This is a genomic window from Pseudomonas sp. S36, assembly GCF_016647875.1.
Classification (GTDB): domain Bacteria; phylum Pseudomonadota; class Gammaproteobacteria; order Pseudomonadales; family Pseudomonadaceae; genus Aquipseudomonas; species Aquipseudomonas parafulva.
Genome location: NZ_JACVVG010000021.1, coordinates 1 through 81,651, shown reverse-complemented (window position 1 = coordinate 81,651; position 81,651 = coordinate 1). Strand labels below are relative to the sequence as shown.

The window sequence follows — 81,651 nt, the reverse complement described above, 5'->3', positions numbered from 1 at the left end:
GCTCTCCGGAAAATCGGGATGGGAGGTGTAAACCTTATTCAGGACGGGACAACTGAATACAAAAGGGCCGCTGCAAGCGGCCCTTTTGTTTTTGCCTGGCCGCCTGAACCGGCGGCCTGATTCGTTACAGGAACTGCTCGGCGTAGTGGCACGCCACCTGCCGCGTGCCTACCTGCCGGAACCCTGGCAGTTCCTTGCTGCACCGGTCTGTGGCATAGGGGCAGCGCTTGTGGAACGCGCAGCCATCAGGCGGGTTCAACGGGTTGGGCAGTTCACCGGCAATGCGGATGCGCGGCTTGAGCGGGTCCGGGTGGATAGCCGGTGTGGCTGACAACAGTGCCTGGGTGTAAGGGTGCAACGGCTTTTCGTAGATGTCGGCCTTGGGCCCCATTTCTGCCGGCCGGCCCAGGTACATCACCAGCACCTGGTCCGCCACGTGCCGCACCACCGCCAGGTTGTGCGAGATGAACACATAGCCGGTACCGAACTGCTGCTGCAGGTCCATGAACAGGTTCAGCACCTGGGCCTGGATCGACACGTCCAGTGCCGAGGTCGGCTCGTCCGCCACCAGCACCTTGGGTTGCAGCATCATTGCCCGGGCCAGGGCGATGCGCTGGCGCTGGCCACCGGAGAACATGTGTGGATAGCGCTGGTAGTGCTCCGGGCGCAGGCCCACCTGTTCCATCATCTTCTGCACTTTTTCACGGCGCTCGGCTTTGCTCAGCGACGTGTTGATCAGCAGCGGCTCGGCCAATTGGTCACCAATCTTCTGGCGCGGGTTCAGCGATGCGTAGGGGCTCTGGAACACCATCTGCACATCGCGCCGCAGCTGCTTGCGCTCGGCCTTGCTGGCGCCGTTGACCTCGGTGCCGGCAATCTGCAGGGAGCCGGAGGTGGGTTGCTCGATCAGGGTCAGCGCACGGGCCAAGGTCGACTTGCCACAGCCGGACTCGCCCACCACTGCCAGGGTCTGGCCGGCTTCCAGCTCGAACGACACACCGTTCAGTGCACGCACCAAGGCATGGCCCTTGAACAGCCCGCGAGACACTTCGTAATGCCGGGTCAGGTCCCGGGCGGATAGAACGACGGCCATCACGCCACCTCCTGGTTCAGCGGGTAGAAGCAACGGGCCTGGCTGTGGGCCTTGGCCTCCAGGGCCGGGCGTTGTTGCCGGCAGTTGTCCTGTACATAGGGGCAGCGGGGCGACAGCAGGCAGCCCTGGGGCCGGTCATAGCGGCCAGGCACGATGCCGGGCAGCGTGGCCAGCCGCTCGGCGCCGGCGCTGTGCTCGGGGATCGCTGCCAGCAGCGCCTCGGTGTAGGGGTGGGCCGGGATGTCGAACAGCTCCGGCACCTGGCCCACCTCCACGGCTTGGCCTGCGTACATCACGCACACGCGCCGGGCCGTTTCGGCCACCACCGCCAGGTCGTGGGTAATCAGGATCAGCGCCATGTTGCGCTCCTGCTGCAGGTTCACCAGCAGCTCCATGATCTGTGCCTGGATGGTCACGTCCAGGGCCGTGGTGGGTTCGTCGGCAATCAGCAGTTTCGGCTCGCCGGCAATGGCCATGGCGATTGCCACCCGCTGGCTCATGCCGCCCGACAGCTGGTGAGGGTAGGCATCCAGGCGGCTTTCTGCGGCCGGGATCTCGACCTTGTTCAGCAACTCGAGGGCACGCTGGCGCGCCGCCTTGCCCTTCAGGCCCAGGTGCTGGCGCAGCACTTCTTCTATCTGATAGCCCACGGTATAGCTGGGGTTGAGGGCGGTCATCGGGTCCTGGAAGACCATGGCGATGTCCTTGCCCACCACCTTGCGCCGCTGGCGGCCGCTGAGGGTGAGCATGTTGGTGCCGTCAAAGGTCAGGGCATCGGCGGTAATGCGCCCGGGGGCGTCGATCAGCCCCATCAGGGCCATCATGGTCACCGACTTGCCAGAGCCGGACTCGCCGACGATGGCCAGGATTTCCCCGGCCTGCACGCTCAGGTCCAGGCCGTCGACCACGGGCACCGCATCGGCATCGCCAAAGCGCACGTTGAGGTTGTTGATTTGCAACAGTGACATGGGCGTGCTCCTCAGGCGGCGTTCTTGAGTTTCGGGTCCAGCGCATCGCGCAGGCCGTCGCCCATCAGGTTGATTGCCAGCACGCTGAGCAGAATGGTCAGGCCGGGCAGGCTCACCACCCACCAGGCGCGCTCGATGTAGTCGCGGGCAGAAGCGAGCATGGTGCCCCACTCAGGCGTGGGTGGCTGGACACCCAGCCCAAGGAAGCCAAGGGCTGCCGCGTCGAGAATGGCTGAAGAAAAACTCAGCGTGGCCTGCACGATCAGCGGGGCCATGCAGTTGGGCAGTACGGTGACGAACATCAGCCGCCCCAGCCCGGCACCGGCCAGGCGAGCAGCGGTGACGTAGTCCCGGTTCAGTTCGCCCATGACGGCGGCGCGGGTCAGGCGTACGTACGAAGGCAGCGACACAATGGCGATGGCAATCACGGTGTTGATCAGCCCAGGGCCGAGGATGGCGACGATGGCCACCGCCAGCAGCAGCGAGGGCAAGGCCAGCATCACGTCCATCAGGCGCATGATCGACGGGCCGAGCAGCTGCGGGAAGAACCCGGCCAGCAGGCCCAGCAGGATGCCCGGGATCAGCGACATCACCACCGACGACAGGCCGATCAGCAGCGACAGCCGCGCACCCTGGATCAGCCGCGAAAGCAGGTCGCGGCCCAGTTCGTCGGTGCCCAGGATGAACTGCCAGGTGCCGCCTTCAAGCCATACCGGCGGCGTCAGCAGAAAGTCGCGGTACTGCTCGCTGGGGTCATGGGGCGCGACCCAGGGTGCGAACAGTGCGCAGAACACCACCACGCACATGAATGCCAGGCCCATCACTGCGCCTTTGTTACGGGCGAAGGCCTGCCAGAACTCCTTGTAGGGCGAGGGGTAGAGCAGGCTGTGGTCTACCGGGCTTGCCGGCGACACGGGTTTTGCAATCGGGTTGTTCATGGCGTGGCCCTCAGCGCTGATGACGGATGCGTGGGTTGGCCAGGCCGTAGAGGATATCCACCACGAAGTTGACCAGAATCACCAGGCAGGCGATCAACAGGATGCCGTTCTGGACCACGGGGTAGTCACGGGCACCGATGGCTTCGATCAGCCATTTGCCGATGCCCGGCCAGGAAAAGATGGTTTCGGTCAGCACCGCACCGGCCAGCAAGGTGCCCACCTGCAGGCCGAACACCGTGAGCACCGGGATCAGCGCGTTGCGCAAACCGTGCACGAACACCACGCGGGCCGGTGACAGGCCCTTGGCGCGGGCGGTGCGCACGTAGTCTTCGCGCAGCACTTCCAGCATCGAGGAGCGGGTCATGCGCGCGATTACCGCCAAGGGGATGGTGCCCAGCACGATGGCCGGCAGAATCAGGTGCATCACGGCATCCTTGAACGAGCCTTCTTCGTCGCTGAGCAAGGTGTCGATGAGCATGAAGCCGGTTTTGGGCTCGATGTCGTACAGCAGGTCGATACGCCCGGAAACCGGCGTCCAGCCCAGGCTCACCGAGAAGAACATGATCAGGATCAGGCCCCACCAGAAGATCGGCATGGAGTACCCCGCCAGGGACAGGCCCATCACCCCGTGGTCGAACAGCGAGCCGCGCTTGAGTGCGGCGATCACGCCTGCCAGCAGGCCGACGATGCCGGCGAACAGCAGGGCGGCCATGGCCAGTTCCAGGGTGGCCGGGAACAGGGTCATGAACTCGCGCCACACGCTCTCGCGGGTACGCAGCGATTCACCCAGGTCGCCCTGGGCCAGCTTGCCCACGTAGTCCAGGTACTGGGCCGGCAGCGGCTTGTTCAGGCCCAGGCGCTCCATGGCCTGGGCGTGCATTTCCGGGTCGACCCTGCGCTCGCCCATCATCACTTCCACCGGGTCGCCGGGGATCAGGCGTATCAGCGCGAAGGTCAGCAGCGTGATACCAAAAAACGTCGGTATCAGCAGGCCAAGGCGCCGGGCAATAAAACTCAACATCGTCGGGGTACCTCATCAGGCCGTGGGGCTGGCCGCCCTCACGGCAATGCCGCCGGTCCCCGTCTGGGTTGCCGGCGGTCGTTGTTGTTCTACTTCACCTTGGTGGTAGCGAAGTTGTTGGTGGTCAGGGGGCTGATCACATAGCCCTCCACGTTGTCACGCATGGCGGTGAATACCTTGGGGTGGGCCATGCTGATCCAGGGTTGGTCGTCATCGTACACCTTCAATGCCTCGCTATAGAGCGTTGCACGCTCGTCGTTGTCGATCACCTCGCGGGCGCGGGTAATCAGTTGCTGGAATTTCGAGTTGCACCAGCGGGCATAGTTCTCGCCGTTCTTGGCCGCCTCGCAACTGAGCAACGGGGTAAGGAAGTTGTCCGGGTCGCCGTTGTCGCCGGCCCAGCCGCTGGACACCAGGTCTGCCTCGCCTTTTTTGGCCCTGCGCAGCATTTCTGCCCATTCCATGACGCGGATGTCGAGCTTCAGGCCGATCTGCGCCAGGTCAGCCTGCAGCATTTCCGCAGACAAGCGCGGGTTGGGGTTGGTGGGGCCGCCGCCGTTGCGGGTGAACAGCGTGATCACGGTACCCTCCGGCACGCCGGCCTGGCGCAGCAGGGCGCGTGCCTGGTCGAGGTCGCGGGGCAGGTTACGGTTGGTGGTGTTGTAGCCCATCATGGTCGGCGGGTAGGGGTTCACCGCCACCAGCGCATTGCCCTTGCCGAACAGCTGGTCCACGTGGGTCTGGCGGTCGAAGGCCATGTTGATGGCCTTGCGCACGCGCACGTCGCTCAGGTACGGGTGCTGGGTGTTCATGGCGATGTAGCCGGTGACCAGCGCTTCGGTCTGCGCCACCTTCAGGTTGGGGTCCTTGATGATTGACGGCACGTCATCCGGTTTGGGGTAGAGCGCCACCTGGCATTCGTTGGCACGCAGTTTTTGCAGGCGCACGTTGCTGTCGGTGGCAATGGCGAAGATCAGCGCGTCGGCAGGCGGCTTCCCGCGGAAGTAGTCAGGGTTGGGCTTGAAGCGTACCTGGGCGTCTTTGTTGTAGCGCTGGAAGATGAACGGGCCGGTACCGATGGGCTTGCTGTTGAGCTCGGCGGTTTTGCCGGCCTTGAGCAGTTGGTCGCCGTACTCGGCGGAATAGATGGAGGTGAAGGCCATGGCCATGTCCCGCAAGAACGGCGCTTCCGGGCGGGTGAGGGTGATGACCACGGTATGGTCGTCGGTCTTGTCCACCGATTTGAGCAATTGCTTGAAGGCCATGCTTTCGAAGTACGGGAAGCCGATGCTGGTCTTGTCGTGCCACGGATGGGCTGGGTCGAGCTGGCGACGCAGGCTCCACAGCACGTCATCGGCATTGAAGTCGCGGGAGGGGGTGAAGTAGCCGGTGGTGTGGAATTTCACCCCCTGGCGCAGGTGGAAGGTGTAGGTCAGGCCGTCGGCAGACACCTCCCAGCGCTCGGCCAGCGATGGCTGGATGTCGGTGGTGCCAGGCTTGAACTCGACCAGGCGGTTGAACAGTGTTTCGGAGGCTGCATCGAAGGTGACGGCGGTGGTGTACTGCACCACATCGAAGCCTTCCGGGCTGGCTTCGGAGCATACCACCAGTGGTTTGGCCGCCAGCTGCGCGGCGGCGCCCATCATCATTGCGGCTACTGCCAGGCGCAGTGCCAGTGATCTGTTGACTACCTTGTGCATGGGTTGATGTCTCCCTGCGTTACTGATTCCAGCGTAGCTGCCCCGGCCCGCCAGGAAGCCGGCCGGGGCGGTTGCGGTCAGAGGATGTTGAACGGAATGGTGGTGACCACCCGGAACTCGTCCAGGCTGCCGTCGCCCTGGGCCTTGCTGGCCCGGTGCGTGGTGTAGGTGGCGCGGATACTGGTGTCTTTCAGTGGCCCGCTCTGCACCGCATAACTGGTGCCGATACCCCACTCGTAATGGGTTTCGCCATCCAGGCCCCTCACGTCGTAGGCGGTGCCTCGGTAGTGGGTGCCGTCAATGCCCCAGCCGCGCGCGTTGTACAGGTTGAACTTGAGGCCTGGCACGCCGTAGGGCGCCATGTTCAGCACATACGAGAGCTGCAGCGACTTCTCGTTGGGGCCGTTGAAGTCCGACAGCAGCGAGTTGGCCAGGTAGATGCCATTGGTTTCATGCAGGTAGTCGAAGTACTCGTTGCCGTTGACCTGCTGCCAGGAGGCCGTCAGGGTGTGCGCCTGGTGCGTCAGGCCCAGCGACAGGCTGTAGGTATCGTTGTCGATCTGCCCCATCTTGCGGCTGCCGGCGTCCTTGGTCTTGTAGTAGTTCAAGCCGGTGGTCAGGCTTAGCACCCCGCTGTCGCCGAGCACGTGGCTGGCGCCGAAGTAGTACTGGTTCCAGAAGTCGTCCACCTTGGTGGCGTACAGGCTGGTGGTCAGGCTCTTCAAGGGCTGGTAGTTGATGCCGGCGGTACTGGCGCGGTCGGTTTCCACGCCCAGGGCGCCGTACTCGCTGCGAAACTTGCTCAGGCTCTGCTCGGTGCGCGGCGATACCCGGTCGAAGGTGCCGACGTCCAACGTCAGGTTCTCGAACTCGGCGCTGTGCAGAAAGGCACCCTGAAAGCTCGACGGCAGGGCCCGGTTGCCGATGAAGGCGATCATCGGGGTGTCTACGGACTGGCGGCCCAGGGTAAGGGTGGTGTTGGACACCCGCGCCTTGACGTTGCCCAGGCCGAGCTTGCTCCACTGCCCCAACGGGTCGCCATCGCTGTGGGTGAGGGTACGGTTGTTGGGCCCGGCGATGGCCTGGCGGCTTTGCTGCAGGGCGATTGCATTGTAGCCAGCGGCTTCCACGGCGAAGCCCACGGTGCCTTGGGTAAACCCGGAGCTGTAATTGAGGATGCTGCCCTGCACCCAGTTCTCGCGGCTGTGTGTCGGGTGGCGGGTGCCGTCGCCTTTGTAGTACTTCCACAGCGGCGCGCGGGCGGCACGCTCACGGGCGTACCAGTTGCGCGTGCTGCCGGACAGGCTCTGGCCTTCCAGAAAGCCGCTGGCCTGGCTCTGCGCGTTGCCTGAGGCAAGTGTGAGCGGTTGGTAGGCCTGGCTTTGCGGCTCGGCCTGGGCCACGGTGGTTGCGGCACCAATCGCTAGAGCGAGTGCGCTTGAAGTGAACAGTCTCACGTTGGAAGCTCCTTTTCATTTCTAGTTATTGCCGGCCTCGTGGGCCGGGTGGTTGCTGCGGTGTTGCCTGGGGCGCCATGGGATCGCCATGGCTGAAACAGGGCTTTACGCCTGCTGCGCAGGCCCGCCTTGCAGGTCCCTCCCCCCCTGCAGGGCGGCGCGGTCGACGGCGCGTCAGTCGACGCTCACGCCAGAAAAGTTGTTGCGGCCGAATGGGCTCACCTTGAACCCGCTCACCTGTGTGCTCAGGGGCTGGTTGACGGTTGAATGAGCGACTGGGGTGATGGGCACTTGTTGCTTGAGCCGCTGTTGGGCCTGCTGGTACAGCGTGGTGCGCTGGGCCGGGTCGGTAACCTGCTTGGCACGCTTGACCAGGCTGTCGTACTGCGGGTCGCACCACAGCGAGTAGTTGTTGCTGCCAATGGCATCGCAGCTGTAGAGCGTGCCCAGCCAGTTGTCCGGGTCGCCGTTGTCGCCGGTCCAGCCGATCAGGGCCACGTCGTGCTCACCGCTCTTGAGGCGTTTGATGTACTCGCCCCACTCGTAACTGACGATGCGCACCTTGAAACCCAGCTTGCTCCAGTCCGCCTGCAGCATCTCGGCCATCAACTTGGCGTTGGGGTTATAGGGGCGCTGCACGGGCATGGCCCACAGGGTGATTTCGGTACCGGGTGCCACCTTGGCCTGCTCCAGCAGTTGCCTGGCTTTTCCCGGGTCGTAGGGGGCGTCCTTGATGCTTTCATCATAAGACCACTGGGTAGGCGGCATGGCATTGACCGCCCGCTGCCCGGCCTCCTGGTACACCGCCTGCAGGATGGCCTGCTTGTTCACCGCCATGTCCATGGCCTGGCGTACCTCCAGGCGGTCAAAGGGTGGATGCTGGGTGTTGTAGGCGATGTAGCCCAGGTTGAAGCCTGCCTGCTGCATGACCTGCAGCTTGCTGTCCTGGCGCAGCGCTGGCAGGTCGGCCGGGCGTGGGTGCAGGGTCACCTGGCATTCGTTGCGGCGCAGCTTCTGGATCCGCACCGACGGGTCGACGTTGATCGAGAACACCAGGTTGTCGAGCTTCACGTTTTCCGGCGCCCAGTAGTTCTGGTTGCCCTTGTAGCGAATCTGCGAGTCCTTCTGGTAACGCTGGAACACGAACGGGCCGGTACCGATAGGGTGCTGGTTGATGTCGCTGGGGCGGCCGCTTGCCAGCAATTGGTCGGCGTACTCGGCAGACAGAATGGAGGCAAAACTCATGGCCAGGTTCTGGATGAACGCCGCATCGACCGTGTTCAGGGTGAACACCACGGTCATCGGGTCGGTCTTTTCGAGGCGGGCGATGTTCTTGTCCAGGCCCATGCTGACGAAGTAAGGGAACTCGGTGGGGTAGGCCTTGCGGAACGAGTGAGCCTTGTCGTGCATGCGGTTGAAGGTGAACAACACGTCGTCGGCGTTGAAGTCGCGGCTGGGGGTGAACCCCTTGTTGCTGTGAAACTTCACCCCTTCGCGCAGGTGGAAGGTGTAGCGCAGGCCATCATCGGAAACCTCCCAGCGGGTGGCCAGCGCCGGCTGCACTGCGGTGGCGCCGCGTTCGAACTCCACCAGGCGGTTGTAGAGGGGCTCGGCGGCATCGTTGTCGGTAGCCGTGGTGTATTGGGCGGTATCGAAACCGGCAGGGCTGCCCTCGGAGCAGAACACCAGGTTGCGGGCCTGCAGCGCTGGGGAAAGGCCCAGCACGCCCAAGGCGAGCAGGGTGGTGAAGCAGGTAGCGTTACGCATGGCAAATCCTTGTGCGTCAGGGTTGCACCGCCGTGTGGCAGGAATGGCGGCAACAGTTCGTCGACCCCGCAGCCAGAGGCGGCCGGGCAACACGTTGACTAGCGGAAAACCCGGGCACCCGATGCTGGCGGGTGCCCGGTCAGGCTATTGGTCCACGCTGACGCCGTAGAACGCGTTCAGCGAGAAGGGGCTGATCTTGAAGCCCTTCACCTTGGCGCTCATGGGTTGGTAGACGGTGGAGTGGGCGATCGGGGTGATCGGCACCTGCTCCTTGAGGATGTGCTGGGCCTGTTTGTACAGCTCGGTACGTTTGGCCTGGTCGGGGGTGGCCTTGGCCTGTTTGATCAGGTCGTCGTAAGGCTTGTAGCACCACTTCGAGAAGTTGTTGCCGTCGACCGCATCGCAGCCGTACAGGGTGCCCAGCCAGTTGTCCGGGTCGCCGTTGTCGCCGCTCCAGCCAATCAGCATGGCGCCCTGTTCGCCGCCTTTGGAGCGCTTGATGTATTCGCCCCACTCGTAGCTGACGATCTTGGCCTTGATGCCGATCTTGGCCCAGTCTGACTGGAGCATCTCGGCCATCAGCTTGGCGTTGGGGTTGTAGGGGCGCTGCACGGGCATGGCCCACAGGGTGATTTCGGTGCCGTCCTTGATGCCTGCCTCTTTCAGCAGTTGCTTGGCTTTTTCCGGGTCGAAGGGGGCGTCCTTGATAGTGGTGTCATACGACCACTGGGTTGGCGGCATGGCGTTGACCGCCAGCTGGCCGGCGCCCTGGTACACCGACTCGATGATTTTCTGCTTGTCCACAGCCATGTCCAGCGCCTGACGCACCTTCAGCTGGGCCAGCGGGTTGGGCTCGTTGCTGCCCTTTACCTTGTCCATCACGTTGTAGGCGATGTAGCCGAGGTTGAAACCGGCCTGGTGGGGCATCTGCAGGTTCTTGTCGGCCTTCAGCGGCTCGATGTCGGCGGGGCGGGGGAACAAGGTGACCTGGCATTCGTTCTTCTTCAGCTTCTGCATGCGCACCGAAGCGTCAGTGGTGATGGCAAAGATCAGGTTGTCGATCTTCACGTCATCAGGTTGCCAATAGTCCTTGTTGCCCTTGAAGCGGATCTGCGCGTCCTTCTGGTACTTGCTGAACACGAACGGGCCGGTGCCGATGGGCTTCTGGTTGATGTCGGCCGGCTTGCCCTGCTTGAGCAACTGGTCGGCGTACTCGGCTGACTGAATGGAAGCAAAGCTCATGGCCAGGTTCTGGATGAACGCGGCGTCGACGTCGTTGAGGGTGAACTTGACCGTGTGTTCGTCCAGTTTCTCCACCTTGGCGATGTTCTTGTCCATGCCCATGTCGGTGAAATAGGGGAACTCGGTGGGGTACGCCTTGCGGAACGGCTGGTCCTTGTCGAGCATGCGGTTGAACGTGAACAGCACGTCGTCGGCGTTGAAGGGCCGGCTGGGCTTGAAGTAGTCAGTGGTATGGAACTTCACGCCTTCGCGCAGGTGGAAGGTATAGGCCTTGCCGTCGTCGGACACCTCCCAGCGGGTGGCAAGGCCCGGCACCACTGCAGTGCCACCGCGCTCGAACTGGGTCAGGCGGTTGAACATGGTCTCGGCGGAAGCGTCGAAGTCGGTCCCGGTGGTGTATTGCCCCGGGTCGAACCCGGCCGGGCTGCCCTCCGAACAGAACACCAGGTTGGACGCGGCCAGTGCTGACGGTGCGCCGGTGAGCATGCCTGCGCCTAGCAGGAACGGAATGACTGCATGTTTGAGCATGATGGCCTCATTGTTGTCATTGTTCGGATGAGGTGGCCTCGTGAGCCGACCTGCGGATACTCATGCACGGCTGATTGCCAATGCAACAGGCACAAGGATAGATGGCACCAGAAAGGTAGTACGGTAGTACATGGATGTCGCATTCATGTAACTTTAGGCGAAGTTAAACGTTTGCGAGGGCAAAATGATGGCGGTTTTCGGATTATTTCTGCGCAGGGGATGATGTAGGACACATCCTAAATATGTGTAGGACAGGACTGATATGTACGCCCAGACACGCAAAAGCCCGATCGCATTCACGACCGGGCCCCTGTTTACAGCGCGCTGCCGTCAGGGCATTTGCACCTCGATCAGGCCATCGGCGTTCATGCTGACTTCGCTGGTGCCGGCCTCGACGTCTGGCGCGGGTGCTGCTTCGTCAGCCGCCATGGCTTTCATCGCCATCGGTGCGCTGCGCAGGTACGGGCGTGGATAGCCGCTGCTGTTGAGGTTCAGGTTGACCACTTTGTAACCGGTACCGCCCAGGGCTTCGGTGGCCAGTTGCGCACGTGCCTTGAAGGCATCCACCGCATCCTTGAGCAGGGCATCCTCGCTGGCTTTGCGGGTAGCCGGGGCGATGGAGAAGTCCATGCCGCCCATTTTCAGGTCCTGCAGCAGGTCGGCGGTCAATTGGGACAGGGCAGGGAAGTCGGCGCTTTCCAGGCGCAGTTCGGCGCGCTCGCGCCAGCCGGTGATCTTCTGGCCCTTGGTGTCGTAGACGGGGTAGCTGTTACGGCTGCCCTGGCTGATCTTGACGTCCTTGACCTGGCGCGACTGCTGCACGGCCTTGTTCATGGTTTCGGTGATCTGCTTGGCAAGCTTGCCTGGGTCGGTGTTCTGCGCTTCGCTGTACAGGGTCACGACCATCAGGTCGCGCGCCACTTCCTTGCTGACTTCGGCGCGCAGCGAGACCTGGTTGAAGCGCGGCTCATCGGCGGCCAGGGCCGGCAGGCTGGCGAGCAGACCACAGGACAGCAGAAGGGCGGCGCCGCGACGTTGAATGTGCATAAGGTGCTCCTTGGCAGAGAAAGGCGTGGGGTGTGGCCATCCATTCCACGCATGGCCAGTCAGACCGGAAAACAGTGTAGTGGGTTCAGCGGTGCCATCGGCAACCTGTGACAAAGTGTGGCGCTTTGCCGCATTGCTGCAGCGAGGCGCCCGGCTTCGGTATACTCCAGCCGATTTTCTGGAGCACTCATCAGGAGAGCTCATGCTCGCCGCCGTACAACCGCTGTCCGCTACCCGCCAGAACCTCTGGCGCCTGACTGTCATCCGGGTTCTGGTCCTGGCCGCCCAGGCGGGTTCCGTGGGCGTGGCCTACTGGACCGAACTGCTGCCGCTGCCCTGGCTGTCGTTGGCGGGCACCTTGGCCTTGTCCTCGTTGCTGTGCGCGTTCACGGCCCTGCGCCTGCGCCTGTCGCTCCCGGTCACCGAACTGGAATACGCCCTGCAACTGGCCTGCGACCTGCTGATCCACAGTGCGCTGCTGTATTACTCGGGCGGTTCCACCAACCCGTTCGTGTCGTATTACCTGGTGCCCCTGGCGATCGCGGCGGTGACGCTGCCCTGGCTGTACTCGCTGATACTGTCCGGCATCGCGCTGACTGCCTACAGCCTGCTGCTGGTGCAGTTCTACCCGCTGGAAGGCCTGCCCCTGGCGCGGGACAAGATGCAGGTGTACGGCATGTGGCTGAGCATTGCCCTGGCCGCTGCGGTGATCACCTTCTTTGCCGCACGCATGGCCGAAGAGCTGCGGCGCCAGGAGCAACTGCGTTCCGAGCGGCGCGAAGAAAGCCTGCGCGATGAGCAATTGCTGGCGGTGGCCACCCAGGCTGCCGGCGCCGCCCACGAGTTGGGCACGCCGCTGGCGACCATGAGCGTGCTGCTGAACGAAATGCGCCAGGACCACCACGACCCGCTGCTGCAGGAAGACCTGCAGATCCTTCAGGACCAGGTAAAGCTGTGCAAGCAGACCCTGCAGCACCTGGTGCGCGCTGCTGAAGCCAATCGGCGCCTGGCGCTGGTTGAGCAGGACGTGACCGCCTGGCTGGACGAGGCGCTGAACCGCTGGCACCTGATGCGCCCCGAAGCCAGCTACCGCTTCCAGCGCCTGCGCGATGGCCAGGTGCCGCGCCTGACCCCACCGCCAGACCTGACCCAGGCGTTGCTGAACCTGCTGAACAATGCTGCCGATGCCTGCCCCGATGACCTGGAAGTGCGCCTGGACTGGGACGCCCAGGACATCGTCATCAGCATCCGCGACCATGGCCCGGGTGTGCCACCGGCCATTGCCGAAGCCATTGGCAAACCTTTCATCACCACCAAGGGCAAGGGTTTTGGCCTGGGCCTGTTCCTGAGCAAGGCCAGCGTGACCCGTGCGGGTGGTTCGGTGAAACTCTATAGTCATGATCAAGGTGGCACCCTGACCGAATTGCGCCTGCCCCACGGCACGCGAGGAGAAGAAAGATGAGCGAAGAAAACCAGGTCGAAAGCGAAGAGCTGCCCCACCTGTTGCTGGTGGATGACGACGCCACCTTCACCCGGGTGATGGCCCGGGCCATGAGCCGTCGTGGCTTCCGGGTGAGCACCGCAAGCTCTGCCGAAGAGGGCCTGGTGCTGGCCCAGCAGGACCTGCCGGACTACGCCACCCTGGACCTGAAAATGGAAGGCGACTCGGGGCTGGTGTTGCTGCCAAAGCTGCTGGCCCTGGACCCGGAGATGCGCGTGGTGATCCTGACCGGATATTCCAGCATCGCCACAGCGGTGGAAGCCGTGAAGCGCGGTGCCTGCAATTACCTGTGCAAGCCGGCCGATGCTGACGATGTACTGGCGGCGCTGCTGTCGGAGCACACCGACCTGGACACCCTGGTGCCGGAAAACCCCATGTCGGTCGACCGTTTGCAGTGGGAGCACATCCAGCGCGTGCTCAATGAGCACGAGGGCAATATCTCGGCCACCGCACGCGCCCTGGGCATGCACCGCCGTACCCTGCAACGCAAGCTGCAGAAGCGCCCCGTCCGCCGCTGAGTCGCTGCCCCTAGTTGGCGCGCGCCATGCACGCGCCGACCGGTGTATCATTAGCCGCCTAACGGTAACCCCCACCCGGATGGTGCGCGCATGCTTGCCCTTCTCGTCCAGACGCTGAACATTACGGCGCCTGTCTTTGCCATGCTGTTCATGGGCGTGCTGCTGCGGCGCATCAACCTTATCGACGACAACTTCAACCGCGTTGCCTCACAGCTGGTGTTCAACGTCTGCATGCCCGCGTTGCTGTTCCTGGGCATCTATCACGCCGACCTGGCCGCCGCGGTAAAACCGGGCGTGATGCTCTACTTCGTGATTGCCACCCTGGTCGGGTTCGCTATCGCCTGGGGCATGGCAGTGTGGCGCAGCCCGGTGGCAGACCGTGGTATCTACACCCAGGGTGCGTTTCGCGGCAATAACGGCGTCATCGGCCTGGCACTGGCAGCAAGCCTGTATGGGGACTACGGCATTTCTCTGGGGGCGGTGCTCGCCGGGCTGGTCATCCTCATGTACAACTCGCTGTCGGCGGTGGTGCTGGCGGTCTACAGCCCAGACCTCAAGTCCGATCCCTGGAGCATCTGCAAGAGTATCTTCAGCAACCCGCTGATCATCAGCGTGCTGGTGGCCACCCCCATGGCCTACGGCCAGGTACCGCTGCCCAACTGGTTGCTCACCTCGGGTGACTACCTGGCCCAGATGACCCTGCCGTTGGCGCTTATCTGCATTGGCGGCACCCTGTCGCTAACGGCGCTGCGCGACAGCGGCCGGCTGGCCATGGATGCCAGCCTGGTGAAGATGGTCTGGCTGCCGCTGGCCGGCACCCTGGGTGCGTGGCTTTGCGGTTTTCGTGGCGCCGAGTTGGGCATCCTGTTCCTGTACATCGGCAGCCCCACTGCTGCGGCCAGCTACGTGATGGCCAGGGCGGCCAATGGCAACCATGAACTGGCAGCCTCTATCATCGTCATTACTACGCTAATGGCGGCAATTACCACCAATATTGGTATTTTCATCTTGCAGTGGGGCGGATGGATCTAGATCCTTGGCCGACAACCAAAGCAATAACACTGCCCCACCAGCGAAAGGACACTTCATGCAAGACCAGAACAGGCCCGAGCAGTTACAGCGCGGGCTGAAGAACCGCCATATCCAGCTGATCGCACTGGGCGGTGCCATTGGCACCGGGTTGTTCCTGGGTATCGCCCAGACCATCCAGCTAGCCGGCCCCTCTGTGCTGCTAGGCTATGCCATCGCCGGCCTGATGGCCTTCCTGATCATGCGTCAGCTGGGTGAAATGGTGGTGGAGGAGCCGGTAGCCGGCAGTTTCAGCCATTTTGCCCACCGCTACTGGAGCGAGTTCGCAGGGTTCGTTTCAGGCTGGAACTACTGGGTGGTCTACGTGCTGGTGGGCATGGCAGAGCTGACTGCTGTGGGCATTTACGTGCAGTACTGGTGGCCAGCCTTCCCCACCTGGGCGACGGCGGCGATCTTCTTCGTGGTGATCAACCTGATCAACCTCACCCAGGTGAAGGTGTATGGCGAAATGGAGTTCTGGTTCGCCCTGATCAAGGTCGTGGCCATCCTCAGCATGATCGGCTTTGGCGCCTGGCTGTTGGCCAGCGGCACGGGCGGCCCGGATGCCAGTGTCGCCAACCTATGGCAGTACGGCGGGTTCTTCCCCAATGGCGTCACCGGGCTGGTCATGGCCCTGGCTGTGATCATGTTCTCGTTCGGTGGCCTGGAGCTGGTGGGCATCACCGCTGCAGAAGCCGACAACCCACGCCAGAGCATCCCCAAGGCCACCAACCAGGTGGTGTACCGCATTCTGATCTTCTACATCGGTGCGCTGGCCGTGCTGCTGTCGCTGTACCCGTGGCAGAAGGTGGTGCAGGGCGGTAGCCCCTTCGTGATGATCTTCCACAATGCCAACAGCGATGTGGTGGCCACCATCCTCAACGTCGTGGTGCTCACGGCAGCCCTGTCGGTCTACAACAGCTGCGTGTATGCCAACAGCCGCATGCTGTTCGGCCTGGCCAGCCAGGGTGATGCGCCGCGCCAGTTGCTCAAGGTCAGCCGCAGTGGCGTACCGCTTACAGCCCTGGGTGTGTCGGCACTGGCTACGGGCCTGTGTGTGGTGATCAACTACCTGATGCCGGGTGAAGCCTTTGGTTTGCTGATGGCCCTGGCGGTGTCGGCGCTGGTGATCAACTGGGCGAGCATCAGCATTACCCACCTGAAGTTCCGCAAGGCCAAGCTCGCAGCAGGGGTGACGCCGTTCTACAAGAGCCTGTGGCACCCGCTGAGCAATTACCTGTGCCTGGCGTTCATCGTGTTGATCTTGGTGGTGATGTACCTGACCCCGCCGATTCGCATCTCGGTGATGCTGATCCCGGCCTGGATTGCTGCGTTGTGGGTGGCGTTCAGGCTGAAAAAGGCTCGCCAGGCTAGCTAGGCAGGCCTGGCCTCATCGCGGGCAAGCCCGCGAAAAGCGCGTCGCCTGCCGCTAATGCTGGCGGCGCCAGGCTCGCACGGTGGTGTACAGCAGCACCAGCGCTAGCACTGGCAGCACGTAGAGCAGCATCAGGCGTTCCAGGCGGCCAGCCAGTGGCATGCCCATGGTGAATGCTGCAACGTGTAGCCCATACGCCAGGTACAGGCATAGAAACACAAGCCCTTCGGCGCGGGTGATGCGGTAGCCCGAATAGAACACGGGCAGGCTCAGCACCGCCACGCCAAGCATCACAGGCAGGTCGAAATCCAGTGCGTTGGGCGATATCGACAGTGGCTCGGGGGTGACCAGGGCCGTGAGCCCCAGCACGCCGAGCAGGTTGAACAGGTTGCTGCCGATTACCGTGCCCACGGCAATTTCGCGCTCGCCGCGCAGGGCGGCGATCAGCGCCGCCGCCAGTTCGGGCAAAGAGGTGCAGATAGCCACCACGGTCAGGCCGATCACTCGTTCCGACAGCCCAAGGTCGGTGGCCACTTCCACCACGGCGTCCAGCAACAGGTGGCCGGCAAGGGTCAACAGGCCCAGGCCGATCAGCACCTGCAGGGCCGTGCCCGCCCAGAAACGGCCGGCGCTGGAGGTGGCCGTGCGTGGGGCCGGGTACGTGCGGGCGTAATGGCGGGACTGGTGCCACAGCATCGCCAGGTAACCCACTAGCCCAAGCAGCAGCAATGCCCCTTCCAGCCTCCCCAGGTAGCCGTTGGCGGCCAAGCCGTAGACCAGCAGGCTTGCCACGATCATCAAAGGGATATCCAGGCGTACCAGCTGGCGCGATACCCGCAGCGGAATAATCAGCGCGGCCATGCCGAGGATGGCCAGTACGTTGAAGATGTTGCTGCCGATCACGCTGCCTACAGCAACGTCCGGCGCGCCCTGGTAGGCGGCCTGCAGGCTGACGGTGAGCTGGGGTGCCGTGCTGCCGAAGGCCACCAGGCTCAGGCCGATGATCAGCGGGCGAACATGCAGCCTTTGCGCCAGGCGCAGCGACGCACGCACCAGCAATTCGGCGCCGCCGACCAGCAGCAGCAGGGCGATGCCCAACTGCAGAAGGCTGAAGGTGGGAAGGGTGGCCAGGTCGAAGATGATAGGGCTCCAGTCGCGTCAGTCACTAAGCCCTTGTACCCGCACGCGCGCTGTTCCGCTACGCAGCATGCCGATTTTTTCTGCGGCGGCGCGTGACAGGTCGATCAGGCGGTTGCGGGCATGTGGGCCGCGGTCGTTGATGCGCACCACCACGCTGCGCTGGTTGGCCAGGTTGGTCACCAGTACGCGGCTGCCGAATGGCAGGGTGCGGTGGGCGGCGGTGAGGGTGTGCTGGTTGAAGGGCTCGCCGCTGGCTGTGCGTTTGCCGTGGTGGCGTGAGCCGTAATACGAGGCGGTGCCGGTCTTGTCATAACCGCGTGGGTCGATGTCATGGCTGGCGCAGCCTGCCAGAAGGGCGAAGAGGGCGAAGGTGCCCAGGGATCGTTTCAGCAAGTCGGGCGCTCCAGTGTGGCCACATCGCGGGTAAACCGCGCCCACAGCGTATTGAATGGGGCCGCTGTGAGCGCGGGTCAGGCCGCGAACGAGGGCCAGGCCCTCGCAGGTCTACATGGGTAAAACAGTCAGCCTTCGAGCTTGGCCTTGAGCAGTTGGTTCACCTGCCCGGGGTTGGCCTTGCCTTTGGAGGCTTTCATCGCCTGGCCGACGAAGAAGCCGAACATCTTGCCGCGCTTGGCCTCATCGGCTGCCCGGTACTGTTCGACCTGTTCGGCGTTGGCCGCCAGCACTTCGTCAAGCATCTGCTCGATGGCACCGCTGTCGGTCACCTGTTTCAGGCCGCGGCTTTCGATGATGCTGTCGGCATCCCCTTCGCCGGCAGCCATGGCTTCGAATACCGTCTTGGCGATCTTGCCGCTGATGGTGTTGTCGCGGATGCGCAGCAGCATGCCACCCAGGTGCGCAGCGCTGACCGGGGCCTGGTCGATTTCAATACCCAGCTTGTTCAGCAGGCTGCCCAGCTCGACCATGACCCAGTTGGCCGCAAGCTTCGCATCGCCACCGATCTTGACCACTTCCTCGAAGTAGTCGGCTTGCTCACGGCTGGAGGCCAGCACGTTGGCGTCATAGGCCGACAGGCCGTACTGGCTCTGGAAACGCTCGACTTTCTGCGGCGGCAGTTCCGGCAGGCCGGCACGCACGGTTGCCAGGAAGCTGTCTTCGATCACTACTGGCAGCAGGTCTGGGTCGGGGAAGTAACGGTAGTCGTTGGCTTCCTCCTTGCTGCGCATGGAACGGGTTTCGTCTTTGTTCGGGTCGTACAGTCGGGTTTCCTGCACCACCTTGCCGCCGTCTTCGATCAGGTCGATCTGGCGCTGGATCTCGCTGTTGATTGCGCGCTCGATGAAGCGGAACGAGTTGACGTTCTTGATCTCGCAGCGGGTGCCGAACTCGGTCTGGCCCTTGGGGCGGATCGACACGTTGCAGTCGCAGCGCAGCGAGCCTTCGGCCATGTTGCCGTCGCAGATGCCCAAGTAGCGTACCAGGGCGTGGATGGCCTTGACGTACGCCACGGCCTCCTTGGCGCTGCGCATGTCTGGCTCGGAAACGATCTCCAGCAAGGGTGTGCCGGCGCGGTTCAAGTCGATGCCGGTGGAGCCGCTGAAGTCTTCGTGCAGGCTCTTGCCGGCGTCTTCCTCCAGGTGCGCACGGGTGACCCCAATGCGCTTGAGGGTGCCGTCTTCAAGGGCGATGTCCAGGTGACCCTTGCCGACGATCGGCAGGTCCATCTGGCTGATCTGGTAGCCCTTGGGCAGGTCGGGGTAAAAGTAGTTCTTGCGGGCAAACACGTTGCGCTTGCCGATTTCGGCATCGATGGCCAGGCCGAACATGCACGCCATGCGCACGGCTTCCTGGTTGAGTACCGGCAGTACGCCGGGCATGCCCAGGTCGACCAGGCTGGCCTGGGTGTTCGGTTCCGAGCCAAACGTCGTGGCGCTGCCGGAAAAGATCTTCGACTGGGTGGCGAGCTGAGTGTGGATTTCCAGCCCGATCACAACTTCCCATTGCATGTGTGAATTCCTCAGAAGCCGTTAGGGGCGCGGGTGTGCCAGTCGGTCACCTGCTGGTAGCGGTGCGCGACATTGAGCAGGCGGCCTTCCTGGAAGTACGGTGCCAGCAGCTGTACGCCGACCGGCAAGCCATCGACGAAGCCGGCCGGCATCGACAGGCCAGGCAGCCCGGCGAGGTTGGCGGTGATGGTGTAGACGTCCTCAAGGTAGGCGGCGACCGGGTCGCTGCTTTTGGCGCCCAGCTTCCAGGCCGGGTTCGGCGTGGTTGGGCCGAGGATCAGGTCGACATCGTTGAAGGCGGCCATGAAGTCGTTCTTGATCAGGCGGCGGATCTGCTGCGCCTTGACGTAGTAGGCATCGTAGTAGCCGGCCGACAGGGCGTAGGTGCCGACCATGATGCGGCGCTGCACTTCGGCGCCGAACCCTTCGCCACGGGAACGCTTGTACAGGTCGGTGAGGTCTTTCGGGGCGTCGCAGCGGTGGCCGAAGCGCACGCCGTCGAAACGCGACAGGTTCGAAGACGCTTCGGCCGGCGCGATCACGTAGTAAGCCGGGATGGCATGCTGCATGTTCGGCAGGCTGATTTCCTTCACCACCGCGCCAAGCTGTTCCAGTTCCTTGACGCTGGCCTGGACCAGGTCGGCGATACGCGGGTCGAGGCCCGCGCCGAAGTACTCCTTGGGCAGGCCGATGCGCAGGCCCTGCAGGGGCGCATTGAGGTTGGCGCTGTAGTCCGGCACCGGTTCATCGATGCTGGTGGAGTCTTTGGCATCGAACCCGGCCATGCCTTGCAGCAGCAGGGCGCAGTCTTCGGCGGTACGGGCCAGCGGGCCGCCCTGGTCGAGGCTGGAGGCGTAGGCGATCATGCCCCAGCGCGAAACACGACCGTAGGTCGGTTTGAGGCCGGTGAGGTTGGTCAGCGCGGCAGGCTGGCGGATCGAGCCGCCGGTGTCGGTACCGGTGGTCACCGGCAGCAGGCGGGCCGCTACGGCAGCGGCTGAACCGCCAGAAGAGCCGCCTGGCACGTGGTCGAGGTTCCAGGGGTTTTTCACCGCGCCATAGTGGCTGGATTCGTTGGCCGAACCCATGGCGAACTCGTCCATGTTGGTTTTGCCCAGGGTGACCATGCCGGCTTCGGCCAGCTTGGCTACCACGGTGGCGTCGTACGGCGCCTTGAAATTGTCGAGCATCTTCGACGCACAGCTGGTGCGCACGCCCAGGGTGCAGAACAGGTCCTTGTGGGCGATGGGCGCACCCAGCAGCGCGCTGGTGTCACCGGCGGCGCGACGGGCGTCGGCGGCACGTGCCTGGCTGATGGCCAGGTCGTCGGTGACGCTGATGAAGCTGTTGAGTTGCGGGTCGATCTGCTTGATGCGGGCCAGCAGGGCGCCGGTCAGCTCTTCGGAAGAAAACGACTTGTCGGCGAGCCCGCGGGCGATCTCGGCCAGGGTCAATTGATGCATGGCAGGCGCTATCCCTTACTCGATGACTTTGGGAACCAGGTACAGACCGCTTTCGGTCTTCGGTGCGATGGCCTGGTAAGCCTCGCGCTGGTTGTGCTCGGTGACCTGGTCGGGACGCAGCCGCTGGCTGGCCTCCAGGGGGTGAGCCAGGGGCTCGATGCCAGTGGTATCGACCGCTTGCATCTGGTCGACCAGCCCGAGGATGCTGTTCAGGGCGTCGGTAATGCGTGGCAGTTCGCCATCATTCAGCCCCAGTCGGGCCAGATGGGCGATCTTTTCCACGTCGCAGCGTTCAAGCGCCATGGTGATCTCCAAGGGAAACAAAGAACGGAATTAGTGTCCGCGGTGAGGAACATGTCAGCTTTTTGGCGGTCCAACGGCCGCGATCATCGGCTGGCATGCTCGGAAAAACAGCCAATTTAACATATTGGCTCCTTGCCCAAAATCCCTGCCATTGTTAGAGTTTGCCGCACTTTTTTACCCACGCTTTCCCCAGGGTCACTTTCCCATGTTCAAGAAACTGCGTGGCATGTTTTCCAGCGATCTGTCCATCGACCTGGGTACTGCCAACACCCTTATTTACGTGCGTGAGCGCGGTATCGTCCTGAATGAGCCCTCGGTTGTTGCCATCCGTACCCATGGCAATCAGAAAAGCGTCGTCGCCGTCGGTACCGAAGCCAAGCGCATGCTGGGCCGTACGCCTGGCAACATTGCTGCCATTCGTCCGATGAAGGACGGCGTTATCGCCGACTTCAGCGTTTGCGAAAAAATGTTGCAATATTTTATCAACAAGGTTCACGAGAACAGCTTTCTGCAGCCCAGCCCCCGTGTGCTGATCTGTGTACCGTGCAAGTCCACCCAGGTTGAACGCCGCGCCATCCGCGAGTCGGCCCTGGGTGCAGGTGCCCGCGAAGTGTTCCTGATCGAAGAGCCCATGGCCGCTGCCATCGGTGCTGGCCTGCCGGTTGAAGAAGCCCGCGGTTCGATGGTGGTGGATATCGGTGGTGGCACCACCGAAATCGCGCTCATCTCCCTGAACGGCGTGGTCTATGCAGAATCTGTCCGCGTGGGCGGCGACCGTTTCGATGAAGCCATCGTCACTTACGTACGCCGCAACTACGGCAGCCTGATCGGTGAATCCACCGCCGAGCGCATCAAGCAGGAAATCGGCACTGCCTACCCAGGTGGCGAAGTGCGTGAAGTCGATGTGCGCGGCCGCAACCTGGCCGAAGGCGTACCACGCGCGTTCACCCTCAATTCCAACGAGGTGCTCGAAGCCCTTCAGGAATCGCTGGCCACCATCGTTCAAGCGGTCAAGAGCGCCCTGGAGCAGTCTCCGCCAGAGCTGGCCTCGGACATTGCCGAGCGTGGCCTGGTGCTGACCGGTGGTGGTGCGCTGTTGCGTGATCTGGACAAGCTGCTGGCCCAGGAAACCGGCCTGCCGGTGATCGTTGCCGAAGACCCGCTGACCTGTGTGGCCCGTGGCGGCGGTCGCGCCCTGGAAATGATGGACAAGCACGCGATGGACCTGCTCTCCAGCGAGTGATCCCCCTCGCTGTTCACGAGCCCCGGTTTACAGGTAGTGCGCACAGTGCTACCTGTATGTGCTGGGCTGGCGCCCGCCCGGGCGCCTTATCCGTCAACCCGCAACCAGGCTGGTGCGTTGTCCCATGTCCAATGACCTCCTGAGTCGTCCACGAGGAACGGCCCATTAAACCGCTTTTCTCCAAGGGCCCTTCGCTGGGCGTGCGCCTGCTTGTTCTGGTAGTGATGTCGGTCGCGTTGATGGTTGTCGACGCGCGTTTCGACCTGCTTAAACCTGTGCGCAGCCAGATGGGCCTGGTGCTCATGGAATCCTACTGGATCACCGACCTGCCGCAGCGTGCCTGGCAAGGGGTGGCGGGGCAGTTCGGCAGCCGCAACGAGCTGATTGCCGAAAACGAGAAACTCAAGACCGAAGCCCTGCTGCTGCAGGGGCGCCTGCAGAAGCTGGCAGCCCTCACCGAGCAGAACGTGCGCCTGCGCGAGTTGCTCAACTCATCGGCACTGGTTAATGAAAAGGTCGAGGTGGCCGAACTGATCGGTGTCGACCCCAACCCGTTCACCCACCGTATCCTGATCAACAAGGGTGAGCGTGACGGTGTTTTCCTGGGCCAGCCGGTGCTCGATGCGCGTGGCCTGATGGGCCAGGTGGTCGAGTTGATGCCCTACACCTCACGGGTGCTGCTGCTCACTGACACCACCCACAGCATTCCGGTCCAGGTCAACCGTAACGGCCTGCGCGCCATTGCCAGCGGTACCGACAACCCCGAACGGCTGGAGTTGCGTCATGTGGCCGATACGGCAGACATCAAGGAAGGGGACTTGCTGGTCAGCTCCGGCATGGGCCAGCGTTTCCCGGCAGGCTACCCCGTTGCCACGGTCAACGAAGTGATCCACGACTCCGGCCAGCCGTTTGCCATCGTGCGCGCCATCCCCACTGCCGCGCTGAACCGCAGCCGCTACATGTTGCTGGTGTTCAGTGATCGCCGCACCCCTGAAGAGCGCGCCACCGATGCCGCCATCGCCCAGGAAGAGGCCGACCGCAAGGGGGCGCCGGCAGCCGGGCAGGGCACAGCCGCACCCGAGCAGGCTGCGCCGGCAGCGACCACGCCCGCCACACCGGCTGGCACCACGCCAGCCAAGCCCGCCACACCCGCAGCGCAACCTGCCACACCGGCAGCGGCCCCGGCGGCAACCGCTCAACCCAGGAGGCCGTGATGGCAGCGTCGCGCCGCAACAACGGCTGGTTCATCTGGCTGACCTTCGCCATCGGCCTGCTGCTCAGCGTGTCGCCCATGCCTCAGTTCATGGAAGTGTTCCGCCCCATGTGGCTGGCCTTGCTGGTGTCGTTCTGGACCCTCGCCGTGCCGCACAAAGTCGGTATGACCACGGCATTCGTGCTCGGCCTGGCCGAAGATGTGCTCTACGGCACCCTGCTTGGGCAAAACGCGCTTATTCTCACCCTGATCACCTTCCTCGTGCTGTCACTGCAACAGCGCTTGCGCATGTTCCCCATGTGGCAGCAGAGCCTGGTGATCCTGGTGGTGTTCGGTATCGCCCAGCTGGTTCAGCTGTGGCTGAGCGCGCTCACCGGTAACCGCCTGCCGACCCTGGCATTGGTCTGGTCGGCTGTGATCAGTGCACTGCTCTGGCCATGGATAAGCTTTGCCTTGCGCGACGTACGCCGACGCCTGCACATCAATTGACGGCCACGGTGCCACTGACAGGGAGATGTCCGATGACCCCGCTTTACCTGGCTTCTGGCTCACCCCGTCGGCGCGAACTGTTGGCTCAGATCGGCGTCGACTTTTCCGTTGTCAGTGCCTCTGTCGACGAAACCCCGCTGCCGGATGAAGGCGTCTCCGAGTACGCCCTGCGCCTTGCCCGTGCGAAGGCTGCTGCCGGCTTTGCCGGGCTCAACGGCCCCGGTGTGGTGCTGGGTGCCGATACCGTGGTGTCGATTGGCGGCCAGATCCTTGGCAAGCCCCGTGACCGCGAACACGCGCTGGCCATGCTCGCGCAGCTGTCAGATGACCATCATCAGGTGATCACCGCCGTGGCCGTGACCGACGGCGCTCGCTGCCTGGACGTGTGCGTGGGTACCCATGTCTATTTCCGTGCCATCAGCCCAGAAGAAGCGCAGCGCTACTGGGCCACCGGTGAGCCCCATGACAAAGCCGGCGGCTACGCCATCCAGGGCCTGGGCGCAGTTTTTGTCAGGGAACTGATGGGCAGTTACTCGACCGTGGTCGGCCTGCCCCTGTTCGAAACTGCGCGCCTGTTGGATGCGTTTTCCATCGCGTGCTGGCAGCAACACGGCGTATCAGCGCCGCGCTAGCCAGCCACCCCACTGCGATCCATCATTACCGAACATCCTTGACGAGAACGTGCCATGAGTGAAGAGATCCTGATCAACATCACCCCGATGGAGTCACGCGTGGCGGTGGTGGAAAACGGGGTACTGCAGGAGGTGCACGTCGAGCGAACCCAGCGCCGTGGCATCGTCGGCAACATCTACAAGGGTAAGGTAGTACGGGTATTGCCGGGCATGCAGGCGGCTTTTGTCGATATCGGGCTGGAGCGGGCGGCGTTCATTCACGCATCTGAAATTTCCCAGCGCGAAGGCTCTGCGGTGGAAAACATCACGGCCCTTGTCCATGAAGGCCAGGCCTTGGTGGTTCAGGTCACCAAGGACCCGATCGGCACCAAGGGCGCGCGCCTGACCACCCAGCTTTCGATCCCCTCGCGCTACCTGGTGTACATGCCGCGCAGCAGCCATGTGGGCATTTCCCTGAAGATCGAGGACGAAGCCGAGCGCGAGCGCCTCAAGCGTGTGGTCAGTGACTGCATGGACAGCGAAAACATCAAGGACGCCGGTGGGTTCATCCTGCGCACCGCCGCCGAAGGTGCCCGGGCCGAGGAAATCCTGCAGGACATCCGCTACCTGCGCAGGCTGTGGGAGCAAATCGGCGCGCAGATCAAAAGCTGCGGTGCCCCCATGGTCATCTACGAAGACCTGGGGTTGGCCCTGCGTACCCTGCGTGACCTGGTAAACCCCAAGATCGAGAAGATCCGCATCGATTCCCGGGAAACCTTCCAGAAAACCACGCAGTTCGTCGAAGAGCTGATGCCGGAGATCGCCGACCGCCTCGAACACTACCCGGGCGAGCGGCCGATTTTCGACCTGTATGGCGTGGAGGACGAAATCCAGCGTGCCCTGGAGCGCAAGGTGCCGTTGAAGTCTGGTGGCTACCTGGTGGTCGACCCGGCCGAAGCCATGACCACCATCGATGTGAACACCGGTGCCTTTGTCGGCCACCGCAACCTCGAAGAAACCATCTTCAAGACCAACCTGGAAGCCGCTACCGCCATCGCCCGGCAACTGCGCCTGCGCAACATCGGTGGCATCATCATCATCGACTTCATCGACATGGAAGATGAAGAGCACCAGCGCCAGGTGCTGCGCACCCTGGAAAAACAGCTGGAGCGTGACCACGCCAAGACCAACATCATCGGCATCACCGAACTGGGGCTGGTGCAGATGACCCGCAAGCGGACCCGCGAAAGCCTGGAGCAGGTGCTGTGTGAGCCGTGCCAGGCGTGCCAGGGCCGCGGCAAACTGAAAACCCCTGAAACCATCTGTTACGAAATCTTCCGTGAGATTCTGCGCGAGGCTCGCGCCTACCAGGCCGAGGGCTACCGCGTGCTGGCCAACCAGAAGGTGGTGGACCGTCTGCTGGATGAGGAATCCGGCAACGTCGCTGAACTGGAGGCCTTCATCGGTCGAACCATTCGCTTTCAGGTCGAGTCGATGTATTCGCAGGAGCAGTATGACGTGGTGCTGCTCTGAGGCCGCCTGACGCCCGCCGTGGCCTGGCAAAACCCATTCCACGGGCCATGCTGCATAGACGACCTGGAGGGCCTTGGCCATGGCGCGTGTAAGCCGCGTTCTTGTCGTCCTGACCCGCTGGGGGCTGGGCGTGTGCGCCCTGCTGGTGGTTTTGCTAGCGCTGTACGCCAGCCTGGGGCGCGAACTGGTGCCCCTGGTGGCCGAGTACCGCGCCGACGTGCAGCGCAAAGCGGCCGAGGCGCTCGGTGTACCCGTGCACATCGGTGCCCTGGAGGGCCATTGGAGCCGGCTGGCCCCGGTGTTCAAAGTACGCGACCTGCAATTGGGCGAGGGCGCCACGGCCCTGCGCCTGGACGACGTGCGGGTAGTGCCGGACATCTGGCGCAGCCTGCTGGCCCGTGAAGTCAGGCTGTCACGCATTCAGCTCAGCGGCCTGCAACTGGTAGCCCGTGAGGACGAGCAGGGCGGCTGGCAACTTGAGGGCCTGCCCAAGCAGGACGACGCGCCACTGGACCCGGCAAAACTGTTGCAGCGCCTTGGCCAACTGGGGCGCCTTGATATCTTCGATAGCCAGGTGACCTTGCAGGCCTGGCAGCGCGACCCGCTGACCCTCACTTATATGAGTGCAGGTTTGCGTGCCGGCAGTGCTCGCCAGGTGCTGGAACTGCGGGCCACCCTGCCCGATGGGCAACCCATGGCACTGAACCTGCGCAGCCGCGCCTCCGCCGACGCCTGGCGCGATGCCCAGGTGCAAACCTACCTGAGCCTGCCGCAAAGCGACTGGGCGCGCTGGTTACCGCCCCGCCTGCTGGGCCAATGGCACGCCGATACGTTGCAGGCCGGTGGTGAGTTCTGGGTAGACTGGCGCGACCGCCAGTTGCAACAGGCGACAGTGCGGCTCAACGCGCCGCAATTGCAGGGCGCGCTCGAGGGCCGCAAGCCGGCGAAAGTGAACAACCTCGCCTTCAATGCCTGGTTCCAGCGCCAGGGCGACGGTTTTGATGTGGTGGTCGACTCGCTGGCCATGGACCTTGCCAAGCAACGCTGGGAGTCGCACCTGCAACTGCAGCAACGTGCAGGTCAAGCCACGGCCGATGAAACCTGGCACCTGCAGGCAGACCGCCTCGACCTCACGCCCCTGACCCCGCTGATCCATGCGCTGGCGCCGTTGCCCTCACAGGCGATGGCCGTGGTTGATGGGTTGCAGGTGACCGGTGCGCTGCGCAATGTGCGCATGCAGGCCAAACCCAAGGCTGAAGGTGATCAGCGCCTGCAGTTCGAAGCCAACCTGGAAAAGGTCGGCTTCAACGCCTACCACAACGCGCCTGCCGCCGGAAACGTCAGCGGCAGCATCAGTGGCGACCTGGGCCACGGCGAGCTGCGCCTGGACACCGACGCGTTCATGCTGCACCTGTACCCTATCTTCGCCAAGCCCTGGCACTATCAGAAGGCCAACGCGCGCCTCACCTGGGCCCTCGACAAGCAAGGCTTCACCCTGGTTGCCCCTTATCTCAAGGTGGTGGGCGACGAGGGCAAGATTGCCGGTGATTTCCTCATCCGCCTGTGGTTCGAAAAAGGCCGCGAGGATTACATGGACCTGCGTGTCGGCCTGACCGACGGCGACGGCCGCTACACTGCGAAATACTTGCCCGAGGTGCTGAGCCCGGCCCTTGACCAGTGGCTGCGCAGCGCCATCGTCAAGGGGGCAGTGGACGAAGGCTACTTCCAGTACCAGGGTTCGCTCAACCACGGTGCCGTGCCTGAGGCGCGCAGCATCAGCCTGTTCTTCAAGGTGCATGACGCTGCCCTGGACTTCCAGCCTGGCTGGCCACAGGTGCAGCAGGTGGCTGGTGATGTGTTCATCGAAGACAGCGGGGTGCGCATCCGGGCGCGGCAAGGCCTGTTGCTCAATACCAAGGTCAGCGACGTCAAGGTCGATATCCCCCACGTTGCAGAGGGCCGGGACAGCCACCTGTATCTGGACGGCAACTTCGATGGTCGCCTGGCCGACGGCCTCAGCATCCTCAAGGAAGCCCCCATCGGCACCAGCGACATCTTTGCCGGCTGGGACGGCGAGGGCCCGCTCAAGGGCAAGGTCAAGCTCGACATCCCCCTGGCGCATGGGCAGCGGCCAAACGTGCAGGTGGACTTCGCCACGCGTGATGCCCGGCTGAAGGTTGCGCCACCGACGTTGGAACTGAGCCGGCTCAAGGGTGATTTCAGCTTCGACTACGACAAGGGCCTGAGCGGCAAGGGCATCACCTTGCAGGCCTTCGGCAAGCCGGTGACGGCGCAAATTGCCGCAGAAGGCCAGCCGGGGCAGATGCAGACGCGCATCAGCGCTAGCGGCCAGGTGCCGCTCAAGACGTTGACCCAATGGCTGCAGTTCGATCAGGCCCTGCCGGCATCCGGCGACCTGCCATACGACCTGCAGTTGAGCCTGGGCAGCCGGGAAAACCTGCTCACCGTCAATTCCACCCTCAAAGGGCTGGCAATCGACTTGCCTGCACCTTTCGGAAAAGCCGCAGGTGATAGCCGCGCCAGCCGCTTCAGCATGACCCTGCAGGGCCCGCAGCGACGTATCGATGCCGCCTACACCGACCTTGCCCAGCTGGCCTACACCGCGCCAGCCGACAAGCTGACCCAGGGTGGCGGTGAATTGCTGCTTGGCCCGGGCCAGCCTCAGCCTCCCGCAGGCCAGGGGCTGCGGGTACGGGGCCGGCTGGAGGCCCTCGACCTGGCGCCCTGGCAGGCGCAAGCCGAAAAGCTGGGTGGCAGCGACCCTGGTGGCAGTGCCAAGCAACTGCTGCAGAGCGTGGACCTGACCATTGGCCAGCTCAAGGCGTTTGGCACGCAGCTGAACCAGGCCGTGGTGCGCCTGGCCCGCAGTGGCCCGGCCTGGGCGCTGCGCCTGGACAGCCGCGAAGTGATTGGGGACGCCCGCCTGCCTGACGCCAAGGGCGCGCCCATGACGGTACACCTGCAAACGCTTCGCCTGCCGGCCAGCGATGCCGGGCAGGCCCAGGCCGAAGAGGGTGCCGACCCGCTGGCGTCGTTCGACCCGCGCAAAGTGCCACCGCTGGACCTGCGCATCGACAAGCTGTACCGCGGGGATGAACTGTACGGCAGCGCCGCCATCAAGCTGCGGCCAACCACGCGCGGCGTTGCTGCCAGCGACCTGGACCTGGACCTCAAGGGCCTGCGTATCAATGGCGGCGGTGGCTGGGAGGGTGGCGTCGGCAGCGCCAGTAGCTGGTACAAAGGGCGCTTGCAGGGCAAGAACCTGGCCGATGTACTCACTGCCTGGGGCTTTGCCCCGACCGTGAGCAGCCGCGATTTCCGCCTGGATGTGGACGGCCGATGGCCGGGGTCGCCGGCTGCGATCAGCCTCAAGCGCTTCTCGGGGAGCCTGGACGCAGCGCTGCGGTCCGGCCAGTTCGTCGAAGTGGACGGTGGTGCCCAGGCATTGCGGGTGTTCGGCCTGCTCAACTTCAACTCCATTGGGCGGCGCCTGCGCCTGGACTTCTCTGACCTGTTCGACAAGGGCCTGGCCTACGACCGGCTCAAAGGCTTGCTGGTGGCGAGCAACGGCGTATACGTGACGCGCACGCCGATCTCGGTCACCGGGCCTTCGAGCGATTTCGAACTCGATGGCACGCTGGACATGGTGCGCGACACGGTCGCGGCCAACCTGCAGGTCAGCCTCCCGGTCACCAACAACCTGCCATTGGCGGCGCTGATCGTGGGTGCCCCGGCAGTGGGCGGCGCGTTGTTCCTGGTCGATCGGCTGATTGGTGACCGCGTCTCACGCATCGCCAGTGTGCACTACCGGGTAGAAGGCCCGTGGAAAGAGCCTAGAATCACCTTTGTGAAACCTTTCGAGAAGTCCCGCTAGGAGTGCCCATGAAGGCTGCGGTCATCCAGATGGTCAGCCAGGACCGCGTACTGGAAAACCTGGCGCGTGCCAGTGCCTTGCTGGAGCAGGCAGCAGCAGGCGGCGCGCGCTTGGCCGTGCTGCCGGAAAACTTCGCCGCCATGGGCCGCAAGGACGCCGCCGCCATTGGCCGCGCCGAAGCGCTGGGGCAGGGGCCGATACTGCCATGGTTGAAACGCGTCGCCCGCGACCTCAGGTTATGGGTAGTGGCAGGTACATTGCCATTGCCGCCTGCAGGTCAACCGGATGCCAAGGCGCATGCCTGCTCGCTGCTCATCGATGAGCACGGCGAGCAGGTGGCACGTTACGACAAGCTGCACCTGTTCGACGTGGATGTGGCCGATAACCGTGGCCGCTACCGCGAGTCTGATGACTACGCCCACGGCGCGCAGGTGGTGGTGGCAGATACGCCGGTAGGGCGTGTGGGGTTGAGCGTGTGCTACGACCTGCGCTTCCCCGAGCTGTACAGCGAATTGCGGGCGGCGGGTGCCGAACTGATTACAGCACCCGCCGCCTTCACTGCTGTGACAGGGGCGGCGCACTGGGACGTGCTGGTGCGTGCCCGTGCCATCGAAACCCAGTGCTATGTACTGGCGGCGGCGCAGGGCGGTACGCACCCTGGCGAGCGCCACACTCATGGCCATGCAGCGATCGTGGACCCATGGGGGCGGGTCGTTGCACAACAGGCGCAAGGCGAAGCGGTACTGCTTGCCGAGCGCGACAGCGAACAACAGGCGTCCATCCGGGCGCGCATGCCGGTGATCGAACACCGGCGCTTTTTCTCGCAGGGCGCGTTGCGGCCTGCGCACACCTCGGAGTGACTATGAGCCAGATGTTATCCACCGTCAGCGAACAGCTCCTGACCCCAGGCGGCCTGACCCTGGACAGCCTGCAGAGCGTGCTGGGTGAATTGGCCGGCCCCGGTATCGATGCGGCCGATCTGTATTTCCAGGGCCAGGTATCCGAAACCTGGGCGCTGGAAGACGGCATCGTCAAGGAAGGCAGCTTCAACCTCGATCAAGGCGTCGGCGTGCGCGCCCAGGCTGGTGAAAAAACCGGCTTTGCCTACAGTAACGCGATCAACCTGGAGGCGCTGACCTCCGCTGCCCGTGCCGCGCGTTCGATTTCCCGCGCCGGGCAGAACGGCAGCGTGCAGGCCTTCCGCACACAGCAGGTGCCAGCGCTGTACACGGCGGACAGCCCGCTGGACGTGCTCAGCCGTGCCGAAAAGGTCGAGCTGCTCAAGCGTGTCGATGTGGCCACCCGCGCGCTGGACCCGCGTATTCAGCAGGTCAGCGTGAGCATGGCCGGGGTCTGGGAACGCATCCTTGTTGCGGCAGCCGATGGCAGCCTGGCTGCAGACGTGCGCCCGCTGGTGCGCTTCAACGTCAGTGTCATCGTCGAGCAGAATGGCCGCCGCGAGCGGGGCGGGCAGGGCGGTGGCGGGCGTACCGACTACCGCTTCTTCACCGAAGAGCGGGTGATGGGCTATGCCCGCGAGGCCCTGCGGCAGGCCCTGGTAAACCTGGAGGCCATACCGGCGCCGGCAGGTACCCTGCCGGTGGTACTGGGCTCCGGCTGGTCCGGTGTGCTGTTGCACGAGGCTGTGGGCCACGGCCTGGAAGGTGACTTCAACCGCAAGGGCAGTTCGGCGTTCAGTGGCCGCATCGGTCAGAAGGTGGCCTCCAGCCTGTGCACCATCGTCGACGACGGCACTCTGGAAGGGCGACGCGGTTCGTTGAGCGTGGACGACGAAGGGACCCCGACCGAATGCACCACCCTGATCGAGAACGGGGTGCTGAAGGGCTACATGCAGGACAAGCTCAACGCGCGCCTGATGGGCATGGCGGTGACGGGCAACGGGCGCCGTGAGTCCTACGCGCACCTGCCGATGCCGCGCATGACCAACACCTACATGCGCGCAGGCGAGAGCGACCCGCAGGAAATCATCGCGTCGGTGAAAAAAGGTATCTACTGCGCCAACCTCGGTGGTGGGCAGGTCGATATCACCAGCGGCAAGTTTGTGTTTTCAACCAGTGAGGCTTACCTGATCGAAGACGGCAAGATCACCGCACCGGTAAAGGGCGCTACCCTGATCGGCAATGGCCCGGAAGCCATGAGCCGGGTGTCGATGGTCGGCAACGACCTGGCCCTGGACAGTGGCGTAGGCACCTGCGGCAAGGATGGGCAGTCGGTGCCGGTGGGTGTGGGCCAACCAACCTTGAAGCTGGACGCAATCACCGTCGGTGGTACCGGCGCGTGAATACGCCCGCAGGCTACCGGCCGCGGGGGGGGGGCGGGGGCCCCCCCGGGGGGGGGGGGGCGGGCGGGGGGGGGGCGCCAACCCCCGGCGGGTGCCCCGGGGGGGTAAACCCCCCGGGGGCCCCCGGCCGGGGGGCGGCCGCTGGCACCCAGGCTGGTGCAGCGGCCGCCTGGAGGGTCAGCGCAAGCCGCGCTGCAGCTCGTCGAGGTCGCGGATGTACTTGAATACCTTGCGCGATGCAGCCGGTGGTTTGTTACGTGCTTTCTCGTGCTGGGCATGGCGCACCAGCGAGCGCAGCTGCTGGCGGTCGGTATCAGGGTATTCGTTGACGAAGCGCTCAAGGTCTTCGTCATTGCCATCGATCAACCGGTCGCGCCAGCGCTCAAGGCCGTGGAAGCGTTCATTGTACTGGCGCGTGGAGCTGTCCATCTGTTCAAGCAGTGCCTGGATGGCATCCAGGTCCTGTACCCGCATCAACTTGCCGACGAACGACATATGCCGTTTGCGGGCGCCGTGAGCGGTGTGTTTGCTGGCCTCGGCCAGGGCTTTGCGCAGCTCGTCGGTGAGCGGCAGGCGGGCCAGCGTGTCGGCCTTGAGGGTTGTGAGGCGTTCGCCAAGTTCGACCAGCGCGTGCAGTTCACGCTTGATCTGGGTTTTGCTTTTTTCGCCGTCGAAGGCGTCGTCGTTTGAATCAACCATGGGGGCAGTCCGCTTGGGTATTTATGAAAAGTCGCCACGTAGGCACTTTTCGTACAAGGCCTGAAAATTGCCGCCATGATAACCACCCGGGGGCCGCTTGTCCGGCCCGGTCGTAGATTGACCCCCCGGTGAATGCAGAATTTGAGTGGAGATCACCATGAGTGCAGTCCAGAGCGTAGGTCCGAAAGACCTGCCAGCATTGCAGGAGCAGGTTGAGGCGATAATCGCCGAGGCACGCCGCCAGGGCGCCAGCGCTTGCGAAGTGGCTGTGTCGCTGGAGCAGGGCCTGTCCACCACGGTACGCCAGCGGGAAGTTGAAACCGTCGAGTTCAACCGCGATCAGGGCTTTGGCATCACTTTGTATGTGGGCCAGCGCAAGGGTTCGGCCAGCACATCGGCCAGCGGCCCCGACGCGATCAGGGAAACCGTAGCGGCGGCCCTGGCCATTGCCAAACATACCTCCGAGGACGCGTGTTCGGGCCTGGCAGACGCCGCATTGATGGCGCGCGACATTCCAGACCTGGACCTCTACCATGACTGGAGCCTGGAGCCCGAGCGGGCCATCGAGATGGCCCTTGCCTGTGAGGCGGCCGCGTTCGATGCCGACCCCCGTATCCTCAATGCCGACGGCACCACCCTCAATACTCACCAGGGCTGCCGTGTGTACGGCAACAGCCATGGCTTCGTCGGCAGCTATGCCTCCACCCGGCATAGCCTGAGCTGCGTCATGATCGCTGAAGGCGATGGCCAGATGCAGCGTGACTACTGGTACGACGTCAACCGTCAGGGCAACCTGCTGGCAGACCCACGCAGCATTGGCGTGCGCGCCGCCCAGCGTGCGGCCAGCCGCCTGGGCGCGCGCCCGGTGCCCACCTGCGAGGTGCCGGTGCTGTTCTCGGCAGAGTTGGCGGGCGGGCTGTTCGGCAGCTTCCTGGCAGCTGTTTCAGGCGGCAACCTGTACCGCAAGTCGTCCTTCCTCGAAGGGGCGCTGGGCCAGCGCCTGTTTCCGTCCTGGCTGACCCTGGATGAGCGCCCGCACATTCCCCGGGCATTGGGCAGTGCCGCATTCGATGGCGACGGCCTGGCCACGTATGCCAAGCCATTCGTCGACAAAGGCGAGCTGGTGTCCTACCTGCTGGGCACCTATTCCGGCCGCAAGCTGGGGCTGCCGAGCACCGCCAACTCGGGTGGCGTGCACAACCTGTTCGTTACCCATGGTGAAGAAGACCAGGCGGCCCTGATCTGGCGCATGGGGCGTGGCTTGCTGGTAACCGAGCTGATGGGGCATGGCCTGAACATGGTAACCGGCGATTACTCCCGCGGTGCTGCAGGCTTCTGGGTTGAAAATGGCGAAATCCAGCACGCTGTGCAAGAAGTGACCATTGCCGGCAACATGAAGGACATGTTCCAGCAAATTGTCGCCATCGGCAGCGATCTTGAAACACGCAGCAATATTCATACAGGCTCGGTGTTGATCGAGCGGATGACGGTAGCGGGCAGTTAACGGCCCCTCGTTTTGTTGGGGCCGCTGCGCGGCCCTTTGTGCTACACATCACCGAACCGGCCTAGCGCCGGTTTTTTTTACCCCACACTACGCTTGAATTGATTCTATTTATCAATTAATAATGAATATCATTATCCAGTCACCCGGCGATGATGTTCATGAATACCGTCCTACGCGAACTCCCCTACCTGGAAAACTGGCGCTGGTTGAGCCGCCGCATCCGTTGCGCGCTTGAAGCCGATGAGCCGCGCCTGATCGAGCACTACCTTGCCGAGGGCCGCTACCTGGTGTGTTGCACCGAGACCTCGCCATGGACGGTGGCGCTGACTTCCTTCCGCCTGCTGCTCGATACCGCCTGTGACCGCATGCTGCCCTGGCACTGGCGATGCCTGTGCCTGGACCAGGCATGGCGCCCGTTGCTGGACCTGCGCAACCTCGACCGCCAGGAGCAGAACCAGCGCTGGCAACCCTATGCCCTGCAACTGGCTAATTGCCGCCTGTTGCCGTCGATTTCTCCTGAAGAACTGATGCAAGGACTTGATGATGAGTGATACCCGAATCGAGCGCGACAGCATGGGCGAACTGCAGGTGCCTGCCCAGGCCCTGTACGGTGCCCAGACCCAGCGCGCGGTCGACAACTTTCCGGTCAGCGGGCAACGTATGCCGGTGCAGTTCATTCGTGCCCTGCTGCTGGCCAAGGCCGCTGCCGCCAAGGCCAACATCGAGCTGGAGCAGCTGCCTGCCGCCCAGGGGCAAGCCATCGTCAAGGCGGTCGAGCAATTGCTGGCCGAAGACTTCATCGGGCATTTTCCGGTCGATGTGTTCCAGACCGGGTCCGGCACCAGTTCCAACATGAATGCCAATGAGGTGATCGCCACCTTGGCCACCCGCGTGCTGGGCGAGGCGGTCAACCCCAACGATCACGTGAACTGCGGCCAGAGCAGCAATGACATCATCCCCACTACCATCCACGTCAGCGCAGCGTTGGCCTTGCATGAGCAGCTGTTGCCGGCCTTGAGCCACCTGGTGCAGGTGATGGAGCACAAGTCCCAGCAGGTGCACCAGTTCGTGAAGACTGGCCGCACCCACCTGATGGACGCCATGCCCGTGCGCATGAGCCAGGTACTCGATGGCTGGGCCGCCCAGGTCGATGCTGCCAAGGCGCATATCGAGGCCACCTTGCCGAGCCTGCAGGCCCTGGCCCAGGGCGGGACGGCGGTGGGTACCGGGATCAACGCCCACCCGCGCTTCGCCGCCAGCTTTGCCCAGCAGCTCAGCACGCTGACCGGCGTGGCGTTCACCCCTGGCCAGAACCTGTTTGCCCTCATCGGCTCCCAGGACACTGCGGTGGCTTTGTCCGGTCAGCTCAAGACCACTGCCGTGGCATTGATGAAGATCGCCAACGACCTGCGCTGGATGAACTCCGGGCCCCTGGCCGGGTTGGGCGAAATCGAACTGCAGGGGTTACAGCCCGGCTCTTCGATCATGCCTGGCAAGGTCAACCCGGTCATTCCCGAGGCCACGGCCATGGTGGCGGCGCAAGTCATCGGCAATGACGCCACCATCGCCGTGGCCGGGCAGTCCGGCAACTTCGAGTTGAACGTGATGCTGCCCGTCATCGCACGCAACCTGCTGGAGAGCATCGAGCTGATGGCCAATGTCAGCAGGCTGCTCGCGGACAAGGCCATTGCCACCTTCAAGGTCAACGAGGACAAGCTCAAGGAAGCGCTGGCGCGCAACCCGATTCTGGTGACCGCGCTCAACCCGATCATTGGCTACCTCAAGGCCGCGGAAATTGCCAAAACCGCCTACAAGCAGGGGCGCCCCATCATCGACGTCGCGCTGGAGCACACAGACCTGTCCCGCGATCAGCTGCAGGCGTTGCTCGACCCGGAAAAACTCACCGCTGGCGGCATCTGACTCGCGTCACCGCCTGGAGGCCCGTCATGCAGCACTGGAAACGCACCACGCAAGCCGCCAACCGGCTGTTCGAGCAAGGACAGCTGGTCGATGCCCGTGAACATTACCTGCAGGCCCTGGCCCTGGCCCAGGTGCTGTTCGAGCGCTGGCATGACGCCGACGAGGCAGTAGCCGCCTTGGTCGTTGCGCACCACAACCTGGCCGACCTGCACCTGCGGCTTAACCAGCCGCAGGAGAGTGCTGATTACCTGTGCGCCGCCCACCAGCGGCTGCTGCAGGCCTGCCAGGACCTGCGCCTGCCCCAGGCACTGCGCGACGCCGCGCTGCGTCACAGTTCGCGCACCTACAGCGAATTGCTCAGTTTCATTGCCGAGTATGGGCAATACCCCCGCACCGAACGTTTGCTCAATCGCCACAGCACTCCGGCCAGCACACGGGTGCCGGATGCAACGCCCAATAACCAGACCTACGGAATCCACTGACATGCCGCATACCTTGCCTGCACTGCCCTACGCCTACGCCGCGCTGGAACCGCACATCGACACGCAGACCATGGAAATTCACCACACCAAGCACCACCAGACCTACGTCAACGGCCTTAACGCCGCCGTCGAGGGAACGCAGTGGGCAGAGTGGCCGGTGGAGAAACTGGTGGCAGCGGTAGCGAGCTTGCCCGAAAACCTGCGCGGCGCGGTGACCAACCATGGCGGCGGCCACGCCAACCACAGCCTGTTCTGGACCGTGATGTCGCCACAGGGCGGCGGTGAACCTGAAGGCGAGCTGGCCCAGGCGATCACTGCACAGCTGGGCGGGTTCGAGGCGTTCAAGGACGCCTTTACCAAGGCCGCCTTGACGCGCTTCGGCAGTGGCTGGGCGTGGCTCAGCGTGACCCCGCAGAAAACACTGGTAGTCGAAAGCAGCGGCAACCAGGACAGCCCGTTGATGCACGGCAACACACCCATCCTCGGGCTGGACGTCTGGGAACACGCGTACTACCTGAAGTACCAGAACCGCCGCCCTGAATACATCGGGGCGTTCTACAACGTCATCGACTGGGCGCAAGTGGAGCGCCGTTACCACGCCGCCATTCAGTGAGTCGCATCGGTATGCCCTCCCAGGTGATGTCGGTTAACAGTGTGCGGTTGTTCAGGTTGGCGCTTGGCACCCTGTTGATGCTGGCTGGCACTGCATTGCTGGTGGCTCGCGGCCTGGCCTGGCTAGACCTCGAGCCGCGCATGTTGCGTGCCCTGCAGGGTGGTGCGCTGTGTGCGCTGGGTACGGCGCTGGGTGCTGTACCGGTGTTGGTCATCCGCAACATGCCGGTGGCGTTGGCCGATACCCTGCTGGGTTTTGGCGCCGGGGTCATGCTCGCCGCCACGGCCTTTTCGCTGATCGTGCCAGGGCTCGAGGCCGCGCAAGCCATCGGGTTCAGCGCGTGGGGCGCCGGCGGCTTGATCAGTGCCGGCCTGCTGGGCGGTGCACTGTGCCTGTTCCTGATAGACCTCAGAATCTCCAGTGCTTCGCCCCAGGCGCTCGTGGCGTCCCAGGGGCAGCCCGTGATTGCAGCGCGCATCTGGTTGTTCGTATTCGCGATCATTGCCCACAACATTCCCGAGGGCATGGCCATTGGCGTATCAGCTGGGGGTGGCATGGCCGATGCCGACAGCCTGGCCATGGGCATTGCCCTGCAGGACGTGCCCGAAGGCCTGGTTATCGCGTTGGTGCTGGCTGGTGCAGGGATGCCACGCTTCAAGGCGTTTCTCATCGGTGCTGCATCCGGGCTGGTGGAGCCGGTGGCCGCGGTGATCTGCGCCTGGCTGGTGAACGTGGCGGAACTGCTCTTGCCGCTGGGGCTCGCGTGCGCTGCAGGTGCGATGCTGTTGGTGGTCACGCAGGAGATCATCCCGGAGTCGCGCAGCAATGGTCATCATCGCCTGGCGAGCCTGGGGCTGTGTACGGGCTTCTGCCTGATGATGGTGATGGACACTGCGATGTCCTGACCACGCCTTGTCGCCGAAAGATCGGCGACAAGGTTGCGGCGGCCCCGCCGATTTACTCGCCTTCGTCGAAGAAGTTCTCGATCAGCGCTACCAGGGCGTCCATGGCTTGCTGGTCCTGCTCGCCTTCGGTGTGCAGGTGCACCTGTGTGCCCTTGCCGGCCGCCAGCATCATCACGGCCATGATGCTCTTGCCGTCTACCAGCTTGTCCGGCGCCCGGCCAACCTTGACCTGGCAGGGGAAGCGGCCAGCAACACCGACGAACTTGGCTGCCGCCCGGGCATGCAGCCCCAGCTTGTTGATGATGGTGATTTCACGGGCGGGCATGGCGTGGCAGATCCTTGGGCTAGAGGTCGCGGTGACGGACCTGAACGTTTTTCAGGGTTTGCTGCAGCAACTGGCCAAGACGTTCGGTGATGTACACCGAACGGTGGTGGCCACCGGTGCAGCCGATGGCAATGGTAACGTAGGCCCGGTTGCTGGCGGCGAAGCGGGGTAGCCACTTGAGCAGGTAGCTGGAGATGTCGTTGAACATCTCCTGCACATCGGGTTGCGCAGCAAGGTAATCGATCACCGGCTGCTCCAGCCCGGAGTGCTCCCGCAGCTCAGGTTTCCAGTACGGGTTGGGCAGGCAGCGCACATCGAATACCAAGTCGGCATCAACCGGCATGCCACGCTTGAAGCCGAACGACTCGACCAAAAACGCCGTACCCGGTTCGGGGGTGTCCAGCAGGCGCAGCTTGATCGAATCTCGCAGTTGGTACAGGTTCAGGCGTGTGGTATCGATCTTGAGGTCGGCCAGGTCGGCGATGGGGCCCAGCAATTCGCGCTCCACACGTATGGCTTCTGCCAGCGAGCGGTCGGCGTTGGTCAGCGGGTGGCGGCGACGGGTTTCGGAAAAACGCTTGAGCAGCGTGTCCTCGTCGGCGTCCAGGTACAACACATCGCACTTGATGTGCCGGGCCCGGGCCTCCTCGAGCAGTTCGGGGAAGCGCGACAGGTGGCTGGGCAGGTTGCGCGCGTCAATCGAAACGGCCACCTTGGGTTGCGGCAGTTCGGTGTTCAACAGGGCGGTTTCTGCCAGTTGCGGCAACAACCTGGCGGGCAGGTTGTCGATGCAGTAGAAACCGTTGTCTTCCAGGACATCGAGGGCGGTGCTCTTGCCGGAGCCAGACCGGCCGCTGACGATGATCAGGCGCATGTTCAATGCTCGTTCTGTACGTCCAGGACAACCTGGAACAGGGCCTCACTGCTGGGGGCCGCACGCAGGCGCTCGCGAACCTCTTTGCGGTCGAGCATGCTGGCAATCTGGCGCAGCAGCTCCAGGTGAGCATCGGTGGCGGCCGCGGGTACCAGCAACACGAACAGCAGGTCCACGGGGGCGCCGTCGATGGCGTCGTAATCGATAGGGGCTTCGAGGTGCAGCAAGGCACTGACCGGGGTTGTGCAGCCTTCGAGCCGGCAATGGGGAATGGCAATGCCATTACCGAAACCGGTGGAGCCGAGCTTTTCCCGAGCGATCAGTTTTTCGAAGACAGTTTGCCCGTCCAGTTCTGGCACTTCTTTGGCAATCAGCTCGGCGACCTTTTCAAGGGCGCGTTTCTTGCTGCCGCCCGGCGCGTTCGCGAGGGAACGGCCGGGGGTCAGGATGGTTTCAAGTCGGATCATGGATGAGGGGGATCAGCGGGCAGCCGCACCTTGCAGCAGGCTTTGCTGTTTTTCCTTGTGTTTTTTCAGTTGACGGTCGAGCTTGTCGGCCAAGGCGTCGATCGCTGCATACATGTCTTCGTGTTCGGCGTTCGCTACCACTTCACCGCCGGGAATCTGCAAGGTCGCCTCGACCTTCTGCTGCAGCTTCTCGACCTTCATGATGACCTGCACGTTGGTGATCTTGTCGAAGTGACTCTCCACTCGGGCGAGCTTTTCAAGCACATAATCGCGCAGTGGCTGGGTGACTTCTACATGCTGTCCACTGATATTGACTTGCATACAGCTTCTCCTTTTGTTGCCCGTGCATAAAGAGGCAGGTGTTGCACCTGCCACACAAACGCTGTGGCGCATCTCAGGGTTACATCAGTCGCTTGCGCTCGCTCGACGGTGCAATACCGAGGGACTCGCGGTACTTGGCGACGGTACGACGGGCTACCTGGATGCCTTGTGCCTCCAGTAAACCAGCGATCTTGCTGTCGCTCAATGGCTTTTTCTGATTTTCCGCGGCAACCAGTTTCTTGATGATCGCGCGGATCGCCGTGGACGAGCATTCGCCGCCTTCGGCGGTGCTCACATGGCTGGAGAAAAAGTATTTCAGTTCGTAGATACCACGCGGGGTGTGCATGTACTTTTGCGTGGTAACCCGGGAAATGGTCGACTCGTGCATGCCTACCGCTTCGGCAATGTCATGCAGTACCAGGGGTTTCATGGCCTCGTCACCGTGGTCGAGGAAGCCGCGCTGGTGTTCGACGATCTGGGTGGCCACTTTCATCAGGGTTTCGTTGCGGCTCTGCAGGCTTTTGATGAACCAGCGCGCCTCCTGCAACTGGTTGCGCATGAAGGTGTTGTCGGCGCTGGTGTCGGCACGGCGTACAAAGCCTGCGTACTGCGCGTTCACGCGAAGGCGCGGGATGGCTTCCTGGTTCAGTTCCACCAGCCAGCGCTCGCTGTCCTTGCGCACGATCACGTCGGGTACCACGTATTCGGGCTCGCTGGACTCGATCTGCGAGCCGGGGCGGGGGTTGAGGCTCTGCACCAGCTCGATCACCTGGCGCAGTTCGTCTTCCTTGAGCTTCATGCGGCGCATCAGCTGGCTGTAGTCGCGGCTACCCAGCAGGTCGATGAAGTCGCTCACCAGGCGCATGGCCTCGGCCATCCACGGGGTGCTGCCAGGCAGCTGGCGCAGTTGCAGCAGCAGGCATTCGCCCAGGGTGCGGGCACCTACCCCTGCAGGCTCGAACTGCTGGATACGGTGCAGCACCGCTTCGACTTCATCCAGTTCGATATCCAGTTCGGGGTCGAAACCTGCACAGATTTCCTCAAGGGTGTCTTCCAGGTAGCCCTGGCCGTTGATGCTGTCGATCAAGGTGACCGCGATGAGGCGGTCGGTGTCGGACATGGGCGCCAGGTTCAACTGCCACAGCAGGTGGCTTTGCAGGCTCTCGCCCGCGGACGTGCGGGTGGTGAAATCCCATTCGTCATCATCGTTGCTGGGCAGGCTGCTGGCGCTGGTCTGGTAGATGTCTTCCCACGCGGTATCCACGGGAAGCTCGTTGGGGATGCGCTCGCTCCACTCACCGTCTTCCATGTTTTCGGTGCTGACGGTGGTTTCCTGGAAGCTGTTGTCCTGCGTTTCGGCGGCCGGCTTGTTTTCGGCGTTGTCGGCCATCGGGTCGTTGTTGTCGAAGTCGTCGCCGTCTTCCTGGCGTTCGAGCATCGGGTTCGACTCCAGGGCTTCCTGGATTTCCTGCTGCAGGTCCAGGGTGGAAAGCTGGAGCAGGCGGATGGCCTGTTGCAACTGCGGTGTCATCGTCAGTTGCTGGCCCATTTTTAGGACGAGCGATGGTTTCATGGCAGGGGCTTGGTACCTTGTTCGCCGGCGCGCATGCGCCATCCACTACACGAGGGCGCTGGGGCGCCAAATCAAGCAAGTTTTATGCCTTAAATTGTAGCGTTTGCCTAGAGCACTGTAACAACTTGACCCGCAATAGATAGGCTTTTTTGCCGTGCTCCAGGCCCGTCCCGGGATTAGAGGCGGAACTCGTGACCCAGGTACACCTCTTTGACCAGGTCGTTGGCCAGGATCGTTTCTGCATCCCCTTCGGCGATCAGGCGGCCATCGTTGACGATATAGGCGGTTTCGCAGATATCCAGGGTTTCACGCACGTTGTGATCGGTGATCAGTACGCCGATACCCTTGGCCTTGAGGTGGTGAATGATCTGCTTGATGTCGCCTACCGAAATCGGGTCGACGCCGGCGAAGGGTTCGTCCAGCAGGATGAACTTGGGCGCGGTGGCCAGTGCGCGGGCAATTTCGACGCGGCGACGCTCACCACCGGACAGGCTCATGCCCAGGTTGTCGCGGATGTGGCTGATGTGAAATTCCTGCAACAGGCTTTCCAGCTCCTGGCGACGGCCTTCGCGGTCGAGGTCCTTGCGGGTTTCCAGGATGGCCTTGATGTTGTCTGCCACGGACAGCTTGCGGAAGATCGACGCTTCCTGCGGCAGGTAGCCGATACCCGCGCGGGCGCGCCCGTGCATGGGCTGGTGGCTGACATCGAGATTGTCGATCAGCACACGGCCCTGTTCGGCCTGGACCAGCCCGACAATCATGTAGAAGCAGGTGGTCTTGCCGGCGCCGTTGGGGCCGAGCAGGCCCACGATCTGGCCGCTGTCGATGGACAGGCTGACGTCACGTACCACCTGCCGGCCCTTGTAGCTCTTGGCCAGGTGCTGGGCTTTGAGGGTTGCCATTTACTCGGCCTTCTTCTTGGGCTGGATCACCATGTCGATGCGCTGACGCGGTGTGGTCACATTGCCGCCACGACCTGCGGTGGCAACCTGGGTCTGGGTGTTGTAGACGATCTTCTCGCCTTCGGTGGTATTGCCTTCGTTTTCGACCTTGGCGCGGTCGGTGAGCACTACCAGGTCCTTTTGCGACTGATACTGGATGGTCACGCCCCAGCCTTTCATCTTGTCGGCTTTGGCGGCGCTCTGCTGCTGCTCGAAGTAGGCCAGGTTGCCCACCGAGGTCACCACGTCGATATCGCCGGAAGCGGTACGGGTGATGGTCACGGTATTGCCTTTGATCATCATCGAACCCTGGGTGATGATGACGTCGCCGGTATAGGTGGCCACGCCTTTCTTGTCGTCCAGGTGAGCGTTGTCGGCCTGGATGCGAATGGGCTGATCACGGTCGTTTGGCAGGGCGAGGGCGCTCGCGCTTCCCAGTGCTGCGCTCAGGCTGAGCAAAAGGGGGAGGGTTTTAACGAGCCTCATACTGTCCTCTTACGTTAGAGAGCAGGTCCATCCTGCCTTCTTTCAAATACGCTTTCATACCTTTGCCCGTAGTCGTGCCACCGGCGCCGTCGATTCTAACGGCTTGCTCGGTCTGCGCATATTCCTTCTGCGGGAACACGGTCATGCGCGAGCTGGTAATGATGGTTTCGCGCTTCTTTTCGTCCGTGCGGGCGATCCGCACGTTGTCGATCAGTTCGACCTCGCTGCCGTCAGGGTTGACCTCGGCGCGCACGCTCTGCACATGCCACGGGTACTCCGTACCGCGATACATGTGCAGGTCCGGGGTGGTCAGCAATGTGACTTCGCTGGCCTTCAGGTGTTCGACCTTGTCGGCGGTCATTTCGTACTGCAGCTTGCCGTCTGGCAAGAACTGCACGCTGTGGGCATTGATGGCGTAGTAGTCGATGGCGCTTTCGTCCACCTGCGCCGCGGGCTGCTCCAGGAAGCTCTCGGGGCTGACGTTCCAGTAGCCGACGGCTACCAGCAGGGCGGCGATGGCCCCGAGCAGCACGATGTTTCTGGCTTTCTTGCTGAACATGGGCAACCTTACAGATAGTTGGCGTTGGCAGCGTCCAGGGTGCCCTGGGCCTGCATGATGAGTTCGCAGAATTCGCGGGCGGCACCCTCGCCACCCCGTGCCTGCGTGACGCCATGGGCGTGCTGGCGCACAAACGGTGCCGCGCTGGCTACCGCCATGCCCAGTGCCACCCGGCGGATAACCGGCAAGTCGGGCAGGTCATCGCCCAGGTAGGCCACTTGATCATAGCTCAGGCCCAGCTCGGCGAGCAGGCCGTCAAGTACGACCAGTTTGTCTTCGCGCCCTTGAAACAGATGCGGGATGCCGAGGTTCTTCGCCCGCCGCTCGACGACCGGTGTCTTGCGCCCGCTGATGATGGCGGTGGTCACGCCAGAGGCCATGAGCATTTTTATGCCCTGGCCATCCAGTGTATTGAAGCTCTTGAACTCGCTCCCGTCTTCGAGGAAATACAGGCGCCCGTCGGTGAGTACGCCGTCCACGTCGAACACGGCCAGCTTGACGCCTTTGCCCCGTTGCATGAGGTCCTGGTGCATTGCATCGCTCCTTTACAGTACGCCGGCACGCAGCAGGTCGTGCATGTTCAGGGCGCCGGTTGGGCGGTCCTGGCTGTCTACCACCACCAGGGCGCCCACCTTGTTGTCTTCCATGATTTTCAGGGCCTCGGCCGCCAGCATCTCGGCACGGGCGGTTTTGCCGTGCACCGTCATGACGTCTTCGATCAGGGTGGTATGCACGTCGATGTTGCGGTCCAGGCTACGGCGCAGGTCACCGTCGGTGAACACCCCGGCCAGCGTGCCATCGGTTTCGACGATGACGGTCATGCCCAAACCTTTGCGGGACATTTCAAGGAGCGCTTCCTTGAGCAGGGTGCCGCGGGCGACCTGCGGCAGTTCGTCGCCCGCGTGCATCACGTTCTCGACCTTGAGCAGCAAGCGCCGGCCCAGGGCGCCGCCCGGGTGAGAGAAGGCGAAGTCTTCGGCGGTGAAGCCACGGGCTTCGAGCAGGGCGATGGCCAGGGCGTCGCCCAGCACCAGCGATGCTGTGGTGGACGATGTCGGCGCCAGGTTCAGCGGGCAGGCCTCGTGTTCGACGCCGGCGTCGAGGTTGACGTCGGCGGCCTGGGCCAGCGGTGAAGCCGGGTTGCCGGTCAGGCTGACCAGCTTGATGCCCAGGCGCTTGATAAGCGGCAGCAGGGTGATGATTTCGGCGGTGCTGCCCGAGTTCGACAGGGCCAGGATGACGTCATCGCGCGTAATCATGCCCATGTCGCCATGGCTGGCTTCGGCCGGGTGCACGAAGAAAGCCGGTGTGCCAGTGCTGGCCAGGGTGGCGGCGATCTTGTTGCCGATGTGCCCGGACTTGCCCATGCCCACCACGACCACGCGGCCCTTGCTGGCCAGGATCAGCTCGCAGGCCTTGACGAAGGTAGCGTCGATGCGCGCCAACAGGGCCTCTACAGCCTCGAGTTCCAGGCGCAGGGTGCGTTGGGCGGATTGGATCAGCTCGCTGGATTGGCTCATGTCGAAAAAGCAGTGCCTGATGAAAAGGCGGCGATTATAGCGGTATTGAATGAAACCCTCACGCTTTCGATTGTCGTAGGCAATGTACCCCCAGGCTGTCGTGAGGCTGAACGACGCGTTTGGCAGCCTTGGGGCGGCGCTGCCAGCGGTGCTATAGTTCGCCGCTATTCAGCCTGCCCAGGGGCGTGTGCCTTCCAGATGAAGGCCGACGTCCACTAGGACGAGGCTGCACTAGCAAGGAGTCTAGATGAGTGTGGATAGCGCCTGCGCGGTCGAGTTGAAGGGGGTTTCCTTCAAACGGGGTTCGCGCAGCATTTTCAACAATGTCGACATCCGCATCCCACGCGGCAAGGTCACTGGCATCATGGGGCCATCCGGGTGCGGCAAAACCACATTGCTGCGTCTGATGGGCGCCCAGTTGCGTCCATCCAGCGGTGAAGTGTGGGTCGCCGGGCAGAACCTGCCGACGCTGTCGCGCAGCGACCTGTTCGACGCGCGCAAGCAGATGGGCGTGCTGTTCCAGAGTGGCGCGCTGTTCACCGACCTGGATGTGTTCGAGAACGTTGCTTTCCCGCTGCGCGTGCATACCCAGCTGCCGGATGAAATGATCCGTGACATCGTGTTGATGAAGCTGCAGGCCGTGGGCCTGCGCGGTGCCATCGACCTGATGCCGGATGAGCTGTCGGGCGGCATGAAACGCCGCGTGGCGCTGGCCAGGGCGATTGCCCTGGACCCGCAGATCCTCATGTACGACGAGCCGTTCGTCGGTCAGGACCCGATCGCCATGGGTGTTCTGGTGCGCCTGATCCGCCTGCTCAACGATGCCCTGGGCATCACCAGCATCGTCGTGTCCCATGACCTGGCAGAAACCGCCAGCATCGCCGACTACATCTACGTGGTGGGTGACGGCCAGGTGCTGGGGCAGGGCACCCCCGACGAGTTGATGGGGTCGGATAACCCGCGTATCCGCCAGTTCATGAAAGGCGACCCGGATGGCCCTGTACCCTTCCACTTCCCTGCGCCCGATTACCGCGCCGATCTGCTGGGGGCGCGCTGATGCGTAGAAAATCCATGCTTGAGCGCGTGCGCCTGTTCGGCCGCGCGGCAATCGATGTAGTGGCCGTGCTGGGCCGCTCCTGCCTGTTCCTGTTCCACGCCCTGGTCGGGCGCGGTGGCATTGGCGGCGGTTTCCAGCTGCTGACCAGGCAACTGTACTCAGTGGGTGTGTTGTCGCTAGCCATCATCGTGGTGTCCGGTACGTTCATTGGCATGGTGCTGGCCCTGCAGGGCTACAGCATCCTCACCAAATACGGTTCGGAGCAGGCGGTGGGCCAGATGGTCGCCCTTACCCTGCTTCGCGAGCTTGGTCCGGTCGTCACCGCCCTGCTTTTCGCAGGCCGCGCCGGGTCCGCGCTCACGGCTGAAATCGGCAACATGAAGTCCACCGAGCAGCTGTCGAGCCTTGAAATGATCGGCGTCGACCCACTCAAGTACATCGTTGCCCCGCGCCTGTGGGCCGGCTTCATCTCGCTACCGTTGCTGGCACTGATCTTCAGCGTGGTGGGCATCTGGGGCGGGTCGTGGGTGGCGGTCGACTGGCTGGGCGTCTACGAGGGCTCGTTCTGGGCCAACATGCAGAACAGTGTTTCGTTCACCGACGACGTGCTCAACGGGTTGATAAAGAGCCTGGTGTTCGCCTTCGTCACCACCTGGATCGCCGTATTCCAGGGGTATGACTGTGAGCCCACCTCAGAAGGGATCAGCCGTGCCACTACCAGGACCGTGGTCTATGCCTCGCTGGCTGTACTGGGTCTGGACTTTATTCTGACCGCCTTGATGTTTGGAGATTTCTGATGCAAAACCGCACCCTGGAAATCGGTGTAGGCCTGTTTCTGTTGGCCGGGATCCTGGCGTTGCTGCTGCTGGCCCTGCGTGTCAGCGGCCTGTCGGCAAGCCCGACCAGCGATACCTATAAAGTTTACGCCTACTTCGACAATATCGCCGGTTTGACTGTCAGAGCCAAAGTGACCATGGCCGGTGTCACCATCGGCAAAGTCACCGCCATCGACCTGGACCGTGATTCCTTCACCGGTCGGGTGACGTTGCAGCTGGACAAGTCGGTGAACAACCTGCCGACCGATTCCACTGCATCGATCCTGACCGCAGGGCTGCTGGGTGAGAAGTACATCGGCATCAGCGTAGGCGGTGAGGAAGAGGTGCTCAAGGACGGCGGTACCATCCATGACACCCAGTCCGCGCTGGTGCTGGAAGATCTGATTGGCAAGTTCCTGCTCAACACTGTTGGCAAGGAACCCCGAGACGCGCAACCGGCTAATTGAGGAGTTTCCATGATATCGATTCTGCGACGTGGCTTGCTGGTCCTGCTGGCAGCCTTGCCTCTCATGAGCATGGCGGCCCAGTCCCCTCATGACGTGATTCAAAGCACCACCAATGAATTGCTGGGTGACCTGAAGGCCAACAAGCAGCAGTACCAGGCCAACCCCAGCGCGTTCTACGACGCGCTGAACCGCATCCTGGGCCCGGTGGTGGATGCCGATGGCATTTCGCGCAGCATCATGACCGTGAAGTACTCGCGCAAGGCCAGCCCTGAGCAGATGCAGCGCTTCCAGGAAAACTTCAAGCGCAGCCTGATGCAGTTCTACGGCAACGCCCTGCTGGAGTACAACAACCAGGGCATCGTGGTGGATCCGGCCAAGTCTGACGATGGTAAGCGGGCCAGTGTCGGCATGAAGGTCACCGGTAACAACGGTGCGGTGTACCCGGTGCAGTACACGCTGGAGAACATCGCTGGCGAATGGAAGGTGCGTAACGTCATCGTCAATGGCATCAACATCGGCAAGCTGTTCCGCGATCAGTTCGCTGACGCCATGCAGCGTAATGGCAACAACCTGGACAAGACCATCGACGGCTGGGCGGGTGAAGTGGCCAAGGCCAAGCAAACCGCCGACAGTTCGCCAGAAAAGGCCGTCAAATGAGTGAAGCGACCGCGAGCATGAGCGAGCCAGGCGTGGTCCGCCTTGCCGGCGTGCTGGACTACCGCAGCGGGCCTGCCTTGCGTAAGCAGGGCAAGGCATTGATAGCGGGCAGCGACGGAGTGGACGTGGTGATCGATTGCTCCGCCGTACAGCGCTCCACCAGCGTCGGGCTTTCGTTGCTGCTGGCGTTCATGCGCGATGCTGGCGCTGCCGGCAAGCGTTGCCAGGTGCGCGGGATGCCCGATGACATGCGGGAAATCGCCGAGGTGTACGACCTCGACGAGGTGCTGGCCACCTGATGGCTGCTGGGATGATGGCCCCTCGGTCAGCGAACCCGTTGTTGGGCTTCGCAGGCGAGGGGCTTTTTTGTATGATGGCCGACCCGTGCGCATCGGGCGCCGATTGAGGTTGAGCATGCAGGCCATAGAAGTTAAAAGCTTCCTTGAAGAAAAATTGCCGGGTTCCCGGGTCGAAGTTGAAGGCGAAGGCTGCAACTTCCAGCTGAACGTGATCAGCGACGAGTTGGCCGGCCTGAGCCCGGTCAAACGCCAGCAGGCGATTTACGCTCACCTGAATCCGTGGATCGCCAACGGCAGCATCCATGCGGTAACCATGAAATTTTTCAGCAGCGCAGCCTGGGCTGAGCGCACCTGAGCCAACTTGGCGGCGAGATTCCAATGGACAAACTGATTATTACTGGTGGCGCTCGCCTTGATGGCGAGATCCGCATTTCGGGCGCGAAGAACGCAGCCCTGCCCATTCTGGCTGCGACCTTGCTGGCCGATGGCCCGGTCACCGTGGGCAACCTGCCGCACCTGCACGACATCACTACCATGATCGAGCTGTTCGGTCGCATGGGCATCGAGCCTGTGATCGACGAAAAGCTGGCGGTGGAAATCGACCCCCGTACCATCAAGACCCTGGTCGCACCCTACGAGCTGGTGAAGACCATGCGTGCCTCCATTCTGGTACTCGGCCCCATGGTTGCCCGTTTCGGCGAGGCCGAGGTGGCGTTGCCAGGCGGTTGCGCCATTGGCTCGCGACCTGTCGACCTGCACATACGTGGCCTGGAGGCCATGGGCGCGAAGATCGAGGTTGAAGGTGGCTACATCAAGGCCAAGGCGCCTGAGGGTGGCCTGCGCGGTGCGCACTTCTTCTTCGATACCGTGAGTGTGACCGGTACCGAGAACATCATGATGGCCGCAGCGCTGGCCAACGGCCGCAGTGTGCTGCAGAACGCGGCCCGCGAGCCGGAAGTGGTCGACCTGGCCAACTTCATCAACGCCATGGGCGGCAATGTGCAGGGCGCCGGCACCGATACCATCACCATCGAGGGTGTTGCGCGGCTGGGTTCGGCCCACTACCGCGTCATGCCGGACCGCATCGAAACCGGCACCTACCTGGTAGCCGCTGCCGTTACCGGTGGCCGCGTCAAGGTCAAGGACACCGACCCCACCATCCTTGAGGCGGTTCTGGAAAAGCTCAAGGAAGCAGGCGCCGACATCACCACCGGTGAGGACTGGATCGAGCTGAACATGCACGGTAAGCGGCCGAAAGCCGTCAACCTGCGCACGGCCCCGTACCCAGCGTTCCCGACCGACATGCAGGCGCAGTTCATTTCGCTCAACGCCATAGCCGAAGGCACCGGTGCTGTAATCGAAACGATCTTCGAAAACCGCTTCATGCACGTGTACGAAATGCACCGCATGGGCGCGCAGATTCAGGTCGAGGGCAACACCGCCATCGTGACCGGCGTCAACGCCCTGAAAGGTGCCCCGGTAATGGCCACCGACCTGCGCGCATCCGCCAGCCTGGTGCTGTCGGCACTGGTGGCCGAAGGCGACACCTTGATCGATCGCATCTACCACATCGACCGTGGCTATGAGTGCATCGAGGAAAAACTGCAGATGCTCGGCGCCAAGATTCGCCGCGTGCCGGGCTGATTGCCCTGGGGCGCAAGGACGCGCCGTTCGAATTGAATGCGGCCAGGTGCACCACCTGGCCGGCAGTAGCTGCTTAAGGACCGACGTTCCAATGTTGACCATCGCGCTTTCCAAAGGCCGTATTCTCGACGATACCCTGCCATTGCTGGCCGAGGCCGGTATCGTTCCCACCGAGAACCCGGACAAGAGCCGCAAGCTGATCATCCCGACCACGCAGGACGACGTGCGCCTGCTGATCGTGCGTGCCACCGACGTGCCGACCTATGTCGAACACGGCGCCGCCGACCTGGGTGTGGCAGGCAAGGACGTGCTGATGGAGTACGGTGGGCAGGGCCTTTACGAGCCCCTGGACCTGCAGATTGCCCGCTGCAAGCTGATGACCGCTGGCGTGGTCGGCGCGCCCGAGCCCAAGGGCCGCCTGCGCGTTGCCACCAAGTTCGTGAATGTGGCCAAGCGTTACTATGCCGAGCAGGGTCGCCAGGTCGACATTATCAAGCTGTACGGCTCGATGGAGCTGGCACCCCTGATCAACCTGGCCGACAAGATCATCGATGTGGTCGACACCGGTAACACCTTGCGTGCCAACGGCCTGGAGCCCCAGGAAATGATCGCGCACATCAGCTCGCGCCTGGTGGTCAACAAGGCCTCCATGAAAATGCAGCACGCCCGCATCCAGAGCCTGATCGACACGCTGCGCCAAGCGGTCGAATCGCGACACCGCGGCTGACGACTTCCTGCGCGCAGCGTTGGCTGTCGCGCCCGTCTATCCGCGTCATAGCCACTTTTCTCGGGTGCCCGTGCGGATGGACTGGTAGCTTAGGGCGCCTGAGCATTCGCTAACAATCGAGGCCCTCGCCATGACCGTGTCCACCGCAATTGCCCGTCTCAACGCTGCTGACCCGGATTTCGCTCGGCATCTGGATCATCTGCTGAGCTGGGAGAGCGTGTCCGACGAAGCGGTCAACCAGCGTGTACTCGATATCATCAAGGCCGTGCGCGAGCGTGGCGATGCTGCCCTTGTAGAGTTCACCCAACGTTTCGACGGGGTGGAGGCTAGCTGCATCGACGACCTCATTCTGGGGCGCGAGCGCCTTGAACTGGCGCTTACCCGTATCACCGACGAGCAGCGTGCAGCCCTTGAGAAGGCAGCCGACCGCGTGCGCATGTACCACGAGCGGCAGAAGCAGGACTCGTGGCAGTACACCGAGGCTGACGGTACCGTACTGGGGCAGAAGGTCACACCGTTGGACCGCGCCGGCCTTTATGTGCCGGGTGGCAAGGCGTCCTACCCGTCCTCGGTGCTGATGAACGCGATTCCGGCCAAGGTGGCGGGTGTCACCGAAGTGGTCATGGTAGTGCCCACCCCGCGTGGCGAGGTCAACGAGCTGGTGCTGGCCGCAGCCTGCATTGCCGGTGTGGACCGGGTGTTCACGGTGGGCGGCGCCCAGGCGGTGGCTGCCCTGGCCTATGGCACCGAGAGCGTGCCCCAGGTGGACAAGATCGTCGGCCCGGGCAACATCTACGTGGCCACCGCCAAGCGCCACGTGTTCGGCCAGGTAGGCATCGACATGATCGCCGGGCCGTCGGAAATTCTCGTGGTGTGTGACGGCCAGACCGACCCGGACTGGATCGCTATGGACCTGTTCTCCCAGGCAGAGCACGACGAAGACGCCCAGGCCATTCTGGTCAGCCCGGATGCCGATTTCCTCGACCGCGTGGCAGCCAGCATCAGCAAGTTGCTGCCGACCATGGAACGCGCCGAGATCATCGAGAAATCGGTGAATGGTCGCGGCGCCCTGATCCAGGTGCGGGACATGCAGCAGGCAATCGAGGTGGCCAACCGTATCGCCCCTGAGCACCTGGAGTTGTCGGTGGCTGACCCGCAGGCCTGGTTGCCGTACATTCGCCACGCCGGTGCGATCTTCATGGGCCGCCACACCAGCGAAGCGCTGGGCGACTATTGCGCAGGCCCCAACCACGTGCTGCCCACCTCCGGCACTGCGCGCTTCTCGTCGCCGCTGGGGGTGTACGACTTCCAGAAGCGTTCGTCGATCATCTATTGCTCCGAGCAGGGCGCCTCCGAACTGGGCCGCACTGCCTCGGTGCTGGCCCGCGGTGAGTCCCTGACCGCCCACGCCCGTAGCGCCGAATACCGCATCCTGAGCCAAGAGAAGGGGAACTGAGCATGAGTCGATTCTGGAGCCCTTTCGTCAAGGACCTGGTGCCTTACGTCCCCGGCGAGCAGCCCAAGCTGGCGCGCCTGGTCAAGCTCAACACCAACGAGAACCCCTACGGCCCATCGCCTAAAGCGGTGGAAGCCATGCGCGGGGAGCTGGGCGAAAACCTGCGCCTCTACCCGGACCCCAACGGTGACCGCCTCAAGCAGGCGGTCGCGGAGTACTACGGCGTCACCCCGGCGCAGGTGTTCGTAGGTAACGGTTCGGACGAGGTGCTGGCGCACATCTTCCATGGCCTGTTCCAGCACGACGGGCCGCTGCTGTTCCCGGACATCAGCTACAGCTTCTACCCGGTGTACTGCGGCCTGTATGGCATCGCCTTCGAACAGGTGCCGCTGGATGAGCAGTTCCAGATCCGCGTGGAGGATTACCGCAAGCCGAACGCGGGCATCATCTTCCCCAACCCCAACGCGCCCACTGGCTGCCTATTGCCCCTGCAGGCCGTGGAGCAGTTACTGCAGGCCAGCCCGGATTCGGTGGTGGTGGTGGATGAAGCCTACATCGACTTTGGCGGCGAAACGGCCATCAGCCTGGTGAACCGCTACGACAACCTGCTGGTGACCCAGACCCTGTCGAAATCGCGGTCGTTGGCCGGCCTGCGGGTTGGGTTGGCGGTGGGCCACCCGGACCTGATCGAGGCGCTGGAGCGGATCAAGAACAGCTTCAACTCGTACCCACTGGACCGCGCCGCCATCGTCGGCGCGGCAGTGGCATTCGAGGACCGCGCCTATTTCGACCAGACCTGCCGCAAGGTTATCGACAGCCGCGAAAAGCTGGTCGCGCAGCTGCAGGCCAAGGGCTTCGAAGTGCTGCCATCTGCTGCCAACTTTGTATTCGCCCGCCATCCACAACAAGATGCCGGGGAGTTGGCGGTGCGTTTGCGCGAGCAAGGCGTGATCGTGCGCCACTTCAAGCAGCCGCGTATTGATCAGTTCCTGCGCATTACCATCGGTACGCCTGAGATGAACCAGGCGTTGCTGGATGCACTGGGCTGACACACAGTTAGAGGCTGGCCGGGATAAGGTGCGGTGCAAACCGGCTACCCCACCTTATCTGGCGATAAACGATTGTTGAGCGATCAGAGATGCTTTATTTTGATCGCTAATTCGTCCGATGACTGGATGTACCGATGTCCTTGTTGATAAAACGCTCGTTGGTCGAGCAGGCGGTGGACCAGTTGCGCGAGCGTATCTCGCAAGGCGCCTGGTTGGTCGGTGAGCGGCTGCCCACCGAGCCTGAACTGGCCCTTCAGTTGGGGATCAGCCGCAATACCGTGCGCGAGGCCATGCGCGTGCTGGCATTCAGTGGCCTGGTGGAAATTCGCCAGGGGGATGGCAGCTACCTGCGCACCGCTCAGGACCCTTTGCACGCTGTACAGGCCATGACCCAGTGCACCCCTGAGCAGGCACGGGAAACCCGCCACATTCTGGAAACCGAGGCCATTGCCCTGGCAGCCCTGCGCCGTACCGACACGGATCTGCAGCGCCTGCGGGAGGCCCTGCAGGGCAGCGCCGGCCATTTCCACGGTGATGTGGACGCCTACGTCGCCTGCGACCTGGTGTTCCACCAGCGTCTGGTCGATGCGGCCCACAACCCGGCACTCAGTGAGCTGTACCGCTATTTTTCCGGTGTGGTGGCTGCGGCCTTGCAGCACAACATGGCCACGGTTCCCCGTTGCCAGGCCACGTTCGACCTGCACGGGCAAATCCTCGACGCTATCGAACAACGCGATGCCCAGCGGGCCAAGCGCCTGAGCCGTACCCTCATCGAATCCTGATACGAGAAGCCCATGTCTGATTCCACGATCCGTACCAACCCACCCGGCACGGCGGACCTCGACCCGTTGCTGATCGATGCCGAGGCCGATGACGAGCAGGTGCAGGCGCAACCGGCGGTTACGCCGCGCCCCTGGCTGCTGCTGCTCGGCCTGGTGCTGGTGGCATTGAACCTGCGCCCGGCGTTGTCGAGCATGGCACCCGTGTTGGGCCAGGTGTCCGACGGGCTGGGGCTCAGCGCCGCGCAGGCCGGGTTGCTGACCACCTTGCCGGTGTTGTGCCTGGGCCTGTTCGCGCCACTGGCGCCGGTACTGGCGCGTCGTCTGGGCAGCGAGCGCGTGGTGCTGGTGATTCTTGTCACCCTGGCGCTGGGCATTGTGCTGCGCAGTACGCTGGGGGCAACAGGGCTGTTCATGGGTAGCCTGGTGGCAGGGGCCAGCATCGGCATCATCGGGGTCTTGCTACCCGGTATCGTCAAACGTGACTTCCCTCAGCATGCTGGCACTCTGACGGGCGTGTACACCATGGCCCTGTGCCTCGGCGCAGCCATGGCGGCCGGGGCCACGGTGCCGCTGGCCCAGTATTTCGATAACAGCTGGGCGCTGGGGCTGGGGTTCTGGATGCTGCCCGCCTTGGTGGCCATGTTGGTGTGGCTGCCCCAGGCTCGCCAAGGCCACGGCCAGCACAAGGTTGCTTACCGCGTGCGCGGCCTGTGGCGCGACCCGCTGGCCTGGCAGGTGACGTTGTACATGGGCCTGCAGTCGTCACTGGCCTATATCGTCTTTGGCTGGTTGCCGTCGATTCTGATCGGGCGTGGCCTTAGCCCCACTCAAGCAGGGCTGGTGCTGTCGGGTTCGGTGATCGTGCAACTGGCAAGCTCCCTTGCAGCCCCTTGGCTGGCCACGCGTGGCAAAGACCAGCGGCTGGCGATCGTGCTAGTCATGCTGGTGACCCTTTGCGGGTTGTTCGGTTGCCTGTATGCGCCGCTCTCCGGGCTGTGGGGCTGGGCGGTGGTGCTGGGGTTGGGGCAGGGTGGCACGTTCGCCCTGGCGCTGACCTTGATCGTGCTGCGCTCCCGGGATGCCCATGTGGCGGCGAACCTGTCGAGCATGGCTCAGGGCGTGGGTTATACCCTGGCGTCCATGGGGCCCTTCGCGGTGGGGCTGGTGCATGACTTGACCGGTGGCTGGGCAGCCCTGGGCTGGGTATTTGCGATTATTGGCCTGGGGGCCATCGTGTTCGGCCTGGGGGCGGGGCGTGCCCTGCATGTCCAGGTCACCAGCGAGAAGGTCTGAAAGGCCGCTGGCGCACGCGAGCCGGGCGGATTATCGTGCGGCTTTGCCCTCCCAGGACCTTGAGCCCATGAGCGACGCCAACCGTGAACTGATCACCCGCTTCTACCAGGCCTTCCAGCGCCTCGATGCCGAGGCCATGGCTGCCTGCTACAGCGACGATGTCGTCTTCAGTGACCCGGTGTTCGGCACCCTGCGCGGCAAGGATGCCGCAGACATGTGGCGCATGCTCACCCAGCGGGCAAAGGCGTTCTCCCTTACCTTCGACAACGTGCGGGCGGATGAGCACGGCGGTGCGGCGCAGTGGGTGGCGACCTACACGTTTGCCCAGACCGGGCGCACGGTGGTCAACCGCATTCAGGCGCGTTTTCTGATTCGGGACGGGCTGATCTACCAGCACGACGACAGCTTCGACCTGTGGGGGTGGTCGCGCCAGGCGCTGGGCACGCCGGGTTTGCTGTTGGGCTGGACACCCTGGCTGCAGGGTAAGGTACGCCAGCAGGCCTTCAAGGGCCTGCGAGCGTTCCAGCATGCTCAAGGTAGCGCGACGGCCTGATCGCTTTCGTAGTAGCTGAAGGTGGCGCGTTCAGTGCCATCCTGCGGCAGGCGGATGCGTATCACCGGTATGAAGCCGCCGTACGTCCTGTGCCAGTCCTGCTGGTCGGCCTGAGCCTGCTGCAAGGCACCATACTCGCCCTCGATGTGGAAAAACGACTGGATGGGCAGGGTATTGGCGCTGGCCTCTTCCCAGGCGCCTACCACCACTTCGTTCCAGGGAAACGGCATTTCCTGTGCGAACAGCTGCTGGCCGCGCAGGCTTTGGTAGAAGGCGTCGGCCCGCTCCGGCACGCGTGTGCGGCGGATGTCGAAGGCGCACTGGCGTTTGTAGTCGCCGGTTTTCCTGTAGTGGGCTATCCAGTCCTCGGCGCTAAGCACGCCCTGCTCGTGGCAGGCGGCTTCGCGTTCAGGGGTCTGGCGGTTATCGCCGCAGCCCCGGTTGTCTCGCTCCCAGGTGTCACCGTCGGTGGGCCAGGCGCACAGCATCTCGTAGTGCAGCGAGCCCTTGGGCCGCTGCAGCAGGGGGTAGAGGGTGAAGCCGCTGCGCCCGTCGGCGGCCAGCCGGGTGACAGGCAAATCGCGACGCAGGTACGAGAACGAAACCCCGCCCTTGTCCTTGCTGTTCTGGCTATGATGCCAGGTGTGATAGTGCGGGGATGGCCGGGTGGACCTGAGCAGTACCCCCGAGCAGGCATGGGCTGGTACGGCGTTACCTTCGCACTGTGCTGGGGTAGCGTCGTAGTTGCGCTGCATGCGCTGCGCGGTTTTCTCGCCGATGGACGCCTGGGTGGCAGAGGCTGCCGCCAGCAGTGCGACGGTCAGCCACGTACGGGTTTTACAAGCGAGCATGATGAAGCCCTCGATGTGTGGGCTCATCAAATTAATGATGGAAAGGGCAGGCGTCGTGAGTGAACAAGTGCCGGGTCAGGCAATGAAACCCTGGTATGTGTACCTGGTCAGGGCCGCAAACGGTTCGCTGTACTGCGGTATCAGCGACGACCCGCAGCGGCGCTTCGTGGCGCACCAGAACGGCAGGGGGGCGCGGTATTTCAAGACTAGCCCGGCCCAAGCGCTGGTGTATGTGGAGCAATGGCCGGACAAGGGCGAGGCCCTGCGGCAGGAGCGGCTGGTCAAACGGCTGCGCAAGTCGGCGAAGGAGGCCTTGGTGGCCTCCTATACCGCACCCGCCGCTGTGTAGGGTAGCCTGGGCCTTAGTCCTTGCGCCGCTTGAGCTGGTCGACCAGGGTAGTTGGCAGCCCTTTGATGATCAGCGTCCCTGCGGCTTCGTCATACTCCACCTTGTCACCCAGCAGATGGGCCTCGAAGCTGATCGACAACCCCTCGGCGCGCCCGGTGAAGCGGCGGAACTGGTTGAGGGTGCGTTTATCGGCAGGTATTTCCGGCGACAGGCCGTAGTCCTTGTTGCGGATATGGTCGTAGAACGCCTTGGGGCGCTCTTCGTCGATCAGGCTGGACAATTCTTCCAGGGTGACCGGTTCGCCCAGTTTGGTCTGGGTCGTGGCGTACTCCACCAGTGTCTGGGTTTTTTCCCGGGCGGACGCTTCAGGCAGGTCCTCGCTCTCCACGAAATCGCTGAAGGCCTTGAGCAGGGTGCGGGTTTCGCCCGGGCCGTCGACCCCTTCCTGGCAGCCGATGAAGTCACGGAAGTAGTCCGATACCTTCTTGCCGTTCTTGCCCTTGATAAACGAGATGTACTGCTTGGAGTTCTGGTTGTTCTTCCATTCCGACAGGTTGATGCGTGCTGCCAGGTGCAATTGGCCTAGGTCCAGGTGCCGTGATGGCGTGACGTCGAGTTCGGCGTTCACGGCCACGCCTTCGCTGTGGTGCAGCAGGGCGATGGCCAGGTACTCGGTCATGCCCTGCTGGTAGTGAGCGAACAGGATGTGCCCGCCCGTTGAGAGGTTGGACTCTTCCATCAGCTTTTGCAGGTGTTCGACGGCCATGCGGCTGAACGCGGTGAAATCCTTGTCTGCATCCAGGTACTGTTTAAGCCAGCCGCTCAGGGGGTAGGCCCCGGACTCGCCGTGGAAAAAGCCCCAGGCCTTGCCTTGTTTGGCGTTGTAGCTGTCATTGAGGTCGGCCAGCAGGTTTTCGATGGCGTCGGAGGCGGCCAGTTCAGTGTCGCGGGCGTGCAGCACGGCGGGGCTGCCATCGGGCTTTTTGTCGATCAGGTGAACGATGCAATGGCGGATTGGCATGGGATTCTCAACGGGCTGCAAAAGGCCTGAAGTTTACCTCAGACGCAGGGCGATGCAGTGGGCAGAAGTTGGCGCAAATGCCAGTTGCTCGTTTTTTAAGCAACTTTGTGGCTTTAAGGCGAAAAACCCCCGAAAAACCCGCATTAAATCGGGGTGCGCAGCGGATATTTGTTCATTCGTGTGATAGCTTTGCGCGGTCTTGCGCCCCTGCTGTGGCGCATTGCTGGCAGCGCACGCTCGCCACGTCGAACCAAACGCCGATTTGTGTATCTACATACCCAATTGGCGCGGCCCGCCAAGTTGACGGGGCTGGCCCGATAACGTCGTCGTTCGCTGCAAAACCATCGAATTTGATAGGGAAGGAACACCACCATGGCATTGACCAAAGACCAACTGATTGCCGATATCGCCGAATCGATCTCTGCACCGAAAGCCACCGCCAAGAACGCTCTGGAGCAACTGGGCCAGATCGTTGCCGACCAGCTGGAAAACGGCGCTGAAATCACACTGCCAGGCATCGGCAAGCTGAAAGTCTCCGAGCGTCCTGCCCGTACCGGCCGCAACCCTTCGACTGGCGCTGCCATCGAAATCGCTGCCAAGAAAGTCGTCAAGTTCGTGCCAGCCAAAGTGCTGACCGACGCTATCAACAAGTAATTCTTGTTGGTTTGACTAAACCGCGCCCGGCTTGCCCGGGCGCGGTTTTTTCATGCCTTGGATTCAGGTCGGGCGTACCAGGCCTGGCGCGCCGCTTGCGCATGGAAGCTCCAGGCCACCATGCGGCTCTGCTTTTGCCCCTGGCCCATTTCGCTGATGCGTACTGCCTTCGCCCCGGCTTTTTTCAGCGCGGCCTCGATGCCGGGCAGGTTGCTGGCCTTGGACACCAGGCTGGTGAACCACAGCACTTGCTGGGCGTATTGCACGCTTTCGCCAACCAGTTGGGTGACGAAGCGGATTTCACCCCCCTCGCACCACAGCTCGTTGTTCTGGCCACCAAAGTTCAGCACAGGCAACTTGCGTCTAGGGTCCTGCTTGCCGAGGTTCTTCCATTTGCGCTGGCTACCCCGGGTGGCTTCGTCGCGTGAGGCATGGAAGGGCGGGTTGCACAGTGTCAATTCCAGGCGCTCGTCCGCTTGCAGCAGCCCGGTGAGGATATGCGCAGCGTTTGCCTGCTGGCGCAGGGCTATGGCCTTGCTCAGGCCGTTGGCCTGCACGATGGCCTTGGCCGAGGCCAGCGCGACGGGGTCGATGTCCGAGCCCAGAAAGCGCCAGCGATAGTCGCTGTGGCCCAGCAACGGGTAGATACAGTTTGCCCCTACCCCCACATCCAGAACGCGTACCTGGGCCCCTCTGGGGATTTCGCCGCCATTGTCCTCCGCCAGCAGGTCGGCGGCCACGTGCAGGTAGTCGGCGCGGCCCGGGATAGGCGGGCACAGGTAGTCGGCGGGAATGTCCCAGTGCTGGATGCCGTACTGCGCCTTGAGCAGGGCGCGGTTGAACACCCGCACGGCTTCGGGGTTGGCGAAGTCGATGCTGGGTTTGCCGTAGGGGTTGGTGATGGTGAAGCGGGCCAGGTCGGGGTGTGCCTTGATCAGGCTGGGGAAGTCATAACGGCCCTGATGGCGGTTACGCGGGTGCAGGGTGGGCTTTTCAGTCATGGTTGGGTCCGGTGATACGGTGCCGGCCCATTCGCGGCCAAGGCCGCTTCCTCTGGGATGTTCATCCCCGTGGAAGCGGCCTTGGCCGCGAACGAGGGCATGGCCCCCGCCGGTCACATCCGCAATGTCAGGTTACAGCGCTGCAATCCGCGCGTGCTGCTCGGTAAAGTTGGCCAGCGCCTGTTCGGACTCGGCCAGCTTCGCACGCTCTTTCTCGATCACCGCAGGCGGTGCCTTGTCGACGAAGGCAGCGTTGGACAGCTTGCCACCCACGCGCGCCACTTCGCCTTGCAGGCGCTGAATTTCCTTGTTCAGGCGTGCCAGCTCGGCATCCTTGTCGATCAACCCGGCCATGGGTACCAGTACCTGCAGGTCGCCCACCAGGGCAGTGGCCGACAAAGGTGCTTCGTCAGCATCACCCAGCACGGTGAACGACTCGACCTTGGCCAGCTTCTTCAGCAGCGCTTCGTTTTCCTGCAGGCGGCGCTGGTCGTCGGCGTTGGCGTTCTTCAGGAACAGCGGCAGCGGCTTGCCTGGGCCGATGTTCATTTCGGCGCGGATGTTACGCAGGCCTACCATCAGTTCCTTGAGCCATTCGATATCGCCTTCGGCCGCGGCATCGATGCGGGCTTCAACGGCTACCGGCCATGGCTGCAGCATGATGGTCTTGCCTTCGATGCCGGCCAGCGGCGCAATGCGCTGCCAGATTTCTTCGGTAATGAACGGCATGAACGGGTGCGCCAGGCGCAGTGCCACTTCCAGTACGCGCACCAGCGTGCGACGGGTACCACGGGCGCGCTCGACCGGGGCGTTCTCGTCCCACAGCACAGGCTTGGACAGCTCCAGGTACCAGTCGCAGTACTGGTTCCAGATGAACTCGTACAGCGCCTGGCTGGCCAGGTCGAAGCGGAATTGCTCCAGCTGGCGGGTCACCTCGGCTTCGGTGCGCTGCAACTGCGAGATAATCCAGCGGTCAGCCAGCGACAGCTCGTAGGCTTCGCCGTTCTGGCCACAGTCTTCACCCTTGTCCAGCACGTAGCGGGCGGCGTTCCAGATCTTGTTGCAGAAGTTGCGGTAGCCTTCGACGCGGCCCATGTCGAACTTGATGTCACGGCCTGTGGAGGCCAGCGAGCAGAAGGTGAAACGCAGGGCGTCGGTGCCGTAGCTGGCGATACCTTCGGGGAACTCGGCCTTGGTCTGCTTGGCGATCTTCTCGGCCAGCTTGGGCTGCATCATGCCGCTGGTGCGTTTTTCCAGCAGGGCGTCGAGGGTGATACCGTCGACGATGTCCAGAGGGTCCAGCACGTTACCCTTGGACTTGGACATCTTCTGGCCCTGGCCATCACGCACCAGGCCATGCACATACACGGTCTTGAACGGTACCTGCGGGGTGCCGTCCTCGTTCTTCACCAGGTGCATGGTCAGCATGATCATGCGCGCCACCCAGAAGAAGATGATGTCGAACCCGGTGACCAGCACATCGGTGGAATGGAATTTCTTGAGGAATTCGGTTTGCTCCGGCCAGCCCAGGGTGGAGAAAGTCCACAGGCCCGAACTGAACCAAGTGTCGAGCACGTCGTCGTCCTGGCGCAGGTTCACCTCGGCGCCCAGGTTGTGCTTGGCGCGGACTTCCTGCTCGTTGCGGCCTACATACACCTGGCCGGCTTCGTCATACCAGGCCGGGATCCGGTGGCCCCACCACAGCTGGCGGCTGATGCACCAGTCCTGGATGTCGCGCATCCAGGAGAAATACATGTTCTCGTATTGCTTGGGCACGAACTGAATGCGGCCGTCTTCCACGGCGGCGATCGCAGGTTCTGCCAGCGGCTTGGTAGAGACATACCACTGGTCGGTCAGCCACGGCTCGATGACGGTGCCCGAGCGGTCACCCTTGGGCACTTTCAGCGCGTGGTCATCGATGCTGACCAGCAGGCCCTGGGCATCCAGGTCGGCGACGATCTGCTTGCGAGCGACGAAGCGGTCCAGGCCGGCGTACTGGGCTGGCAGGCCGGTATCGACCTGCTCGTTGACGCTGCCGTCGAGGTTGAACGCCTGCGCGGCACCCAGCACCATGGCGTTCTTGTCGAAGATGTTCAGCAGCGGCAGGTTGTGGCGCTTGCCCACTTCGTAGTCGTTGAAATCGTGAGCCGGGGTGATCTTCACGCAGCCAGTGCCGAACGCCGGGTCGCAGTAGTCATCGGCGATGATCGGAATGCGGCGGCCGACCAGGGGCAGTTCGACGAATTTACCGATCAGCGCCTGGTAGCGTTCGTCAGCCGGGTTCACCGCAACGGCCGCATCGCCCAGCAGGGTTTCCGGGCGGGTGGTTGCGACCACCAGGTAGCCCAGGCCTTCGGCCGTGGTGGCGCCGTCTGCCAGCGGATAACGCAGGTTCCACAGGTGGCCCTTCTCGTCGTGGTTTTCCACTTCAAGGTCGGAGATGGCCGTGTGCAGCTTGGTGTCCCAGTTCACCAGGCGCTTGCCGCGGTAGATCAGGCCGTCTTCGTGCAAGCGCACGAAGGCTTCCTTGACAGCGTCGGACAGGCCGTCGTCCATGGTGAAGCGCTCGCGGCTCCAGTCCACCGACGAACCCAGGCGGCGGATCTGCCGGCTGATGTTGCCACCGGACTGGTCCTTCCACTCCCAGACCTTTTCCAGGAACTGTTCGCGGCCCAGGTCATGACGGTTCTGGCCTTTCGCTTCGAGCTGGCGCTCGACCAGCATCTGCGTGGCGATACCGGCGTGGTCGGTGCCAGGTTGCCACAGGGTGTCGCGGCCCTGCATGCGACGGAAACGGATCAGGGCGTCCATGATCGCGTTGTTGAAGCCGTGGCCCATGTGCAGGCTGCCGGTCACGTTCGGCGGCGGAATCATGATGGTGTAGGACTCGCCTGCACCTTGTGGGGCGAAATAGTTCTCGGCCTCCCAGGTGTTGTACCAGGAAGTTTCGATGGCGTGCGGCTGGTAGGTCTTATCCATGCGCGGCGGGACCCTGTGCATTAATTCGGGAAAGCCGAGAAGTATAACCAAGCTGGGGGCCGCAGGCGACAGGCTGGTGCTATCTGGCGGGGCAGGGGCAGCCTGCGCGGGTAAACCTGCGCCCACCGGCGCGCAACACCTTGATGCCCTGTAGGAGCGGGTTCACCCGCGAAGCAGGCGCCGCCGAATACTGGAGTTACTCCGAACGCTTGATCAACCGCTCGATGCGCGCGTCCAGCCGGCGCTTGATCTCGTTCTCGATGTGCGGGGTGAAGTCGTTGATCACATCTTGCATGATCATCTGTGCGGCAGCGCGCAGTTCGCTTTCCAGGTGCAACAGGGTGTCCTGGCGGCGCGCTTGCGGGTTGTCATCGGCTGCGGCGGGTTGCCCGTCAACCGCGGGGGCAGCGTTGCCGGCCGGCTCGTCGAGGTGCAACGGCATCTGCTCCACAGTGTCGGTGAGCAGCGGTGGCTGCAGGTCGGCATCACCGAGCAGCTGGCGGATCGACTCGAGGTCATCGAGCAAATGGTTGGAATCTGGCAGGGGGGAGTGCTTGTCCATCGTCGTCAAAATCGCTGTAAGCGGTGGTCTTGCAGAGCATAGCCCTGTTCACGGTAGAAACGGAATCGCTCACGGGCTGATTGGCGGATGCCGGGCTGTTCCACGACGATTTCCGCCACCCGCTCGAACTGCCCGACGAAGCTTGGCACCGCCGCACCCAGGTTGATCAGCAGGTCGCGGTGCGCGCCTGCGTCTTCGCCCAGCCCCAGTGCCACGCTGGCATCGGGTTGGGCCTCGGCCATGTCGTGGGGCACGAAGGCTTCACCCCTGAACGCCCACAGCCGTTGGTCCAGTGCCATGCGCTGGGCCTCATCCTGGCAGTGCAGGTACACACGGTGGCCCAGGCGCCAGGCCTTGTCGCACAGCTTGCAGGCGAAATCCAGGCGCGCCGACAGGGCGTCGGTGGGCAGGATATAGAAATCGACTTTGCTCATGGGAATATCGCCGGCCGGTGGCGCACCACGCGCCACCGGCTGAGGGCGTCAGGCGCCGGCGCGGTCCAGCAGGTACTGGGTGAGCAGGGGGACCGGGCGGCCAGTGGCGCCCTTGTCCTTGCCGCCGCTGACCCAGGCGGTGCCCGCGATGTCCATGTGCGCCCACTGGTAGGCCTTGGCAAAGCGCGACAGGAAGCAGCCAGCCGTGATGGTGCCGGCCTTGGGCCCACCGATGTTGCCCATGTCGGCGAACGGGCTGTCCAGCTGCTCCTGGTACTCGTCGAACAGCGGCAATTGCCAGGCGCGGTCGTCGGCACGCTTGCCGGCGTCGAGCAACTGGCCCACCAGCGCGTCGTCATTGCCCATCAGGCCAGTGGTGTGGCTGCCCAGGGCAACGATGCAGGCGCCGGTGAGGGTGGCGATGTCGATCACGGCCTGGGGCTTGAAGCGCTCGGCGTAGGTCAGGGTGTCGCACAGCACCAGGCGGCCTTCGGCATCGGTGTTGAGGATTTCAACCGTCTGCCCGCTCATGGTGGTGACGATGTCGCCCGGGCGGGTTGCGCCGCCGCTGGGCATGTTCTCGGCGCAGGCCAGCAGGCACACCAGGTTGATCGGCAGTTGCAGTTCCAGCACGGCGCGCAGCGTCCCCAGCACACTGGCCGCGCCGCACATGTCGTATTTCATTTCGTCCATGCCGGCACCTGGCTTGAGGCTGATGCCGCCGGTGTCGAAGGTGATGCCCTTGCCCACCAGCACGAACGGCTTCTCGGCCTTCTTGCCGCCCTGGTAGTTCAGCACGATCAGGCGTGGCGGCTGGTCGCTGCCCTGGCCCACGGCATAGAACGCACCCATGCCCAGGTCCTTGATTTTCTTCTCGTCCAGCACTTCGACCTTCAGGCCCTTGTGGGCTTTGCCCAGGTCCTTGGCCTGTTCGGCCAGGAAGCTTGGGTGGCACAGGTTTGGCGGCAGGTTGCCCAGGTCGCGGGTGAAGGCCATGCCGGTGGCGATGGCGCTGGCGTGTTGCACGGCACGCTCGACCTCGGCCTGGCCTGCCTTGTCGGCCAGCAGGGTGACTTTTTTCAGGGCGCGGGGCTCGGCTTTCTGGCTTTTGAAACGATCGAATACGTATTCGCCGTCCAGCAGGGTTTCGGCCAGCAGGCGGTATTTGCCGTAGTGGGCGTCGCGGTTGCTGACTGCGATATCATCCAGGGCCAGCACGGCATCGGCGCCATTCAGGCCCTTGAGTACGCCGGCAACGCTTGCCACCAGCTTGCGCCAGGCGCGGTCGCCCAGGGCTTCATCCTTGCCGCAGCCAACCAGCAGCACACGTTCGGCCTTGAGGCCCGGCACATTGTGCAGCAGCAGGGTCTGGCCAGGCTTGCCGAGCAGGTCGCCACGCTTGAGCACGGCGCTGATGGCGCCTTCGCAGGCCTGGTCTACGCCCTTGGCCACGGCGCCCAGCGTACGTTTTTCACCAACTGCGATCACCAGCGTTGCAGTTTTTACGGATGCAGCGGCTACGCTTTTTACAACCAGTTCCATGTCAGGGTCCCCGAATGATCGATACGTGTGGCGCCGTGTGTGCCGGCGCTCTGGACGGGGCTGGCCGCGCCATGGCGCGCCAGCGGAAAAGCTGCCAGTTTGAGCCTGCGGCAAGCGTGCTGACAACCCCGTTGTGCGGCTTGATGCGCACCAAGTGACAGGGGCGATCAATCACAGGATAATGCGCGCACTTTATATGAAGGTTCGCCTGTGGCGAACCCGCATTGGCCTTGGATGTACTAAGTCATCGTCTGGTGCCATTCAATGGCAGTCCGTGCTGACAGCCCAGGAGTGTCTGGTTTGATCGTCTTTCGTTATCTGTCCCGCGAGGTCCTGGTGACCTTGAGCGCCGTCAGCGCAGTGCTGCTGGTGATCATCATGAGCGGCCGCTTCATCAAGTACCTGGCCCAGGCTGCCCAGGGCGTGCTCGACCCGGGCGTGCTGTTCCTGATCATGGGCTTCCGCCTGCCAGGGTTCCTGCAACTCATCCTGCCGCTGGGGCTGTTCCTGGGTATCCTGCTTGCCTATGGCCGGCTGTACCTGGAAAGCGAAATGACCGTGCTGTCGGCCACGGGCATGAGCCAGCAGCGTCTGCTGGGCATGACCATGGCGCCTGCCGCGCTGGTGGCACTGCTGGTTGCCTGGCTGAGCCTGAGCCTGGCACCGCTGGGCGTTGCCCAGGTGCAGAAGATCATCAGCCAGCAGGACGCCCTGACCGAGTTCGACACCTTGGTGCCGGGCCGCTTCCAGACCCTGCGCGACGGTTCCCGGGTGACCTACACCGAACAGCTGTCGGATGACCGGGTGAACCTGGCCGGGGTGTTCATTTCGGAAAAACGCTTCAACCAGGACAAGACCAAGGACCGCGCCCCCTCGGTGCTGGTGGCCGAGCGTGGTCACCAGGAAATCCAGGCCGACGGCAACCGCTACCTGGTGCTGGAAAACGGCTACCGCTACGACGGCAACCCGGGCCAGGCCGATTACCGCGCCATCAAGTACGACACCTACGGTGTGCTGCTGCCCAAGCCGGAGGTGAGCGAAGAGGTCACCGAGCGCGAAGCCATACCCACCACCGAGCTGTTTGGCTCGACGGACCTGCGCGAGCGCGCCGAGCTGCAGTGGCGGCTGTCGCTGCCCATCCTGGTCTTCATCGTGACCCTGCTGGCGGTGCCGCTGTCCCGCGCCAACCCTCGACAGGGGCGCTTCCTCAAGCTGCTGCCGGCAATTCTTCTGTACATGGCTTACCTGACAATGCTGATTTCCGTTCGCGGTGCCCTCGAGAAAGGCAAGCTGCCTATTGGCCTGGGCATGTGGTGGGTCCACGGCCTGTTCCTGCTGATCGGGCTGGGGATCATGTACTGGGAGCCCCTGCGCCTCAAGCGTGCTGCCCGCCGTGCGGAGGTGACCCGTGGCTAAGCTCGACCGCTACATCGGCCAGAGCGTGCTCATGGCCATTCTGGCCGTACTGGGGATCATCCTCGGTTTGGCGTCCCTGTTTGCCTTCATCGACGAGATGGGCGACCTGAGCGATACCTACACGGTGATGGATGCAGGCAAGTATGTGCTGCTTACCGCCCCGCGCCGGGTGTACGACATGCTGCCGATGGCGGCGCTCATCGGCTGCCTGATTGGCCTGGGTACCCTGGCCAGCAGCAGCGAGCTGACCATCATGCGTGCGGCGGGTGTTTCCATCGGCCGCATCGTCTGGGCGGTGATGAAGCCCATGCTGGTACTGATGCTAGTCGGCCTGCTGATTGGCGAATACGTGGCGCCGGTCACCGAGAATACGGCCCAGGCCGATCGCTCACTGGCGCAAGGTGGCGGTGAAGCACAGAGCTCCAAGCGTGGCATGTGGCACCGCCAGGGCGAGGAGTTCGTGCACATCAACTCGGTGCAGCCGAACAACCTGCTGCTGGGGGTGACACGCTACCGTTTCGACGACCAGCGCAAGATCATCAGTTCCAGCTTCGCGCGCCGGGCCCGTTATGAAAACGAGCAGTGGGTACTCAGCGATGTGCGTACCACGTTCTTCCGCGGCGACCATACCGAGGTAGTGCAGGCCCCTGAAGAGAAGTGGGATGTGTCGGTTACGCCGCAGTTGCTCAATACCGTGGTCGTGGCACCGGAGTCGCTGTCGATCACCGGCCTGTGGGACTACATCCACTACCTGTCCGACCAGGGCCTGAACAACGCGCGCTATTGGCTGGCGTTCTGGACCAAGGTGCTGCAACCGGCTGTGACCGCAGCGCTGGTACTGATGGCCATTTCCTTTATCTTTGGGCCACTGCGGTCGGTCACCTTGGGCCAACGCGTGTTTACCGGCGTGTTGGTGGGCTTCGTGTTCCGCATTGCCCAGGACCTGCTGGGGCCATCCAGCCAGGTGTTCGGCTTCCCGCCCTTGTTGGCCGTGGTGTTGCCGGCCGGCATCTGTGCCTTGGCCGGGTTGTGGTTACTGCGTAGAGCAGGCTGATACCCCCGGCGACCTGCGGTCCCCTTGTGGGGGCGACCGCAGGTCGCGATGGGCTGCCCAGGAGCCCCAAGCCCCTGACACCACTAGCGCCGCTTCGGCACCCGCACCAACTGGCTCTCGGAATAGATGTCGTGCCAGCCCCGTTTGCGCGTGTCCACCAGCGCCCAGAAGAACCCCAACCCCAGGCATAGCCACGAGGCTATCGACACCACGAAGCGCAGCAGCGCCTGCCACAGGCTGATGGCTGTACCATCCGGGTTCTGTACCCGTATCCCCCACACCTGCATGCCCAGTGTCTGCCCGCCGTGGGTCCAGAACTTGGCAAAGAAACCAAACAGCACGAACACCAGCACGGTGGACAGTAACGGGTCGCCATCCAGTGCACCGGCCTCGGTCAGCGTGCGCATGCGTGCTTCGCCGATGATCGCCATCTGGATCATCTTGTAGGCGCCGGCAGTGACGATCAGCAGTGCCGTGCACAGCAAAAAATCATAGAACATTGCAGCCAGGCGTCGGCCCAGGCCAACCGGCGGAAAATCACCCTGAGGTAACAGCAGAGGCTTGGACATGCAGGACAGCTCCAGAAAACGGAGCCCTATTCTACGGGCAAAAAAAAGCCCCTGCACTTGGCAGGGGCTTTTCTATGGGTCTGGTGCGGATTAACCGAGCACCTGGACCTTGTCTGCCTGCAGGCCTTTTTGGCCCTGGACAGCTTCGAAGGAGACTTTCTGGCCTTCCTTCAGGCTCTTGAAGCCGTTGCCTTCGATGGCGCGGAAGTGCACGAACAGATCAGCACCGCTTTCTGGGGTGATGAAACCGTAACCTTTTTCGTCATTGAACCACTTGACGGTACCGTTCTGACGCTCAGCCATTGTCTTATTTCCTATGACGCTTAAATTTTGATGACAGTTTCTTTCACGTTATGAGTACGCGAAAAATTACCGGGCTGGGTTGCAGGAAAGTAAGAGACGTCGAACGGGTTGTAGCAGAATGCGGCTACTGGCCCAGGTCACGAACTGTTGCGACCCATGCAAACACAGTGAGGTGACTCTACGCCAACTCCCGAACGAAAAACAAGCCCTGCGCAGGGGCTAAAATTGGCGCCTTGCCCGTTACCGACCAATGTGTCGGAAACGGCATGGTGGCTGGCCTGGCGCCCTGTTCAAAAAGTTATTAGGCAGGTTCGAAAACGTCTATACAACGGGGTTTTGTCACCTGCCCCAATGCCCATCAACCGCGGTAGTAACGTGGCGTCACAAAAGGCATTTTGCTCACCTTCAGGGCCACTTTCTTACCGCGCACAACTGCAAACAGCGACGTATCAACTGCCGCCTGTTCACTGTCGATATAACCCATTGCCACGGGCGCACCGAGTGTCGGCCCGAAACCGCCGCTGCACACTTTGCCGACTGGGTTGTCATGGGCATCCACGATATCGGCGCCCTCACGTACGGGGGTGCGTTCCTGCGGTAATAGCCCCACGCGCTTGCGTGCGACGCCCTCGCGCTGCTGCCTGAACAGGGCCTCAGCGCCTGGGAAGCCCCCGGTACGGGCACCGTCCGCTCGGCGCGGCTTGGACACGGCCCACAGCAGGCTGGCTTCAACCGGCGTGGTTTCGGGGTTCATGTCGTGGCCATACAGGCACAGGCCGGCCTCTAGCCGCAGGGAGTCACGTGCCCCCAGGCCGATCGGCTGTACCTCGGGTTCGGCCAGCAGCCTGCGCGCCAAGGCCTCGGCTGCACTGGCCGGCACCGAGATCTCGTAGCCGTCCTCCCCGGTGTAGCCGGAGCGGCTGACCCAGCAGTCTTCGCCCAGCAACCGCACCGCATGCAGTTGCATGAACGTCATCCCGGCCACTTCGGGTGCCAGGCGCTGCAGCACCTGCGCCGCAGCGGGGCCTTGCAGGGCCAGCAGGGCACGCTGCTCGAACAGGGGTTGCACGCTGCAGCGTGCGCCAATGTGTGCTTGCAGGTGGGCCAGGTCCTGGTCTTTGCACGCAGCGTTGACCACCAGCAGCAAGGTATCATTGCCCAGGTTGGCCACCATCAGGTCGTCGAGAATGCCGCCCTGTTCGTTGGTGAACATGGCATAACGCTGCAGGCCGACCGGCAGGTCGAGGATATCGACCGGTACCAGGGTTTCCAGGGCACGGGCGGCATCGCTGCCTTGCAGCAGAATCTGCCCCATGTGTGAAACATCGAACAGGCCGGCCTGCTCGCGGGTGTGCAAGTGCTCCTTGAGCACACCCAGTGGGTACTGGACGGGCATGTCGTACCCGGCAAACGGCACCATGCGCGCACCCAGTTCAAGGTGCAGGGCATGCAGCGGGGTCTTGAGCAGTGCTTGGGACATCAGTGACTCCTTGCGACTCGGGTAGGGCTGGCTGACCTGGCAACGGCCAGGCCAGGCAACGGCTTCATGCATCCTGGTAGCTTTCGATCGGTGGGCATGCGCACACCAGGTTGCGGTCGCCATACACGTTGTCGACGCGGCTTACCGGTGGCCAGTACTTGCCCTCGATCAGGCTCGGCAGCGGGTAAACCGCCTGTTCGCGGGAGTAACCATGGGCCCACTCACCCACCAGCTCTGCGGCAGTGTGCGGTGCGTTTTTCAGCGGGTTGTCATCCTTGTCCAGGGTGCCGTTCTCGACGGCGCGGATTTCTTCGCGGATCTGGATCATGGCGTTGCAGAAACGGTCGAGTTCTTCCCGGGACTCGCTTTCGGTCGGCTCGATCATCAGCGTGCCAGCCACCGGGAAGGACATGGTCGGGGCGTGGAAGCCGAAGTCGATCAGCCGCTTGGCTACATCGTCCACGCTGATGCCGCTGCTGTCCTTGAGCGGGCGCAGGTCGAGGATGCATTCGTGGGCGACCAGGCCATTGCTGCCGGTGTACAGCACCGGGTAGTGCTCTTCCAGGCGGCGGGCGATGTAGTTGGCATTGAGGATCGCCATCTGCGAGGCGCGCTTGAGGCCTGCGCCCCCCATCATGCGGATGTACATCCAGGTGATGGGCAGGATGCTGGCACTGCCGAACGGTGCCGCACACACGGCCCCTGTTGAGTTGGCCAGCGCAGCATGGCCCGGCAGGAACGGCGCCAGGTGCGACTTGACGCCAATCGGGCCGACACCCGGGCCGCCCCCGCCATGGGGTATGCAGAACGTTTTGTGCAGGTTGAGGTGGGACACGTCGCCGCCGAACTTGCCCGGTGCGCACAGGCCGACCATGGCGTTCATGTTGGCGCCGTCGATATACACCTGGCCACCGTTGCTGTGGATGATCGAGCAGATCTCGCCGATCGCCTCTTCGAACACGCCATGGGTGGAAGGGTAGGTGATCATCAGTGCGGCGAGGCGGTCGCGGTGCTCCAGCGCTTTGGCCCGCAGGTCGGCCACATCGACATTGCCACGGGCGTCACAGGCGGTGACCACCACCTGCATGCCAGCCATGTGGGCCGTGGCCGGGTTGGTACCGTGCGCCGACGACGGGATCAGGCAGATATCGCGATGCCCTTCGTTGCGGCTGCGGTGGTAGGCGCGAATCGCCAGCAGGCCGGCATACTCGCCCTGTGAGCCGGCATTGGGCTGCAGCGACACGGCATCGTAGCCGGTGGCAGCGCACAGCATCGCTTCCAGCTCGTTGGTCATCTGCAGGTAACCCTGGCTTTGCTCGGCCGGGGCGAAGGGGTGCAGGTTACCGAATTCGGCCCAGGTTACGGGGATCATTTCGCTGGCAGCGTTGAGTTTCATGGTGCATGAACCCAGAGGAATCATGCTGCGGTCCAGCGCCAGGTCCTTGTCGGCCAGCCGGCGCAGGTAGCGCATCAGTTCGGTTTCGCTGTGGTAGCGGTTGAACACCGGGTGTTCCAGGTAGGCCGAACTGCGCAGCAGCGCCTCTGGCAGCAGCGTCGTGCTGGTGGCGGCCAGTGCGTCGAAGTCAGGCTGAGGCTGGGCGCCGCCCAACAGTTGCCACAGGCTTTGCACATCGGCCTGGGTGCTGGTTTCGTCCAGCGAAATGCCCACATGCCCGGCATCCACCTGGCGCAGGTTGATGCCCTGGGCGCGAGCCGTTTCGTGCAGGCTGGCAGTATTGCCGCCGGTAGCCAGGGTGAGGGTGTCGAACGCGCTGCTGCCCACCGGCTGGATACCCAGCGCACGCAGGCCTGCTGCCAACACCGAGGTCAGCCCATGAATGCGCTCGGCGATGCGCTTGAGGCCCTGGGGGCCATGGTACACGGCAAACATACTGGCGATGTTGGCCAGCAGTACTTGCGCCGTGCAGATGTTGCTGGTGGCTTTCTCGCGGCGAATATGCTGCTCGCGGGTCTGCATCGCCAGGCGCAGGGCCGTTTTGCCGAAGCGGTCGATGGACACGCCCACCAGCCGGCCCGGCATGTCGCGCTTGAACGCGTCACGGGTGGCAAAGTAGGCCGCGTGTGGCCCGCCGAAGCCCAGCGGCACCCCGAACCGTTGGGCGCTGCCGATGGCCACGTCGGCCTCGAATTCGCCAGGCGGCGTCAGCAGGGTGAGTGCCAGCAGGTCGGCTGATACGGCCACCAGCGCGTTGGCATCATGGAACCGCTGCACCACTTCGCGGTAGTCCAGCACTTCGCCGGTGCTGGCCGGGTATTGCAGCAGCGCGCCGAAATACGCACTGACATCGCCCAGCTCACGTTCATCCCCCACCTCGATGCTGATACCCAGGGGTTCTGCACGGGTGCGCAGTACATCGAGGGTTTGCGGGTGGCAGTGGACCGATGCGAAGAAGCTGTGGCTGGCCTTGTTCTTCGACAGGCGCTTGCAGAAGGTCATGGCTTCGGCGGCTGCGGTGGCCTCGTCCAGCAAGGACGCGTTGGCAATCGGCAGGCCGGTCAGGTCGCAGACCAGCGTCTGGAAGTTGAGCAGTGCCTCCAGGCGCCCTTGGGAAATTTCTGGCTGGTAAGGCGTGTAGGCCGTATACCAGGCCGGGTTCTCCAGCAGGTTGCGCAGAATGGGCGCAGGGGTGTGGGTGTTGTAGTAACCCTGGCCAATATAGCTTTTGAACAGCTGGTTCTTGCTGGCGATGGCTTTGAGTGCTGCCAGCGCATCCGCTTCGCTCTGGCCCTGGTGCTCACCCAGCACGCTGGTGCCTTTGATGGACGCAGGGATGACGGCGTCTGTCATGGCTTGCAGCGAGTCGAAACCCAGGGTGGCGAGCATGGCCTGCTCGTCTTCGGCGCGCGGGCCGATATGGCGGGCGATGAATTCGTTGGCAGTGCCGAGGTTGATGGTCATGGCGGTTTCCTCAGGCGTCGTCGTTGGCGTTGAGCAGGCGGTCATAGGCCTGCTGGTCGAGCAAGGCGGTGACCTCGCTCATGTCGGCTGGCTTGAAGCGGAAGAACCAGCCATCACCCATGGGCGCTTCGTTGACCCGCTCAGGGCTGTCGTTGAGGGCGTCATTGACGGCGACCACCTCGCCGGCCAAGGGCATGTACACCCCGCTGGCCGCTTTCACCGATTCCACGGTGGACGCTTCGGCACCCTTTTCATAGTGCTGAAGCTCGGGCAGTTGCACGTAGACCACATCGCCGAGGGCATTCTGAGCATAGGCCGTAATGCCCACAGTCACAGTGCCATCGGCTTCGACGCGCAGCCATTCGTGATCTTCGGTGAAACGCAACTCGCTCATGGGGGCTCCTCGTGAACCGGGACAGTGGCGCGATTGGGCTCGCGCTCTAGGTAGAAGATTGCTAGCAATAATGTGGCCAACTGATGAAAGCCCCTTTAAACCAGCGGGTTGAGCGGGTCATGAGGCTATTGGTGGGGGTGGTGTGTAGCGAATTCATTACGATTGGCTTCGACCTAAAAAGCCTTTTCCCTTCAGTCCGTTGGGAGGGTGCGCCTTATGAGGGTCGTTTCGTTTTCGTTACGTCGTTACGAATTCGATACGGCTTGGTCCTTGTTTTTATTGTGCGTTGACTCTTCCTTTGATTCTTCATGTTAGGAATCGACTTAGAGGTAAGTCGGAAATTTCCTATATTCGGCTTCTGAAATATTTGTCGAGCGGGTATGGGATAACCTTCGTTCACAGTTATTAGTTGGGTTTCCTTAGGTAATTGTGCACGCTGGGAATTTATATTTGCATTGGTCAGGTTAATGAGGAGGGAAAGCACTATTCAATAATTGAAAAGGAGTCATGGCGTGTCTCGTAAAAAAAGACAGGTAACCCTGCCGCCGACGTTTGTCGGGGCGCAACCCAGTCGGCCAGGGGCCTCTAGTTCTTCAGGTAACTTACCTAATCAAACGGGTCCTATTTTGGATGGGTTCACTGCCACCGCTGGCAATGCATTCAGGATCGCAGATGAAGTTGCCAGACGTTTTTATTCGGAACAATTATCCCACCTGCCCAGTTCGCTTGAACAGGAAGTCAATGCCCTTGCCGCAGCGTCACTGCCCCCCGCGGCAACCGTTGTCGAAAGGTTAAATAATGCAATACAGGCGCGATCAAAATTATTGGCCTCGAAACATGCCGATCGCGCGTACCGCACCGAACTGGCCAACCGTTTTTACGATTCCAGCCCTTTGGGCAAGCACCCATCGACGTACGCTCATGCTGCATTAAAAAATATCGCGTCGGGCCGGATCAAGTCATCGGACCTGCAGCAGGCGTTGAACGATGCTTACCTCGCCGCTTATACGGTACAGCTGCGCGATGCAGAAATTCAGCAGCTCGAAGGGCAGCTTGCAGCGCTGCGGCAAGAGGTTGCGAATGCCGTTGCCCAGGCTGCCATCCAGGCCGAGGCAGAACGGTTAGCCGAGGCCCAGGCTCGCGCCCACGCCGAAGCTCAAGCCCGTGCCGAGGCTGAGGCGCAGGCGCGGGCCCATGAGGAGGCTCAGCGCCGGGCCCATGAGGAAGCCCTGAAGGCGGCGCACGCTGCGGCGCTGGCTCGGGCCCAGGCTGAGGCCGAGGCGCGGCAGGCTGCGGCAGCCAAGGCGGCTGCCGAAAAGGCCTTGGCAGAGCAGGCTGTTCGGCAGGCCAATACCTACCTTGTGCCACCTGCAGGGCCAGTGTCCGAGCCCAAGGTGGTCATGTCGTCCGGTGCGCCGCCCGCAGTGGTCGCTGGCGCAGCGCTGGGGAGTGCCATCAGGGCTGCTGTCAGCTCATTGAGTGTGGCGCCGGTGGAGGCGCTGGTCGCGCCGTTTCTGGTTGGCCTCGCCGCCCTGCTGTACGCGCCCAAAGTGGGTAATGCCGAACGACGGCGCCCAGCGAAGCCCTTGGGGAACTATCTACTCACCCTGCCGCTGGGCGAGCTTTCGATTGAGCTTGATGCTGCGGCCCAGGCTGAGGCGGTCGAGCGAGGGGCGCTAGACCTTCCATTTCGCATGGGCGAGAGGCAGGACATTAATGGCCCTGCAGAGTTTTTCGCAGCGCGTACCGACGGCTCAGCCCTTCCTTCGGCGGTGCCGGTACTGCTCGCCCAGTATGACGCGCAGACCGGCAGCTACACCGTCATTACGGACGACATATCCTCCAGGACAGTGGTCTGGACGCCTGCGGTAGAGTCGTCGGGCAGCTCCACAGTATTACCACCTACCTCGCCCAGCGATAACAAACTGGTAGGCCCGACACTGGAGCCGCTTGACGGCCGGCTGGATATTTACCCGGACCTGCCTGACGTCGGGTTCGATGACTACGTCATCATTTTCCCGATCGACTCCGGGCTGGCTCCGCTTTATGTGATGTTCAAGAGCCGCCGGAACCTTCCGGGGGTCGTGACGGGGAAAGGTAAGCTTATCGATGGTACGCTTCTTGTCGAAGGCGCTCGGGAGGGCATACCCATACCTGCTCAGATTGCCAGTAAGTTGCGAGGAAAAAAATTTAGTAGCTGGGGCGCTTTTCGTCGAAGGTTTTGGCAAATGATTGGAAGAAGCCCACTGTTTGAAGGGCAATTTGATACTGCTGATCTTTTGGCGATGCGACGTGGGCGAGCCCCCGTCGCTTTCGCCAGCGAGCGAGTCGGTCATCGGAATAAGTGGGAGCTACATCATATCGTAAGTATTTCTGATGGGGGAGGTGTTTATGATTTCGATAACCTTGTTTTAATGGGTCCACATCATCACATCCAGAGGCATAAAGGTAAATAAATTATGCAGGAAAAAATATCTGACTATACCGAACAGGAATTTTTTAGACTTGTTTATGGTATCTATCATGCAGATCCGGTGTTGTATCCCTCTGACCGTGCTCACTCAAGCGGGATTATCAAATTCGAGAAGCTTTCGGAACACCCTAAAGGATGTGATGTGATTTTCAAACCTAGCAAGGTGGGTATCAAAGATTCACCTCAAGCTATTGTTGATGAAGTCAAACGCTGGCGCCAAGAACAAGGCCTGCCGGGCTTCAAAGACGCCTGACCTCCCTATAGCCCCCCGCCCGTATCCGGCCGAGGGGCTACTTCACGGGATAGCGTCATAAGCCCGCTTGGCTCACTGAAAAAACGGCAACCCCAAGCACAGCTTGATCACCATCAGATTGATCAGGTCACTGAGGAACGCCTCACGAATGGAATAATTGGGGCAGCCATCGCGGTCAGTCATTCGTCATCCATTTCCCAAAGATCAAGGCCTGCCTCGGTTTTCGTTGCAGATAGAAAACGCAAAACCTATTCTCGCCCCGCGTGCGAATGCCGTTGTCTGGGAGATTGCCTCGGCTGCTCCTGCGGTCCTAACCGTATTCAGCACCTCATCATTGAAATGCAACGATGTCAGATATTTTCCAGGGCCTTTAAGCCATTTGAAGTAAACGTGAGGGCCGTGATGGCCAAGCGAGCGAGGCAGTGAACGTGGCTCTACCCAACCGTGAAAACAGGCTCTACACGCTAGACGTGCTACGTGGCGTAGCTGCTTTGTGCGTCGTATTCTGGCATTGGCAGCATTTTTTCTACGACGGCGGCGCGCCTGTCAATTTCGATCCTGCCCAGCAGCCGTTCTTCAAGCCCTTTACGCTGCTGTACCAGCACGGGGGCCTGGCAGTTCAGTTGTTCTTCACGCTTTCCGGCTTTGTTTTCTATTGGCTTTTCGCTAACGAGGTGGCCAGCCGCTCCCTTCCTGCTGCGCGCTTCGCCTGGGATCGTTTGACTCGGTTGTATCCTTTGCACCTGGTGACCTTCCTGGCAGTGGCTGGGTTACAAAGTGCCTATTCGAACAGCCATGAGGGCTATTTCGTCTACCCCTTCAATGATGCCTACCACGCCGTACTCAATCTGTTGATGATGCCTGCATGGGGGTTGGAAAAAGGTTGGTCGTTCAATGCGCCGATCTGGTCCGTATCGGTAGAAATGTTGTTGTATGCCGTATTCTTTCTGGTCTGCCTGAGCCGCCGCTGGAGATGGCCGCTGACCGTGTTAGCACTGGCATTGGGAAGCTATCTTTACCCGCAGGTGTACAAGCTCGGCAGCGGCGTGCTCTGCTTTTTCATCGGCGGTGTGACTTATGGGTTGCTGCAACAGATCAGGCGCTGGGCAGGCGATACCGGCGCCGTGTGGGTTACGGTACCGTTGTGCATCGTTGCGTGGGCGTGGTTGATCCATGGGGCCGATGCATTGAACGGTAACCTGCTTCTGTATGTGTGCTATCCGCTATTGGTGGCAGCGCTGGCGGGGTTGGGCTTTCGCTGGCAAGGGGTCGGACGGCGTTGGGGCTGGCTGGGGGATATCAGCTACGCGTCCTACCTCATTCACTTTCCACTGCAAATCATCTTTGCCCTAGCGCTCGATGCCTTTGCTTTTCCGCGGGCGGTGTTCTACCAGGAATGGGTGATGCTGCTGTTTTTTGCCATCCTCATTCCATTGAGCCTGGTAAGCCACCGCTGGCTTGAACGCCCTGTTCAGCGCTATCTGCGTCAACGTCGCCCGGCCGCGCTCGGCTGAGGAAGAGCGTCATAAGTTTTCCGGGCACCTGACCTCACCTAAAGCCCCTCGTCCGTACCCGGTCGAGGGGCTAATTCAAGGTATAACCCGCAGCGTCATAAGCCAGCTTGGCTCACTGAAAAAACGGCAACGCCAGGTACAGCTTGATCACGACCACATTGATCAGGTCAATGAAGAACGCCCCTACCATCGGCACCACCAGAAATGCCACATGGGACGGCCCGAAACGCTGGGTCACCGCTTGCATGTTGGCGATTGCAGTTGGCGTAGCGCCCAGGCCGAAGCCGCAGTGCCCGGCAGCGAGTACGGCGGCATCGTAGTTGCGCCCCATCACGCGGAAGGTCACGAAGATGGCAAACAGCGCCATCACCAAGGTCTGCGCGGCTAGCAGGACGAAGAAGGGCAGGGCAAGGGCTGACAGGTCCCACAGCTTCAACGACATCAGGGCAATGGCCAGGAACAGCGACAGGCTGACATTGCCCAGCACCGATACTTCCCGCTCGAACACCTGATAGAAACCAAAGGCCGAGAGCCCGTTGCGCAGCACCACGCCCACAAACAACACGCACACGAAGTTCGGCAGCTCGAAGGGGGTGCCTTTCAGCAGCCCGTTCAGTACTGTACCTGCCAGTAGGCTCACGGCAATCAGGGCCAGGGTTTCAATGAAGGAAAAGGACGTGATGAGGCGTTCTTTTTCAGGTTGCTCGAAACCCGTGGGCAGTTGGGGGGCATCGCCCGCAAGGCCGGGTGGGGTAACCCGCTTGATCAGCAGGCGGGCAACCGGGCCGCCGATCAGGCCACCGAGTACCAGGCCGAAGGTAGCAGAGGCCATGGCCAGTTCCGACGCTGACGCCAGGCCGTAGGTTTCTGAGAACGTCGCGCCCCAGGCGGCACCGGTGCCGTGGCCACCCGACAGCGTGATGGAGCCGGCCAGCAAGCCCATCAGCGGGTCCAGGCCCAATGCCGTCGCCAGGCTGATGCCCAGCGCATTCTGCACCACCAGCAGGCTGGTGACCGCGAGCAGGAACACACCTACCGCCCTGCCGCCTTTTTTCAGGCTGGCGAAGTCGGCGCTCAGGCCGATGGTGGCGAAGAAGGCCAGCATCAGTGGGGTTTGCAGGGAGGTGTCAAACTGCACGTGCAGGTCGAAGCTGCGCAGCGCCAGCAGCGCGATGGCCACCACCAGGCCACCGGCCACCGGCTCGGGAATGTTGTAGGCGCGCAAAAAACCAATGCGCGCGACCAGGCCGCGCCCCAGCAGCAACACCAGGGAGGCAGCCACCAGCGTGCCGTAAAAATCGAGTTCTAACATCAGGTACTCTCGTTATATCCAGTAGCGAACCACAGACCGCTCTTGGGCGGTTTAGCGGGGTGACAGGCAGGATTGCACTGCTGTCATTCTACGAGGCACACGTCAGAGCGTATCTGGCGAACTCCTAGGAAAAGTCTGAACAATTAAGGGAAATTGCCGACAAAATCAGCCTTTCCCTGGAATACCGTACTTTTTCAAACGCTGGGCGATGGCGGTGTGGGAGGTTTGCAGGCGGGCCGCCAGTTGACGGGTTGAGGGGTAGCTGGCGTACAGGCGTTGCAGCAGCTCGCGCTCGAAATCGCCTACCGCCTGCGCCAGGCTGGCCACGTCGCCGTCGTGGCCACGGGCGACCGAGGTGCCGGCGATATCCAGGTCGCCGATATCCACCAGGTTGCTCTCGCAGATGGCCGCAGCACGGAATATCACGTTCTGCAGTTGGCGCACATTCCCCGGCCATGGGTTGGCCAGCAGTGCTGAATGGGTTTCCGGGGTGAGCCGGCAGGCCGGGCGCTGGATTTGCGTGCAGGCTTGCTGCATGAAGAAGTGCGCCAGCATCATGATGTCCTGCCCCCGGTCGCGCAGCGGCGGCACCTGCAGGTTGAGCACGTTCAGGCGGTAGAACAGGTCTTCGCGGAACGTGCCCTCGGCCACCATTTGCTCGAGGTCGCGATGGGTGGCGCTGATGATGCGCACATTCACCTTCACTTCCCGGTCCCCACCCACCCTGCGGAAGCTGCCATCGCTGAGAAAACGCAGCAGCTTGGCCTGCAGGTAGGGCGACATTTCGCCGATTTCATCGAGGAACACCGTGCCCTGGTTGGCCAGCTCCATCAGCCCCGGCTTACCGCCGCGCTGTGCGCCGGTAAAGGCACCTGGGGCGTAGCCGAACAGTTCGCTCTCCGCCAGGCTCTCGGGCAGCGCGGCGCAGTTCAGGGCCAGGAACGGGGCGCTGCTGCGGCTGCTGATGGCATGGCAGGCGCGCGCCACCAGCTCCTTGCCGGTGCCGGTTTCGCCATGCACCAGCAGCGGTGCGTCCAGCGCCGCCACCCGCAGGGCCCGCGCCTTGAGGGTGCGAATGGCAGGCGATTCGCCCAGCAGTGCATCGAACCCTTCGGCGTGGTCGTGGCGCAGGGCCGACAGGCGCTCGCCCATGCGTGTTGGCGGGTATAGGGTCAGCAGGCCGCCGGTGTGGGTGATCGGCATGGCATCGAGCAGCAGGCTCTGGCCGTTGAGCTGCATCTCGCGCATGGGCAGGTGGAAGTTGCTTTCCAGCAGGGTGGGCAGCAAGGCCGGGTCGCCGAACAGCTCGCCCACCGACCGCCCGGTGGATTCGCGGCCGCACAGGGCGATCAAGGCGGGGTTGGCCAGCAGCACCTTGCCCGCCCGGTCCACAGCCAGCACGGGGTCGCTCATGGCCGTGAGCAGGGCATCGAGCTGCAGGTGGCGCCGTTGGCCCGGCAGGATGTCGACCACCTCTACGGCCTGTACGCCTGCGACGTCGAACAAGGCATCGTGCAGCTCTTCGAGTACCGCCGGGCTCAGGGTGGGGGCGTCGATGTAGACGTTTGGCGGCACCATCTCCACCGCATCCAGGTTGAGGTGGCGGGCACCGAGCAGGGCCAGGACTTCCTGGGTGATGCCGACACGGTCGATGAAGCTGACGTGGATACGCATTGGGGCAATCGGATATGGCCGGGGAGGGCGCTAGTATGCCTCAACATCGCCGCGCCCGTGACGGCCCCGGCCTACCCCAGGTGTTCGGGCTTGATCGGGTCGCCAGACTTCACATCCAGTTTTGCGCGGATGTCTTCGAACATCCAGTCGTAGATGCGGTGGGGCGAGGCCAGGCTTTCGAATTTCTTCGGCGCAGCCAGGTAGGCCTGGGCCCTGCGCGTCAGTTGCATGAGAAAGCTGGGCAGTACCTGGTCCTTGGCCAGGAAGAAGGCCTCATCCACCGGCTTGCCCTCGATACTGCCGTGCATGCGGAACTGGATGCCTCGGCCCTCAGTGGGGTCGGTAGACGCCTCGTAGTCCACTTTCAGGTCATAACTGTGGTCGTTCTTGTTGAGCGCTGTGCGCTCGATGTGTACGTGACCGGGCTCGTACTTGGCCATGGGGGTCTCCTACGCAAAGGTTATGGCGGGCGCGGCGCGCCCCCCGCCTGGAATGAACGGGAGGGGGAACCCGGGGTTGGGGGTGG

The 81,651-nt window shown here is 62.9% G+C and carries 78 protein-coding genes; 38 read left to right on the top strand and 40 right to left on the bottom strand.

The window, feature by feature from the left end:
* Positions 1–124: 124 nt before the first annotated feature.
* The 9 genes from IAE36_RS14045 to IAE36_RS14005 all read right to left on the bottom strand — a co-directional run bounded on the left by IAE36_RS14045 (position 125) and on the right by IAE36_RS14005 (position 11,761).
* Entirely contained in the window at positions 125–1,093 is a 969-nt protein-coding gene (locus IAE36_RS14045) for a peptide ABC transporter ATP-binding protein (RefSeq protein WP_028631564.1), read from the bottom strand.
* Positions 1,093–2,061: an ABC transporter ATP-binding protein gene (locus IAE36_RS14040; protein ID WP_201212992.1), complete on the bottom strand. Its 969-nt coding sequence runs from the start codon at positions 2,059–2,061 to the stop codon at positions 1,093–1,095. Before IAE36_RS14040 ends, IAE36_RS14045 begins: the two co-directional genes overlap by 1 nt.
* Positions 2,062–2,072: 11 nt before the next feature.
* Complete coding sequence (locus IAE36_RS14035) at positions 2,073–2,999, bottom strand: ABC transporter permease subunit (RefSeq protein WP_028631562.1); 927 nt, start codon at positions 2,997–2,999, stop codon at positions 2,073–2,075.
* Between the two features lie 10 nt (positions 3,000–3,009).
* A complete protein-coding gene (locus IAE36_RS14030; protein ID WP_028631561.1) occupies positions 3,010–4,020 on the bottom strand; it encodes an ABC transporter permease subunit in 1,011 nt (336 codons plus the stop codon).
* Positions 4,021–4,109: 89 nt separating this feature from the next.
* Positions 4,110–5,720: an ABC transporter substrate-binding protein gene (locus IAE36_RS14025; RefSeq protein WP_201212990.1), complete on the bottom strand. Its 1,611-nt coding sequence runs from the start codon at positions 5,718–5,720 to the stop codon at positions 4,110–4,112.
* 77 nt (positions 5,721–5,797) lie between these two features.
* Positions 5,798–7,177: an OprD family porin gene (locus IAE36_RS14020; RefSeq protein WP_201212989.1), complete on the bottom strand. Its 1,380-nt coding sequence runs from the start codon at positions 7,175–7,177 to the stop codon at positions 5,798–5,800.
* Between the two features lie 174 nt (positions 7,178–7,351).
* Positions 7,352–8,944, bottom strand: coding sequence for an ABC transporter substrate-binding protein (locus tag IAE36_RS14015; protein ID WP_201212988.1), 1,593 nt, complete (start codon positions 8,942–8,944; stop codon positions 7,352–7,354).
* A 144-nt stretch (positions 8,945–9,088) separates the two neighbouring features.
* Positions 9,089–10,714 carry an ABC transporter substrate-binding protein gene (locus tag IAE36_RS14010; RefSeq protein WP_060482234.1) on the bottom strand — a complete coding sequence of 542 codons (1,626 nt, stop codon included), beginning with the start codon at positions 10,712–10,714 and terminating at the stop codon, positions 9,089–9,091.
* A 330-nt stretch (positions 10,715–11,044) separates the two neighbouring features.
* On the bottom strand, positions 11,045–11,761 hold the full coding sequence (locus IAE36_RS14005) for an SIMPL domain-containing protein (RefSeq protein ID WP_201212987.1): 717 nt from the start codon (positions 11,759–11,761) through the stop codon (positions 11,045–11,047).
* Between the two features lie 202 nt (positions 11,762–11,963).
* Here IAE36_RS14005 and IAE36_RS14000 point away from each other — a divergent pair, with 202 nt between their 5' ends.
* The 4 genes from IAE36_RS14000 to IAE36_RS13985 all read left to right on the top strand — a co-directional run bounded on the left by IAE36_RS14000 (position 11,964) and on the right by IAE36_RS13985 (position 16,226).
* A complete protein-coding gene (locus tag IAE36_RS14000; RefSeq protein ID WP_028631556.1) occupies positions 11,964–13,223 on the top strand; it encodes an ATP-binding protein in 1,260 nt (419 codons plus the stop codon).
* Positions 13,220–13,780: a response regulator transcription factor gene (locus IAE36_RS13995; RefSeq protein ID WP_028631555.1), complete on the top strand. Its 561-nt coding sequence runs from the start codon at positions 13,220–13,222 to the stop codon at positions 13,778–13,780. The genes IAE36_RS14000 and IAE36_RS13995 overlap by 4 nt, the downstream gene beginning before the upstream one ends.
* A 90-nt stretch (positions 13,781–13,870) precedes the next feature.
* Positions 13,871–14,812: an AEC family transporter gene (locus IAE36_RS13990; RefSeq protein ID WP_028631554.1), complete on the top strand. Its 942-nt coding sequence runs from the start codon at positions 13,871–13,873 to the stop codon at positions 14,810–14,812.
* A 55-nt stretch (positions 14,813–14,867) separates the two neighbouring features.
* Positions 14,868–16,226: an amino acid permease gene (locus IAE36_RS13985; protein ID WP_201212986.1), complete on the top strand. Its 1,359-nt coding sequence runs from the start codon at positions 14,868–14,870 to the stop codon at positions 16,224–16,226.
* Between the two features lie 51 nt (positions 16,227–16,277).
* Here the strand turns inward: IAE36_RS13985 and IAE36_RS13980 are convergent, their stop codons facing one another.
* From IAE36_RS13980 to gatC, 5 genes are all read right to left on the bottom strand, one after another.
* Positions 16,278–17,321: a calcium/sodium antiporter gene (locus IAE36_RS13980; protein WP_028631552.1), complete on the bottom strand. Its 1,044-nt coding sequence runs from the start codon at positions 17,319–17,321 to the stop codon at positions 16,278–16,280.
* A 60-nt stretch (positions 17,322–17,381) separates the two neighbouring features.
* Positions 17,382–17,756, bottom strand: coding sequence for a septal ring lytic transglycosylase RlpA family protein (locus tag IAE36_RS13975; protein ID WP_201212985.1), 375 nt, complete (start codon positions 17,754–17,756; stop codon positions 17,382–17,384).
* Positions 17,757–17,884: 128 nt separating this feature from the next.
* Complete coding sequence (gene gatB / locus IAE36_RS13970) at positions 17,885–19,330, bottom strand: Asp-tRNA(Asn)/Glu-tRNA(Gln) amidotransferase subunit GatB (protein WP_028631550.1); 1,446 nt, start codon at positions 19,328–19,330, stop codon at positions 17,885–17,887.
* Positions 19,331–19,341: 11 nt separating this feature from the next.
* Positions 19,342–20,793, bottom strand: coding sequence for an Asp-tRNA(Asn)/Glu-tRNA(Gln) amidotransferase subunit GatA (gatA, locus tag IAE36_RS13965; RefSeq protein ID WP_201212984.1), 1,452 nt, complete (start codon positions 20,791–20,793; stop codon positions 19,342–19,344).
* A gap of 15 nt (positions 20,794–20,808) precedes the next feature.
* Positions 20,809–21,096, bottom strand: a complete 288-nt coding sequence (gatC, locus tag IAE36_RS13960) for an Asp-tRNA(Asn)/Glu-tRNA(Gln) amidotransferase subunit GatC (RefSeq protein WP_028631548.1) — start codon at positions 21,094–21,096, stop codon at positions 20,809–20,811.
* A 205-nt stretch (positions 21,097–21,301) separates the two neighbouring features.
* On the opposite strand from gatC, the gene mreB reads away from it, so the two are divergent.
* The 8 genes from mreB (at position 21,302) to tldD (ending at position 32,382) form a co-directional block, all read left to right on the top strand.
* Positions 21,302–22,339 carry a rod shape-determining protein MreB gene (gene mreB / locus IAE36_RS13955; protein ID WP_003255163.1) on the top strand — a complete coding sequence of 346 codons (1,038 nt, stop codon included), beginning with the start codon at positions 21,302–21,304 and terminating at the stop codon, positions 22,337–22,339.
* A 224-nt stretch (positions 22,340–22,563) separates the two neighbouring features.
* Positions 22,564–23,553 carry a rod shape-determining protein MreC gene (gene mreC, locus IAE36_RS13950; protein ID WP_442967458.1) on the top strand — a complete coding sequence of 330 codons (990 nt, stop codon included), beginning with the start codon at positions 22,564–22,566 and terminating at the stop codon, positions 23,551–23,553.
* Positions 23,553–24,041 (top strand): rod shape-determining protein MreD, encoded by a 489-nt coding sequence (gene mreD, locus IAE36_RS13945; protein WP_028631546.1) that lies wholly within the window; start codon positions 23,553–23,555, stop codon positions 24,039–24,041. The genes mreC and mreD overlap by 1 nt, the downstream gene beginning before the upstream one ends.
* Before the next feature lie 32 nt (positions 24,042–24,073).
* Positions 24,074–24,673, top strand: coding sequence for a Maf family protein (locus IAE36_RS13940; RefSeq protein ID WP_201212982.1), 600 nt, complete (start codon positions 24,074–24,076; stop codon positions 24,671–24,673).
* A 54-nt stretch (positions 24,674–24,727) separates the two neighbouring features.
* On the top strand, positions 24,728–26,185 hold the full coding sequence (rng, locus tag IAE36_RS13935; protein WP_028631544.1) for a ribonuclease G: 1,458 nt from the start codon (positions 24,728–24,730) through the stop codon (positions 26,183–26,185).
* A gap of 79 nt (positions 26,186–26,264) precedes the next feature.
* Positions 26,265–30,080 carry a YhdP family protein gene (locus IAE36_RS13930; RefSeq protein WP_201212980.1) on the top strand — a complete coding sequence of 1,272 codons (3,816 nt, stop codon included), beginning with the start codon at positions 26,265–26,267 and terminating at the stop codon, positions 30,078–30,080.
* An 8-nt stretch (positions 30,081–30,088) separates the two neighbouring features.
* A complete protein-coding gene (locus IAE36_RS13925) occupies positions 30,089–30,940 on the top strand; it encodes a carbon-nitrogen hydrolase family protein (protein WP_201212978.1) in 852 nt (283 codons plus the stop codon).
* 2 nt (positions 30,941–30,942) lie between these two features.
* Complete coding sequence (tldD, locus tag IAE36_RS13920) at positions 30,943–32,382, top strand: metalloprotease TldD (protein WP_060482225.1); 1,440 nt, start codon at positions 30,943–30,945, stop codon at positions 32,380–32,382.
* 177 nt (positions 32,383–32,559) lie between these two features.
* Here the strand turns inward: tldD and yjgA are convergent, their stop codons facing one another.
* Positions 32,560–33,081, bottom strand: coding sequence for a ribosome biogenesis factor YjgA (yjgA, locus tag IAE36_RS13915; protein WP_028631540.1), 522 nt, complete (start codon positions 33,079–33,081; stop codon positions 32,560–32,562).
* 157 nt (positions 33,082–33,238) lie between these two features.
* Between yjgA and pmbA the strand changes: the two genes are divergently transcribed.
* The 6 genes from pmbA (at position 33,239) to IAE36_RS13885 (ending at position 38,505) form a co-directional block, all read left to right on the top strand.
* The gene (pmbA, locus tag IAE36_RS13910; protein WP_201212976.1) at positions 33,239–34,585 is read left to right on the top strand and encodes a metalloprotease PmbA; all 1,347 of its coding nucleotides are present in this window, start codon (positions 33,239–33,241) and stop codon (positions 34,583–34,585) included.
* A 149-nt stretch (positions 34,586–34,734) separates the two neighbouring features.
* On the top strand, positions 34,735–35,136 hold the full coding sequence (locus IAE36_RS13905) for a hypothetical protein (RefSeq protein WP_028631538.1): 402 nt from the start codon (positions 34,735–34,737) through the stop codon (positions 35,134–35,136).
* Positions 35,129–36,505, top strand: a complete 1,377-nt coding sequence (locus IAE36_RS13900) for a class II fumarate hydratase (RefSeq protein WP_201212973.1) — start codon at positions 35,129–35,131, stop codon at positions 36,503–36,505. The genes IAE36_RS13905 and IAE36_RS13900 overlap by 8 nt, the downstream gene beginning before the upstream one ends.
* Before the next feature lie 26 nt (positions 36,506–36,531).
* Positions 36,532–36,987, top strand: coding sequence for a hypothetical protein (locus tag IAE36_RS13895; RefSeq protein WP_201163290.1), 456 nt, complete (start codon positions 36,532–36,534; stop codon positions 36,985–36,987).
* A 1-nt stretch (position 36,988) separates the two neighbouring features.
* Positions 36,989–37,600, top strand: coding sequence for a superoxide dismutase (locus tag IAE36_RS13890; protein WP_201163289.1), 612 nt, complete (start codon positions 36,989–36,991; stop codon positions 37,598–37,600).
* Between the two features lie 11 nt (positions 37,601–37,611).
* The gene (locus tag IAE36_RS13885; protein ID WP_028631534.1) at positions 37,612–38,505 is read left to right on the top strand and encodes a ZIP family metal transporter; all 894 of its coding nucleotides are present in this window, start codon (positions 37,612–37,614) and stop codon (positions 38,503–38,505) included.
* Between the two features lie 52 nt (positions 38,506–38,557).
* Here the strand turns inward: IAE36_RS13885 and IAE36_RS13880 are convergent, their stop codons facing one another.
* The 10 genes from IAE36_RS13880 to IAE36_RS13835 form a co-directional block, all read right to left on the bottom strand.
* Positions 38,558–38,830, bottom strand: a complete 273-nt coding sequence (locus tag IAE36_RS13880; protein ID WP_028631533.1) for an HPr family phosphocarrier protein — start codon at positions 38,828–38,830, stop codon at positions 38,558–38,560.
* Positions 38,831–38,849: 19 nt separating this feature from the next.
* A complete protein-coding gene (gene rapZ, locus IAE36_RS13875) occupies positions 38,850–39,704 on the bottom strand; it encodes an RNase adapter RapZ (protein WP_028631532.1) in 855 nt (284 codons plus the stop codon).
* A 2-nt stretch (positions 39,705–39,706) separates the two neighbouring features.
* Entirely contained in the window at positions 39,707–40,171 is a 465-nt protein-coding gene (gene ptsN, locus IAE36_RS13870; protein ID WP_028631531.1) for a PTS IIA-like nitrogen regulatory protein PtsN, read from the bottom strand.
* A gap of 12 nt (positions 40,172–40,183) precedes the next feature.
* Positions 40,184–40,492, bottom strand: a complete 309-nt coding sequence (gene hpf, locus IAE36_RS13865) for a ribosome hibernation-promoting factor, HPF/YfiA family (RefSeq protein ID WP_003255135.1) — start codon at positions 40,490–40,492, stop codon at positions 40,184–40,186.
* Positions 40,493–40,571: 79 nt separating this feature from the next.
* Positions 40,572–42,065 carry an RNA polymerase factor sigma-54 gene (locus IAE36_RS13860; RefSeq protein ID WP_201163287.1) on the bottom strand — a complete coding sequence of 498 codons (1,494 nt, stop codon included), beginning with the start codon at positions 42,063–42,065 and terminating at the stop codon, positions 40,572–40,574.
* 176 nt (positions 42,066–42,241) lie between these two features.
* Positions 42,242–42,967, bottom strand: a complete 726-nt coding sequence (gene lptB, locus IAE36_RS13855; RefSeq protein ID WP_028631529.1) for an LPS export ABC transporter ATP-binding protein — start codon at positions 42,965–42,967, stop codon at positions 42,242–42,244.
* Positions 42,968–43,492 carry a lipopolysaccharide transport periplasmic protein LptA gene (gene lptA, locus IAE36_RS13850; protein ID WP_028631528.1) on the bottom strand — a complete coding sequence of 175 codons (525 nt, stop codon included), beginning with the start codon at positions 43,490–43,492 and terminating at the stop codon, positions 42,968–42,970. It lies immediately after the preceding gene.
* Entirely contained in the window at positions 43,479–44,051 is a 573-nt protein-coding gene (gene lptC, locus IAE36_RS13845) for an LPS export ABC transporter periplasmic protein LptC (protein WP_028631527.1), read from the bottom strand. Before lptC ends, lptA begins: the two co-directional genes overlap by 14 nt.
* Positions 44,052–44,059: 8 nt before the next feature.
* Positions 44,060–44,584 (bottom strand): KdsC family phosphatase, encoded by a 525-nt coding sequence (locus IAE36_RS13840; protein WP_028631526.1) that lies wholly within the window; start codon positions 44,582–44,584, stop codon positions 44,060–44,062.
* A 12-nt stretch (positions 44,585–44,596) separates the two neighbouring features.
* On the bottom strand, positions 44,597–45,571 hold the full coding sequence (locus IAE36_RS13835) for a KpsF/GutQ family sugar-phosphate isomerase (protein WP_028631525.1): 975 nt from the start codon (positions 45,569–45,571) through the stop codon (positions 44,597–44,599).
* Between the two features lie 247 nt (positions 45,572–45,818).
* Between IAE36_RS13835 and IAE36_RS13830 the strand changes: the two genes are divergently transcribed.
* The 13 genes from IAE36_RS13830 to IAE36_RS13770 all read left to right on the top strand — a co-directional run bounded on the left by IAE36_RS13830 (position 45,819) and on the right by IAE36_RS13770 (position 56,370).
* Complete coding sequence (locus tag IAE36_RS13830; RefSeq protein WP_028631524.1) at positions 45,819–46,628, top strand: ATP-binding cassette domain-containing protein; 810 nt, start codon at positions 45,819–45,821, stop codon at positions 46,626–46,628.
* Positions 46,628–47,425, top strand: coding sequence for a lipid asymmetry maintenance ABC transporter permease subunit MlaE (mlaE, locus tag IAE36_RS13825; RefSeq protein ID WP_028631523.1), 798 nt, complete (start codon positions 46,628–46,630; stop codon positions 47,423–47,425). The genes IAE36_RS13830 and mlaE overlap by 1 nt, the downstream gene beginning before the upstream one ends.
* Positions 47,425–47,910 (top strand): outer membrane lipid asymmetry maintenance protein MlaD, encoded by a 486-nt coding sequence (gene mlaD, locus IAE36_RS13820; protein ID WP_028631522.1) that lies wholly within the window; start codon positions 47,425–47,427, stop codon positions 47,908–47,910. The genes mlaE and mlaD overlap by 1 nt, the downstream gene beginning before the upstream one ends.
* Before the next feature lie 9 nt (positions 47,911–47,919).
* Positions 47,920–48,567 carry an MlaC/ttg2D family ABC transporter substrate-binding protein gene (locus tag IAE36_RS13815; RefSeq protein WP_060482217.1) on the top strand — a complete coding sequence of 216 codons (648 nt, stop codon included), beginning with the start codon at positions 47,920–47,922 and terminating at the stop codon, positions 48,565–48,567.
* On the top strand, positions 48,564–48,866 hold the full coding sequence (locus tag IAE36_RS13810; protein ID WP_028631520.1) for an STAS domain-containing protein: 303 nt from the start codon (positions 48,564–48,566) through the stop codon (positions 48,864–48,866). Before IAE36_RS13815 ends, IAE36_RS13810 begins: the two co-directional genes overlap by 4 nt.
* Positions 48,867–48,981: 115 nt before the next feature.
* Positions 48,982–49,221 (top strand): BolA family protein, encoded by a 240-nt coding sequence (locus IAE36_RS13805; protein ID WP_028631519.1) that lies wholly within the window; start codon positions 48,982–48,984, stop codon positions 49,219–49,221.
* A gap of 23 nt (positions 49,222–49,244) precedes the next feature.
* Positions 49,245–50,510 (top strand): UDP-N-acetylglucosamine 1-carboxyvinyltransferase, encoded by a 1,266-nt coding sequence (murA, locus tag IAE36_RS13800; protein WP_028631518.1) that lies wholly within the window; start codon positions 49,245–49,247, stop codon positions 50,508–50,510.
* Positions 50,511–50,601: 91 nt separating this feature from the next.
* The gene (hisG, locus tag IAE36_RS13795; protein WP_028631517.1) at positions 50,602–51,237 is read left to right on the top strand and encodes an ATP phosphoribosyltransferase; all 636 of its coding nucleotides are present in this window, start codon (positions 50,602–50,604) and stop codon (positions 51,235–51,237) included.
* 130 nt (positions 51,238–51,367) lie between these two features.
* Entirely contained in the window at positions 51,368–52,693 is a 1,326-nt protein-coding gene (gene hisD / locus IAE36_RS13790) for a histidinol dehydrogenase (protein ID WP_201212971.1), read from the top strand.
* Between the two features lie 2 nt (positions 52,694–52,695).
* On the top strand, positions 52,696–53,742 hold the full coding sequence (hisC, locus tag IAE36_RS13785) for a histidinol-phosphate transaminase (RefSeq protein WP_201212969.1): 1,047 nt from the start codon (positions 52,696–52,698) through the stop codon (positions 53,740–53,742).
* Between the two features lie 134 nt (positions 53,743–53,876).
* Positions 53,877–54,524: a FadR/GntR family transcriptional regulator gene (locus IAE36_RS13780; protein ID WP_028631514.1), complete on the top strand. Its 648-nt coding sequence runs from the start codon at positions 53,877–53,879 to the stop codon at positions 54,522–54,524.
* A 12-nt stretch (positions 54,525–54,536) separates the two neighbouring features.
* Positions 54,537–55,817 carry a CynX/NimT family MFS transporter gene (locus IAE36_RS13775; RefSeq protein ID WP_201212967.1) on the top strand — a complete coding sequence of 427 codons (1,281 nt, stop codon included), beginning with the start codon at positions 54,537–54,539 and terminating at the stop codon, positions 55,815–55,817.
* Between the two features lie 67 nt (positions 55,818–55,884).
* Complete coding sequence (locus IAE36_RS13770) at positions 55,885–56,370, top strand: nuclear transport factor 2 family protein (protein ID WP_201212965.1); 486 nt, start codon at positions 55,885–55,887, stop codon at positions 56,368–56,370.
* Here the strand turns inward: IAE36_RS13770 and IAE36_RS13765 are convergent.
* Positions 56,349–57,248: a hypothetical protein gene (locus tag IAE36_RS13765; RefSeq protein ID WP_201212963.1), complete on the bottom strand. Its 900-nt coding sequence runs from the start codon at positions 57,246–57,248 to the stop codon at positions 56,349–56,351. The two genes, IAE36_RS13770 and IAE36_RS13765, sit on opposite strands and share 22 nt — an antisense overlap.
* Before the next feature lie 55 nt (positions 57,249–57,303).
* Here IAE36_RS13765 and IAE36_RS13760 point away from each other — a divergent pair, with 55 nt between their 5' ends.
* Complete coding sequence (locus IAE36_RS13760; protein WP_236403231.1) at positions 57,304–57,570, top strand: GIY-YIG nuclease family protein; 267 nt, start codon at positions 57,304–57,306, stop codon at positions 57,568–57,570.
* A gap of 13 nt (positions 57,571–57,583) precedes the next feature.
* Here IAE36_RS13760 and yejK read toward each other — a convergent pair whose 3' ends face one another.
* Positions 57,584–58,591, bottom strand: a complete 1,008-nt coding sequence (gene yejK, locus IAE36_RS13755) for a nucleoid-associated protein YejK (RefSeq protein ID WP_028631510.1) — start codon at positions 58,589–58,591, stop codon at positions 57,584–57,586.
* A gap of 372 nt (positions 58,592–58,963) precedes the next feature.
* On the opposite strand from yejK, the gene IAE36_RS13750 reads away from it, so the two are divergent.
* Positions 58,964–59,245: an HU family DNA-binding protein gene (locus IAE36_RS13750; RefSeq protein WP_028631509.1), complete on the top strand. Its 282-nt coding sequence runs from the start codon at positions 58,964–58,966 to the stop codon at positions 59,243–59,245.
* Positions 59,246–59,295: 50 nt separating this feature from the next.
* Here IAE36_RS13750 and rlmF read toward each other — a convergent pair whose 3' ends face one another.
* The 5 genes from rlmF to IAE36_RS13725 all read right to left on the bottom strand — a co-directional run bounded on the left by rlmF (position 59,296) and on the right by IAE36_RS13725 (position 65,763).
* Positions 59,296–60,246: a 23S rRNA (adenine(1618)-N(6))-methyltransferase RlmF gene (gene rlmF, locus IAE36_RS13745; protein WP_201212961.1), complete on the bottom strand. Its 951-nt coding sequence runs from the start codon at positions 60,244–60,246 to the stop codon at positions 59,296–59,298.
* A gap of 132 nt (positions 60,247–60,378) precedes the next feature.
* The gene (locus IAE36_RS13740; protein ID WP_060482208.1) at positions 60,379–63,225 is read right to left on the bottom strand and encodes a valine--tRNA ligase; all 2,847 of its coding nucleotides are present in this window, start codon (positions 63,223–63,225) and stop codon (positions 60,379–60,381) included.
* A 196-nt stretch (positions 63,226–63,421) separates the two neighbouring features.
* Positions 63,422–63,787, bottom strand: a complete 366-nt coding sequence (locus IAE36_RS13735) for a hypothetical protein (protein ID WP_028631506.1) — start codon at positions 63,785–63,787, stop codon at positions 63,422–63,424.
* Positions 63,788–63,792: 5 nt separating this feature from the next.
* Positions 63,793–64,221 carry a DNA polymerase III subunit chi gene (locus IAE36_RS13730; protein ID WP_201212960.1) on the bottom strand — a complete coding sequence of 143 codons (429 nt, stop codon included), beginning with the start codon at positions 64,219–64,221 and terminating at the stop codon, positions 63,793–63,795.
* A gap of 48 nt (positions 64,222–64,269) precedes the next feature.
* Positions 64,270–65,763: a leucyl aminopeptidase gene (locus IAE36_RS13725; protein ID WP_060482205.1), complete on the bottom strand. Its 1,494-nt coding sequence runs from the start codon at positions 65,761–65,763 to the stop codon at positions 64,270–64,272.
* Positions 65,764–66,063: 300 nt separating this feature from the next.
* On the opposite strand from IAE36_RS13725, the gene lptF reads away from it, so the two are divergent.
* Both lptF and lptG read left to right on the top strand, forming a co-directional pair.
* A complete protein-coding gene (gene lptF / locus IAE36_RS13720; RefSeq protein ID WP_028631503.1) occupies positions 66,064–67,179 on the top strand; it encodes an LPS export ABC transporter permease LptF in 1,116 nt (371 codons plus the stop codon).
* Positions 67,172–68,233: an LPS export ABC transporter permease LptG gene (gene lptG / locus IAE36_RS13715; protein WP_028631502.1), complete on the top strand. Its 1,062-nt coding sequence runs from the start codon at positions 67,172–67,174 to the stop codon at positions 68,231–68,233. Before lptF ends, lptG begins: the two co-directional genes overlap by 8 nt.
* An 83-nt stretch (positions 68,234–68,316) precedes the next feature.
* On the opposite strand, the gene IAE36_RS13710 is transcribed toward lptG, so the two are convergent.
* The 5 genes from IAE36_RS13710 to gcvH all read right to left on the bottom strand — a co-directional run bounded on the left by IAE36_RS13710 (position 68,317) and on the right by gcvH (position 73,899).
* A complete protein-coding gene (locus IAE36_RS13710; RefSeq protein WP_028631501.1) occupies positions 68,317–68,802 on the bottom strand; it encodes an RDD family protein in 486 nt (161 codons plus the stop codon).
* A 90-nt stretch (positions 68,803–68,892) separates the two neighbouring features.
* Positions 68,893–69,105, bottom strand: coding sequence for a cold-shock protein (locus tag IAE36_RS13705; RefSeq protein WP_028631500.1), 213 nt, complete (start codon positions 69,103–69,105; stop codon positions 68,893–68,895).
* A gap of 358 nt (positions 69,106–69,463) precedes the next feature.
* A complete protein-coding gene (gene gcvT / locus IAE36_RS13700) occupies positions 69,464–70,585 on the bottom strand; it encodes a glycine cleavage system aminomethyltransferase GcvT (protein ID WP_442967457.1) in 1,122 nt (373 codons plus the stop codon).
* Between the two features lie 64 nt (positions 70,586–70,649).
* Complete coding sequence (gene gcvP / locus IAE36_RS13695) at positions 70,650–73,505, bottom strand: aminomethyl-transferring glycine dehydrogenase (RefSeq protein ID WP_201212959.1); 2,856 nt, start codon at positions 73,503–73,505, stop codon at positions 70,650–70,652.
* A gap of 10 nt (positions 73,506–73,515) precedes the next feature.
* Positions 73,516–73,899 carry a glycine cleavage system protein GcvH gene (gcvH, locus tag IAE36_RS13690; protein ID WP_028631497.1) on the bottom strand — a complete coding sequence of 128 codons (384 nt, stop codon included), beginning with the start codon at positions 73,897–73,899 and terminating at the stop codon, positions 73,516–73,518.
* Positions 73,900–74,411: 512 nt separating this feature from the next.
* On the opposite strand from gcvH, the gene IAE36_RS23920 reads away from it, so the two are divergent.
* The 3 genes from IAE36_RS23920 (at position 74,412) to IAE36_RS13675 (ending at position 78,139) form a co-directional block, all read left to right on the top strand.
* On the top strand, positions 74,412–76,355 hold the full coding sequence (locus IAE36_RS23920; protein ID WP_201212958.1) for an S-type pyocin domain-containing protein: 1,944 nt from the start codon (positions 74,412–74,414) through the stop codon (positions 76,353–76,355).
* A gap of 3 nt (positions 76,356–76,358) precedes the next feature.
* Positions 76,359–76,625 carry a bacteriocin immunity protein gene (locus IAE36_RS13680; RefSeq protein WP_201163271.1) on the top strand — a complete coding sequence of 89 codons (267 nt, stop codon included), beginning with the start codon at positions 76,359–76,361 and terminating at the stop codon, positions 76,623–76,625.
* A gap of 422 nt (positions 76,626–77,047) precedes the next feature.
* The gene (locus IAE36_RS13675) at positions 77,048–78,139 is read left to right on the top strand and encodes an acyltransferase family protein (RefSeq protein ID WP_201212957.1); all 1,092 of its coding nucleotides are present in this window, start codon (positions 77,048–77,050) and stop codon (positions 78,137–78,139) included.
* A gap of 112 nt (positions 78,140–78,251) precedes the next feature.
* Here the strand turns inward: IAE36_RS13675 and gltS are convergent, their stop codons facing one another.
* The 3 genes from gltS to IAE36_RS13660 all read right to left on the bottom strand — a co-directional run bounded on the left by gltS (position 78,252) and on the right by IAE36_RS13660 (position 81,565).
* Positions 78,252–79,451, bottom strand: a complete 1,200-nt coding sequence (gene gltS, locus IAE36_RS13670; protein ID WP_028631494.1) for a sodium/glutamate symporter — start codon at positions 79,449–79,451, stop codon at positions 78,252–78,254.
* Between the two features lie 165 nt (positions 79,452–79,616).
* Entirely contained in the window at positions 79,617–81,125 is a 1,509-nt protein-coding gene (locus tag IAE36_RS13665) for a sigma-54-dependent transcriptional regulator (RefSeq protein WP_060483419.1), read from the bottom strand.
* A 71-nt stretch (positions 81,126–81,196) separates the two neighbouring features.
* Entirely contained in the window at positions 81,197–81,565 is a 369-nt protein-coding gene (locus IAE36_RS13660) for a DUF5064 family protein (protein ID WP_201212956.1), read from the bottom strand.
* Positions 81,566–81,651: the final 86 nt, after the last annotated feature.

Coding starts and splice junctions, on each gene's coding strand:
- IAE36_RS13710 (WP_028631501.1), bottom strand. CDS start 68,802: ATGTCCAAGCCTCTGCTGTTACCTCAGGGTGATTTTCCGCCGGTTGGC.
- IAE36_RS13835 (WP_028631525.1), bottom strand. CDS start 45,571: ATGAGCCAATCCAGCGAGCTGATCCAATCCGCCCAACGCACCCTGCGC.
- hisD (WP_201212971.1), top strand. CDS start 51,368: ATGACCGTGTCCACCGCAATTGCCCGTCTCAACGCTGCTGACCCGGAT.
- IAE36_RS13985 (WP_201212986.1), top strand. CDS start 14,868: ATGCAAGACCAGAACAGGCCCGAGCAGTTACAGCGCGGGCTGAAGAAC.
- IAE36_RS13680 (WP_201163271.1), top strand. CDS start 76,359: ATGCAGGAAAAAATATCTGACTATACCGAACAGGAATTTTTTAGACTT.
- murA (WP_028631518.1), top strand. CDS start 49,245: ATGGACAAACTGATTATTACTGGTGGCGCTCGCCTTGATGGCGAGATC.
- lptC (WP_028631527.1), bottom strand. CDS start 44,051: ATGTTCAGCAAGAAAGCCAGAAACATCGTGCTGCTCGGGGCCATCGCC.
- IAE36_RS13780 (WP_028631514.1), top strand. CDS start 53,877: ATGTCCTTGTTGATAAAACGCTCGTTGGTCGAGCAGGCGGTGGACCAG.
- IAE36_RS14040 (WP_201212992.1), bottom strand. CDS start 2,061: ATGTCACTGTTGCAAATCAACAACCTCAACGTGCGCTTTGGCGATGCC.
- IAE36_RS13750 (WP_028631509.1), top strand. CDS start 58,964: ATGGCATTGACCAAAGACCAACTGATTGCCGATATCGCCGAATCGATC.
- mlaE (WP_028631523.1), top strand. CDS start 46,628: ATGCGTAGAAAATCCATGCTTGAGCGCGTGCGCCTGTTCGGCCGCGCG.
- yjgA (WP_028631540.1), bottom strand. CDS start 33,081: ATGGTTGATTCAAACGACGACGCCTTCGACGGCGAAAAAAGCAAAACC.
- IAE36_RS13815 (WP_060482217.1), top strand. CDS start 47,920: ATGATATCGATTCTGCGACGTGGCTTGCTGGTCCTGCTGGCAGCCTTG.
- gatC (WP_028631548.1), bottom strand. CDS start 21,096: ATGGCGCTTGAACGCTGCGACGTGGAAAAGATCGCCCATCTGGCCCGA.
- IAE36_RS14030 (WP_028631561.1), bottom strand. CDS start 4,020: ATGTTGAGTTTTATTGCCCGGCGCCTTGGCCTGCTGATACCGACGTTT.
- IAE36_RS13760 (WP_236403231.1), top strand. CDS start 57,304: ATGAAACCCTGGTATGTGTACCTGGTCAGGGCCGCAAACGGTTCGCTG.
- gatB (WP_028631550.1), bottom strand. CDS start 19,330: ATGCAATGGGAAGTTGTGATCGGGCTGGAAATCCACACTCAGCTCGCC.
- IAE36_RS14000 (WP_028631556.1), top strand. CDS start 11,964: ATGCTCGCCGCCGTACAACCGCTGTCCGCTACCCGCCAGAACCTCTGG.
- lptA (WP_028631528.1), bottom strand. CDS start 43,492: ATGAGGCTCGTTAAAACCCTCCCCCTTTTGCTCAGCCTGAGCGCAGCA.
- IAE36_RS13705 (WP_028631500.1), bottom strand. CDS start 69,105: ATGGCTGAGCGTCAGAACGGTACCGTCAAGTGGTTCAATGACGAAAAA.
- gcvP (WP_201212959.1), bottom strand. CDS start 73,505: ATGACCATCAACCTCGGCACTGCCAACGAATTCATCGCCCGCCATATC.
- lptB (WP_028631529.1), bottom strand. CDS start 42,967: ATGGCAACCCTCAAAGCCCAGCACCTGGCCAAGAGCTACAAGGGCCGG.
- IAE36_RS13900 (WP_201212973.1), top strand. CDS start 35,129: ATGAGTGATACCCGAATCGAGCGCGACAGCATGGGCGAACTGCAGGTG.
- mreD (WP_028631546.1), top strand. CDS start 23,553: ATGGCAGCGTCGCGCCGCAACAACGGCTGGTTCATCTGGCTGACCTTC.
- IAE36_RS13895 (WP_201163290.1), top strand. CDS start 36,532: ATGCAGCACTGGAAACGCACCACGCAAGCCGCCAACCGGCTGTTCGAG.
- hisC (WP_201212969.1), top strand. CDS start 52,696: ATGAGTCGATTCTGGAGCCCTTTCGTCAAGGACCTGGTGCCTTACGTC.
- rapZ (WP_028631532.1), bottom strand. CDS start 39,704: ATGCGCCTGATCATCGTCAGCGGCCGGTCTGGCTCCGGCAAGAGCACC.
- hisG (WP_028631517.1), top strand. CDS start 50,602: ATGTTGACCATCGCGCTTTCCAAAGGCCGTATTCTCGACGATACCCTG.
- IAE36_RS13660 (WP_201212956.1), bottom strand. CDS start 81,565: ATGGCCAAGTACGAGCCCGGTCACGTACACATCGAGCGCACAGCGCTC.
- IAE36_RS13740 (WP_060482208.1), bottom strand. CDS start 63,225: ATGGATAAGACCTACCAGCCGCACGCCATCGAAACTTCCTGGTACAAC.
- IAE36_RS13725 (WP_060482205.1), bottom strand. CDS start 65,763: ATGGAACTGGTTGTAAAAAGCGTAGCCGCTGCATCCGTAAAAACTGCA.
- pmbA (WP_201212976.1), top strand. CDS start 33,239: ATGAGTGCAGTCCAGAGCGTAGGTCCGAAAGACCTGCCAGCATTGCAG.
- IAE36_RS13805 (WP_028631519.1), top strand. CDS start 48,982: ATGCAGGCCATAGAAGTTAAAAGCTTCCTTGAAGAAAAATTGCCGGGT.
- IAE36_RS13665 (WP_060483419.1), bottom strand. CDS start 81,125: ATGCGTATCCACGTCAGCTTCATCGACCGTGTCGGCATCACCCAGGAA.
- IAE36_RS13730 (WP_201212960.1), bottom strand. CDS start 64,221: ATGAGCAAAGTCGATTTCTATATCCTGCCCACCGACGCCCTGTCGGCG.
- IAE36_RS14025 (WP_201212990.1), bottom strand. CDS start 5,720: ATGCACAAGGTAGTCAACAGATCACTGGCACTGCGCCTGGCAGTAGCC.
- IAE36_RS13930 (WP_201212980.1), top strand. CDS start 26,265: ATGGCGCGTGTAAGCCGCGTTCTTGTCGTCCTGACCCGCTGGGGGCTG.
- gcvT (WP_442967457.1), bottom strand. CDS start 70,585: ATGTCCCAAGCACTGCTCAAGACCCCGCTGCATGCCCTGCACCTTGAA.
- mlaD (WP_028631522.1), top strand. CDS start 47,425: ATGCAAAACCGCACCCTGGAAATCGGTGTAGGCCTGTTTCTGTTGGCC.
- IAE36_RS13860 (WP_201163287.1), bottom strand. CDS start 42,065: ATGAAACCATCGCTCGTCCTAAAAATGGGCCAGCAACTGACGATGACA.
- IAE36_RS13810 (WP_028631520.1), top strand. CDS start 48,564: ATGAGTGAAGCGACCGCGAGCATGAGCGAGCCAGGCGTGGTCCGCCTT.
- mreB (WP_003255163.1), top strand. CDS start 21,302: ATGTTCAAGAAACTGCGTGGCATGTTTTCCAGCGATCTGTCCATCGAC.
- IAE36_RS13735 (WP_028631506.1), bottom strand. CDS start 63,787: ATGGACAAGCACTCCCCCCTGCCAGATTCCAACCATTTGCTCGATGAC.
- IAE36_RS14045 (WP_028631564.1), bottom strand. CDS start 1,093: ATGGCCGTCGTTCTATCCGCCCGGGACCTGACCCGGCATTACGAAGTG.
- IAE36_RS13905 (WP_028631538.1), top strand. CDS start 34,735: ATGATGTTCATGAATACCGTCCTACGCGAACTCCCCTACCTGGAAAAC.
- mreC (WP_442967458.1), top strand. CDS start 22,564: ATGTCGGTCGCGTTGATGGTTGTCGACGCGCGTTTCGACCTGCTTAAA.
- IAE36_RS13990 (WP_028631554.1), top strand. CDS start 13,871: ATGCTTGCCCTTCTCGTCCAGACGCTGAACATTACGGCGCCTGTCTTT.
- IAE36_RS14005 (WP_201212987.1), bottom strand. CDS start 11,761: ATGCACATTCAACGTCGCGGCGCCGCCCTTCTGCTGTCCTGTGGTCTG.
- IAE36_RS13840 (WP_028631526.1), bottom strand. CDS start 44,584: ATGCACCAGGACCTCATGCAACGGGGCAAAGGCGTCAAGCTGGCCGTG.
- hpf (WP_003255135.1), bottom strand. CDS start 40,492: ATGCAAGTCAATATCAGTGGACAGCATGTAGAAGTCACCCAGCCACTG.
- IAE36_RS13995 (WP_028631555.1), top strand. CDS start 13,220: ATGAGCGAAGAAAACCAGGTCGAAAGCGAAGAGCTGCCCCACCTGTTG.
- IAE36_RS13765 (WP_201212963.1), bottom strand. CDS start 57,248: ATGAGCCCACACATCGAGGGCTTCATCATGCTCGCTTGTAAAACCCGT.
- IAE36_RS13940 (WP_201212982.1), top strand. CDS start 24,074: ATGACCCCGCTTTACCTGGCTTCTGGCTCACCCCGTCGGCGCGAACTG.
- tldD (WP_060482225.1), top strand. CDS start 30,943: ATGAGCCAGATGTTATCCACCGTCAGCGAACAGCTCCTGACCCCAGGC.
- ptsN (WP_028631531.1), bottom strand. CDS start 40,171: ATGATCCGACTTGAAACCATCCTGACCCCCGGCCGTTCCCTCGCGAAC.
- rng (WP_028631544.1), top strand. CDS start 24,728: ATGAGTGAAGAGATCCTGATCAACATCACCCCGATGGAGTCACGCGTG.
- IAE36_RS13770 (WP_201212965.1), top strand. CDS start 55,885: ATGAGCGACGCCAACCGTGAACTGATCACCCGCTTCTACCAGGCCTTC.
- IAE36_RS13830 (WP_028631524.1), top strand. CDS start 45,819: ATGAGTGTGGATAGCGCCTGCGCGGTCGAGTTGAAGGGGGTTTCCTTC.
- rlmF (WP_201212961.1), bottom strand. CDS start 60,246: ATGACTGAAAAGCCCACCCTGCACCCGCGTAACCGCCATCAGGGCCGT.
- yejK (WP_028631510.1), bottom strand. CDS start 58,591: ATGCCAATCCGCCATTGCATCGTTCACCTGATCGACAAAAAGCCCGAT.
- IAE36_RS13885 (WP_028631534.1), top strand. CDS start 37,612: ATGCCCTCCCAGGTGATGTCGGTTAACAGTGTGCGGTTGTTCAGGTTG.
- IAE36_RS13775 (WP_201212967.1), top strand. CDS start 54,537: ATGTCTGATTCCACGATCCGTACCAACCCACCCGGCACGGCGGACCTC.
- IAE36_RS13925 (WP_201212978.1), top strand. CDS start 30,089: ATGAAGGCTGCGGTCATCCAGATGGTCAGCCAGGACCGCGTACTGGAA.
- gcvH (WP_028631497.1), bottom strand. CDS start 73,899: ATGAGCGAGTTGCGTTTCACCGAAGATCACGAATGGCTGCGCGTCGAA.
- IAE36_RS13890 (WP_201163289.1), top strand. CDS start 36,989: ATGCCGCATACCTTGCCTGCACTGCCCTACGCCTACGCCGCGCTGGAA.
- IAE36_RS13880 (WP_028631533.1), bottom strand. CDS start 38,830: ATGCCCGCCCGTGAAATCACCATCATCAACAAGCTGGGGCTGCATGCC.
- IAE36_RS14035 (WP_028631562.1), bottom strand. CDS start 2,999: ATGAACAACCCGATTGCAAAACCCGTGTCGCCGGCAAGCCCGGTAGAC.
- IAE36_RS14010 (WP_060482234.1), bottom strand. CDS start 10,714: ATGCTCAAACATGCAGTCATTCCGTTCCTGCTAGGCGCAGGCATGCTC.
- gatA (WP_201212984.1), bottom strand. CDS start 20,793: ATGCATCAATTGACCCTGGCCGAGATCGCCCGCGGGCTCGCCGACAAG.
- gltS (WP_028631494.1), bottom strand. CDS start 79,451: ATGTTAGAACTCGATTTTTACGGCACGCTGGTGGCTGCCTCCCTGGTG.
- IAE36_RS14015 (WP_201212988.1), bottom strand. CDS start 8,944: ATGCGTAACGCTACCTGCTTCACCACCCTGCTCGCCTTGGGCGTGCTG.